We start from the raw sequence: 107,009 nt of genomic DNA, 5'->3' as shown, positions 1-107,009 counted from the left end.
TCGCCGATCGAGTCGGAGTCCGGTTCGGTGAACCAGACATGCCCCGGTGCGATGGCGCGCAGCCGCTCCTGTTCGGTGACGTCGAGCGGCAACGCGACATAGAGGACGGCGTCCGGTGGCAGAGCAGCCCGGTCAGAGGCCTGCGGAGCGTTTGGTGCACGGACCATTCCTGATACCCCCGTGGAAACGAAAGTGCTGGTGAACGCACGTTCACCGAATTTAGGGCTTTTGCTCCACGGAGGTCAACAGCAGCCCTTATGGGGTCAGGCCCCCGTCGTGGAGCCGGGCCTGATGATCATGAGGACGGTGACGGCGGCCCAGAGCAAGTTGAACACGCCGGTGTACATGGCGAGTTGGACACTGGCACGCCCGTCCAGGACCACCGTGCCCGCCCCGTCGGCCAGTTGGCCGCCCGCGCCGTCGCCACCTTCCCCGGTCACCGCGGCGAGCGCCGCCTCCTGACGCGGCAGTACGAGGATGATGAGCACCACGGCCGCGGCCATCGTGAGGATGATCGAGGCGATCAGCCAGGCGCTGGTGAGTACGTTCAGGCTGCTGGCGGTCGCGAACCCGGTGACGGGGACGGCGACGCCGACGAACGCGTACACCGAGCAGATCCGCTGCAGCAGACGCAGCGAGGCGACGGCCGCCGGGTCCTGCGGGTCGGCCTGCGCCTTGCGCAGGGTCGCGGGGAACATGCTGGAGGCCACGGTGACCGGGCCGATGGCGATGATGGCGGCCAGCACATGGAGCGTCAGGAAGAACTTGGTCACGGCAGAAGCCCTCGGGATTCCGGAGAACGGGAAGAAGGAGAGAACGAGAGAAGGGGAGAACGGGAGAACGGGGAGATCTGGCGGCTCCCGATCGGGACCCGAGGGCCGAGATTAGCCAGCGCCCACATCCGCCGACAGTGGCATTAGTGACAGGCTTCGCACAGATAACGCCATCGGCTTTCCGTCCAGGTGATGAGATACGAGCAAGTCACACCCGCAGGTCATACGCTTGGCGGGACCGCGACTCTGCCGTACGTTGCCGCCATGCATACCGTGGCCGTCCTGGCCCTTGACGCCGTCATCCCGTTCGACCTGTCCACCCCCATCGAGGTCTTCAGCCGCACCCGGCTGCCCGACGGGCGGGCCGGTTACCGCGTGCGGGTCTGCGCCGCCGCGCCGCAGATCGACGCCGGTCTGTTCACGCTCCGGGCGCCGTGGGGTCTTGAGGGGCTCGCGGACGCGGACACGATCATCGTGCCCGGCGTCTCCGACGTCTCCCGGCCTGTTCCCGACGCGGTGCTCGACGCACTGCGGGACGCGGCGGCCGACGGCACGCGGATCGCCTCCATCTGCGTGGGCACGTTCACGCTCGCCGCGGCCGGCCTCCTGTCCGGGCTCCGCGCCACCACGCACTGGCTGGCGGCCGGCAAGCTCGCCGGGTGCTACCCCGACATCGACGTCGACCCGGATGTCCTCTACGTCGACAACGGGCAGATCCTGACGTCCGCCGGTGCCGCCGCGGGCCTCGATCTGTGTCTGCACCTGATCCGCCGGGACTACGGCTCCGCCGTCGCCGCCGACGCGGCCCGCCTCTCGGTGATGCCTCTGGAACGCGAGGGCGGCCAGGCCCAGTTCATCGTCTCCGAGATGCCGCCCACACCGCAGGGATCTGAACTCGAGCCGCTCCTGCGCTGGCTGGAGGAGAACGCCGAGCGCGAGCTCACCCTGGAGGACATCGCGGGCCGGGCGGGCATGAGCACCCGTACTCTGTTGCGCCGCTTCCGTGAGCAGACGGGCAGTACGCCGCTGCAGTGGCTGCACCGCACGCGGATCCGGCAGGCCCAGCACCTGCTCGAAACGACGGGGCACTCCGTCGAGCGCATCGCCGTGCAGGTCGGCTTCGGCTCGCCCACCGCGTTCCGTGACCGCTTCAAGCGTGTCGCGGGGGTCAGCCCGCAGGCCTATCGAAGAGCGTTCCAGTGACGCTCAGGTCTTCCGCGCCTCGACGAGGCACCAGTTGGGGCTGCCGTCGGCGCGGCGTCCGAACTCGTCCAGCGCGTGCAGCCGCGCGGTGAATCCGGCCCGGCGCAGATCCTCAAGGACGCCTCCCAGCGGGAAGGTCCGGTAGTACATGACGAACGGCGGACGCCACAGCAGATTCCGCGCCCGCATCACCCCGTCGAAGCCGAGCAGCGCCCAGTACAAGGGCGATGTCATGGGCTGCGGCGCCCCGATCGGGAAGGCGAAGACCCCTCCGGGCCGCAGCACCCCGTGGACCTCCGCGAACAGCCGTGGCCGCTCGGCGGGCAGGAAGTGTCCGAACGCCCCGAAGCTCACCGCCAGGTCGAAGGCCTCGGCGAAGGGCAGGGCACGGGCGTCGGCCCGCACCCACTCCACCGCGGGCCCACCGTCCCGATGCCCCACGGCGGTCTGCGCGCGGGCCAGCATCCCCGCACTGAAGTCGACGCCGGTGACCCGCTCCCGGCACAGCGGGAGCAGCGTCTCCACGCCCGCGCCGGTGCCGCAGCAGACATCAAGACCGGCGTCGAAAGGACCGAGGCCACGCAGTGTCTCCGCGACCTCGTGCAGCATGCGGGCGGGCGTGCGGAACGGAGTGTGGTCGAACTTCGGGGCCAGCAGGTCGTAGCCGTCCTCGATGGAGGAGAGCGCCTGCACGGCCAGTTCGCGCAGTGTGGGTCCCTGAGAGGTGAACACCGTCCCCACCCTAGTCAGCGGCGGGGCGTGGCCGAAGCACGCCCGCGCCGCCATCTGTTGCGGAACCGGCTGAGGAACCAGCTGAGGAACCAGCTGAGGAACCAGCGGAGGAACTAGCTGGTGAAGAACTCGCTGACCTGCTCCGCGAACTGCTGCGGGCTCCCCTCGTGCACGGAGTGCCCGACCGGGATCGTGATCATCCGGGAGTCGGGGATCGCCGCGGCCATGTCGGGGATGCGCTCCTGCGGCATGCTGCTGTCCGGGCCGCCCGACACGATCAGGGTCGGTGCGACGATCTCGCCGAGCCGCTCGGCCCACTCCGGGTCCGGGTCGAAGATCTGGGCGCGGACCGCGGGGGACACGGGCCAGTCGAAGTCGATGGCCTCGTCGGGGCGCGGGGTCTCGACCAGGTCGCGCGGGTAGGGCGGCGGCGTCTCCTCAAGGACGAGGCGCTCGACGCGGTCCGGGTGATCCTCGGCGAGCAGGTAGGCCACGACCCCGCCCATGGAGTGGCCGACGACGCCGACGCGGTCGAGGCCGAGCTCGTCCAGGAAGCCGAGCACGTCGTCCCGCATCAGCTCGACCGAGTACTCGTCCGGCCAGTCGCTCTCCCCGTGCCCGCGCAGATCGATCGCGTACACCCGCCACTCCTGGCCGAGCACCTGCCCGACCTGCTCCCAGCTCGCCGAGGAGCCGCCGAGCCCGTGCAGCAGCACGACGGGCGCTCCGTACGAGTCGCCCCAGGTCCGATAGGCCAGGCGTACGTCGCCCACATCCACCACTGCGTGATCGTTCATGGCCCTGACGCTACAGCGCATGGCCCGACCCATTGAGCAGTGGCCTAGACCCATGCTAGAAAGCGCTTGCTCTTTTCGCTTCCCGCGGATCTCATGCGCCCCATCCGCCCGCCCTGCCTCTCCCCCTCCCCCACCTCCACCATCGGAGACCCAATGTCCTCTCCCTGGTCCCGCCGTGCGTTCCTGCTCACCACCGGTGGCTCCGCTCTCGCCCTGACCGCCTCGGGGCTGCTGCCCTCCGACGAGGCGGGAGCGGCGGTGGCTGCCGACTCCGCCGACTCTGCCGACGAGTACGCGGCGCTGCGCGCCAAGTGGCGCACCTTGATACTCGGCGAGGGCTTCTCGCCCACGGCCGAGCCCTTCAAGAGCCGCCTCACCGCACTCGGCACCACCGCGAGAGAGCTGCGCGCCACCATGGCTCCCGCCACGGGCTCCCTGTGGCCGGACGCCTCGTACGCCGACCCGGATCCGGACACCGACCAGGAGTCGTACGGCTACTCGGCGAACATGGTGACCGGCTACAGCAGGCTCAGCACCATGGCCCAGGCCTATCGGCAGGAGGGCACGGGCCTGACCGGCGACGCGGACCTGAAGGCCGACATCCTCACCGGCCTCGACCACCTCTACACACAGGTCTACAACGAGAGCCAGCCGCGGTTCGGCAACTGGTACAGCTGGCAGATAGGCGCCCCGCAGAGCCTCCTCGACGTCTGCGTGCTGATGTACGACCAGCTGTCGGCGGCCCAAGTGGCCAACTACTGCAGGGCCGTGGACCACTTCGTGCCCGACTCGGCGGTGGGCAGCTACACCGGGACGAGCACGGGCGCGAACCGTGTCGACCTGTGCCGGGTGCTCGCACTGCGCGGGGTCGTCGGCGCCGAGTCCGCGAAGATCGCGCTGGCCAGGGACGCCCTCTCCCCCGTCTTCCCCTACGTGACCACCGGCGACGGCCTCTACACCGACGGCTCGTTCATCCAGCACACCACCGTGCCCTACACGGGGTCGTACGGATCGGTGATGCTCGGCGGGCTCGGCATGCTCTTCTCCCTGCTGCGCGGCTCCAGTTGGGAGGTCACGGACACCAAGAAGCAGATCATCTTCGATGCCGTGGAGAAGGCGTGGGCCCCGTTCATCTACAACGGGCTCGTCATGGACGGCGTCGCGGGCCGGGCCATCAGCCGCGGCCTCTCCACCTCCGATGCCACCAAGACCCAGGCCGACGACCATCGGCGCGGCCACCCCATCATGTCCGCCGTGGTGCTGCTCGGCCAGGGCGCGAGCGCGGCGGAGAACGCGCGCTGGCGCGGCCTGGTCAAGGGCTGGATGCGGCGCGACTACTACAGCCCGCCGCTGAGCGACTCCTCGCTCGGCCTGACAGGTCTGGCCCGGCTCCAGGGGGTCGAGGACGACGCTGCAGTGACGGCGATCGCCGAACCCACCGGCCACCGCATCTTCCCCAACATGGCCCGCGCCACGCACCGGCGCCCCGGCTGGGCGGCTTCGATCAGCATGGCCGATCCCCGCATCACGTACTACGAGACGGGCAACGGCGAGAATCTGCGCGGCTGGCACACCGGCTCCGGCATGCTCTATTGGTGGGGCGACACCTACGCCAACGGGCAGTACAGCGACGCCTTCTGGCCCACCGTCGACCCGTACCGGCTGCCCGGCACCACGGCGTCGCGCAAGGCGCTCGCGGACGCGGCGGGCGGCGACTGGGGCGCGTCACTGCCGGACGTGAAGTGGGTGGGCGGCGCGAGCGACGGTCAACGCGCCTCCGTCGGACAGTACTTGAAGGGCCTGCAGAGCACCCTGCGGGCGAAGAAGTCCTGGTTCTGCGTGGACGACGCGATCGTCTGCCTGGGCGCGGGCATCGTCTGTACGGACGGCACCGCGGTCGAGACGACCGTCGAGAACCGCAACCTCGGCCCGACGGGCACCGCCCCCTTCCAGGTGGACGGCGTGACCAAGCCGACCACCGCCCCCTGGTCTGCGAGCCTCACCGGCGCCAAGTGGGCGCACATCGGGGGTCACGGCGGCTATGTCTTCCCGGGCGGCGCGACGGTGAAGGCGCTGCGCGAGGAGCGCACCGGCAAGTGGAGCGACATCAACAAGGGCGGCGCCACGACCGCGATCGCCCGCAAGTACCTCACGATGTACGTCGACCACGGCACCGCCCCCACGAACGGGACGTACGCCTACGTCCTGATGCCCGGCGCGAGCGCGGCGCAGACGGCGGCCCGGTCGGCGGACACCGGATGGCTCCAGGTGCTGGCCAACTCCGACAGTCAACAAGGGGTTTCCGTGCCCTCGCTCGGCTTCACCGGGGTCAACTTCTGGCTCGGCGGCACCGCGGGCAAGCTCACCGCGAGCGCGCCCTGCTCGGTGCAGATCAGCGAGAAGAGCGATGGCACGGCGGTCGTCTGCGTCAGCGATCCGATGCGCGCGCAGACCTCTCTGACGCTCACCTGGAACCGCCCCGTGTCCGCGGTGACGGCCAAGCCCGCCACGGTCACGTCGGCGGTCACGGGCGCCTCCCTGAAGCTGACCTTCGGGGATCTCAGCGGCACGAAGGGGGTCGGTCAGCGGATCAGCGTCAAGCTGGGCAGCAGCTCCTAGCACCGATGCTTTCCGGTCGACCCTGGATTCCGGTAGAAAATCGAAGCAACTGTCCTTGCAGGTCAGACGGTTGCTCTTACTTGCACCATTCCCTCCGGTCCGCATGTTGGACACCTTTCACCCACCTCCCCCGCGCCTCCCCCGTCAGCCCTGAGCTGCCCGAACGGTCATTCGGTGACCGCTGAGCGGACACAGGCATCCGGAAATCGACCACACAGTTGGCGATCACTCTCCGCACCGGCAAAACTCCCGTCTGCAAGCAGAAAGTCAGGAAAACCCCCACAACAAAGGAGAGTTGACGTGCGTTTCTTCCTCAAGACGGTGGGCGCCACCGCTGTCGTGGCCGCCTGTGTGATGTCCGGAACCTCTGGCACGGCGCTGGCCCAGTCCAAAGCCGCCCCCGCCGGCCACACCGGCCTCTACGCGCCCTCGTCGCTGGTTCTCGCCGTAGGCCAGGGCGAAGAAGCTGACACCGCGACCATCCAACGCGCCGTGACCCTGACCTGTACGCCCAAGGCCTCGGGGAGCCACCCCTCGGCGTCCGCCGCCTGCGCGGAACTGTTCGCCGCCAACGGCGAGTTCGCCCTGCTGGTCGGCAAGCCGTCCGGCATGTCCTGCACGAAGGAGTGGAAGCCCGTCGTGGTCACCGTCGACGGTGTGTGGCAGGGCAGACGAGTCGCGTGGTCCACGACCTTCGGCAACAGCTGCGAGATGCGGGCGAGTGTCGCGGAGGGTGCGGCCCTCGCGTTCTGAGCCCGTTCGCCCCGCGACCGGAGATAAATGGGTGGACACGGCCTCGGCCCTCACGGTGGGATGAGGCCTCGACATCCACGACAGCGCCTTGGACGACGCCCCGAGCGACGTCCAAGGCGCTGTTCATGACCGGGGGTTGTACCTATGCCATCAGGCGGACCCGACGACGTGGACCTGGTACGCCGGTTGCTCGCGGCGCAGTTCCCCCAGTGGGCGGACCTGCCGCTCGCGCCGGTCCCGCTGTCCGGCATGGACAACGCGACGTACCGGCTCGGCGACGACATGTCCGTACGGCTGCCGCGCTACCGCCGCTGGGTGGGGCAGGTGGAGGCGGAGCAGCGGTGGCTTCCGTGGCTCGCCCCGCAGTTGCCGCTCACCGTCCCCGAGCCGCTGGGCAAGGGCGTGCCCGGCGAGGGCTACCCCTTCCCCTGGTCCGTCTACCGGTGGCTGGAGGGCGAGACCGCGACCACCGGCTCCCTCGCCGATCCGCTCGGGGCGGCGGCCGACCTCGCCGGATTCGTGACCTCGCTGCGGCGGATCGACCCCGCTGGCGGTCCGGGCCCAAGGCTCAGCAACGCCTTCCGCGGGGAACGCGTGGGCACCGAGTGCGACTCCTTGTTCGCCGACTCCCTCGTACGATCCAAGATCGCGAAGCTGAAGGTGGCGGGGATCGTCGACAGTGACGCGGTGACCGCCGTGTGGGAGGCGGCTCTCGCGGCGCCCGCGTGGGGCGGTCCGCCGGTGTGGGTGCACGGTGACCTCGCGACCGGCAATCTCCTGGCGGTCGACGGCCGCCTGAGTGCCGTCATCGACTTCGGGACGCTGGCCGTGGGCGACCCCGCGGTGGACCTGTTGCCCGCGTGGCTGTTTCTCCCGGACGAGGCCCGGGGCGCCTTCCGCGCGGCGGTCGACGTCGACGACGCGACGTGGGCGCGGGGCCGCGGGCTCGCCCTCGCGGGGTCGCTGCCCGTCCCTGACGACCCGTTCTTCGACGATCCGGCGAGGGTGACGGCGGCGCTGCGGCATCTCGACGCGATCATCTCCGACCGCTAGCCGGAATCACCCGGCGGAAATACTCGGCGGATCTTTCGCGTCCTATGTCGATCCGTACGGTCGCCGTTCGTATAGACAGTGAGGGGTCGGCACCCGGCCGACACGCGGGGTGATCCGTCAAAGAGAGGCAGCCATGAACCAGTACCTGCTCAGCATCTATCAGCCCGACGGCGACGTACCGCCGCCGGAGGTCCTCGAACCGATCGTGCGCGACCTCGAGGCCGTGAAGAGCGAGATCCGGGAGGCGGGCGCCTGGGTCTTCGGCGGGGGCCTCTTCCCGCCGAGCACGGCGACCGTGCTGCGGCTCAAGGACAGCGAGGTGCTCACGACCGACGGCCCGTACGTCGAGGGCAAGGAGCATCTCGGCGGGTTCACCGTCATCCAGGCGGCCGACCTGGACGAGGCGCTCGCCTGGGGGCGCAAGGTGGCCCGTGCCATCACCCTGCCCATCGAGGTCAGGCCGCTGCAAGAGGGATCCCGCTAGTGACGTCGGATGCCCCGCGGGTCACGTCGGAGGTGACCGAGCGGATCTTCCGCGCGGAGTACGGGCGCGCGGTGGCCGTCCTGGTCCGCGTCTTCGGCGACATCGACATCGCCGAGGAGGCGGTCCAGGAAGCGTTCACCACTGCGGTGCAGCGGTGGCCGTCCACCGGTCTGCCGCCGAGCCCGCCGGGCTGGATCATCACCACCGCCCGCAACCGGGCGATCGACCGCCTCCGCAGGGAGTCTTCCCGCGAGGACCGGCACGCGCAGGCCGCGCTGCTGCACGCCCAGGAGACACCGGCCGGGGAGGGCCCCGTGCGTGACGACCGACTGCGTCTGATCTTCACCTGCTGCCATCCGGCGCTCGCCCCCGCGGCGCGGGTCGCCCTCACGCTGCGGCTACTCGGCGGCCTGACCACCACGGAGATCGCGCGTGCCTTCCTGGTGCCTGAGCCGACCATGGCCCAGCGGATCGTGCGGGCCAAGGGAAAGATCCGCGACGCGCACATCCCGTACCGGATCCCCCACGAAGCCGATCTGCCGGACCGGCTGCGCGCGGTGCTCGCCGTCATCTATCTCGTCTTCAACGAGGGGTACACGGCCAGTGCGGGGGACGCGCTCGTCCGCGAGGACCTCTGTGCCGAAGCGATCCGCCTGGGACGGCTCCTGACCGAGCTGATGCCCGACGAGCCGGAGGCCCTGGGTCTGCTCGCGCTGATGCTGCTCTCCGAGTCGCGGCGGGCGGCCAGGACCACCGCGGACGACGAGCTCGTCCTCCTCGCCGACCAGGACCGAGGCCTGTGGGACCAGACCTTGATCACCGAGGGCCAGACACTCGTCCGCCGCTGCCTGCGCCGCGACCGGCCCGGGCCGTACCAGATCCAGGCCGCGATCAACGCCGTGCACAGCGACGCGCCGACCGCGGCGGACACGGACTGGGGCCAGATCCTCCAGCTGTACGACCAGCTCCTCGCCGTGGCCCCGAGCCCGGTCGCGGCCCTCAACCGCGCCGTCGCGGTGGCCGAAGTCAAGGGCCCCGCCCAGGCGTTGCCCCTGGTAGACGACCTCGCTCTCGACAGCTACCACCTCTTCCACGCCATCCGCGCCGACCTGCTCCGCCGCCTGGGCCGCACCGAAGAAGCGATCCAGGCTTACGACGCCGCACTGGCCCGCACCGAGAACGCCACCGAGCAGGCTTTCCTGCTCGGCCGCCGTTCCCGTCTCACCATGGACCGCCCAGCTTCTCCAGGACCCGGCCGCGCAGCAGCTCGTACTCCTCGCGGAGGCGGTTGATCTGCGCGGGGCGTGGGATGACGATTCCTCCGCTGACGATCTCCTCCGGGCGGAACTGTTCGCGGGTGAGGTCGACTTCCAGGCCCATGCCGAGGCGGTTCCACCAGTGATGGTCGGTCCACTCGTCTGCGACGCGCACCTCGCCCCGTATCAACTCGCCGCCCAGCAGGTCCTGGAGGAGCAGCGCGGTGACGCCGCACTGGCCGCGGGCCGGGTTGTCGGGGGGCCAGGGACGGGAGGAGTCCGACGGGTAGGTGTCAGGGCCCCAGCTGCCGCGCACGGCTTCTTCGAGGTCGGTGAGGCGGAATGGGTTCATGGCCCGGATACTCGCAGCCACCACTGACAATCCGCCCCGCCCAAGGAGTCATCGTGCCCACGGTCCTCGCCCAGGAGATCGGCACCGCTCGCCTCGTCCTCGTACCTCTTGAGGTCGAGCACGCCGATGAGATGGCCGTCGTGCTCGCCGACCCGGGGCTGCATGACTTCATCGGAGGCGCTCCCGACGATCCGCAGGCCCTGCGTGCCCGCTACAGGCGGATGACCGCGGGGGCACCGGACCCGGCGGTCTCCTGGTGCAACTGGGTGCTGCGGCTGCGCGACGAGGGCTGTCTGGCGGGGACCGTGCAGGCGACGGTCGGACCCGCCGATGACGGCAGCGGCGGCCTTGTCGCCGAGATCGCCTGGGTCGTGGGGACTCCCTGGCAGGGGCGGGGCATCGCGGTGGAGGCGGCCCGCGGCCTCGTCGGCTGGCTGGCGGGGCTGCCGGACGTGCGCGGCGTCATCGCGCACGTCCACCCCGACCACCGGGCATCGGCCGCCGTCGCCACCGCCGCGGGGCTCTCCCCCACGGACGAGTGGCAGGACGGCGAGGTCAAGTGGCAGCGGGTGCTTGAGCGTTGAGCGAGGGGGGTTGTCAGCGGCTCAGCGTCGGCCTCGGAACGTGCGGCGCACGTCGTCCACCCAGCCGTCGGGGATCTCCCACGGGATGAAGTGGCCGCCGCTCTCGTGCGCGGTGAGGTTGACGTGGTGGTACCACTCGGCACGGTCGCCGGCGAGCCAGTTCCGGACGCGCTGCTCGGTGGTGGTGACGCCGGGCGGGTTCTCGTGGCCGACGAAGGTGATGCCGGTCGGCGCCTCGATGACCGGCCGGCGGTCGTGCGAGGGCGTCCAGGGGTAGCGGTTGTTGTTGGCGTAGTAGCGGATCGACGTGCCGATGGCGTTGTTCACCCAGAAGATCATGGCGTGGGTGAGGAGGTCGTCCTTGGAGAAGACGCTCTCCACGTCACCGCGGTTGTCGCTCCACTTGTCCCAGCGCTCGAGGATCCAGGCGAGCAGACCGACCGGCGAGTCGCTGAGCCCGTAGGAGAGGGTGCTCGGTCCGAGCACGTGCACCGCCAGGTGGGCGGCGAACCGCCTTTCCAGGGAGAGGAATTGGCTGTGCCCGGACTCGGAAAGCCCCTCGGGGATCGGCTGTCCGCCGCTGAGGTCCCAGCCCCGGTCGCCGTTGAAGAGGGTGAGCTTCAGGCCGGAGCCGATGTGGATGCCGTGCAGTTCGTCGGCGTACTTGTGGCCGAGCTGACCGGTGACGAGAGCGCCGACGTCACATCCCGCGGCGGCGTACTTCTCGTGGCCGAGCGTGTCGGTCATCAAGGTGTGCCAGAGGTCGGCGACCTTCCAGAAGTTCATGTCGGGGTGGTCCGGCAGCGGCGTGGAGAAGCCGAAGCCCGGCAGGGAAGGGACGATGACGTCGAAAGCGTCGGCCGGGTCACCGCCGAACGCGGCGGGGTCGGCGAGCCGGTCGACGACCTTGGACCAGTGCCAGAAGGTCCAGGGCCAGCCGTGCGTGAGGATGAGCGGGGTCGGGGCGGGGCCGACGCCGGGCCTGCGCATGAAGTGCACCGGCACGCCGTCGACCGTGACCCGGTAGTGCTCGTAGGAGTTGATCGCCGCTTCGGCCTTGCGCCAGTCGTAGTGGTGCAGCCAGTGGTCGGCCAGCTCCTGGAGGTAGCCGCGGCGGACGCCGTAGTACCCGTCCTCGTTACCGACGTCGTCGGGCCACCTCGTCAGCCGCAGCCGCTCCCTGAGGTCGTCGAGCACCGCGTCGGGGACGTGGATCGGCTCGGGAGTCAACGGGAAGCGCGTTGCGGCTGACATCGGGTTCCTCCGCGGAAAGGGTCAGTACGGACGGTCTCCCGCGATCGCGACGCGCTCGGCCACGCGACGGTGCGGGGCGTAGTCGTCGACCGCGTAGTGCTGGGTGGAGCGGTTGTCCCAGAAGGCGACGTCACCGGCCTGCCAGTGGAACCGCACCTGGTACTCCGGGACCTGCGCCTGACGGACCAGGTAGCTCAGGAGGCGGTCGCTCTCCGCCCGCTCCATGCCCACGATGTGCGTGGTGAAGGAGGTGTTCACGAAGAGCATCTTCCGCCCGGTCTCCGGGTGCCTGCGCACCACGGGGTGCGTGACCGGCGGGAACTGCTCCTGGAGCGGGATCAGCTTCTCGGGGCCGTAGAAGCGGATGAAGCCGGGGATAAAGTCGTGCACCGCCTGGGCCCCGTCGATGCGGGCCTTCACCTCGTCGGGGAGGTTGTCGTACGCGGCCGCCATGTCCGCCCACATCGTGTCGCCGCCGACCGGCGGCACCTCGCGCAGCTGCAGGACGGCGCCGAGCGCGGGGTTCTCACGGAAGGTGACGTCGGCGTGCCAGACGTTCTCGTACGTGGGGATGCCGCTGCCGCCCTTGTCGAACCGGACGACGTCGTCGGCCGAGCCGCGCGCGAGCAGCGGATTGGTCTCCAGGTCGCCCCAGTTGAGGGCGAAGGCGCGCTGCTGCTCGGAGGTGATGTCGGCACCCCGGAAGAAGAGCACCTTCCACTCCAGGAGTGCGCGGTTCAGTTCCTCGCGCAGCGCGGGCGTCAGCGGCTCCGCGAGGTCGACGCCGCGGATCTCGGCGCCGATGAGACGCCCCTGGGGGACGACGTCGATCAGCTCGTAAGGACGCTCTTCCCAGTCTTCGGGGACGCGGCGCAGAGTGCGGCGGCCTTCGTACATGCCGTCGGCGGGGACGCGGGCGTCGCGGAGAGTGGGAGCGACGGCGGGGGAAGCCGCGGTCGCGGGAGAAACCACAGTCATGGTGATCCTTCAGTGGTGAGTGAACGGGCGGCGTCACGGAGAGGGAACTCCGGACGGTCGGGAACGGATTCCCGGACAGCTCGGGAACGGATTCCCGGGCAGCTAGCGACCCGATCGCTCGCACCCACGACGCCATGGGACCCCGAAGGTCCTCACGGCGGCGGTCAGGTGCTGGATCATGCACACCATTGTGTATGGCTATGCCTTGCGGAGCAAACCCCCGTACTCGTAGATCCCCTTGCTCTGCTCGGTGGCTCCCAGGTAGGGGGCCAGGTCCTCGTGGACCGGGGCGAGCGGCGGCTGGTCGGCGTCGGGGCGCCAGTCGACCAGGTTCACCAGGCCCGGCTCGACCGGCTCAAGACCGTTCAGGAGGGTGTCGAGTTCGGCCGGGGTGCGGGTCTGCCAGGGGACTCCGCCGCCGGAGATGTGCGCGCTCATCGCGGCGCCGCGGACCGGGTCGTCGGCGACGACCTGTGAGAGGCCGAGGTAGCTGCCGGGGGCGGCGCGGTCGATGATCGTGCGCAGCACGCCGCAGGGGCCGTCGTCGTCGGTGAGGTGGTGCACCACCGACAGGAAGAGCACCGCGACCGGCTCGTCGAAGTTGATCAGGCGGGTCATGTCGGGGTGGCCGATGATCGCGTCCTGGTCGCGCATGTCACCGTGGATGACGGTGGTGGTGGAGTCGTCGGCAAGCAGCGCCCTGCCGTGCGCGAGGACGATCGGGTCGATGTCCACGTAGACGACACGGGTGTCCGGTGCGAAGCGCCTCGCGACCTGGTGGACGTTGTCGTCGGTCGGCAGACCGCAGCCCATGTCGATGAACTGGCGGATCCCCGCCTCGGTCAGATGGCGCACGACGCGGAACAGGAACGCGCGGTTCTGCCGGGCGATGTCGACGCATTCGGGGAAGTCGGGCAGCGTCCGCAACAGGAATTCGCGGTCGACCGCGTAGTTGTCCTTGCCGCCGAGCATCCAGCCGTAGGCGCGTGCCGACGTCGGCACGTCGAAGGGGATGGACGTATCCATCGACAGGTCGTCCGCGGCCACAGTGCGTTCTCCACCTCTCCCAGCGGGATATGGGTTGCTCAGAGGGACATGGGTTACTCAGAGGGATACGAGTTGCTGCTCCGTCACGGCGACACTATCCCGTGGCCCTCGGCCGGGTGAACCCGGCACCGATCACCAACTGGCTTGCCCACAGCGGTGGTTGAGGGCATGGACGGGAACGGGCGGCATGACATCGGACACCCGGCCGCCCGCGAGACGGCCGGATGGCGCATGATCGGACGTGCGCGCGTCACGTACCACCCGATTACGCACCACCAGACACCCGATACGCACCATCAGAGAGGACCTCCCCATGGAAGACCGCTTCGACGTCGTCGTGCTCGGAGCAGGACCCGGCGGCTATGTGGCCGCCATCCGCGCCGCCCAGTTGGGCAAGCGGGTAGCGGTCGTCGAGGAGAAGTACTGGGGAGGTGTCTGCCTCAACGTCGGCTGTATCCCGACCAAGGCGCTGCTGCGCAACGCCGAGCTGGCCCATCTGTTCACGCACGAGCAGAAGACGTACGGCATCAAGGTCGACGGGAACGTGTCCTTCGACTACGGCGAGGCGTTCAACCGCAGCCGCACGGTCGCGGACGGCCGCGTCAAGGGTGTCCACTTCCTGATGAAGAAGAACAAGATCACGGAGTTCGACGGCCGGGGCACCTTCCTCGACGCGAACACGCTCAAGGTGGCCAAGTCGGACGGCACCACGGACACGATCACGTTCGAGAACTGCATCATCGCCACGGGCGCCACGCCGAAGCTGCTGCCCGGCACGCGGCGCTCCGAGCGGGTCGTGACGTACGAGGAGCAGATCCTCGCCGACAGCGTGCCGCAGTCCATCGTGATCGCGGGCGCGGGCGCCATCGGCATCGAGTTCGCCTACGTCCTGCACAACTACGGCGTGAAGGTCACGATCGTCGAGTTCCTGGACCGCATCGCGCCCCTCGAGGACGCTGACGTCTCGACGGAGCTGGCCAAGCAGTACCGCAAGCTCGGCATCGACGTGAGGACCTCGACCCGCGTCGAGTCGATCGACGAGTCGGGACCGCAGGTCAAGGTCACCGTGACCGGCAAGGACGGCAAGCAGGAGGTCCTGGAGGCGGACAAGGTCCTCCAGGCGATCGGCTTCGCCCCGAACGTCACCGGCTTCGGCCTGGAGGCGACGGGTGTGGCGCTGACCGAGCGCGGCGCCATCGACATCGACGGCCGCGGGCGGACGAACGTGCCGCACATCTACGCCATCGGTGACGTCACGGCGAAGCTGATGCTCGCGCACACCGCCGAGTCCATGGGCATCGTGGCCGCCGAGACCCTCTCCGGCGCCGAGACGATGGAACTCGACTACCCGATGATCCCGCGCGCCACCTACTCCCAGCCGCAGATCGCCAGCTTCGGCTGGACGGAGGCGCAGGCGAAGGAGAAGGGCTTCGACGTCAAGGTCGCCAAGTTCCCGTTCATGGCGAACGGCAAGGCGCACGGCCTCGGCGACACCGTCGGCTTCGTCAAGATCATCAGTGACGCGCAGTACGGCGAGATCATCGGCGCCCACCTGATCGGCCCTGACGTCACCGAGCTCCTTCCCGAGCTGACCCTGGCCCAGCAGTGGGACCTGACCGTGCACGAGGTCGCGCGCAACGTCCACGCGCACCCGACGCTCGGCGAGGCGGTCAAGGAAGCGGTGCACGGCTTGGCCGGGCACATGATCAACTTCTGACGGTCCGCGGGCGCCCTCAAGCGTCCGCAGGCGCGCCCCGCCGCTGCACCGAACGGCTCAAGTGGCGGGGTCGCCCGGTCCGGAAGATCCTTGGTCGGAACGCATCTGTTACGCCTCGGGGGCGAGGGAGAGGCAGCAGCCGATGTTCTCTGGCCTGGGCCGTTTCGTGGTCCGTCGCCCGTGGTGGATCATTCTGGCGTGGGTGGTGGCGGCCGGTGCCGTGATCTCCCTGGCGCCGAAACTCACCTCCAGCAGCGACGAGGCGAGCTTCCTCCCTGATCATTACGAGTCCATCCGCGCGGCGGACGTTCAGGAAGCGGAGTTCCCCAAACAGCAGAACGTCGGCGCCATCATCGTCTTCCAGCGCTCCGACGGCGGGAAGCTGACGGCGGCCGACTCCGCGGACGTCACCCGGATCTCCAAGGATCTGCGGGCCAAGAAGATCCCCGAGGTGCAGGCGGTCGTGCCCGGCGCGGTCTCGCCCAACAAACTCGTGCAGACGTCGGTCGTCGCGATGCCGAAGCTCACCAACCCCGAGGACACCGCACAGCAGGACGCGGTCAAGGACCTGCGGTCCGCTCTCAAGCCCGAGCTGAAGGGCACGGACCTGTCCGCAGGGATCACCGGCTCCGCCGCGCAGGCGCTCGACGAGAGCGACGCGTCGGAACGGGCCGGACTGCTCGTCGGGGTCGGCACGATCGTGATCATCATCGTGCTGCTCCTGGTGATCTTCCGGAGCCCGATCATCGCGCTGCTCCCCGTGGTCCTGATCGGCCTCATCTCGCCGATGGCGACCGGTCTGATCGCCTCAGCGAACAAGGCCTTCGACATGAAGGCCGACTCCTCCATCCAGCAGTTGCTCACCGTCGTCCTGTTCGGCGTGGGCACGGACTACATCCTGTTCCTGCTCTTCCGCTACCGAGAGGCCCTGCGGGCGGGCGAGGATCCCAAGGGCGGCATGGTGCACGCCGTGGAGCGGGTCGGCGAGGCGATCACCTCGGCGGCGGGCGCCGTCATCGTCGCGTTCGCCGCACTCACGCTCTCCTCGCTCGGCATGCTGCGGTCGATGGGGCCCGCCCTGGCCATCGCGGTCTTCGTGACGCTGCTCGCCGGGCTCACGCTGGTCCCCGCCGTCGTCTCGCTGCTCGGCACGAAGGTGTTCTGGCCCTCGAAGTCGTGGCAGCGGGAGCCGCAGGGCACCGGGTTCGCGCGGCTGGGCGCCTCCATCGCGCGCAAGCCCGCCGTCTGGGCCCTGGTGTCGGCGGTGTTCATGGGCGCGCTCACCCTTGGCGCCCTCGGCTACCGGGCCAACTTCGACCTGGCGGGCTCCTCGCTGCCCAAGGACAAGGAGTCGATGGTCGCCCTGGAGAACCTCCAGAAGGGCTTCCCGGCAGGCTCCACCGACCCGACCTCCGTCTACCTCACCTCCACGGACGAAGGACCGCTCCCGAAGGCACGGACAGCCGCCTTCCGGGGACAGCTCGAGGACGTCCAGGGCGTGGGCCAGGTCTCCGCTCCCCGCATGAACAAGGACGGCACGACGGCGTCGTTCGACGTGATCCTCTCGGACCCGCCCGCCTCCGACAAGGCCCTGGCGACGGTCAAGGACGGGCTGCGCCCGATCGCCCACGAGGACGCACCGAGCGGCACCGAGGCACTCGTCGGCGGGACGACGGCGGTGTACGTCGACATCAACAAGGCCGTGGACCGCGACTACTCCGTTGTCTTCCCGGTAGCCGCGCTCGCCATCATGGTCATCCTCGGCCTGCTCCTGCGGAGCCTGGTGGCGCCCTGGTACCTGATGGTGTCCGTCGCCCTCGGCTTCGGCGCGACCCTGGGCGCGACCTCGCTGCTCTTCCAGCAGATCGGCAGCCAGCCCGGGTTGATGTTCATGCTGCCCGTGATCATGTATCTGTTCGTGGTCGCCCTCGGCACGGACTACAACATCCTGATGGTGTCGCGGCTGCGCGAGGAGGCCCGCGAGGGCCGCACCCCGCACGACGCGGCGGGCACGGCGGTGCGCCATTCGGGCCCGACGATCGGCTCGGCGGGCGTGATCCTCGCGGGTACGTTCGCGACGCTGATGCTCGCGGGCAACTCGACGCTCTCCCAGATGGGCTTCTCGCTCTCCTTCGGCATCCTCATCGCCGCCTTCGTCATGGCGATGATCTTCACACCCGCGCTGACGGCCCTGATCGGGCACGCGGCGTGGTGGCCGGGGCACGGGGACGAGAAAGGCGACGGGGACAAGAAGCCGGCGGCCTAGACCCCCTCGCCGAAGGCAGCGGAGAGCGCCTGGGCGTCCGCGTACGAAGGCAGGTCCTCCGGTACGGCGCCGCCCCGCGCGATCGAGTGTGCCGTCCCGACGGCGGCGTGCAGCGCGGCGCGGAAGAGCAGCGAGCCACTGCTCACCCGGCGCACGCCGAGTTCCGCGAGACGCCGGTAGGCCAGGGCGCCGGGCGCGTAGAGGATGTTGAGCGGGATGTCGATCGCCCCTGCGACTAGGCCCGCGATTGCTTCCTCGTCCTGGAGACCCGGGACGAACAGGCCGTCGGCGCCCGCCAGTCGGTAGGCCGATGCCCGGCGCTCGGTCTCCTCCGCGCCCCCGGCGCGCAGCCAGTACGTGTCCGTGCGCGCGTTGACGAACAGGTCGGGGACGCTCTCCTTGACGGCGCGGATCAGCTCGCACTGCTGTGCCGTGCCGGTCAGCGTCCCGTCCGGGCGCCCGTCCTCGATGTTGACGCCCACGACGCCCGACCGGGCCAGTTCCGCCGCGAGCGCCGCGACCTCATCGGGCCGCTCGCTGAAGCCGCCCTCGATGTCGACGGTGACCAGCGCGGGCAGCCGGGCCAGGCCGTGGGCCAACTGCACGGTCTCCTCCCGTGTGCCGCCCGTAGCATCCGCCTTGCCGGCGGCGGACGCCACACCGAGGCTGGTGGTGCCGATCGCGGGAAAGCCTCCGTGGGCGAGCGCGGCGGCGGAGGCGTGGTCCCACGCGTTGGGCAGCAGCAGGGGCTCACCGGCGCGGTGCAGGGCGCGGAACTGATCGGCTCGATGTGCGTAGGTCATGCCCGGACCGTAGCCGCGTGTCGATTCGGCGACCACCGAAACGTCCTGGTGGGTGAGGGGCCGGGGCGGCGGTCGGGCGCGTCCTTCCGGATTTCTTCAAAAACATTCCGCCGTGATGTCGAGAACGAGTGGTCCGCCCCGACGTCCCCTGTGAGAGTTGCCCGCAAGGGGTGACCACCGCACAGTCGAGGAGTGACGTCATGAAGTACCTGGTGATGGTGCAGGGCACGCAGGCGGACTACGAGGCGCAGAGCGGCAAGGCGAACGCGACGAGCCCGTCCTGGAGCGAGAAGGATCTGCAGGCGATGTTCGGCTTCATGGGCGCCCTCAACGACGACCTGGCCGAGTCCGGCGAGATCGTCGACGCGCAGGGTCTGGCCGAGCCCGCCCAGACCCGCCTGGTCGACGTGGACAAGGAGGGCCGCCCGGTCATCACGGACGGTCCCTACGGCGAGACGAAGGAAGTCCTCGCCGGGTACTGGGTCCTCGACTGCGCGAGCCTGGACCGCGTGACCGAGATCGCCAACCGCATCCAGCAGTGTCCGGTCCCCGAGGGCGCGCCCCTCTACCCCGTGGTGATCCGCCCCATCATGGGCGGCCCCGACGCCGCGTGCTGAACGGGGAACCCCTGGTCGAGGACCTGCTGCGCCTGCACGCGCCGCAGGTCCTCGGCGCGCTCCTGCGCCGGTACGGGCACTTCGGCGAGGCCGAGGACGCCGTGCAGGAGGCACTGCTGGCCGCGTCGCGGCAATGGCCCAAGGAGGGCGTCCCCGAGAACCCGCGCGGCTGGCTGATCAGGGTCGCGTCGCGGCGGCTCATGGATCAGCTGCGCAGCGACGAGGCGCGGCGCAGGCGCGAGGAAGAGGCGGCCCAGCTGTCGCCCCGGGACGCCTTCACGGCGCCTGCCCCTGGCGAGAGCCGCGCCCCGTCCGACGACGACACCCTGACCCTGCTCTTCCTGTGCTGCCATCCCGCGCTCGGCCCAACCGCGCAGGTCGCGCTGACGCTGCGTGCCGTCGGCGGTCTGACCACGGCCGAGATCGCCCGCGCCCATCTGGTGCCCGAGGCGACGATGGCGCAGCGGATCAGCAGGGCGAAGGCGAAGGTCAAGGGGGTGCCTTTTCGGCAGCCGTACCCGAAGGACCGTGATCAGCGGCTCGCGGTCGTCCTCCAGGTGCTCTACCTCATCTTCAACGAGGGCTACACGGCGACCTCCGGCAGTCACCTGCACCGCGCGGATCTGGCGCGCGAGGCGATCCGGCTCACCCGGTCCGTGCGCCCCTTGCTGCCCGACGAGGGCGCGGTGACCGGACTGCTCGCCCTGATGCTGCTCACCGAGGCCCGCAGCGCGGCCCGCACCGGCCCCCACGGGGAGCTCATCCCGCTCGACGAGCAGGACCGCTCGCGCTGGGACCGGCGCGCGATCGAGGAGGGCTCCGCGCTTGTCGAGAAGGCCCTGTCGCAAGGCCCCGCGGGCGCCTACCAGCTCCAGGCGGCGATCGCCGCGCTGCACGACGAGGCGGCGCGCGCCGACGACACGGACTGGCCGCAGATCCTCGCCCTCTACGACATTCTTGTACGCCGTACTCCCGAGCCCATGGCCGAACTGAGCAGGGCCGTCGCCGTCGCCATGGTGCACGGGCCGCGTGCCGGGCTCGCCGAAGTCGCCTCGCTGGAGGACCGGTTGGCGGGCCATCACCGGCTCGATGCCGTGCGCGCCCATCTCCTGGAGCGGGCGGGCGAGACCGAAGCGGCCCGGGAGGCGTACCAGTTGGCGGCCAAGCGTACGCTGAGCGTTCCCGAGACGCGCTACTTGCAGATGCGTGCGGCCCGTCTGCTGTCCACCTGAGTACGGAGCACGAGATGATCAGCGTCCCGGCGGGGCAGGTGACGCTGTCGGACCGGCGGACGCGGCGCAGCTGGACGGTCGAAGTCGCGGCCCACGAGCTCGCGGCGTTCCCCGTCACCCAGGAGCAGTACGCGCGAGTCACCGGCGAGCGGCCGAGCACCGCGAGCGGCGACGGGCTGCCCGTGGAGGGCGTCTCCTGGCTGGACGCGGTCCGGTTCTGCAACGCCCTGTCCCTGCGGGAGGGACTGACACCCGCCTATCGGCTCGGCACCGACGGAGAGGGTGCCGAAGGTGCCGAGTGGGACGCGTCCGCCGACGGTTACCGGCTGCCGACCGAGGCAGAGTGGGAGCACGCCTGCCGGGCCGGTACGACCGGTGCGCGCTACGGGCCGCTCGACGAGATCGCCTGGCACGGCGGCAACGGCTCCGGGCGGATCCACGAGGTGGGCGGCAAGCAGCCCAACGCGTGGGGGCTGCACGACATGCTGGGCAACGTCTGGGAGTGGTGCTGGGACCTCTACGACGCCGAGGTGTACGGCACCTATCGGGTGCTCCGCGGCGGTGGATGGTTCGACGAGCACTGGAGCTGCCGGGCCTCGGTGCGGCGCCGCAGCCATCCGACATTCCGGATCGACGACGTGGGCTTCCGCGTCGCGCGTTCTCCTGTGGCGTACGACCCGGGCTCGGAGTCGCCGTAAGTGCCCTTCCCGACACCGTCCGGGACGTAACGCAGCTCACAGCGACAGAGCTCCGACCTGGGAACACCGACCATTGGTTCACCGTTGAACAGTACGTAGGTCCCGATCGCGATTCCCCCGTCCGGTCGGGGCCTACCTCTCTTTGCGACCGTTCATGTCGATACCGTTCCGTTTCACGCCTTCGAGCGCGAATATGCCAACCGCACCGCGCGGCGGACGATCAGACGGCATCATGCGTTCATGGACGGTGCCAAGCCTGTGCAGGTCTTGTTCACGCCCGACGAGTACGAAGCGGTCCTGCGGAACGCGGACCAACTCGGACTCCCGGTCGATGAGTTCATACGCCGCCGGGCCGTGATCGTCGACGCCACGGAACACGCCGCGGAACACCCCTGCCCCACCGCCAGGGCCCCTCGCGGCTCCGGCGCCCCGGCAGCCGTGCCGCCAGTGCGCCGGAGCCTGGGCCCCGGTGGCGCACCCGCGCTCCAGCGCTTCCTCGACACCCTCGCGACCTCGGTGGAACCCGACCCCGAGGAGGAACGGGTTCCACCGCAGCCGACGATCCGCAGCTGCTCGGGGCAGTGACGCTCTCAGGTCAGGACGATCTCCGGCTTGTACAGATCGAACCAGAGCGCCAGGTCCAGCGTGCGTTCGAGCCCGCGCCGGGACGCCTGGGTGATCTGCGGTACGTCGCGTCCCGCCGCCCGCGTCACCCGGTCCCGGTCGACGATGTCGAAGACCGGGTGAGCGGGCCGGGCGAGGAGATCCCTGACGTGCTCCTGGAGGGCGATGGCGTACTTGGGGTCCTGCGTCGAGGGATAGGGGCTCTTCACCCGGTCGTAGACGGAACGCGGCAGGACGTCTGCCGTCGCCTCCCTCAGGAGGCTCTTCTCCCTGCCGTCGAAGGACTTCAGGGACCAGGGGGCGTTGTAGACGTACTCGACCAGGCGGTGGTCGCAGAACGGCACCCGCACCTCGAGCCCGACGGCCATGCTCGCGCGGTCCTTGCGGTCGAGCAGGACGCGCACGAACCGGGTCAGGTGCAGATGGCAGATCTTCCGCATCCGGAACTCGAAGTCGCTCTCGCCGTCGAGGCGTCGGATCCCGGCGACCGCCGTGTCGTAGCTGTTCTGGATGTACGAGGGCAGGTCGAGGGCGTCGGTCAGGTCCCGGCGCAGCACGTCCGCGTCGTCGCCGAAGTGCTCGGCGAACCGCACGAGCCAGGGGAAGGTGTCGGCGTTGCGGGCATCCTCGTCGAAGAACTGCAGGTAGCCGCCGAAGACTTCGTCCGCCGACTCCCCCGAGAGCGCGACCGTCGAGTGTTCGCGGATGGCCTGGAAGAGGAGGTAGAGGGAGGCGTCCATGTCGCCGAAGCCCATGGGCAGGTCGCGGGCGCGGATCATCTTGGCCCGTACCTCGGGGTCGGCGAGGGCGTGCGAGTCCAGGACGATGTCGCGGTGATCGGTGTCGGAGGCCTTGGCCACGTCGTGCACGTAGGGCGTGTCCGGGGTGGAGCGCAGCGCGTCGGCGACGAAGTTCTCGCTCTGGCCGACGAAGTCGACGGCGAAGCTGCGTACGTTCTCGCCCGCCTCGCCGAGCTGACGCGCGGCGATCGCCGTCATCGCGGAGGAGTCCAGGCCTCCGGAGAGGAGCGTGCAGCGCGGCACGTCCGAGACGAGCTGGCGGCGCACGATGTCGTCGAGGAGCTCGCGCACCCTGGCGATGGACTCCTCGCGGCCGTCGAGGTGCGGGCGGGTCTCCAGCTGCCAGTAGGTGTGACGGCGCAGACCGCTGCGGTCGACGGTCACGACCGTGCCGGGTTCGACCTCGTTCATGCCGTCCCACACGGCGTGGCCCGGCGTCTTGACGAAGGTGAAGAGCTCCCGCAGACCGTCGGTCGTCACCCGGGCACGAGCCAGCGGGTTGGCGAGGATCGCTTTGGGCTCGGAGCCGAACAGGACGCCGTCCGGGGTCTCGTAGTAGTAGAAGGGCTTGATGCCCATCCGGTCGCGGATCATGACGAGCTTGTCGTGCCGGCCGTCCCACACCGCGAACGCGTACATGCCGTTGAGCCGTTCGGCGACCGCCTCGCCCCACTCCAGATAGCCGCGCAGGACGACTTCGGTGTCGGATTCGGTGGTGAACCGGTGGCCGCGCCCGGTCAGTTCGCGGCGCAGTTCGGTGAAGTTGTACGTCTCCCCCGAGTAGACGAGGGCGACGGTGCCGCGCGGCGTCCGCGCGGTCATGGGCTGGCGCCCGCCGGGCAGGTCGATGATGGCGAGCCTGCGGTGCCCTAGTCCGGCGGGTCCCTCGATCCAGGTGCCGCGGTCGTCGGGGCCGCGGCAGGACATCGTCTCGGTCATCGCGTCCAAGGTGTCGGAGACGGACCGCAGATCACGGTCGAAGGAGACCCAGCCAGTGATGCCGCACATGCGCTACCTCCTGGTTCACGCTGCCTGCGAGCCGCACCCGACGAAACTAGGTGTAGCTAGCAGCTATTTCGCCAGAGTGCGCCTCGCGACTGCATACGGTCAATGACCCCGTAACACGGAACAGCGCGTTCCGGCCAACGGCAAAGACTTCCCCAAAGGGGCCCTCACCTGCGCTTCTCTTCAGCAGAGGCGGCGGCGCGCAGAGCGTCACGGAGCAGCGCCGCCGCTTCGTCACGAGCGTGATCGATCGCGTCCGGGAAGATGCGCAGACCGTGCGCGACCAGGGCACCCTCGTGCAACAGCATGAGTGTCCTGCCGAGCTTCGCCGCCCTGCGGGGCGCGATGTCGCGGACGAGGCCGGTGAACAGGGCGAGCATCCAGGCCTTCTGGCCGGTGATGACCTGATAGGCGGGGTGCGCGGGGTCGCTGATCTCGGCGTGTGCGTTGACCATGCTGCAGCCCTTGGTGCTGTTCGTGTCGGCCCAGTCGCGCGAGGCGTCGAAGACGGCCAGGATCCTGGCCCGCGGGGTGGTCGGGGTCTCCACGTACGGGGCGAGGAAGGCCTGCCAGCGCTCGTCTCGGGCCGCCAGGTACTCGACGACGATCTGCTCCTTGGAGCCGAACCGGTCGTACAGCGTCTTCTTGGTGACCCCGGCCTCGGCGGCGATGAGATCCACCCCGACGGCATGGATGCCGCGCTCGTAGAACAGCGCGCTCGCGGCATCCAGCGCGCGCTGCGCACCCGGCGTCATGACGATCCTCCGCGGCGCACTCCCGGAGCCCGTTGCGGCCTTCGCGATCTCACTCACCCTGTCGCTCATGACTCCATAGTAAACCGATCTGTATACTCGTCGGCGAGTAGACAGATCTGTTTACCGCGTCGCCCGCTCCTGACGGCCTTCTCCCCCGTCGGGACCGCAGCCACCGCCGCCACCGCCACCACCACCACATCGGAGGAACGCCCATGAACGTCCTGCTGTCGACCGCGTTCGTACTGACCTGGAGCTCGGGTTTCATCGGGGCCAAGATGGGCGCAGGGAGCGCGTCCGCGGTGACGGTCCTGATGTGGCGGTTCCTTCCGCTGGCCCTCGTTCTCGCGGTCGTCGCCCTCACCGTGGCGCGGGCGTCGTGGCGCGGTCTCACGGCGCGCGACGTCCTGCGGCAGACAGTGGTCGGGGCGCTTTCGCAGAGCGGCTATCTGCTCACCGTGTACTACGCGATCCAGCTCGGCGTCTCCAGCGGCACGACCGCCCTGATCGACGGCACCCAGCCGCTGGTAGCGGGCGCTCTGGCCGGACCGCTGCTCGGCCAGTACGTCTCGCGCACCCAGTGGGTGGGCCTCGGGCTCGGCGTGAGCGGGGTCGTCATCGTGACGGCGGCGGACGCCACGGGCGGCACCGACGCCCCCTGGTGGGCCTATCTGGTGCCGTTCCTCGGGATGTTCTCGCTGGTCGCGGCGACCTTCCTGGACCGCCGCTCCCCCGCTCCGGTCGCCCCGGCCGTCTCGATGACGGTCCACTGCGTGACCAGCGCCGTCATCTTCACGGCGCTCGCGGTGGGCGCGGGCGCGGCAGCGCCGCCGGCGGAGGCGTCGTTCTGGGTGGCGATCAGCTGGCTGGTGACGCTCTCCACCTTCGGCGGGTACGGGCTCTACTGGCTGATCCTGCGTCGTTCCGGAGTCACGCAGGTCAACACGCTCATGTTCCTGATGGCGCCGGTGACGGCCGTGTGGGGCGCCCTCATGTTCGGCGAACCCTTCGGCGTGCAGACGGCATTGGGGCTGGCGGTCGGGCTCGCGGCGGTCGCCGTCGTGCACCGGGGGAAGGACTCAGCGACCACGGTGGTGTGCTCGCCGCGGGACGCCTCGCCGTCCGAACCACCTCAGTCCGCAAGCCGGAAGTCCGCGTAGTCGAAGCCCGGTGCGACGACGCAGCTCACCAGGACCGGTTCGTCACCGGTCGGGCGTGCGGCCTGCCACACTCCGCCGGGCACCAGGATCTGCGGGCGCTCGCCGTGCTCGACGGTCGGGCCGAGCCGCATGGGCGCCGCCCCTTCCTCCGGGAGCTCGCCGTCACCTCCCAGACGCAGGTCCAAGGGGCCGCCACGGTGCCACAGCCAGATCTCGTCGGAACGCACCACGTGCCAGCGGGACTGCTCTCCCGGGCAGAGCAGGAAGTAGATGGCGGTGGCCGCCTTCCGCGCGCCGGGGTAGTCCGCGGGCGTGAAGGAGTGGCCCGAGGCCCAGGTCTCCACGAACCAGCCGCCTTCCGGATGCGGCTCCATGCCCAACTCACTCGCCAACGCGGGGCGCTGCCTCGCTTCACTCACGTGTGCTCTCCGTTCCAGAGACCGACGGGGCCCCTCACCGAGCTCACCGAACGCGGCCTCGCGGCGGACGGCACTCTCAGGGAGGCGTGAGGAATGCTTGCACAGCGGGCGCGTATCGCTCGGTGATCCCGGCGATCGGCGTGCCCCGCACATGCTGCCCCCGGGCTATCCCGTACATCACGCCAAGACCGAGCAGCGTGCTCACCGCCAGTTCGGCGCGCACGCCCGCATCCGGTCCCGCGAGGCGCCGGCTGAGGCGATCCACCACCTGAGCACGGAAGTTGGCGCGCAGGATGTCGCCCTGTTCGCGGTGGAGCGGGGCGAAGACGATCCGCAGGATGGGGTCGGCGCCGTGCTCGGCCTGGCCGGTGAGGAGGTGGTGGACCATGTGGTGGCCGAGTTCGGCGAGGGGCGCGTCGAGGAGGGCATCGGCGTCGGTCTCGAAGGACATGATGCGGGCGAAGAGCGCGTCCTTGTTGCCGAAGTACTTCAGGATCAACGGCGCGCTCACACCGGCCCGTTCGGCCACGGCTTTGAGCGTGATGTCGGCGTGCGCGTGCCGGGCGAGAAGGTAGCGGGCGGCGCGGATGATGACGGCCTTCGTCTCCTCGGCGTCGCGGCGTGCGGGTCCGGCGGCACACGCATCGGGCCGCGCTGCCGTACCGGAGGCCGGGCTTGTCGTGGCGTCACTTGTCGTGGCGTCAGAGGTGTCCAAGGTGTCAGCTTCTTCCTTCCAGGGCCGTCTCCTGCGTGGGTCCTGGCCGCCCGACGGTCCACTCCGGGCTGTCCGGCGACGGGTCCGAGGGTATGGCGACAGCTGCGGCACAGGCGACGAGCGCGACGCATCCGGCCATGGCGAAGGCCAGTTGGTAACCGGGCAGGGTCGGCACATGCACCCCGTCGAGCACGGAGGTGTGCCGGACGAGTACGGCGGCGACCGCCGCGCTGCACACGCTCTGCCCGATGGTGCGCATCAGGACGTTCACGCCGTTCGCGGACGCGGTCTGCGCGAGGGGCACCGCCCGCAGGATCAGGGTGGGCAGGGCCGAGTACGCGAATGTCGTTCCCGTCGAGACCACGGCCGCCCCCAGCAGGATCACCCACAGATCACGGCTGTCGACGATGCGCACGACATAGCCGAGCGCCATGGCCACAGCCCCGATCGCAAGCGTCACGCGGGCGCCGTACTTGGTGGAGACCCGGGCCGACACGGGCGAGAGCACCAGCATGATCAGGCCGTTGGGCAGCAGGCAGAGCCCGGTCGCCACGATCGACAGGCCGAGGCCGTAGCCGCTCGCGACGGGCGCCTGCACCAGTTGGGCGGTGACGAGCGAGTTGGCGTAGAAGGCGAACCCGGCCAGGAGCGCCGCCACGTGCGGCAGCGCCACGCGCCGTCCGGAGGCCAGGCGCAGATCCACCAGGGGATGCTTCGAGCGGAGTTGCTGCCTCCACCACACGCCAAGGACGACGAAGGCACCGGCGAACAACCCGAGCACGGGCGCGCTGCCCCACCCCCACTGCCCGCCCTGCGACACCGCGAGCAGGAGACACACCAGACCGACGGCAAGACCCAGCGCACCAGCTATGTCAAAGCGCCCCGGCGAACGGACCGGCGACTCCCGTACGGTCCACCAGGCGAGGGCGAGACCCAGGGCGCCAAGGGCGCTCGTCGCCCAGAACATGGCGTGCCAGTCCGCGTACTGCACGATGAGGGCGGCGAGCGGCAGGCCGAGCGCCGCCCCGATCCCGACCGTCGAGCTCATCAGCGCCACCGCCGAACCGGTGCGCTCCGGCGGCAGCTCGTCCCGCAGAATGCTGATCGACAGCGGTACGACGGCGGCCGCGGCACCCTGCAGCGCACGGGCCGCGATCAGCAGGCGGATGTCGGAGGTGAGCGCGCAGAGCGTCGAGCCCACGGTCATCAGGCCGAGCGCGGCGAGCAGCACCCGCCGCTTGCCGTACATGTCACCGGCCCGGCCGAGTACGGGCGTGAGGACCGCACCGGCCAGGAGAGTGGCGGTGACCAGCCAGGACACCGCACCCGGTGAACTGCCGGTCAGGCGGGGCAGATCGGGCAGCAGCGGCACGACCACCGTCTGCATGACCGCCATGAGAATGCCGCCGAAGGCCAGAACCGGAACCGTCAGGCGGGCGGCTATGCCTGTGCCGGCCGCAGAGGATATCGGGACGAGCTTCATGATCACTCCAGCGCGGGCACGCGGTGCAGAGAAGCGAATGGAGGCGAAACGAAGTGAATGAGAATTCACCATAGCGGGTGAATGGGCTTTCACCACCGGCGAGTTCGGAAACCGGATCCAGCCATCCCCGGCTTGAACATCACAGCGAAGAGCAGCCAACCGCCTTGTGAGAGCTGGGCACCGCCACCGCCGACAGTATGGAGTCAGCCATAATGCCGCCCATGAAGAAACTGCGAATCGGCCTTGTCGGCACGGGCCCCTGGGCCTCGTCCACGCACGCTCCCGCGCTCGCCGCGCACCCGGACGTGGAGTTCAGCGGCGTATGGGGACGGCGGTCCGACGCGGCGACCGCCCTTGCGTCGGGGCACGCGACCACGGCGTACGCGGACGTCGATGAACTCTTCGCCGCGAGCGACGCCGTGGCGTTCGCCGTGCCGCCGGACGTGCAGGCGCCGCTGGCCGCGCGGGCCGCCGCGGCCGGGTGTCATCTGCTCCTGGACAAGCCGGTGGCCACGACAGTGGCCGCGGCACGTGACCTCGCGGCGGCGGCCGAAGCCGCCCGGGTGGCGTCCGTCGTCTTCTTCACGCTGCGCTTCGCCGGGCCGACGTCGGCCTGGGTGACGGAACAGGCGGCGACGGAGGGCTGGTTCACGGGGCGCGCCGACTGGTACGGCTCGTTCTACTCGGCGGACGGAACCAGCCCGTTCCCGTCGCCGTGGCGGGCGCAGCGGGGCGGCCTGTGGGACGTCGGCCCGCACGCGCTGTCCGTCCTGGTGCCGGTGCTCGGCGATGTGACCGACGTGACGGCGGCGGCGGGTCCGGCGGACCTGGTCCATCTGATCCTGCGGCACAGCGGCGGGGCGTCGAGCACGGCGACGCTCAGCCTGAGCACGCCCGCGAAGGCGTCGGGGGTGACGGTGGAACTGCGCGGCGAGGCGGGAACTGCGCTGATGCCGTCCGGGGGCGGGGCACTCAGCGCGTTCCGCTCGGCGGTCGACGCGCTGGTCGAGTCGGCGCGATCCGGTCGGCCGCACTCCTGCGACGTGCGGTTCGGACTGCGCGTGACGGAGATCCTGGCCCTGGCCGAGAAGCAGCTTCCCGCCGAATGAGGCGACCGGCTCCTGGCCGGATGAACGCGGCTGCCGATCGTGTCGCTGAACCGCCCGGTACAACTGCGGGCGGCCGGTACCGTGGCCGCTACGTAATGGCGAGTGACGGCACCGGCCGCAGCCAGTGGACCCAAGAACCGATTCGGGAAGTCATGCGCCGTACGTCCCGAGTGTTCCGTTACCGACCACACACATCGGAATACGAACAAGCGATCCATACACTTCCCGCAGCGGCCCAATGGGCCTAGGGGGTACCCAACGCCGGGGAATTTCAGCCAATTTCAAGCTCCCCGGTCAAGATGCCCCACACTTGTGTCCGCGTGCCCGCCGACGATGAAGCTTGCAGGTCGGCGGTTCCGCTCCATCCATGATGCCGCATCGGCTGATCGTTTTTCTTCGGGCAATCTTTACTACCAAAGTTGGTGAGAATATTTAGACTGGTGGTGCTCAACTCGGCGTGTACAAGAGGGATTAGCCACCATGAACAAGACGGCGCTCCGCGCTCTGCTCCGCGAACGACGCGCCCTCATTGCCCCCGAATCACACGGCTTCAGCCGCCCCACGGGCCAGGGGCGACGGGCCCGCGGCCTCTCCCAGCATCAGGTCGACCAGCTGTTGCACCGGGCTATTGGGACGTATCACCGCCTGGAGTCGGGGAGTTATCCCAATCCGCCCACGTCGTTGCTGCGGGATGTAGCGAGGCTGTTCGGGCTCAATGAGCAGGAATGGGTGTCGCTGAACCGCTTCGCACTACGTCAGGACCCACCGGGTCCGCTGTACTCGTCATCCGGCAAAGAGATCGCCGGCGTATGGCGGGAGGCCGTAGACGGCATCAGGCACATGGCGTACGTCACCGACGCCTCTTGGGAGCTGCTCGCGTACAACGACGCCTTCGCCACCCTGTTCCTCCCGGGCAGCGTGCCGAGCAACACCATGCGGTGGATGCTGCTCGACCGAATCGGCCGGGAAACACTGACGGACTGGCGCAACTCGTGGGCGCCCATGGTTCTGCCACAGCTGCGCGCCGCCCTCACGGCCCGTCCGGACGACGAGATCCTCCGCCAGATCGAGAAGGAGGTCCTCACCAATCCCGAGATGGCCGCCCTTTACGAGACCGACGGCGCGCTGATCCACCCTGACGGACACGAGCGCCCCTTGAATCACGCCCGCCAAGGGCCGGGCTGGGTGTCGATCTGCGCGGCACAGCCTATGGCGGCGCCCGGTGCGCGGTTGTTCATCCTCATATTCAAGGCAGGCGCCCAGCGCAACCACACGCGTGAGCCGGTGCTTCGAGCCAGCTGACGGCACGTCTACCGCCGCGCACCTCTCGGAGGTTGAGGGGTGCGGATTCGGCCTCGTCAAGTACGTTTAACGGCACCCGCCCGCCCTAGCCCCGTGGGAGCAATCGTGCCTGCCTTCGTCTCAAGCCCCAGAACCGTGTTCGGCTCCCAGAAGATCACCACCGATGAGATCGCCGACGACATACGCTCCCACCATCACGATCACCCACGGCTCACCGCCATCCTGCGCGTCGTGGGCAACTGCGGTGTCCGCACCCGTCATTTCACCCGCCCCCTCGACTCCCCCACCGTCTCCGGCACGGCCGACGTCCATGAACGCACCCAGGCCGCGTTCGACGACGCCGTCACGATGTCCGAGCAGGCCGCCACGGCAGCCCTCGACGCGGCAGGACTGACGGCGGGAGACATCGACGCGATCGTCACCACACACTCCACCGGCTGGGCCGTCCCCAACCTCGACATCCACCTCATCGCCCGGCTGGGCCTGCACCCCACGGTGCGCCGCGTCGCTCTGACGACCGTCGCCTGCGCCGGAGGCGTCCAGAGCCTCGTCCGAGCGTCCGATCTCATCGCCGCCCGTCCGGACAGCAAGGTCCTGGTCGTGGCGGCGGAAGTCCTCTCCACCTCCTACAACCACTCCGCCACCACGATGGAATCGATGATCTACAAAGCGTTGTTCGCGGACGGCGCGGGTGCCGCGATCGTCTCCGGCACTCCGCTGACCTCGGGCCTGGCAATTGAGGACACCTTCGAGTACGTACTTCCCGAAAGCCTCGATCGATACAGAGGCCGACTCGACGCGAGCGGGATGCACTTCGACTCCACCAAGCAGGCCCCGTCCGCGGCTGCCGAAACGTTCCCGCCCTTCATGGACTGGCTCGGGCCGCGGAGCGTCGACTTCGCCGTGATCCACCCCGGCGGCCATCGCATCATCTCGGACGCCGCAGAGGCATTCGGTCTCGACGCCCACGACATTCGCCACTCCGTGGACACACTCACCGATGAGGGCAACATGGGCGCTGCCAGCGTCTTCCGAGTGCTTGAGCGCACGCATGAAGCCCCACCCGCCGATGGCGCGCACGGCGTCGCCGTAGCCTTCGGCCCGGGCTTCGCAACCGCCGGGCTGCGCTGTCGATGGCAAGCGTGACCCTGACTGCTCCCGAGGACGGAACCGAGCCCCACCGGCGGTAATCAATTCGGTTGCCGCGCCCCACCCCCGCTGCTGAAGTACCCGCATGGATCACGCAGAGGTACTGGCGACGTACGACCGGCAGATTCGGCGCGACGCGCGGACGGACAGCCCCGGCGCGCGCGTCGAGCGAGTCGGCGCCGTCGTGCGGCAGTTGGGCGCGGAGCACGACTGGAACGGCGTCCACTGGGCGGACGTCGACGCGGACACGGCGGATGCCGTCATCGCCGAGCAGGTGCGGTACTACACGTCTCTCGGGCGCGAGTTCGAGTGGAAGCTGTACTCCCACGACCGCCCCGCCGACCTCGCCGACCGGCTGCGGGCGGCCGGCTTCGTCCCCGAGCCGCCGGAGACCGTGATGGTGGCCGAGGTCGCCGACCTGTCCACGGAGCCCGAACTGCCCGAGGGGGTGCGCCTGCTCCCGGTGACGGACGCGGCCGGCGTGCAGCTGATGGCGGACGCCCACGAGGTGGCGTTCGGCGATGACGGCTCGGGACTCAGCGAGCGCCTCGCCAAGCGGGTCCTCACCCAGCTGACCGAGACCCCGGACGCCGTCGTCGCGGTGGTCGCGATGGCGGGTGACGTGCCGGTGAGCTCGGCGCGGATGGAGTTCTACCCCGGCACCGACTTCGCCGGCCTCTGGGGAGGCGGCACCGCACCTCAGTGGCGGGGCAAGGGCATCTACCGAGCCCTGATCGCCCACCGCACCCGCATCGCCGCCGACCGCGGCTACCGCTACCTCCAGGTGGACGCCACCGACGACAGCCGCCCGATCCTTCAGCGGCTCGGGTTCGTACCGCTGAGCGTGACGACGCCGTTCGTGTACGAGCCCCCGAAGCAGTAGTCAGGAGTAGCGAGTAGTAGCGGCGATCATCTTCCGAGGTCCGCGCACGCCCGGCGGCCGGTGACTTCACCCTCACGGCTGAGAGATAAGGTAAGCCTCACCTAATCTCTTCGAGGGGATCATTGTGCGTGCGTGGGACGTGAAGGCCGTCGTCGGCCTGTCCGTGATCGGGATGCTGCTGACCGGCTGCTCGTCGGGCGGCGGCAGCGGGGCGGAAGGCAAGGGCGCGGCCGAGGGGTCCCGCAACAAGGTGGCCGGAGCCGCCGAGGGGCCGACCGCGGCCCCCGACGAACTGACCGGCAAAATGGGGTCGAAAGCCACGGACGGGGACTTCCCGCGCACCGTCGGCCACTACGAGGGCAAGACCGAGATCTCCGGGCAGCCGAAGCGGATAGCCGCCCTCAGCACCGGCCAGCTCGACGACCTCCTCACTCTGGGCCTCGTCCCCACTGCCACCACGCGCGCCGACAACGCCGGGCTCGTGCCCGACTATCTGCGCGACGCCTTCCCGCGTGACAAGTCCAAGCTCGCGAAGATGACCGACGCGGGCACCCGCTCCGCACCCAACCTGGAGAGCCTGGAGGCGGCCGAGCCCGACCTGATCCTGGTCAACCAGTCGCTCGCGGACCTCTACCCCAAGCTGTCGAAGATCGCGCCGACGGTCGTCACCAAGGGACAGGGCATCAACTGGAAGCGCGATCTGCTCCTTGTCGGCGCGGCCGTCGGCAAGGGCGAGCAGGCCAAGAGCCTGCTCGACGACATCACCGACGAGGCGGCCACCGAGGGGAAGAAGACCGACGGCTCCGGCACCACCGTGTCCATGGTGCGCTTCACACCCGACAGGACCCGGATGTTCGGGGTCTCCTCCTTCACCGGCTCCATCGCCGTCGACATGGGCGTGGGGCGTCCCAAGTCCCAGACGTTCAGGGCGATTTCCGAGGACATCAGCACCGAGCGCATCGACCTCGCGGACGGCGACTGGATCTTCTACTCGGTCCAGGGCGACCCCAAGAAGACGGACGCCGGAAGCGTGCTCGCCGGGCCGCTGTGGAAGTCCCTGAAGGGGGTCGAGGCCGGACATGCCGTCAAGGTCGACGACGACCCGTGGTATCTCAACGCGGGCCCGACGGCGGCCCGGTTGGTGGTCAAGCAGCTCGCGGCGTCGCTCGGCGCATGAGCTCCCGTACAGCTGGGGCGAGTTGGCTGGCGGTCGCGCTGGGTCTCACCGTCGCTGCCGCCGCCCTCAGCCTCGCCGTCGGCACCCGGTCGGTGCCGCTGTCCACCGTTGTCGACGCGGTGCTGCACCACGCGGACTCACCGGACGCCATCGTGGTGCGGTCATTGCGGATGCCCCGCACCGCTGTGGGCCTCGCCGCGGGCGCCGCGCTCGGTCTTTCCGGGGCCGCGCTCCAGGCCGTCACCCGCAATCCGCTCGCCGACCCGGGCATCCTCGGGCTGAGCCAGGGAGCGGCGGCCGGGGTCGTCCTCGCCATCGCGACCGGCCTGGCGAGCGGGTTCTCCGGGTACGTCTGGTACGCCTTCGGGGGCGCGGTCGTCGCCGCCTGCGTCGTGTACGCCATCGCCGCACGCGGCCGGGGCGGGGCCTCACCGGTCAAGCTCGCGCTCGCCGGGACGGCGTTCTCCGCGATGGTGGCGGGCGCCACCACCGCTCTGCTGACGTCGAGTTCGGCCACCCTCGACCAGTTCCGGTTCTGGCAGGCGGGTTCGCTGGCCGGCCGCGATGCCGGGATCGTCACGCAGATGCTGCCGTTCATGGCCGCCGGGGCACTGCTCGTCCTGGGCTGCGCACGGGGCCTCGACGCGCTCGTCCTCGGTGACGACACCGCGCGGGCCCTCGGCCACAAGGTGCACACCGTACGGATCTGCGCGGCGCTCGGCGCCACCGTCCTGACCGCGGCGGCCGTCGCCGCATCGGGGCCCATCGCCTTCGTCGGCCTGGCCGTCCCGCACCTGGCCCGCCGCATGGTCCGCGGCGGCCACCGCACGGTACTGCCGCTCTCCGCCCTGCTCGGCGCCTGTCTGCTCCTCGCGGCCGACGTGGCGGGGCGGGTGGTGCGGGCGCCCGCGGAGGTACCGGCCGGGGTGATGACCGCGCTGGTCGGGGTGCCCGTACTGATCGTGCTCGTACGGAGAAAGGGAGCGGCTACGTGAAAGGCAACGGTGGCACGGTGACCGCCGCCCGCCCGCCCGCCGCCGGTCAGACGGTCCTGCGCCGCAAACGCGTGTCCCTCCTCCTGCACCGGCGCTCCGCAGCCACGGCCACCGTGCTCCTGGTCCTGCTCGCCGCGGCGATGGCCGTGTCGGCCTGCGCGGGCCAGAACTATGTCGCGCCCGGTGACGTGTGGGACGTCCTGCGCGGCAGGCCGAGCCCGTACACCCTGGTCGTCTCGGAGCTGCGCGTGCCGCGCATCGTGCTCGGGGCCCTGGTCGGCGCCGCGCTCGGGGTCTCCGGCGCGCTGGTGCAGACCGTCACCCGCAACCCGCTCGCCAGCCCCGACGTCCTGGGCGTCGGACACGGCGCCGCGGCGGCGACCGTGCTGCTGCTCGCCACCGGCACGGTGACCTCACCGGGCGCCCTGCCCGCCGTGTCGGTCGCGGGCGGTATGGGGGCGGCGGCGCTGGTGTACGCGGTGGCGTGGCAGCGGCACGGAATGCGGGCGAACCGCTTCGTCCTGACGGGAGTCGGGATCGGCGTCGCCCTGTCCGCGATCGTCCAGCTCTACCTCACGGACAGCGACCAGGCCGCCGCCGAGCAGGTCAAACTGTGGCTCGCGGGCAGCCTCAACGGACGCGGATGGGAACAGACGGGGCCGCTCACCTGGATCCTGGTGTTGTGCCTGCCCGCTCTGCCCTGGGCCGCGCGTGCGCAGCGCTACCTGAGCCTGGACGACGACACCGCGGCGGCCCTCGGAGTACGGGTCAGACCGACCCAGCTCGGCCTGACGGTGCTGGGCGTGATTCTCGCGGCGACCGCGACCGGGGCCGCGGGACCCATCGGTTTCGTCGCGCTCACCGCACCACAGCTGGCCCGCCGACTCACCCGGACCGCCCATCTCCCTCTTGTGTGCGCGGCGTTGACGGGTGCGATCACCGTGGTGGGTGCGGACCTCGCGGCCCGCACCCTGGTGCCGCCCCTCGAGATCCCGGTCGGCGCGCTCACGGCGCTGGTCGGCGGCCCGTACCTACTGTGGCTCCTCGGCAAGGGGGACGGCAACGGCGTGCGGTGAGCACGCCCGGACCGGCTAGAGCAGCTTCGCGATCGCCTCCGCCGTGTCCGTCTCGCCGAGCCTCGGGAAGATCTTCTCGACGCTGTTGCGGTGTGCGTCGGCGTCCATGTCGGTCACGGCGTCGACGGCGACCGTGACGTGGTAGCCGTGCTCGTGTGCCGCGCGGGCCGTCGACTCGACACCGATGCTGGTCGCGATGCCGGCGACCACGACCTGGGTGACGCCTCGGCGGCGCAGCTGGAGGTCGAGGTCGGTGCCGTAGAAGGCGCCCCACTGCTGCTTGGTGACGACGATGTCGCTGTCCTCGCGCCCGAGTTCGGGCACCAGGTCCGCCCAGTCGGCGGGCACATCGCCGCCGCGAGCGGGCCCTTCGGTGCGCCCGGGGGCGCCACCGGTGACGCGGACAAGGACGACGGGCAGGTCACGCTCACGGAAGGCGTCGGCGAGGCGGGCGGAGCGCTCGACGATCTCCGCGGCGGGGTGGGCCGTGGGCAGGGCGGTGATGCCCTTCTGGAGGTCGACGAGGACGAGCGCCGTGGTGGCGTCGAGGGTGGTGGCAGTCATGGCTCGGTTCTCTTTCTTGCGGGGGTCGTACGGGGGTCGTACGTGAGTCGTACGGGGATGGGGCCGGGGAGTTGGTCAGGTGCGGGCGCGCAGGGCCCGGTCGGTGAACGTCAGGGCGACCAGAGCGAGCGCGAGGACGGCGCCGACCGCGCCCATGAGGTGCAGTCCTGCGTCGTCGGCCCGCTGCCCGTAGGCGAGGCCGATCAGTCCTGACGCGGCGATGGCGCCGATGTACTGCGCCGTGCGCTGCAGCCCGGCGGCGGAGCCGATCTCGTCGGCCGGGGCGAAACTCTGCACGGCGGCTTGGTTGCTGGTGCCCATGAGGCCCTGCGGGATGCCGAAGCAGGCACCGGCCAGCAGGAGTACGGCGAGCGGCGTGCTGCCCGAGGTGAAGAAGAGCAGCGCGCTGCCCACGACGAGCAGCACGGAGGCGATGCCCAGCGGGGCGCGGATGCCCTTCGTACGGGCGCCGAGCAGTGAACAGGCAAGGGCGGCAAGGGACATGGGCAGCATGACGAGCCCGGTGTGCAGGGACGAGAGGCCACGGGCCTCTTCCAGCCACTGGGTGAAGCCGTACATCACGCAGTACACGACGAGGTAGCTCAGGCCGTGCCGCAGGTACGTGCGGGCAAGGGCGTGGTTGCGGCCCAGCATGCGCAGGTCGATGAAGGGGTGCGGGTGGCGCAGCTGCCACCAGGTCAGGACGGTGGAGAGCACCGCCACGGGGGCGAGCAGCCACCACAGGGGGTGCGCCAGGTCGAGCAGGAAGACGACGAGACAGGTCAGCGCGCCGGTGAAGAGCAGGGTGCCGAGCGGGTCGAGGCCGCCCGCCACGGTCTTGCCCGGCCGCTCCCCGCGCGGCGGGTCCTTGGGGATCCAGCGGAACGCCGCACCGTACGCGAGGAGCGCGACGGGGACGTTGACGGCGAAGATGCCGCGCCATCCGGCGGTCGCGACGAGGAGTCCGCCGAGCGTCGGTCCGATCGCCGCGCTGCCGAGCGCGGCGAAGGAGAGCCTGCCGAGGACGGTGCGCGGGGTCGTCCTGCCGAGCCTGCGTGACTCGTCGCGCAGGACGGCCATGGCGGCGGGGTAGGCCGCGGAGGTGCCTATGCCGAGGAGCAGCCGGGAGACGAGCAGCCAGCCGAAGCCCGGTGCGAGCGTGCCGACGAGTCCGGAGGCGACGACGACCACGAGTCCGCCGAGGAAGACCCGGCGCGGCCCGATGCTGTCGGCGAGTTTGCCGAGCACGGGCTGGGAGACGGCGCTCGCGAGGTAGAGGACGGACACGAGCCAGGCGGTGTCGGCGGCGCCGACACCGAAGTCGTGCCCGATCGCCACCAGGGCGGTGGAGATCATCGTGGTGTTGAGCGGGTTGAGCAGCGAGCCGAGGAGCAGGGGTGCGGTGAGCCGCGCCCCGAAGGCGGGACGCTCGACCGTCCCCGCCGCCGGGCGGGCCGGGGCGTCCGGCTTCGTCCTCACTTCTGCGCCAACCGCTCCAACAGCACGATGGCGTCGGCCAGTTGGCGGCGCTCGGCCGGGTCGAGTCCGTCGGCCAGGGCCGTCGAGAGCCAGTCGTGCTTGGCGGCCCGCATCTCGGTGAGGGTGCGATGCCCCTGATCGGTCACGGAGACGACGGACTGCCGCCCGTCGTCGGGATCGGGGGCGCGCTCGACGAAGCCCATCTCCTCGAGGGCGCCCACGGTCAGCCGCATGGACTGCGGCCGGACGAGCTCCTCGCGGGCCAGGACCGCGGTGGTGGCGGGGCCCCCGCGATCCAGGCGGGCGAGCACGGAACGCTGCGTGGGACTGAGTCCGGTCTCTGCTGTCACGCCGCGCAGGCGCCGTACGAGGCGCCGGACGACGTTCGACAGATCGGCGGCGATCTGCTCGGGAGCCGAGTCGTCGGATTCATCGGATTCGCCGGAGTGAGGTGCGCTCATGTGCGCCACCGTACGAGATAGGCAGGCAACCTTGCAAGGTTGCCTGCCTATCTCCTCTGTGTACGCACTACGGAGAGTGCATGCGCACTAGCGGATCGGCATCCCCGACAGCGTGCGCGCGATCACCAGACGCTGGATCTCGCTCGTACCCTCGAAGATCGTGTAGATCGCGGCGTCACGGTGCATGCGCTCCACCGGGTACTCACGCGTGAAGCCGTTGCCGCCGAGGATCTGCACCGCCTGCGCGGTGACCTTCTTGGCGACCTCACTCGCGTACAGCTTCGACATCGAGCCCTCGGCCGACTCGAACTTCTTGCCCGTGCTCGCCATCCACGAAGCGCGCCAGACGAGCAGACGGGCTGCGTCGATCTGTGTACGCATGTCGGCGAGCTGGAAGGCGATGCCCTGGTTGTCGATGATCGGGCGACCGAACTGCGTACGCGTCTTGGCGTATTCGAGGGCCTCTTCGTACGCGGCGCGGGCCGTGCCCACGGCCATGGCGCCGACGGCCGGGCGGGACGCCTCGAAGGTGGCCATCGCGGCGTTCTTCACGCGCTCGCCGCCGGTCTTGGCGCGCTCCCTGGCGCGGGCGAGGCGCTCGTCCAGCTTCTCCTTGCCGCCGAGCAGGCAGTGACCGGGTATGCGGACGTCCTCAAGGACGACCTCGGCGGTGTGCGAGGCGCGGATGCCGTGCTTCTTGAACTTCTGGCCCTGGGAGAGGCCGGGGGTGTTCGGCGGGACGATGAAGGAGGCGTGGCCCTTGGAGCCGAGGTCGGCGTCGACGACCGCGACGACGACGTGGACGTTGGCGATGCCGCCGTTGGTCGCCCAGGTCTTGGTGCCGTTCAGGACCCACTCGTCCTTGGCCTCGTCGTAGACGGCGCGGGTGCGCATCGCCGCCACGTCGGAGCCCGCGTCGGGCTCGGAGGAGCAGAAGGCGGCGAGCTTGACGTCGTTCACGTCGCCGTACATCTGCGGGATCCAGGTGCCGATCTGCTCCTCGGTGCCGTTGGCGAGGACGCCGACGGCGGCCAGGCCCGTGCCCATGATGGACAGGCCGATGCCCGCGTCACCCCAGAAGATCTCCTCGGTCGCCATCACGATGCCGAGGCCCGTGGGGTCGAAGAACTGCTGGGCGTAGAAGTCGAGGGAGTAGATTCCCAGCTTCGAGGCCTCCTGGATGATCGGCCAGGGGGTCTCCTCACGCTCGTCCCACTCGGCGGCCGCGGGGCGGATCACATCAGCGGCGAACCCGTGGAGCCAGTCCCTGACCTCCTTCTGTTCGTCGTTGAGCTCCATGGTGAACTCGGCCATGACCCCTCCAGGACCTGCGGTGAAGACATACGTTACTTGCGGTAACTGGAGTCTGTTACCGGCCGGTAGCCGATGTCAACTCCCGGCCGCCCGTTCGATGGGCGCCGAGCGCGGGGTGTTACGTTGCGCATGCGTAACGCAATCGCATGGGCGGGGAGAGAATCGCTATGGAGACCACCACAGAGCAGACCGATCAGCAACGGTCTGCGGAGCGCCGGCGGCGCGAGTTGCTGGAGGCCGCCGACCGGGTGGTGCTGCGTGACGGGCCCGGCGCCTCGATGAACGCCATCGCCGCCGAGGCCGGCATCACCAAGCCGATCCTGTACCGGCACTTCGGTGACAAGGGCGGCCTTTACGCCGCGCTCGCCAAACGGCACACCGACGCGCTCCTCGGCTCGCTGCGCGCCGCCCTCGACGCCCCGGCCGAGCGCAGGGAGCGGGTCGAGCAGACGCTCGACACCTACCTCGCGGCGATCGAGGCACGGCCGCAGGTCTACCGCTTCCTGATGCACCCCTCGGACGCCGCGAGCCCCGGCGAGCAGGGCTTCGACGTGGGCCTGCACTCCGCCCCCGTCCTTCGGCGCATGGGCGAGGAGCTCGCTCAGGTCATCGAGGAGCGGGTCGACCTCGGCCCCGGCAGCGCCCAGCTCGCACGCGTGTGGGGGCACGGCATCGTCGGCATGATGCACGCGGCCGGTGACTGGTGGCTCGGCGAACGGCCCTGCCCCCGCGCGGAGTTGGTGAGCAGCCTGGCCGACCTGCTGTGGGGACGGCTCGCCGCGGCGGGCAACCGCATCGGCGGCCCCGGGTTCTGAAGCGTCTCGATCAGCTGCTCCAGGGCGCCTTGGCGGCGGCCCGCAGAACCTTGCGCCGCCGCCAGCCCGTGACGTGATCGGTGTAGACGCCGCCCTCCAAGTGGTCGCACTCGTGCTGCAGGCAGCGCGCGAACCAGCCGGTCCCGTGTACCCGCACCGGCTCACCACGCAGGTCGACGCCCTCCACCACCGCGTGGTCGAAGCGCGGCGTACCCGCCTCGAGGCCCGGCAGCGAGAGGCACCCCTCGGGACCGCGCACGCTGATGCCGTCCGCCTCCACGAGGCGCGGGTTCACCACGTGCCCGAGATGACGCACCTCGTCGTCGTCCGGGCAGTCGTACACGAAGACCCGTTGATTCACGCCGATCTGATTGGCGGCGAGACCAACGCCCTGGGCGGCGTACATCGTGGCGTACATGTCCTCGATGAGCCGCGCCAGTTCGGGGCCGAAGTCGGTGACCTGCTCGCACTGCTTGTGCAGCACGGGGTCGCCGAGCAGAGTCAGGGGTCGTGCGCGCCCTGAGGCGCCCGGGATCGAGCCGTGTCGCATGGCCGCAAGGGTACGGTCCTTGGAAAGCCCCGGGGTCGGGGTGGTGCCGCGGTTCGGGCTTGTGAGTGGATCTCGATAGGCTGAGGTTCATCGCGTTGCCGGGGGCAGGCGCGGCGCCGTACGCAAGGAGGATCCAGAACTGATGGCAGGCAACACGGACCCGCTGTCGCCGCGGGCCAAGCTGGCCGTGACGGCGGGCAAGGCGGCCGCGGCGGTGTCGCGCGCGGCGGGCCGCGGCAGCGGATCGGTGATCGGCGGCCGCGTTTCACTCAAGCTCGACCCCGACCTGCTCGGGCGTCTCGCCACGCACCTCGATGTGGTGCTCGTCTCCGCCACGAACGGCAAGACGACCACGACCCGGCTGCTCGCGGAGGCGCTGCGCGCCAGCGGGCCCGTGGTGTCGAACGCCCTGGGCGCGAACATGCCGGCCGGGATCACCTCGGCCCTCGCGGGCGGCTCGGACGCCAGGTACGGCGTGATCGAGGTCGACGAGAAGTACCTCGCCGGTGTCGCCCGTGACGTGACGCCGAAGGCGATCGCGCTGCTCAACCTCTCGCGCGACCAGCTGGACCGCGCAGGCGAGACCCGCATGATGGCGGAGGCCTGGCGTGAGGGCCTGGCCGGCTCCAAGGCGGTCGTGATCGCGAACGCGGACGACCCGCTGGTCGTCTGGGCCGCGTCGTCGTCGCCGAACGTGGTGTGGGTGGCCGCGGGCCAGGAGTGGAAGGACGACGCCTGGTCGTGCCCCTCCTGCGGCGGTGTGATGCAGCGCCCCGGCGACGACTGGTTCTGCGGCGAGTGCGGCTTCCGCCGCCCCGCGCCCAGCTGGGTGCTCTCCGGCGACCACGTCCTTGACCCGCACGGCTCGGCCTGGCCGATCCATCTGCAGCTGCCGGGCCGGGCGAACAAGGCGAACGCGACCACGTCGGCCGCCGTCGCCGCCGTCTTCGGAGTGCCGCCGCAGGTCGCCCTGGAGCGGATGTACCAGGTGCAGGCGGTCGCAGGACGCTATGACGTCGTGCAGTTCCAGGGCCGTGATCTGCGTCTGCTGCTCGCGAAGAACCCGGCGGGCTGGCTCGAAACGTTTTCGCTGATCGACCCGCCGCCCACCCCGGTGGTGCTCTCCGTGAACGCCCGTGGCGCCGACGGCACCGACACCTCCTGGCTGTGGGACGTCGACTACACCCGCCTTGCCGGACACCCGATCTTCGTGCTCGGCGACCGCAAGCTGGACCTCGCCGTGCGTCTGGAGGTCGCGGGCCTGGACTTCCGTGTCTGCGAGTCCCTCGACGAGGCCGTGCAGCTCGCGCCGCCCGGACGGATCGAGACGATCGCGAACTACACCGCGTTCCAGGACCTGCGCCGCCGCGTCGGCAACTGACCCCACCGGACCCTCTAGACCCTCGTAGGGACGAATGAGCATGAGCGACAACAGCCTGCGGCTGGTGTGGGTCTACCCCGACCTGCTGAGCACGTACGGAGACCAGGGCAACGCCCTGGTCGTGGAGCGCCGCGCCCAGCAGCGCGGCCTCCAGGTCGAGCGCTACGACGTGCGCAGCGACCAGCCGGTGCCCACCTCCGGCGACATCTATCTGATCGGCGGCGGCGAGGACCGCCCGCAGCGGCTCGCGGCCGAGCGCCTGCGCCGCGACGGCGGACTGCAGCGGGCCGTGGGCAACGGCGCGATCGTCTTCTCGGTGTGCGCCGGTTACCAGATCCTGGGCAACGAGTTCATCAACGACCTCGGCCAGCGCGAGCCGGGCCTCGGCCTGCTCGACGTCATCTCCACCCGCGGCGAGGGCGACCGGTGCGTCGGCGACGTCCTGGGCGACATCGACCCGCAGCTGGGCCTGCCCCCGCTGACCGGCTTCGAGAACCACCAGGGCATCACGCACATCGGCCCGTCCGCGCGGCCGTTCGCCCGCGTCTCGCTCGGCCGGGGCAACGGCACGGGTGACGGCACCGAGGGCGCGTTCAACGGCACCGTCTTCGGCACGTACATGCACGGCCCCGTCCTCGCCCGCAACCCGCTCATCGCGGACCTGCTCCTGAAGCTGGCCCTCGACGTGAACGCGCTGCCGCCGACGGACGACCGTTGGTACGAGGCGCTGCGCGCCGAGCGCATGAACGCCGCACAGCAGCCCGCCTGATGCCCACGCCGCACAGGTGAGCGGCACAGTCCAGCAGTCGGACGCCCGGTGCTGCCCCGCCCCCTCCCGCCTATAGGGTGGCGGGGTTCCCGCCGGACGACGTGGTCCGGACTTCGGCCCACGTAGCAGAGGGCCCCTCTTTATGAAAGACGTTGGCGGGCTATGCGCATTGGTGTCCTCACCTCCGGCGGCGACTGCCCCGGTCTCAACGCTGTCATCCGTTCGGTCGTGCACCGCGCCGTCGTCGACCACGGCGACGAGGTCATCGGCTTCCACGACGGCTGGCGCGGCCTGCTCGAATGCGACTACCGCAAGCTCGACCTGGACGCGGTGGGCGGCATCCTGGCACGTGGCGGAACGATTCTGGGCTCATCCCGCGTACAGCCCGCACATCTGCGCGACGGCGTCGAGCGGGCCAAGGGCCACCTCGCCGACCTGGGCCTCGACGCGGTCATCCCGATCGGCGGCGAAGGCACGCTGAAGGCGGCCCGGCTCCTGTCGGACGCGGGTCTGCCGATCGTCGGGGTGCCCAAGACGATCGACAACGACATCGCGGTCACCGATGTGACGTTCGGCTTCGACACTGCGGTCGGCGTGGCGACCGAAGCCCTCGACCGCCTCAAGACGACCGCCGAGTCGCACCAGCGGGTCCTGATCGTCGAGGTCATGGGACGGCACACCGGCTGGATCGCGCTGCACTCGGGCATGGCCGCGGGCGCGCACGCGATCGTCGTGCCTGAGCGGCCCTTCGACATCGAGGAACTGGCGCGGAAGGTCGGCGAACGCTTCTCCGCGGGCAAGAAGTTCGCGATCGTCGTGGCCGCCGAAGGCGCCAAGCCCCGTGAGGGCTCCATGGCGTTCGACGAGGGCATCAAGGACATGTACGGCCACGAGCGGTTCGCCGGCATCGCCCGGCAGCTCTCCATCGAACTGGAGCAGCGCCTTGGCAAGGAGGCGCGTCCGGTGATCCTCGGGCACGTCCAGCGCGGCGGCACCCCCACCGCGTACGACCGCGTGCTCGCCACCCGCTTCGGCTGGCACGCCGTGGAGGCCGTGCACCGCGGCGAGTTCGGCAAGATGACGGCGCTGCGCGGCACGGACATCACGATGGTCCCGCTCGCCGAGGCCGTCGAGACGCTGAAGACGGTGCCGGACGAGCGCTACGCCGAGGCGGAGTGCGTCCTCTAGAGACAGGCTCTGTTTCAAGGCTCAAGGAACGGCCCCCGGACGCGTAGGCGTCCGGGGGCCGTTCTAGTCTGGTGCGGACACACAGCGCACAACCGCACGAATCAGGAGCCAGCGGATGGATCACAGCGGGCACGGCATGAACATGGATCTGCCGCCGTTCACGCTGGGGCGCGGGCTCGAACTCTCGGCCGACCCCTTCTTCCTCATCAGCTGCCTGGTGGCTCTGGCCCTCTACGCCTGGGGCGTGGTGCGGCTCGTGCGACGCGGTGACAAGTGGCCGGTCGGCCGCGTCATCTCCTTCGTGGTGGGCGTGCTGACCATCCTGCTCGTGATGTGCACCAAGCTGAACGACTACGGCATGGTCATGTTCAGCGTGCACATGGTGCAGCACATGATCATCAGCATGCTCTCGCCGATCCTGCTCCTGATGGGCGCCCCGATCACCCTCGCCCTGCGCGCGCTGCCGGTCGCGGCCCGCCGTGGCCACAAGGGCCCGCGCGAGTGGCTGCTGTGGATCCTGCACAGCCGCTACATGAAGATCATCACGCACCCCGCGTTCACCATCCCGCTGTTCATCGCGAGCCTGTACGCGCTGTACTTCACCCCGATCTTCGACACCCTCATGGGGTCCAAGGTCGGCCACATCGGCATGATGGTGCACTTCCTCGCCGTCGGCCTTGTCTTCTTCTGGCCGATCATGGGCGTCGACCCGGGCCCGCACCGGCCCGGCTACATCATGCGGATGCTGGAGCTGTTCGCGGGCATGCCGTTCCACGCGTTCTTCGGCATCGCGCTGATGATGGCGTCCGAGCCGATGATCGGCACGTACAAGAACCCGCCCTCCTCGCTCGGCATCGACGCACTCGCCGATCAGACCGCCGCGGGCGGCATCGCGTGGGCGTTCAGCGAGGTGCCTTCGGTGCTCGTGCTTCTCGCGCTGCTCTTCCAGTGGTATCGCTCGGATCAGCGCCAGGCACGGCGTACGGACCGGGCCGCTGACCGTGACGGTGACAAGGAGCTCGAGGCGTACAACGCCTATCTCGCCTCACTGGCCGCGCGCGGGCGCTAGCGGCGAAGGGTATTCGCGGGTCAGGATGGCCTTAAGGCCGCGGTCTTGGCGTCAAGGCGTCGGGGCTGCCGGGAGGAGGCAGGGCGATGCCTGATTCTACGAAGACGATGGGTGTGTTCACCATCGGAGGCTTGGTGGCGGTGACCGCCTACACGGTCGCGCTCGGGAGCAACGGCTGGCTGTGGTTCGGCTGGGTCGTCATCGGGATGCTCACGCTGGCGATGGTGCTCTCGCGCAGCACCCCCTGAGGGGCGCCGCGCGGCAGCGAGGAGAGGTGCGGGGCGCGGCGACGCCCGCCCGGAAACGGTCAGAAACGGAAGACGGCGCCTGTCGAGAACCCCATCTCGCAGGCGTTGCCGTACGTCTTCTGCCAGCTGACCGGCTTGCCGCGGTGGGTCCCCGTCGCGCTCACGGTGACCGGGGCGTACTGCTTCGTACAGATCCCCTTCTTCGCCGGCAGCGCGTCGAAGTCGCCGCCCGCCGCGTCGATCGCCGCGCAGGCCTCGGCCATGTGCGGATGATGTGCGGGCTTCTGCGTCACGCAGTCGAGCAGCACTCCGCGGACCCAGGCGTTGTCGTCCCCGGTGACGGTGAGGAAGACGCCGCTCGACCGGGCGGGGGCCGTCTCGTCGGCCGCGTGGGCGGGCGCGGCCGCGGCGAGGGAGATCAGCGCGGCGGCGGTGGCCAGGGCCGGGTTCAGGCGGGACGTGGGACGGGACCTCATGGGACCTCCTGGGACGGTGACGTGCTGCGTCGGAGAGAGGCCAGGCCACCCCCGCGGCCGCCGCTCACCGAGCCGACACGCCGTGCGCTCACCCGTACGGGTCCGGCGCGGGCTCCGGGTGGGCCTCCCATCGGCCGAAGGGTCCGGGCCACCGGCTCCGTCGCTCCCTTCTCCCGTCGGGATCGCGCACCTAAACTGACCGCTGCGCGAGGACCCGTGACCTGCGACGACGCAGCACCCAGGCCGGTCCACCTACGTCAAGGAGCAACGGGTGTTCTACTACCTGCTCAAGTACGTCGTCCTGGGGCCGCTGCTGCGGCTCATGTTCCGGCCGCGTATCGAGGGGCTCGAGCACATTCCGGACTCCGGCGCGGCGATCGTGGCGGGCAACCATCTCTCGTTCTCGGACCACTTCCTGATGCCCGCCATCATCAAGCGGCGGATCACCTTCCTCGCGAAGGCCGAGTACTTCACGGGGCCCGGCCTCAGGGGCCGTCTCACGGCCGCGTTCTTCCACAGCGCCGGGCAGATCCCGGTGGACCGTTCCGGCAAGGATGCGGGCCAGGCCGCGATCCGCGAGGGGCTCGGCGTGCTGCGCAAGGGGGAGCTGCTCGGCATCTATCCGGAGGGCACACGCTCGCACGACGGGCGCCTCTACAAGGGGAAGGTCGGCGTCGCCGCGATGGCGCTCAAGGCGCAGGTCCCGGTGATCCCGTGCGCGATGATCGGCACGTTCGAGGCGCAGCCGCCTGGTCAGAAGGTGCCGAACTTCCAGAAGGTCTCCATCCGCTTCGGCGCCCCACTGGACTTCTCGCGCTATGCGGGCATGGAGAACGAGAAGGCGGTACTGCGGGCGGTCACCGACGAGATCATGTACGCCATTCTCGGGCTCTCCGGACAGGAGTACGTCGACAAGTACGCGGCGGTCGTCAAGGCGGAGGAGGCCGAGCGGGACGCCGCGGCGAGCAGGCGGAAATTCCCCCGGATGCCGCTGAGTTGACGCATTGACGCACGGTCTCGCGCAGGAGGCGGCAGAGCGAAGGGGCGACCGGGTGGACCCGGTCGCCCCTTGCTGAGATGCCTAGCGGCGGTCTGTCACGGCTTGGGCGTGGCGTGCGGGGTGCACGTCACGTCCTTGCTGTCCAGCTTGCCGGTGAGCAGATAGGCCTCGACACGGTCGTTGAGGCACGGGTTGACCAGGTTCGTGATGCCGTGCGAACCGGCGTCCTTCTCCGTGATCAGACGCGAGCCCTTGAACCGCTTGTGCAGCTCGACAGCGCCCTCGTAAGGCGTGGCGGCGTCACGGGTCGACTGCGCGATGAGGACGGGCGGCAGGCCCTTGCCGGTCTTGACCTCGACCGGCTCGTGCTGCTTGCTCTTCCAGGTCGCGCAGGGCAGGTTCATCCACGCGTTGGCCCAGGTCATGAACGGGTTGTCGCGGTGGATGCGGGTGTTGTCGCGGTCCCACGTCTTCCAGCTGGTAGGCCACTTGGCGTCCGCGCACTCGACGGCCGTGTAGACGGCGTTGCCGTTCTCCGAGGCGATGTTGCCCGCGGTGTCCGACAGGTCGGGGCTGGCTGCCTCGATCAGCGGCTTGGCGTCACCGGCGACGTACTTGCTGAAGTTCGTCGCGATCCCCACCCAGGCGGAGTCGTAGTACGGAGCGCTCTGGAAGTAGGAGATGAGCTCGGCGGGGCCGACCACTCCGCCGAGCGGCGCCTTCTTCGCGGCGGCGCGCAGCTTGTCCCAGTTCTTGCTGACCTTCGCGGCGGTGTCGCCCAGGTGGAAGGTCGCGTCGTACTTGGCGACCCACGTCATCCAGTCCTTGAGACGGATCTCGAAGGCGACGTCCTGGTCGAGGTTGGCCTCGTACCAGATCTTCTTCTTCGACGGGTTGACCACCGAGTCGACGACCATGCGACGCACGTGCGACGGGAAGAGCGTCCCGTAGACGGCGCCGAGGTAGGTGCCGTAGGAGACGCCGAGGAAGTTCAGCTTCTTCTCGCCGAGCGCGGCCCGGATGACGTCCAGGTCACGTGCGGTGTTCGGCGTCGTCATGTGCGGCAGCATCTCGCCGCTGCGCTCGGCACAGCCGTCCGCGTACTCGGCGGCCAGCTTGCGCTGGGCGCGCTTGTCCGCCGCGGAGTCCGGCACCGGGTCCTGCTTGGGAGCCTTGACGAACTCCTGCGGGTCCACGCAGGAGATGGGCGCCGAGTGACCGACACCGCGCGGCTCGAAGCCCACGAAGTCGTACGCCTTCGCCGTCTTCTCCCAGAGCTTGGCCTTGGTGACCACGCGGGCGGGGAAGCGGAGGCCGGAGGCGCCGGGGCCGCCCGGGTTGTAGAGAAGAGCGCCCTGGCGCTCCTTCTTCGTCCCGGTGTTGCCGATGCGGTCGACGGCAAGCTTGATCTTCTTGCCGTTGGGCTTGGCGTAGTCGAGCGGGACGGTGACCCAGCCGCACTTGATCGCCTTGTCCAGACCCCAGTCGTCGGGGCACGCCTGCCAGTCGATACCGGCCTTGGCGGCACGCTGCGCGGCGAGCGCGACACCGCGCGCCTCCGAGCTGGTGCGCTGGCGGGCGTCAGCGTTTCCGCTGCTCCGGCGGGCGTCGGCATTGGCGACGGGCGCCAAGATGGCGCCCGCTATGAGCGAGCCCGTGATCAGCGTGCCGGCTGCGCCGAATGCTGTGGTGCGTCTCAACTGGTTCCTCCCCCTGTCGATTTACCTGTCGATTTTCGAACAGTAGGAGGATCCTGTCGTTGAAGGGGTTCAGTGCGACAGACGGAGCGGGTATTTCTTTACCAATCCGATAGACGGTGCACGGAACCCCGCTGAGCGGTTATGCCCCTGTTCAGGTGAGTGTGCGCAGCGCCTGGTCGAGCGTGCGCCGTACGCGCAGCGCGTCGGGCGCGACCGCGGTGACGAGCACGGCGGGTCCGGCGAGCGGGGTGAGCGTGGCCGCTTCGCCGAGCAGCGCGGGCCCGGGACGGTTCTGCTCGAACTCAGGGCGTACGACGACGAGCTGCCCGATGGCGCGATTCCCCGCGAGGACAGCGGGGCCGTCCCATCCGCCGGGTGCGCCGGGCCCGCAGGAGAGCTCCTGATCCAGGAGCAGCCGACCGGCACGGCGCACGGTGAGGCGGCTGGTGAGACGTCCCGCGTCTTCACCGGTCCGCCCGAGCACCTGCTCCTCCCGAAGGACGAGGCTCGCGCTCCCCGCGAGTTCGGCCCGCGTGGTGACCCGCAGATCGCTCTCGCGTACGGAGATCAACTGCTCCGGCAGCCAGACCAGTTCGGAGTCGTCACCGACCGTGAGCCGCACGTCGTACCGCGCCTGCTCCTTCGACTGCCCGGGCAGGGCGAGCGTGGCGGCGGCCGAGCCGATGCGCAGCCTGGCTCCTTCGTGGGCGGCGGCCTCGACGGTGAGGTGATCACCCCCGAGGGGGCCGCTCATCGCTCCGACGAGGGTGACGTGGGCGCCCGTTCCGGCCGCCCGGGTGCGGCGCGGGACGATCGGCCCGTGCCCGTCGAGCACGGGCAGTGCGGTGCCGCCACGCCCGTCACCTCGCGCGGTGATGCGGGCGGTGCCGCGCACCCCGGATGTCGCGACGGCGTGCACGGTCATGCGGACGCGGTCCAGGCGGCGTACTGGGCACGCACCCAGGCGGCGACGGGGGCGATGCCCTCGTCGGACCTCAGCGACTGGAAGATCACGGGCAGTTCGGCACGCTGGGCCTTGGCGTCCGCGGCCATACCGGCGAGGTCGGAGCCGACGTACGGGGCGAGGTCGGTCTTGTTGACGACGAGCAGATCGGCGGTGGTGACGCCGGGGCCGCCCTTGCGCGGGATGTCGTCGCCGCCCGCGACGTCGATCACGAAGATCTGCGCGTCGACGAGCCCCTTGGAGAAGGTGGCGGTGAGGTTGTCGCCGCCGGACTCGACGAGGATCAGGTCCAGCGGCCCGACCTCGTCCTCGAGGTCCTCCACGGCCTCCAGGTTGGCGGAGATGTCGTCACGGATCGCGGTGTGCGGGCAGGCGCCGGTCTCCACGGCGGTGATGCGCTCGGGCGGGAGCACGGCCTCGCGCAGCAGGAACTCGGCGTCCTCACGGGTGTAGATGTCGTTCGTGACGACGGCGAGGGCGCGCTCGTCCCGCAGCTCCTTGCAGAGCGCGGCGACGGTGGCGGTCTTGCCGGACCCGACGGGCCCGCCGAGCCCGATCCGCAGGGCACGGCGGCGTCCGTCGGGGCGGTGGGCGTCGGCGCTCACGGCGGCGGATTCGTCGTGGGAGTGGTTGAGGTGCATGGTGCGACTCCTATGGTTCAGCAGTTCGTTTCGCCCTGTACGACAGCCTGTGAGGCAGACAGGGCTTTGGGGCGGGTGCCGCGCGAGGGAAGCCGGAGCTTGCCTACGACGCGAACAGCCGCGCGGGCCAGGCCGCGTGCGCTTCCGCGCCGACCTCGAGCAGCGGCGCGGAGGCCGCGGGCAGCGCGTCGATCCCGTCGACCAGCGCTTCCCGCGCCGCGTCCGCCGCCGCCCGGGCCACGAGGTCGAGCTCGGGCGCGAGGCGGGCTAGCACGCCCGTCGCGTCGAACGGGTCGAGGCTCAGCAACCGCACGGTCGCCGTCGCGGGCCCGCTGACGCACTCGTACACCGAGCAGTACGCGGCGTCCTGCGCCTCGAGACCCGCCGCTCGGGCGGCGAGCCCGAGAACGACGGGCTGGTGTGCTCCCTTGGGCCTGGCGGCGGCCAGCTGGTCCAGCGAGGGGTCGGGCCACGCGGCTCGCGCGGCCCGCATCATCTGCCGCCCGAGCCGCCGCCCGGCGACCCGCAGCGCGGCCGAGGGTGTCCGCGCGTCGGCGGCCTCGTCGAGCTCCAGCGGGTCGAACCCGAGCGCGGCCGCCGCCGCCAGTGAGGCCGACACGAGCCCCGTCGTGTGCAGCCGGCCCCGGCAGAACTCCTCCAGGTCGGCTGCGCCGGTGATGCGCCTTGCCTTGACGGCTTCCTCGGCCCCGCCGGAGTGCGCGTGCCCTCCGGCGGGAAACCGGCCGTCGGCCAGAACGAGTAGTGCGGCTCTGGACATAACGGCGCCCGTCAGAACAGGAAGTACCGCTGTGCGAGCGGCAGTTCGGCGGCGGGCGACGGCTCGACGAGCTCACCGTCGATGGTGACGGCGAAGCTGTCGGGAGCGACCTCGACCCTCGGCAGAGCGTCGTTCTCGCGCATGTCCGCCTTCGTGCGTCCGCGCGTCGAGCGGATCGCGGTGAACTCCCTGGCCAGACCGAGCCGTTCCGGCAGGCCGTCGTCGAGCGCCGACTGCGTCACGAAGTTGAACGAGTTGAGTCCGGGCGCCTTCCCGTGCGCGCCGAACATGGGCCGCGGAAGCACCGGCTGCGGCGTGGGGATCGAGGCATTGGCATCGCCCATCTGCGCATAGGCGATCTGCCCGCCCTTGATGACCAGCTGCGGCTTGACGCCGAAGAACACCGGGTCCCACAGCACCAGGTCGGCGAGCTTGCCGCTCTCCACCGAGCCGATCACGTGGTCGACGCCCTGCGCGACGGCCGCGTTGATCGTGTACTTGGCGACATAGCGACGCGCACGCCGGTTGTCCGCACGCGAGTCCCCCGGCAGGAAGCCACGCCGTCGCTTCATCACGTGCGCGGTCTGCCACGTCCGCATGACGACCTCGCCGATGCGGCCCATGGCCTGCGAGTCCGACGACATGATCGAGATGGCACCGAGGTCGTGCAGGATGTCCTCGGCCCCGATGGTGGTGGGCCGGATCCGCGACTCGGCGAAGGCGAGGTCCTCGGGGACCGCCGCGTTGAGGTGATGGCAGACCATCAGCATGTCGAGGTGTTCCTCGATGGTGTTGACGGTGTGCGGCCGGGTCGGGTTGGTGGAGCTCGGCAGCATGTTCGGCAGGGACACCGCCGTGATCATGTCCGGGGCGTGCCCGCCGCCCGCGCCCTCGACGTGGAAGGCGTGCAGCGTGCGTCCCGCGACGGCGTCGAACGTGTCGCCGACGAAGCCCGCCTCGTTGAGGGTGTCGGTGTGGACGGCGAGCTGGGCCCCCGTGTCCTCGCAGACGTTCAGGCACGCGTCGATGGTGGCGGGCGTCGCGCCCCAGTCCTCGTGGATCTTGAAGCTGACGGCTCCGGCGCGCAGTTGGGCGTGCATGGACTCGCTGGAGACCGTGTTGCCCTTGCCGAGGAAGCCGATGTTGACCGGACTCGACTCCATCGCCGCGAACATCCGGGCAAGGTGCCACGCGCCGGGGGTGATGGTGGTGGCCTTGCTGCCCTCGGCCGGTCCGGTGCCGCCGCCGATGAGGGTGGTGACCCCGGAGGCGAGCGCCTCGTCGACGATGGTCGGCGAGATGAAGTGGATGTGGGTGTCGATGGCGCCCGCGGTGAGGATCTTGCCGTTGCCCGCGATCACTTCGGTCTCGGGGCCGATGACGAGATCGGGGTGTACGCCGTCCATCGTGTCCGGGTTGCCGGACTTGCCGATGCCCGTGATCCGGCCGTCGCGTATGCCGATGTCGGCCTTGACGATGCCCCAGTGATCGATGATCACGGCGCCGGTGATGACGGTGTCGGGGGCTCCTTCGGCGCGCGTCGTGCGCGACTGCCCCATCGACTCGCGGATGACCTTGCCGCCGCCGAACACCGACTCGTCGCCCGAGAGTCCGGGGCCGCCGGAGCGGTCCTCCTCGATCTCGACGAGGAGGTCGGTGTCGGCGAGCCGGATCCGGTCGCCCGTGGTGGGGCCGAACAGGTCCGCGTAAGCGGCGCGGGACAGCTCAGGCATCGAGGGCACCTCCGGTCTCGCCGCGCAGGCCCGGCACGATCCGCAGACCGGCCAGGGGGACGAGTTCGACGTCGACGGGGATTCCGGGCTCGAAGCGCACGGCGGTGCCGGCGGCGATGTTGAGCCGCTTGCCGTGCGCGGCGGCACGGTCGAAGTCGAGACCGGGGTTGGCCTCGGCGAAGTGGTAGTGGGAGCCGACCTGGACGGGGCGGTCGGCGGCGTTCAGGACGGTGAGGGGGGTGACCTCGCGGCCTTCGTTGAAGGCGACGGGCTCGTCGGCGAAGAGGATCTCACCGGGAACGACGGGTTGCGCGGAACTCATGTCTCGGCCCCCGTCAGACGATCGGATCGTGGACGGTGACGAGCTTGGTGCCGTCCGGGAACGTGGCCTCGACCTGGACGTCGTGAATCATCTCGGGGATGCCGCTCATGACGTCGTCGCGGGTGAGCACCTTGCGCCCCGATGACATGAGTTCGGCGACGGTGCGGCCGTCGCGGGCGCCTTCAAGAATGTGGGACGTGATGAGAGCGATCGCCTCGGGGTGGTTGAGCTGCAGCCCCCGCGCCCTTCGCTTCTCGGCCACGTCCGCAGCCACATGGATGAGCAGTCTCTCCTGCTCGTGCGGGGTCAGTTGCACGCGTCCCACCTCACAGTCCTCGCTCCGGACCGTGCGGGGTCCGGCTGCCGCGGCCACCGCGACGGGTATAGATGTAACACACAGGCAGTACGCTTGATCTTGCGCACCCCGGTTACCAAAACCCCTGGTGGCGTGGCCTTGCAGGCTAGTTGGGAGGAGTTTCAACGAGGTTAACCAGCGCTTGACCGCTTCATGACCATCAGCTGGGCTCCGCCATACCCAGCAGCACTTGTCAGCCGGGCCGACCCATACTCATCAGGCCGCGCAGGCCATCCTGCAGCGCCTCCAGCGGAACCTCGTCGAACAGCGCGAGCTGCGCGAGGAACCCCTGGGCCGCGGCGACCATCACCCGCGCGACGTGGTCGGCCGGGACGTCGTCACGCATCATGCCCGCCGCCTGATATCCCTCGACGATCTTCACCCAGGCCACGCGCACCTTGGCGTACCCCTGCTTCATCACGGTGGCGAGCTCTTCGTTGCGCAGGGTCTCCGCCCACACCTGGACGATCAGGCGCGGGAAGTACGAGGACTCCCCCTCCCCGCCTCCCGGCCTCCGGCCGAGCACCTGGGTCAGGGCGCGGCCGACAAGGACGTCCGGCGGGGGCGGCGGGGTCTCCTCGGCGGCGGCCTCGAAGGTCGCCTGGATCCACTCCAGAACCTCGCCGACGATCGCCCCGATGAGCTCCTCCTTGCCCCGGAAGTAGCGGTAGACCGCTCCGGCCGAGAGACCGACCTCCCCCAGCACGTCCTGCATCGAGGTGGCGTGGAAGCCATTGCGGGCGAAGCAGAGGGCGGCGCCGTCGAGGATCTGGCGGCGGCGTGCGTCGAGGTGCTCCTGGGATACGCGGGCCATGCCTCCAAAAATAAAACGAACATTCCTTCTTGACAAGCGCCACACCTGGAAGGACAGTCGGAACATCTCGCAAAACGAACGATCCTTCTCTTTAAATCACCGAAGGTCGTAGGCACGCACATCCCAGAAGGAGCTCAGCCCATGTCCACGTCGGTCGCCACCCCGCCTCCGCAGGGCCGCCGCATGGTGGCGGTGGCCATCCTGGTCTCCGCGCTCGTGGCCCTCGCCCTGTGGGCCTTCGCCTGGCCCGCCACCAGGACCGCCCCTCGCGACCTGCCGCTCGGCGTCGCGGGGCCCGCCGCGGCGACGGCTCCCCTCCAGTCCCGACTGGCGGAGCACAAGGGCGCGTTCGAGATCCATCGGTACGCCGATGAGGCCGCGGCCCGCGACGCCATCGAGGACCGGACCGTGTACGGGGCGGTCGTCGTCACGCCGCAAGGAATGAAACTCCTCACCGCGACGGCGGCGAGCCCGGTGGTCGCCCAGCTCCTGGAGCAGGCGGTGACCGGTCAGGCTCCGGAGGGGGCGAAGGTGACGACCACCGATGTGGTGGCCGCGCCCGCCGCCGACCCGCGGGGCGCGGCCCTCGGCGCGAGCGTCCTGCCGCTGGCGATCGCGGGTGTCGCGGCCGGCACGATCGTGACGATGCTCGGACTTCGCGGCGTCCGCGCGGCGTCCTCCCTCGTCCTTGCCGCCGCCCTTGTCGGCGTGGTCGCCGCCGCTCTGACGCACAGCTGGCTCGGCGTACTCACGGGCAACTGGTGGGCGGAAGCCGGGGTGTTGGCGCTCTCGACCCTCGCGGTGGGCGCAACCGTCGCCGGGTGCGCCGCACTCCTCGGTCCCGCGGGCATCGGGGTCGGCGCGATGGCGATGGTGCTGCTCGGCAACCCCTTCTCCGGGGTGACGTCCGCGCCGCAGCTGCTGCCCGAACCGGTGGGTCTCATCGGCCAGTTGCTGCCGCCGGGCGCCGGGGGCACCCTGCTGCGCTCGGTCTCCTTCTTCGACGGCGCGCGCGTCACGGGCCCCGTCTTCACCCTCGCGGTCTGGGTCCTGCTCGGCCTGACGGCCGTGCTGCTCGGCGCACGTCGCCGCCGCCCCGCCGCTGCGGCGCCCGAGGAGACACCGGCGCGGGGGGACGCGGTGCCGGTCGCCTGATCCGGAACCGCATAGAGACGGCCGTACGCCTCCGCTGTAGCGGACGGAGGCGTACGGCTGACAGAGGCGTACGGCTGGCGGAGGCGTACGGCTGCTCCTGCGCTCACTTCCTCCAGAACAGGTGGTGCGTCACGCCGCTCGGGCTGGGCACGACCTCCAGGTGGAACCGGTCGAGCAGCTCATCGGGGGAATCCCAAAGACGTAGCCCGGACCCGAGCTTCACCGGCGAGACCGCCACATGCAGGGTGTCGACGAGATCGGCGTCGAGGAACTGCCGAACGGTGGTGACCCCGCCGCCGAGTCGTACGTCCCTGCCCTGTGCCGCTGCCCGCGCCCGTTCGAGGACCGTGGCCGGATCGCCGTCGACGAAGTGGAACGTGGTGTCGGAGAGCGTGAACGACGGACGCTCGTGGTGGGTCATGACGAACACGGGCGTGTGGAACGGGGGCTCATCGCCCCACCAGCCCTGCCACTCGTGGTCCTGCCAGGGCCCGCGCTGGGGTCCGAACTTGTTGCGGCCCATGATCTCGGCGCCGATGTTGCGTGCGAAGTCTCGCGTGAAGTAGTCGTCGAGGCCCCGGCTTCCTCCGGGATCGGTGCGCCCGGGCCAGCTCGCTGTGGCTCCGGCCCACGCGAACAGCTTCTCGGGATGGTCGTAGCCGAACGGCCGGTCGAGACTCTGTTCCTCTCCAGCAGCGATTCCGTCATCCGAGACGATGAAGTTCATGACTCTCAGCAGTTGATTCATGTGTTCCCTCGTCAGGTCCTGTCGCGTCATCGTGCGGCGGGGCGCCACACACCATGACGTCGAACGAGACGTGGCCGGATCGACAACGGCCCACAACTATTTTCTGTTCAGGGCATGAGGGGGAGCTTGCCGACGATCTTGTCGACCGGGTTGCGGGGGCCGACGATGCTGACCGCGCAGTAGTCCATGTCCTCGGTCCGGGTCTCGCCCACGGCCGTCATGAAGTCGCTGTAGACGCGGGTGCTCTGGGCGGCGGCGGGCACGTCGGCCATGAAGGTGTCGGTGCGGGATGCCGCCTTGGCGCGGATGGTGCGCAGCGTGGCGGAGTCGGCGACGAGCACTGAGCAGCCCGCCCAGGGCAGGCCCGGGTGAATGGCGCCCTCCTCGTCGGTGGCGTCGGTGCCGAGCAGGCCGGGGACAGCGGTCACCGTGGGGGCGGCGGCGCAGATGGCGGCGTTGGCGGCCCGGCCGGGAGGCAGTTCGGCGTTGACGACCACGACCCACTTCAGCCGGGCCTTGCGGGTGGACAGACTGAAGTCCACCTCTTCCGGCGCGAAGCCCACCGTTACCGCGCTCGGTGCGTTCATCACAGACATGGCAATCCTCTTTATTCATGCGGACAGACCCGGGAATGCTAGGCAGACGTGCTGGACTCGCGCGCCGTATCCGCATTTCGTTCGACCTGGGAGGCGCTTGCGGGGGCTCCGGCGAACGTGATGCGGCGATCCGGCGGAAACTCCGTCGCTCGTGTGGCGGAGCGGCCACGCGTCATCGTGGGCAGGCAGGTGGTGATCATTCCGGCGAGGATCAGTGCGCAACCGGCCCACGCCGAGGGCGGCAGGTGCTCGTGGAGAAGCAGCACGCCGATCAGGGCCGCGGCCAGCGGCTCCGCGAGACTGAGCGTCCCGGCCACGGTCGCCCGCACCCTGACGAGACCCGCGGTGAACAGCCAGTACGCGGCAGCGGTGGTGGCCACGCCGAGCCAGCCGATCAGGGCGAGGGTGGAGCCGTCGCGCAGCGGGGTGGTGTCGGTGATCATCCAGGGCAGCAAGGGGAGCGAGCCGAGGAGCAGGGAGAGCGCTGAGAGCGTGGGCAGGTCGGCGGCGCGGCTGGCGGCGGCCATCTGCTTGGCGAAGACGGTGTACAGGCCGTAACAGGCACCCGCGGCCACCGCCAGGAGCAGGCCGAGCAGATCCACGCGGCCTCCGCCGCCCGGTGCAAGGAGCAGGGCGCAGCCGCCGACGGCCGCGACGGTGCCTGCCGTCCAGCCGGCGCCCATCCGCTCACCGACGACCAGCCGGGCACACACGCCGGTCACCGCGGGCGCGGTGCCCAGGGCGATCACCGTGGCCAGAGCTGCCCCGGTCCGCGACACCGAGGAGAGGAAGGCCGCCTGGTAGACGCCGGTCGAGACCGCGCAGACGAGCAGCGGGCGCAGGACCCTGCCCTCGGCGAGAACCCGGAGCTTGTTCGGACGGCACGCGGTGAGCGCTCCGAGGATCAGCCCGCCCACGACCAGCCGCCAGCCGCCGAGCGCCGCCGGCTCCATGGGGTCATCAGCCAGGACCTGAGCAGGGCCGACGGTGCCCCACAGCACCGCCGCCGCAAGCACGAGGCCCGCGCCGAAGGCCGGGCCGTTCTTCCGTGTATCCATGGCGGCGAGACTAGGCAGGAATCCGGCAAGCGCCTCCGCTTGCCGAACTTCGTCTGGCATACGGTGGATCTCATGGAACTTGATGCGCTGGACAGGGCCCTGCTGCGGGAACTGCAGAACGATGCACGGCAGACCAACCGCGAGCTTGCGGCCAGGACTGGGGTCTCCCCCTCGACCTCACTGGAACGCGTCAGGCTGCTCCGCGAGCGCGGCGTCATCACCGGCTACCACGCGGCCCTGGATCTCGACGCCGCCGGCCGACCCGTCCAAGCGCTCATCTCGGTGCGCATCCGGCCGCCCGCCCGACCGGTCATCGAGGGGTTCCGCGAGTGGGCCGCCCGACTGCCCGAGGTGATCGGCCTGTTCGTCACCTCGGGCGCTCACGACTTCCTCATCCACATCGCTGTCCCTGACGTCGACAGCGTGTACGCCTTCGTCATCGACCGTCTCACCGAACGCCGCGAAGTCGCCGACGTACAGACCACGATGATCTACGAGCACGTCCAGTCCCGCTGCATCGAGCCGACGAGCCCCGATCGACCCCGCTCCGCGCACAGAACCCGCTGACGTTCTCAATATCCTTACGGCTACGTCGCGTTGGGGCCCCGATGTTCGGCGGCGATACCGAAGCGCTGCCGTTCACCCGCGCCGGACGGCGGGGCGGCGGTCGAGCGCAGCGACGAGACGGAGCTGACCACCTGCTCCTCGTCGGCCTTGGGCAACTGCTCGAGTCGCTCCAGGTCGGCGGCGGACACAAGGGCCACAAGTGGCTTGCCATGCCGGGTGACAACCACCCGCTCATCGCCGTAGACGACGCGGTTGATCAGGTCGGCGAGCTCTGCTCGGGCTTGCGTCACCGGAATCTCGTAGGCCATGTTCCCCAGCTTAACCGGCACCCGGCACGGCCATCAGGCCCGCGCGGAACGGATTCGCCGCAGGTCAGAGGGGGCGCCGTCCGCATCGGCGGGGTGCTACCGCCTTGGACCGTCGCCGTTGTCGGCGTCGTGCTGGGCAAGGAGCGTGAGGAGTTCCGCGACGGCGAGACCTGATTCGGCGGGGTGACGCAGGATGGTCCCCGCTTCAATGCGATACGTATTGGAACGGCCCTGCCGCGTGTGGGAGAGATAGCCACCCCCCTCCAGATCGGCGACGATCTTCTGCACGGCCCGCTCGGTGAGCCGACAGCGGGCGGCGATGTCCCGGATGCGGGTGGCAGGGTCGTCGGCGATCGCGGCGAGGACACGGGCGTGGTTGGTGAGGAACGTCCAACCGCTGTGTGGTTCAGGTACTTCACCCATCGCTCCAAGATAGGGCGTTTGATTCACGCATTCAAAAGGACGAACTACATTTCCGGTATCTCTTGACGGGTGAACCTCGGCGGGCCGACTCTGGGTGAGGTGACGACGCACGGACGCCTACGGAGCTGCCGCCATGACAGAACGTGCACTTCCCGCGCAGCTCGCGCAGGACAGCGAGGCCGCTCCGGACGGCGAACCCGCTCCGGACGGCGCAGTCGAGCAGGACCCGGGCGTCCGAGCGGGGCAGGACCCCGGCGCCGAACTCTGTCAGCTGCGGCGGGCCATGCAGACGCGGCCCGTCATCGACATGGCGCGCGGAGTCCTGATGGCCTCCTTCGGTCTGAGCGCCGAGGACGCATGGGATGTCCTGGTCTCCGTCTCCCAGAACACGAACACCAAGCTGCATCTCGTGGCCGATGAGCTGGTCAGCGCCGCCGCGGGTGGGGAGATCCCGAAGCCGTACCGGCGGCAACTGGCCGCGACCGTCGCCCGGCTCCACGGGCCTCCGACGGCACCTGGCACCGACGAGGGATGAGAGAGGTGGGATGGGCCCGGCACAACACCGAACCCTTCCTTCTCCCGGCGCTCTTCGGTTTCCGTCCGCGTGGCGGGGGCACCCGTGTCAACTCCACCCCGAAGGGAGGCGTTGATGGAGTGGGTACACCGCGCGCTCTGCGCGCGCGAGGACCCCGAGTTGTTCTTTCCCGTCAGCGCGGCGGGACCCGCGCTGAGCGAGGAGCTGGCCGCCAAACGGATCTGCCTGCGCTGCCCGGTGCTCCGGCCCTGCCTCACCTGGGCTCTCGACAGCGGTCAGGCGTTCGGAGTCTGGGGCGGAGCCAACGCGGAGGAGCGTGCGGTGCTGCGCCGAAAGGCCGACAGCCCCGCACGCGCACACCTCAGTTCCGCGGAGCCGCGGTAGCCCCGCGGGGTCACGGTGGTGCCGCGGGGCCGCGCATCTGCTCCGCAGGGTCGGTCGCGAGGGTTCCGTGGGACCGCGCCTGTGTTACGCAGGGCAGCGAGAGCCCCGTGGAGCCGCACCTCTTTCGCAGGGTGGCGACAATTCCGTGGAGCCGCGCCCCCGTTCCGCAGGGTGGCGACAATTCCGTAGAGCCGCGCCCCTGTTCCGCAGGGTGGCGACAATTCCGTAGAGCCGCGGCTCAGCTCTGCAGAGCCGCGATCCGTAGCGCCACCGGTCGCGCGACCGGTGGCGCCATCTCCTCCCGCGCGCTCGCCTCCGCCCACCACGCCCCGCCGTCCTCCATGTGCCGCAGCAGGACGCCCTCACGGATGGCCCAGGGGCAGATGGTGACCGCCTTGACGCCCGTCAGCTTCATCGCCGTGTGCCCCACGATCGCCCCGGCCAGGCTCTGCACGGCCCGTGGCGCCGAGACCCCCGGCAGCCCGGCCCGTTCGGCCGCCGGTAGTTTGGCGAGCCGGTCGCGGCACTCCCGCAGGTCCGCACGGGTCAACTGACGTGCCATGAAGGGCCCGTGACGACCGGGCGCCGCACCTCCGAGTCGCGCCAGCTGCTGGAACGTCCGTGATGTCGCCACCGCGGTGCGCGGACCCTCCCAGCGGATCCGTGCGGCGACGTCCCGCAGCTGGTGGCGCACCTTGCGCCGCAGCTCCTTCACGCTCTGCTCGCTCGGCGGGTCCTCGCCCTCGAAGAACTCCCGGCTCAACCGGCGCGCGCCGAGGGGCAGCGAGGCCACGTAGTCCGGCAGCCGCCCGCGCCCGAAGGCCACCTCGAGCGAACCGCCGCCGATGTCGAAGAGCGCGAGCGGTCCGGCCCGCCAGCCCATCCACCGGCGGGCGCCGAGGAAGGTGAGCTCGGCCTCCACCTCTCCGGGCAGCGTGCACAGCCGTACGCCGGTCTCCTCGCCCACGGTCCGCAGGACCTCAAGACGGTTGGGCGCGCTGCGTACGACCGTCGTGGCGAAGGCCAGTGGCTCAGCCGATCCCCACCGCCGGGCGGTCTTGGCGGCGTCCGTGACCGCCGTGACGAGCCGTCCCACGGATTCCTCGGGGATCACCCCGCTCGGCCCGACCTCCTCGGAGAGTCTCACCTTCCACTTGGCGGTGTGGACCGGCAAGGGCACACCGCCCTCGGCGTCCACGACGACCAGCCGGACGGCGTTGGCGCCCACATCCATCACACTCATTCGCATGTGACTCTGAGTACCCATTTGGCCACAGGTCAGTCACCGAGCCACTCACCACAGCCCCCCCCTGGAAGGCGGTGACCGACGCGGGCGGCGAGCCCGTCCTCGTGGCTCGTCCTGCTACTCCCTCGGAAGCAGCGGTCCCAACGGCCCGAGGTCCAGGTTCAGGTCCTCGGGCCGCAGGCCGTAGCGCTCGCGCAGTTCGGCCATACGGTCGTCGAGGAGCATCAGCGTGAGCCCGATGCGCTCCTCCTGGTCCTCGTCGAGTTCCCCGGTGTCGAAGCGGCGCACGGCCTGCCGCTCCATGAGCTGACGCAGCAGCTCCACGACGGTCAGGACGAGTTTGATCAGGTCGCGTTCCACCGTGTCCGGTTCGAGTTCGAGACGGTTCTTCCCCGCCGCCCGCTCGCTCACAGCAACTCCTCGAAGGGGGAGGGGACTTGCTCGTTCACCGAGCTGATGAGTGCGTTCAGGTCGATACGGACCAGATCGACGTCCGCGATGCGCAAGGTGAGGTCCCCGGTGATGACGACCCCGCCCGCGAGCAACCGGTCGAGCAGGTCGACCAGGGCGACCTCCCGGCGTTCGACGACGGTCACAGTCCCGCCTCCCCCGTCGCGCCGTCCGCCCTGCCGTCCGTCGCGCCGTCCTCGTCGGCCTCCAGACCCGCGAAGGAGTACCCGGCCCACGGCCCGGTGAGTTCCACGCGCAGGCCCGGCTCCTGGCCCTTCGCACCTTGTACCAGTTCCACGAAGGCCTCCGAGTCCGAACGCGACACCAGATAAGCCGCGTTGAGTACGTTGCGGCCCGATTCCCGCGAGAGAGCGGAGTTCTGAGGCGCGTGCAGTCGCGCGTCCTCCGCGCGCCCGCAGAGCATGTCGTGCAACTCGCGCGCGAACTTCTCGGCGCTCTCCCACATCTCTTCATGAGCCCTGTTGTGCTGTCGGCGCTGGCGCAGGTAATCCCGCCCCGTAGCGGCCTTCGCCGGCTCCTCGGCCGGGCGGGCCGCCTCGGCGTCGGAATGGATCTTGACGCCCCACTCCACACGGCCGTCGAGCCGGTCGAGCGTCCGGTGGAACGCGTCCTCCCGCTCCTCCATCATCGCGCGCACACCAGCGTCGTCACGGAACACGGTGGCGAGTCGCAGCGGCAGCGGAGTGGTGACCACGGTGAGTGCGTCGATCACGGCCTGGTGGGCGCGCGCGGTCGCGCTCAGCCAGTCCAGGTCCTCCAGATGGCGCCGGAGCGGCTCTTCCGCGAAGTCCCGCTCCGGCACGGTACCGACCACGGCGATCAGGCCGTGGTGCGCCAGCCGACCGGGGGGCGCGCCGTCCACCCCGGTCACCTGGGTCTGGAGCGCCGCGTCGAAGGAGCGGCAGATGGCGTAGACGTACCGCAGTCCGCTCATGCGCTTCCTTCCGTCTTGCCTTGCTCCGTCTTGCCTTGCTCCACCTTGCGTCGCGCCGGCTTCCGTCGCTCAGACCTGCCTTGCTCCAGCTGCTCGAGCTCGGCGACATGGGCACGCAACTCTGCGTTCTCACGCGTGAGTTCCTTGCTGTGCGCGCGGGAGGACAGCTCGGGGTCGTCCTCCCACCAGTCGATCCCCATCTCCTTCGCCTTGTCGACGGAGCAGACGATGAGCCGCAGCTTGATGGTGAGCAGTTCGATGTCGAGCAGGTTGATCCTGATGTCACCCGCGATCACGATGCCCTTGTCGAGCACTCTCTCCAGGATGTCGGCGAGATTCGCGCCGCCGCCCTGCCCGTACGGCTCGGGCATCCGGCTGGGCATCGTCATCGGCGACGCCCACTCACCGCGGGCTCTTCGTCGTACGTCGCCTCGTCCTCTTCAGCCTCGTCTTCCTCGTACCTCGGCTCGTCCTCGCCCTCCTCGTCCTCCTCCTCGTCCTCGTAGGACTCCTCAGGCTCCTCGGACTCCTCGGACTCCTCGGGCTGTTCCTCGTCGTCGCTCTCGTACTCGTCCTCGGCGACCTCCTCCGATTCGCCCGCCTCGCTCTCCTCGCCCTGCTCCTCTTCGAGCGCGTCCTCATGGCTCTGGACGACCTCGCCGTCGCGGATCTCGCCGCGCCAGCCGTCCTCCGCCTCACCCTTGATGGTGATGAACCGTGCGAAGTTCTTCAGGTCGAGCCGTGCCCGGCGGCCCTGCGCGCGCCAGATGTTGCCGGTCTTCTCGAAGAGCCCCTTCGGGTAGTACTCCAGGACCAGCAGGACGCGCGTGAGGTTCTCGGCAAGCGAGTGGAAGGAGACGACGCCCTTCGTCGTGCCCTTCGCGCCCTCCGAGGTCCAGGCGATCCGGTCGTCCGCCACCTGTTCGGTGGTGTGGGCCTTCCAACTCCGGTTGGACCAGAAGACCTTGGCCTGCCAGTCGGAGGTGGTGTCGTCGGCGCGGTTCGCGCTCTTGACGCCCTTGGCGAAGGTGCTGAACTCCTGATACTGGGTCCACTGGTCGTACGCCGTGCGCAGCGGCACGCCGACGTCCACGAACTCCATGATGACCGTCGGCTTCTTGCCGGCTCCGCCCTTGCGGCGGCCCTTGCCTCCGGTCATGTTCTTGAAGGCGCCGATCACACTGTCCTTGGCCCTGCCTGCGCCGACCTCCAGAGCGGAACGCAGCGGGCCCTTGCCCTCGGCCATTTTGCGTCCGCCGTCGAGGGCGAGCTTGGCGAAGCCCGGGCTGTTGCCCTCGGCTATGTCGTTGAGCTTGCCCGTCGTCTCGCCGAGCTTGTGGCCCACGCCGACCAGCAGACGCTGGGCCTGGGCCCCGAGATACTCCTGGACCTCCGACTTGAGCCGGTCGGCGGCTTCGCTCTGCGCGATGCCGGCGAGCGGATTCTCCTTCGCCCCGTTCTTCGCGGACTTCAGGGTGTCACTCATCACGACCGCCCTCCTTCGGCACCCGGGCTCCGGTGGCGCGGCGCGCGGATGTCTTCGCCGCGGGCCTTGCCGGAGCCTTCTTCGCCGTCTTCCTGGCCGGGCTCTTCTGGGCCGCTGCCGTACGGGCGGGACTCTTCTTGGCCGGCGCCTTCTTGGGGGCGGCCCTCTGCTCGGGCGCCTTCTTCCTCGGCCGGGGCTTCTCCTCGCGCTCCTCGCGCTCCTCAGGTTCCGCGGACTCCTCGGGCTCCTCGGACTCCGAGGACTCCTCGTAGGCGTCGTCCGGCTCGTCGGCCTCGTCCTTGCCGCCTCGCCCCGGTATGTCCGGTGTCACGCCCGCTAGTTGGTCCCGCACATCCGCCGTACGTCCGTGCAGTCGGTCGGCGAGACCCGAGATCTGCCGCTCGACCAGCGCTCCGGACGCGGCCTTGCCGACCCCGCGCAGATCCCCGCGCAGCTGGTCGCCGATCTCCTTGAACTGCGGGTTGTTCTGCAGCTGTTGGGACAGCAGGTCCCCAAGGGCACGGGGGCTGAGGTTCATCCGCTTACCGGCCACCATGGTGCCGACAGCGAACGCCAGCTTCATTTTCTTCGTACGTCCGAGGACGTAACCGGCCCCTATGGCGAGGCCCAATCCAACTCGATTCATCATGTGGTCCCGTGGTCAGTACCCGCGCCGCTGCGCAGGCCAATTTCCAGGCGGTCGAGCAACTCGTCCTCCTGGCGGTCGAATTCCTCCTCACCGATCTCCCCCGACTCGAGCCGCTGCTCGAGAAGGGCGAGTTCGGAGCGGACGGTGGCCGGGTCGTAGTAGAGGCGCTCGGCCTCGGCGAGTACCTGGTTCACCGCCCAGAGGCCGCCGCGCACAGGTGCGAACGGCAGCATCAGCACTTCGCCGATCAGTCCCATGCGCTTACTCCCGGCCGCTCTGCGAGCCCATGGCCTCCGGGGTGGCCCCCGCGGGTTCGGAGGGCCCTGGCTCCACGAAGCTGTAGGGCGGCAGCGGGCCGTTGACGCGCAGTTCGACGTGCGGGTGGCTCTTGCGGGCTTCCTCGACGGCGTCGAGGAACGCCCCGGCCGCATCGCGCTCGACCAGGAGCGAGAGGTTGGCCAGCCATCCCGTGGACTCGGGGCCCACACTGACGGCGTATGCCGTCGGCTCCAGGATCCGGTGCAGCTCCAACGCGTCCTCGGCCTCCCGGCTCTGGAGCGCGGCCACCACCATCTCGCCGAGTTGCAGCTTCTGCTCGTAACTGCCGCCGCCCGCCTGCCGATTGACCTCGGCAAGCGCCTGCACCTCGGGGTTGTCGGCCATCACGCGGTGCAGGGCCGCCTGCTCGTCGTGGCTGGCCTTGACGTTGTACTCGACCTTGCCCGCCAGTGTCGTGAGCCGCTCGCGGTAGTGCTCGGCGCGTTCCGCGAGCACGCTCGCGACAGCCGTGTCGTCCGGGGCGACGTTGCCGAACCGCATGGGAAGGACCGGACCTGCCGCGCCCGTCTCGTTCAGCACGTTCTGGTGGGCCAGCAGGTCGTTGCGCTTGGCGCGCAGCCCCTCGGGCGCATCGCTGACGATGGCCGCGAGGTCACCTTCCTGGATGATGCGCACGGGGCGCGCCGGCTTTCCCACGCCGCCCATGCCCTCGGGGAGCGAAGGATGCGTGCTGGCGGCGATGCCGTAGACGTACGTACTCATTCCTGCTCCTCCTTCCGGCGCGCGGACGTGCTCTTGCGTGCGCGCGGGCGGGGCTCCGACTGACCCTCTTCACGGGACTGCTTGAACGCGTCGGAGATGGTCTCGGCGGCACCGGACAGGGCGCCCTTGGACTTGCCGCGCGCACCGGATTCGGTCATCTCGCCCACGAGGTCGGGGAGTCCGGGGCTCTTGTGCGGACCCGCCTCCAGGTCGAGGCGGTTGCACGCCTCGGCGAAGCGCAGATAGGTGTCGACGCTGGCGACCACCACACGCACATCGATCTTCAGGATCTCGATGCCGACGATCGAGACACGCACGAAGGCATCGATGACCAGCCCGCGGTCGAGGACGAGTTCCAGGACGTCGTAGAGGCCACTGGTGCCTCCCGATCCGCCTCCTTGCTGTGCAGGGACAACGGTCATGCCGACCGACCCTCCTTGTCTGGGAAGTCTGGGAAGTCTGGCGAGAGAGCTGCTCCTCGAAGGGAGCTGCCCTGTGGGGAGAACTGCGGAATTCCGCGCGGCCCGGGCCCTAACGGCCGCCGGGCTTGGGGGAGTCGGCGCGCCCGCGTTCGTAGCGGCGCACGCGCCGGTAGCCCAGGAGCTCGCCCTGTGGGTCGCACTCCACCTGATAGCTCGCGAGGAGACTCATCGTGTCCGGCACCCGGGTGAGTTCCAGGACCTCGATCTCCAACGTCCAGCCGTCATCGGTCTGTTCGAAGGACGACACGGACTCGGCGGCCATCCCGGTGAGCTCGGCGAGCTGGGTGCGCGCCGTGCGCAGCACCTCCATGGGGCCCGGCCGACGGTTCGTCCTGCCGCTCTCCGCGCGCTCGGTCCTGCCGCTTTCCGCACGTTCGGTCGAGTTCGCCGAGTTGTGTGAACTCGGCTTCTGTGAGGTCGATTTCCTCTTTGCTGGGTCTGGCGATGTGTTCAAAATGGCCACCTCTTCTTCACGAGTGGCCCGTAACCCGTTGGCCAAACATCCACAGCGGGTCGCCGCCGCTCACTGGCCCCAACGGTGTGGCACCTCGGGATCCACGGACGGGTCCGTCGCGTCCACGGTCGGCCCGGCAGCGGACGAGGCGTCCGTGGAGGGGCCGTCCGTGGAGAGGCCGGACGTGGAAGGGCGGGTCGTGGAAGGGCGGGCCGCGCCGCGCAGCAGCCAGGCCACGACACCGAGCACCACCGCGGTGATCAGCGCGGCTGCCCAGCCGGGCAGGCCGAGCGCGAGCACGAGGCCGAAGGCGAGCGCCAGCGCGGCACCCGCGTAGAAGCCGACGGCGCCGGCCCCCGCGTACAGCGCGGCTGTTCTGCGCTGTTTGCGTGTCTGCTCTCTCAGTTCATCGCGCACTGCCTCGCGGGCGGCACGCGTCAGTTCATCGACGAGGCCCTTGTCCAGACGGTCCGTTTGGTCCAGGTGCTCCAAGCGATTCATTGCGCCCGAGTACCCGACCGTCCGGACGCGTAACGCCGCGCACCGGCCTGCGCTCGCCGTACCGGGTGGCCCGCTCAAAGGCGTGACCGATCTGCAGGACCCGTAGATCGGCACGGTGCGGCCCGACGATCTGCAGTCCGACCGGCAGTCCACCCGGAGTGAATCCGGCGGGTACCGAAAGCGCCGGGCTGCCGGTCGCCGACACCAGGTACGCCGAGCGCATCCATTCCAGGTAGTCGGACATCGCCACCCCGTCGATCTCGTCCGGGTACTCCAACTCGACGCGAAATGGCAGTACTTGACTGGTCGGCAGAATCAGGGCGTCGTACCGCTCGAAGAACTCCCGGACTCGATGGAACAGTTCGCCGTGCAGCACGGTGGCCCGCTCCAAGTCGCTGCCGGTGAGCGTTCGCCCCTGGAGTACGTTCCGCACCAGGCTTGGCTTCATCCGGTCGGACGCGGTCTCCACGAGCTCGCCGAGCGCCAGGTGGAACTGCCAGGCGCGGAAGGTCCGGAACACCTCGTCGGCGCCGGAGAGATCAGGGCAGGCCTCCTCGACCGAGCACCCGAGGTCGGCGAAGACCGTGACGGCGGGCGCGAACACATCGGTGACCGCGCGGTCGACCGGCACCGCTCCTCCCAGGTCCGGCGACCAGGCGATCCGCAGCCCCGTCAGATCCCGTTCCAACGATCCGCCGAACGCGCTTCCCGGTGTCTCCAGGGCGATCGGCGAGCGCGGGTCGGGACCTGCGACGACGGAGAGCAGCAGGGCCGCGTCCGCCACCGTGCGCGCCATCGGCCCCTGCACGGCCATCGTCGACCACGGGGTGGTGTCCGGCCAGCTCGGCACCCGGCCCGGCGAAGGGCGCAGGCCCACCACGTTGCAGAACGACGCGGGGTTGCGCAGGGAGCCGCCCATGTCGCTGCCGTCGGCCAGAGGGTGCATGCCGCACGCGAGCGCCGCCGCCGCTCCCCCGCTGCTGCCGCCCGCCGACCGCCGGAGGTCGTACGGATTGCGGGTGGCACCGAAGACCGGGTTGAAGGTGTGCGAACCGGCCGCGAACTCGGGCACGTTGGTCTTGCCGACGGTGATCGCCCCGGCGGCGCGGATGCGCTCGACGATCAGCTCGTCGCGGTCCGGGACGTTGTCGGCGAGGAGCGGGGTCCCGTAGGTGGTCCGGATGCCACGGGTGTCGTGCGTGTCCTTGTGCGCGACAGGGAGCCCGTGCAGCGGGCCGAGCGGTTCACCGCGCGCCGTCTGCTCGTCGGCGGCGTACGCCTCGTCGAGCGCGCGCTCCGCCGTGAGGGTCACTACGGCGTTCACGGCGCCGTTGACCTGCTCGATCCGGTCCAGGTGCGCCTGGACGACCTCGCGCGCGGAGAGTTCGCGGTCGCGGATCCGGGCGGCGAGTTCGCGGGCGGTGAGGTGGACGAGCTCAGCGGCATCGGGGGCTCGGTGGGCTTCAGGGCTCATACGACGCTTTCGGTCCGGGGCGGATTTCGGAGTGGTTTTCGGAGCGGTCTTCGGGGCGGTTGGCGGCCGACGTTCGTGGCCGCGTTCTCGGCATGCGCTTTCAGCGAGCGGCTGAAACACGGCGCATCGGTTGACTCCGGCGGATCACACGAACATGCTCCCCACTACGACGTTACGTACGTCCTGTACATTTTTCACAGAAGCCTTGGGGCATAGCCGCCCCCGGCAGAGGAGAGACGTGCCATGAACCGACCGTTCGCCCGCTATGTCCTGCCCGAGTTCACCGAGCGCACCACCACGGGGCAGCGGACCCTCGATCCGTACTCGAAACTGCTCGAGGAACGCATCGTCTTCCTCGGGACGCCCGTCGACGACACCTCCGCCAACGATGTGATGGCGCAGTTCATGCACCTCGAATACCTGGCGCCCGACCGCGACATCTCGCTTTACATCAACTCCCCCGGCGGCTCGTTCAGCGCCATGACGGCGATCTACGACACGATCCAGTTCGTCACCTGCGACGTGGAGACCACCTGCCTGGGCCAGGCCGCATCGGCCGCCGCCGTCCTGCTGGCCGCGGGCACCCCCGGCAAGCGATGCGCGCTGCCGGGCGCCCGGGTCCTCATCCATCAGCCCTCGCTCGCCGAGCCGATCCACGGCCAGGCCACCGACTTGGCGATCCAGGCCGACGAACTCCTGCGCACCCGGGCGCAACTGGAGAGGCTGCTCGTCCAACACACCGGCCGGAGCCCGGAGCTCGTCGCGGCCGACATCGAGCGCGACAAGATCCTGAGCGCCTCCGAGGCGGTCGAGTACGGCCTGGTGGACCGGATCGTCGCGAGCCGCAAGTCATCCCCGCGCACCCCGGACGCGAGGTGAACCACCGGTGTTGCCGCCCGAGCTCCCTCCCCTGCCCGCACTCACCCGAGCCGAGGGCGAGTTGATCGACCGATACCTCGAAGTGGTCGACCTGGTCGGCAGGATCAACCCCGCCCGCGCCTCGGACACCTACGGCGGCCTGCGCGCCGCACAGGCCCTGGTGGGCAGCGCGACCGCCCTGCGGGACGCCCTGACCCTCATGCACCAGCGGGGCGAGAGCGCCGTGCACGCGCCGACGCTGGCCCGAGCGCTCCGTGTGCTGGACGGGGAGCGGCGAGCCGGACGGGTCACCGTGCCGCCCCCGTCGGCATCCTGAGTCCCCGTCACCCCGGCCCTGGCGTCCGAACCGTCCGGGGCAGGACTCAAACGAACCAAACGGGCTACCTCGTTCGGCGTAGACATTCGTAGTCATTCGGGCCGTCCGCGGTTGCGTCAGATGTGTACGCGATGGCCGGAATTACTCGTTCCGGTGCTGGTCGAACGATCGTCGAGTGCCTCGCTCCGCTCCCGAATCAGACCTTGTCCACCTGAATGGTTCAGCCGTGAGGAGCCTCACAAAACGCCGTTTCGGCTCGGAATTCGCACCCTTGTCGGGTCAAGATCCCTTCCGACGACAAGCCCCCGCCACAGCGGCGGGGCGGTCCGGGCGGACGCCGAGTCCTGCCGCCACCCGGATGACCGGTCGACATCGGTGCATCGGCAGGAGTGGAGGACCCAGGCATGACGGGTCGGTCCGGAAGGTCCGGACGCCGACCCTTGGGGTGAAGCCGCACATCGCGGCCGGGCAACTTCGCCAGCCCGAATCCGACAGGTCATCCTTCACAGGCGGCTGACGAAGGGTTGCGCATGACCGCGCTGAAGCATGTTCCGTCGCTGCTCACCAGGGCCGGCTCCGTATCGGTCCTCACGCTCGCCGTCGTAGGCGGCACCCTCGTGGCCCCAGGGCTCACGACGGAAGCAGAGGCAGCGACTCACGGGACCAAAGCGCTCAAGATCGCTGCCTCCAAGAAAGGCTCGCCGTACCGCTGGGGAGCGACGGGGCCGCACAGGTTCGACTGCTCGGGCCTGACGCTCTACTCGTTCAAGCGCGCGGGCAAGAAGCTGCCTCGCACCGCCGCACAGCAGTACAACAAGACCCGCCACGTCTCGGCGTCGAAACGCTCCCGCGGCGACCTGGTCTTCTTCCACTCCGGCCGGAACGTCTACCACGTCGGCATCTACGCCGGGAAGGGCCGGATCTGGCACGCCCCGAAGTCGAACACCGTGGTGCGCCTCGAGAAGATCTGGACGAAGAGCGTCTGGTACGGCAGGGTGCGCTGATCACCCGTCACTGAACGCCGGCTGCCGAGCGGCGGCGGGAGCCTCACGGCTGCCGCCGCCGCTCGGCGGCCCCCGGCCGAGTCTCCGCCCGGCCCCCCGCCCGGCCCTCTGATCGGCGCGTCCACCGGGCGTGGACGGCGTCCACGCGGATACTCGTGCGCCATGGCCGAAAACAACAGTGCTCCCACCGCGGGGGACCCGCCGCCGCGCCACGAGACGAGCTTCGAGCGCGCCGACCGCAACTTCTCCGAGATCCTCCAGGAGCTGCGCGTCACGCAGGCCGGAGTGCAGATCCTCTTCGCGTTCCTGTTGACGCTCGCCTTCACCGAACGCTTCACCTCGCTCGACACGGTGCAGCGCGCCACGTACGTCACCACGCTGCTGCTCGCCGTCCTGTCCGCCGCGCTTTTCACCGCGCCTGCCGCCTTGCACAGGTGGCTGTTCGGGCAGCACTCCAAGCCGCGGATCGTGCGGGTGTCGTCACGCCTCGCCGGTATCGGCATGGTGGTCCTGGTGTTCGCGCTCGCCGGTTCCGTGCTCCTGGTCGTGGACGTGGCGGTGGGCCGCACCGGCGGGATCGTCGCGAGCGCGGGCACCCTTGTGGTGTGCGCGGGCCTCTGGGGCCTGCTTCCCGTCCTGGTGCGGCGCGGCGCGGGCAAGGGCGAGTATGACGACGACTCCGGCGGGTCGGACCGCGTCACGCCATCAGGACGGCCTCGGTGAGGAGCACCAGGCCGAGGACGCTGAGCGCGACACCTGTGCCGCCCTCGATCGCACGGGCCGTACGCGGCCTCCGCAGCCGGCGGCCGAGCCGGTCCACCAGGAGCGCGACGACCGGGAACCATACGAGGGCCAGGGCCACGATGATGGACGCCAGCAGCAGCGTCCTGGGCATCGCGGGGCTGCCCGCGGGCACGAACTGGGGCAGCACGCTGAGGAAGGTGATGGGCGCCTTGGGGTTGAGGGCGTTGGTGAGGAAGCCCTGTCGCAGACTGCCCCCGGCCGCCGCCTCTGCCTCGCCGTCCGGTGTGCCGAAGCTCTCCGGCGGACGCGCCGCCGACCGCAGGGCGCGGTAGCCGAGGTACAGCACGTAGGCCCCGCCCATGACCTGCAGCGCCCGGAAGAGCGTGGGAACCGCCGCCAGGACGGCCGCGACCCCGGCCACCGCGAGCACCGTGTGCACCACGAGCCCGCCCGCGACACCGATCGCGCAGGCGACTCCGGCGCGGCGGGAGGTGAGGGCGTTGCGTACCACCACGGCGAAGTCGGCACCCGGCATGGCGACCATGCCCGCGGCGACTCCGGTGAAGGCGACCAGTTGTGCGTCCATGACCTCAAGGCTGCCGTTCTTCTGCCTTCAGCAGGTATGTGGAATATCCTGGGTCTGCCTTAAGCAGGCGTTTATCCCCCGCGCCGACGGACAGCACCACACGGCCTCACGGCCCGTCGGCTCCTGCACCGGGAGACCTCCATGTACGACCCGACGCGGCTCGCCGCACTGGTGGCGGTCTCCGAGGCCGGGTCGATCACCCGCGCCGCCGAACGACTCGGCTACACCGTGCCCGCCCTCTCCCAGCAGCTGGCCAAGCTCGAGCGGGAGGCGGGCACCTCACTCCTGGTCCGGCATCACCGCGGGGCACGCCTCACCGGCGCGGGCGAACTCCTTCTCGCGCGGGCGCGCCGGGTCCTCGACGAGATGGAGCAGGCCCGGCACGAACTCGCCCGGCTCGCGGGCCTGTCCGGCGGCAGACTGCGCGTGGGGACCTTCACCACCGCCGGGATCCATCTGATGCCGCCCGCGCTCACCGCGTTCCGCCGCGCTCATCCGGACATCGAGCTGATGGTGCGGGACTACGAACCGCCGCTCGGCGTCGCGGCCGTGGCCTCGGGCGAGGTCGACCTGGCCCTCACGCACACCTACGAGCCCGCGGACGCGCTGCCGCTGCCCGCGTCCGTGTCCGTGGAGCCGGTCCTGGTCGAGGAGTTGGTCCTGGTGACCTCGCCGGGCCACGTGCTCGCGAGCGCCTCGTCGCGGCTGCCCCTGAGTGAGCTGGCCGGTCAGCCGCTGATCAGCATGGCGCCGACGCATCCACCCCGGCAGGGCGTGGAGTCCGCGCTCGTCCGGGCCGGGGCGACGCCCTCGGTCCTGGTCGAGACTCCGGGTTACGCGCTGGTGTGCGCGCTGGTGAGCGCCGGGCTCGGGGTCGCCGTCGTACCGGAGATGGTGGCGCGGACGGCGGTCACCCCGGTGGGGGTCAGGCCGCTCGAGCCGGGGAATCTTCGCCGTACGATCTCGGTCGTCCACCGCTCCGACGGGTCGCATCCCGCGGCGGACACCTTCCGGGCGCTGCTCCGGGGAGCCTTCGGACGCACAGCGGGGTGAGGGCGAGAAGCTCAGCGAGGTGAGGGCGAGGGCGAAGCCGAGGGCGCCGCTGTCGTGTCACCGCGGACCGTCGCGGTCCACGGCAGCTCGATCCAGACCGTCTTGCCGCCCTCGGCGGTGGGCGTGACCGACAGTCTGCCGCCGCACTCCATGGTCAGCCAGCGGATGATCACCAGGCCTCGGCCGTTGTCCTGCTGGACGGCGGCGGGCAGCCGCTTGGGGTAGCGGGGGTGGCTGTCCGTGACGCCGATGCGCAGCTGCTCCTCCCGGTCGAGCTCCATCTCCACCGTGAAGGTGGGCGACTGGCCCCGGGTGTGCTGGACGGCGTTCGTGGCGAGTTCGGAGACGATGAGCCGGACCGTGTCGGCCGCTTCCGTGCCGTCCGGGAGGCCCCACTCGGTGAGGACGGTCAACACGTGCTTCCGGGCCGCGGAGACCGAGGCAGGATCGCTCGGCAGGGTGACGGATGCTTCCTGAAGGTCTGCCATGGCGACGCTGTCCCTTTCCCACCGGGGCTCGGCTCCGACTGGTAGCGGAGAACACGAGGACGGTCCCGGAATGGTGCTTTGCGCCAGCCTGCCACTCCTGAGGCACTCACAGGTGGCCATCCACCAAGATGTGCATATATCTGTCGCTCGAAGCGGTGAACTCTGCTACGGAAGACCGTATTTGGGCGCGCCGCCGATGCTTCCTCTACTGTCGCCGGTGAAAAGCCTGGGGAGTCCGGAACAGAGGCTCCGTCGGGCTCCGTCGGGAAGGAGAGACGGACATGCGCTACGGTCCCGCGGTGCGCCGCCGGAAACTCGGTTCCGAGCTCCGTGCGCTGCGCACGCACGCCGGACTCACCAGCGGCCAGGCGGCGGACCGGGTCGGCTGGCATCAGTCGAAGGTCAGCCGGATCGAGACGGGGCGTAGCGGCGCCAAGGCGACCGACGTACACCTGCTGCTCGAGGCGTACGAGGTGAAGGACCCGGGCCTGCGCCAGTTGCTGGTCGCGCTTGCGGGCTCGGAGGACGACGGCGGGCGCCGCCACTGGTGGCACGCCTACCGCGAGCTGCTGCCGCCCGCCTACCGCGACTTCATCAGCCTGGAGTCGCAGGCCTGCCGGGTCCGCACTCTGGAGACCACGGTCGTGCCGGGCCTGCTGCAGACTCCTGACTACGCGCGTGCGGTGACCCGGGCAGCGCTCGACGGAAGGCCGGACGAGCAGGTGGACGCGCTGGTCGAGGTGCGTCTGGCCCGTCAGGACGTGCTGCGCGCGGCTCCTCCGCTGCACCTGAGCGTGATCCTGGACGAGGCGGTGCTGCACAGGCCGGTGGGCGGCAGCCAGGTGCTCGACGGCCAGTTGAAACGGTTACTGGAGGCCTCGCAACTGCCCCACGTGCGGATTCAGGTGTTGCCGTTCGCCGCCGGGGAGCACGTCGGCCTCATTGGCTCTTTCGTTATTTTCTCATTTCCGAACATTTCTGATCTGGATGTGGTGGTTCTCGACCACTTGACGAGTAGCCTCTACCTCGAACGGAGAGAAGACCTCCAGGCGTACACGGATGCCTTCAACTCCCTTCGACGAAAGGCACTTTCACCCGAGGAATCAACGGATCACATCGCCGGGATACGTGACGGCGCGTAAGGGGGCACCATGACTGCACTGCCTCGGCACGTACCTTCCAGCACGTCTCTGCACGACGCACGGTGGCACCGCAGCAGCCGTAGCAACGGCATGAACAACTGCGTGGAGACAGCTCCGCTCGCTTCAGGGCCGAAGCAGGGGCTGCTCGCCGTGCGCGATTCGAAGAACACGGCAGGGCCCGCCCTGCTCTTCTCGCTCGCCACCTGGGAGGCCTTCGTCCACGGCCTCAGGTGACTACCGAGGTCACGGCTTTCAGGTGACTACCGAGGCGCGGTGCGGCTGATCACCCGTACGGCATCGGCGATCTGTGCGCCGGTGAGATCCGCTCGGGCGGTCAGCCGCAGCCGCGAGATGCCGTCGGGCACCGACGGCGGACGGAAACAGCCGACGGCGAGGCCCGCGTCCCGGCAGTCGGCGGCCCATCGCACGGCCGTCTCCGGTGACGGCGCGCGCACGGAGACGACGGCGGCGTCGGGTCGTACCGCCGAGAGACCTTCCGCCGTGAGGCGTTCATGCAGTTCACTCGCGACCGCGCGGGCCCGTGCGGCGCGCTCGGGCTCCCCGCGCAGCAGGCGCAGCGCCGCGAGTGCCGCTCCCGCGGCGGCCGGGGCGAGCCCCGTGTCGAAGATGAAGGTGCGGGCCGCGTTGATCAGGTGGTCGATGACCTTGGCGGGGCCGAGGACCGCGCCGCCCTGGCTGCCGAAGGACTTCGACAGGGTGACCGTGGCCACCGTGTGGGCGGTGCCCGCGAGCCCGGCCGCCTGCGGGGCGCCCCGTCCGCCGTCGCCGAGCACCCCGAGCCCGTGGGCGTCGTCGACGATGAGACCGGCACCGAACTCCGAACAAACGGAAGAAAGTTCGGTCAGTGAAGCAGCGTCGCCGTCGACCGAGAAGACCGTGTCCGACACGACGACCGCGGGACCCGCGTGCCCGTCAAGCGTCTTGCGCACCGCATCAGGGTCGGCGTGCGGCACCACCTGCGTCGTACCGCGCGCGAGGCGGCAGCCGTCGATCAGCGAGGCGTGGTTGCCCGCGTCCGAGACGATCAGCGAGCCGTGCGAAGCGAGGGCGGTGACGGCGGCGAGGTTCGCGGCGTATCCGGAGGAGAGGACGAGGGCTGCCTCGAAGCCGCAGAATTCGGCCAGTTCACGCTCGAGTTCCGTGTGCAGCTCGGTGGTGCCCGTCACCAGGCGGGAGCCGGTCGCTCCGCCGCCCCAGCGCCTGGCCGCGGCCGCCGCGCCCTCCGTGATCTCGGGGTGCCTGGCGAGGCCCAGATAGTCGTTGCTCGCCAGGTCGAGGAGGCCGCCGGCGTCGGCGGGGCGGGGGCGCAGGGTGCGGACGAGTCCGGCCCGGGCGCGCAGGCTCGCCTGCTCGTCGATCCAGTCGAACGGCGAGCTCGCCATGGGAGATCCTCCGGGTCGTCGACACTGGCCGGTTTGTAGACAGTGCACAGACCCTAGCCGTCCGGCCACCGGGCCAGGATGTGGCAATACCCACACCTCTCAGCGTTTCTGTTGTGCGAAGTCTCCTTGGAAAGGGAGGCTCTCGTACGTAAGGATCAGCGCCATGGATCTGCTGAACACGCTGGTGGACAAGGGGCTTCGGCGCGAGCTGCCGACCCGCGAAGAGGCGCTGGCCGTGCTGGCCACCTCCGACGACGAGCTTCTCGACGTGGTGGCCGCCGCCGGGAAGGTGCGGCGGCAGTGGTTCGGGCGGCGGGTGAAGCTCAACTATCTGGTCAATCTCAAGTCGGGCCTCTGCCCCGAGGACTGCTCGTACTGTTCGCAGCGCCTCGGCTCGACGGCGGGCATCCTCAAATACACCTGGCTGAAGCCCGACGAGGCCTCGCAGTCCGCGGCGGCCGGGGTGGCGGGCGGCGCGAAGCGGGTCTGCCTGGTCGCGAGCGGCCGCGGTCCGACCGACCGTGACGTCGACCGGGTCTCGCAGACCATCGAGGCGATCAAGGAGCAGAACGAGGGCGTCGAGGTGTGCGCGTGCCTCGGGCTGCTCTCCGCGGGCCAGGCGGACAAACTGCGCACGGCGGGCGCGGACGCGTACAACCACAACCTCAATACGTCCGAGGGGACGTACGGGCAGATCACCACGACCCACACCTACGCCGACCGCGTGGACACCGTGCAGCAGGCGCAGGCCGCGGGCCTCTCCGCCTGTTCGGGTCTGATCGCGGGCATGGGCGAGACGGATGAGGACCTGGTGGACGTGGTCTACGCACTGCGTGACCTCGACCCCGACTCGGTGCCGGTCAACTTCCTGATCCCCTTCGAGGGCACCCCGCTGGCCAAGGAGTGGAACCTCACCCCGCAGCGCTGCCTGCGCATCCTGGCGATGGTCCGCTTCGTCTGCCCCGACGTGGAGGTGCGCATCGCGGGTGGCCGCGAGGTGCATCTGCGCACGATGCAGCCCCTGGCGCTTCACCTCGCCAACTCGATCTTCCTCGGCGACTATCTGACCAGTGAGGGCCAGGCCGGCAAGACCGACCTGGAGATGATCGCGGACGCCGGTTTCGAGGTCGAGGGCGCGGGCACGGTGACGCTGCCGGAGCACCGCGCGGACGCGATCGCGGCGGCGGGATGCGGGTCGCACGGTGGCGGGGGCGGGGGCGGATGCGGGTCGCACGCGGACGGCGGGGGCGGCTGCGGGCCGTGCGGCTCCTCGTCCGAAGCGGCGCCGGCCGAGGCCGCAGGGACCGAAGCGTCCGAGGCACGCACGGATCTGGTGGCGGTACGCCGACGGGGCGCGGGAACGGATCTGGCGCCCAATGCCTGACCCTTCCAACCTCTCCAACCTCTCAGGCCTCTCCAGTCTCTCCGTGCCCGAACTGCTCGACCTGGACCGTCGCCACGTGTGGCATCCGTACGGCCCGATGCCCGGCCGCCAGGAACCCCTGGTCGTCGAGTCGGCGAGCGGCGTACGGCTGCGGCTCGCGGACGGCGGGGGTGAGTTGGTCGACGGCATGTCGTCCTGGTGGTCGGCGATCCACGGCTACAACCACCCCGTGCTCAACGACGCCGTGCGCGGTCAGCTGGACCGGATGAGCCATGTGATGTTCGGCGGGCTCACCCATGAGCCCGCCGTGCGCCTCGCGAAGCACCTTGTCGACATGTCTCCGGACGGCCTCGAGCATGTCTTCCTCGCGGACTCCGGTTCGGTGTCGGTCGAGGTCGCGATCAAGATGTGCCTGCAGCACTGGCGTTCTCTCGGCCGCCCGGCCAAGCGGCGGATGCTGACCTGGCGCGGCGGCTACCACGGGGACACCTGGCAACCCATGTCTGTGTGCGACCCCGAGGGCGGTATGCACGAGCTGTGGCAGGGGGCGCTGCCCCAGCAGGTGTTCGCGGACATGCCGCCCGCGGGGTACGAGGCGTACGACGACGCGTACGCCGACCATCTGCGCGAGGTGATCGGGCGCCACGCCGACGAGCTCGCCGCTGTGATCGTGGAGCCCGTGGTGCAGGGCGCGGGCGGTATGCGGTTCCACTCCCCCGCTTATCTGCGGGTGTTGCGGGAGGCCTGCGACGAGCACGACGTGCTGCTCGTGTTCGACGAGATCGCCACGGGGTTCGGCCGCACGGGCGCGCTGTTCGCCGCGGACCACGCGGGGGTCACACCCGATGTGATGTGCCTGGGCAAGGCGCTGACCGGCGGCTACATGACGCTGGCGGCCACGCTGTGCACGCCGCGGGTCGCGGACGGCATCTCTCGGGGCGAGGTGCCCGTCCTGGCCCACGGCCCGACGTTCATGGGCAATCCGCTCGCCGCCGCGGTGGCCTGCGCCTCGATCGAGCTGCTGCTCGGGCAGGACTGGCGGACCGAGGTCAAGCGCATCGAGGCCGGCCTGCGCGGCTCGCTGGCCGAAGCTGCCGGACTGCCGGGTGTACGGGACGTACGCGTGCTCGGCGCGATCGGCGTCGTGCAGCTGGACCACGACGTCGACATGGCGGCGGCCACGCGCGCCGCGACGCGCGAGGGAGTGTGGGTGCGGCCGTTCCGCGACCTCATCTACACGATGCCGCCGTTCGTCACGAGCGACGACGACGTGGCACGGATCGGGCGCGCGGTGTGCGCGGCGGCGAAGGAGGGCTGAGCTGACATGACAGTCATCGTGGTGTCCGGGACCGGCACCGAGATCGGCAAGACGGTCACGACGGCCGCCGTCGCCGCCCTCGCGCTCGCCGCGGGGCGCAGTGTCGCGGTGCTCAAGCCCGCGCAGACGGGCGTTGCACCCGGCGAACCGGGCGACGCGGAAGAGGTGACGCGTCTCGCGGGGAACGGGATCACCACCCTCGAACTCGCCCGCTTTCCCGAGCCACTTGCCCCGAACACCGCCGCGCGGCGGGCAGCCATGACGCCGGTCCGGCCGTACGAAGTGGCCGAGGCGGCACAGAAGTTGGCGGCCGGGCACGACCTGGTCCTGGTCGAGGGCGCGGGCGGACTGCTCGTGCGCTACGACGACGAGGGCGCCACCCTCGCCGACGCCGCACGCCTCCTCACGGCCCCGGTCCTGGTGGTCACGCCGGCGGGCCTCGGCACCCTGAACACGACGGCGCTCACCGCGGAGGCGCTGCGGGCCCGCGGCCTGGAGCCGCTGGGGGTGACGATCGGCAGCTGGCCCAGCACACCGGACCTGGCCGCACGCTGCAACCTCGCGGACCTGCCCCAGGCGGCGGACGCACCACTTCTCGGTGCGGTGCCGCAGGGCGCGGGTTCACTCGCGCCGGGCGACTTCCGCACCCGAGCCGGGGACTGGCTTGGGCCGGAGCTGGGGGGCGTCTGGGACAGCGCGGCTTTCACGGCACGGGAGACGGCGGGGCTCTGAGGACACCGGGGCGCTGACGACAGCGAACCTCAGCGCTCAGCTGTCGCACCACCGCCCGACACGTCGCACACCGGCACCTCCAGCACGCCCGGGAGTGCCGGGAGCCGTGCACTCACGGGTGTCCTCGTGGGGGAAAACGGCGCTGCCTGGGCACCATTGCGGTATCCGCTCGCCCCGTCGAGGAGGGCCCATGTCACCTCGTTCCGCCAAAGCCGCGTCCCGGGACGCCGTGCACCACCCCGTCTTCGCCCGTTTCTATGCCCGCCAGAGCGTGGCCGCCGAGCGGGTGATCGCCGCGTACCGCAAGGAGCTTCTCTCCGGTCTCTCCGGCCGTGTGATCGAGGTAGGTGCGGGGAACGGTCTGAACTTCGCGCACTATCCGTCGGCGGTGTCCGAGGTCGTGGCCATCGAACCCGAGCGCACCCTGCGGCAGCTGGCCGCGTCCACGGCCGTACGGGTCGACGTACCGGTCGACGTCGTGCCCGGCGTCGCCGAGGCGCTGCCCGTCAAGAGCGAGGCCTTCGACGGCGCCGTGACCTCACTGGTGCTGTGCAGCGTGCGCGACGTGCCCCGCGCTCTCGGAGAGCTGCGGCGCGTCCTGCGCCCCGGCGGCGAACTGCGGTTCTTCGAGCACGGCGTGGCTCCGGGCACGGCGATGGCGACCGCGCAGCGCGCCCTGGACCGCACGGTCTGGCCGCTGCTCTTCGGCGGCTGTCACGTCGCCCGCGACACGGTGGGCGCCCTGCGCGCCGCGGGATTCGAGATCGGCCCGTACCGAAGTCTTCTGGTGCCCCCGAAAGGCCCGCGGCTGCCTTCTTCGTACTGCGTGCTCGGCACGGCCCGGCGGCCCGGGAACGACTGACTCCCCCGTCCCTTCAAGCGGGCGCCGGACGTCAGATCGCCTGCGTGAGGTTGACCGCGTTGCCGTCCGGATCCTTGATGTGCGCGACACGCTGCCCCCACGGCATGTCGTTGGCAGGCCCGAGCGCCTCGCCGCCGAGGGCGTCCACCCGCTTGAGGAGGTCGTCCACCGCCTCCACCGCCACGCTCAGCAGAATGCGCTGCGGCGTGCCCAGCGGCACGCTCGCGTCCGAGACGACGCCGAGCTCCGAGTCGCCGATGCGCAGGTCCACGAAGAACGCGGGCCCCTCCTCCGGACTCCTCGACACCTCCTGCGCCCCGAACAGCTCCTGATAGAAACGCAGCAGGCGGTCGAGTTCCGGGGTGATGATCATCGGCTGGATGGCGGCAGGCATGGACGTCCTCCTGGGGTGCGGCTCTCTCGCACCGAACCTATCCCCGCCACATGATCAGTCGCGTACGAACTGGCCTCAGGGGACGCGCAGTTCACTCAACCGGTTACAGACTCCACCTCCGCAGCTCCTCCGCGATGGTGTGCACGCTCGCCCCGTCCTCCTTCACGAGCCGGGCCAGTTCCCGCACCTGCTCGGGCGAGGTGACGACCTTCATGCCGCTTGCGACCAGATAGGCGTAGGCGACGGACGAGGCGAAGAGGGCGTTGGAGCGTTCCAGGGCGGGGATGTGCAGGAGTACCTGGAGCAGGGCTGCGGCGCGGTCGTGGGGACTTTCGTAGACGGGCACGCCGAAAATCTCCGCCTCGTGCCGACTGACGGCGGCCACCAGGGCACCCCAGTCGGTGACCTGCGGATCCCCGGGCGTCTTGTGTTCGGCGATCATCAACAGCCAGGCAAGATCGATTCTGAGGTTCAAAGGCTCAACGACGACCCTCGCGCTCGGGACCGAACTCTTCGGCGAAGACGGATTCGTACTGCTTCATAAAGTCGGCGGCGGCCTCGACGAAGGTGTGCCCGATTTCGCCGGCGTCCTGTTTGACCAGTTCCTCGATGTAGCGGTTCACGCTCATCCCGCGGGCGAGCGCGCGCTCGCGAGCGGCCCGGGCGGTGTCTTCGTCCACCCGCACGTTCAGCTGAGTCTTCGCCATGCTGTCAAGCTAGCGCCGCAGCGCTAGCACCGACAAGAGGGCGCGGGAGGGCGCGGGAAGGCGCAGAGGCGCACAAGAGAGCCGGCTGAGCACCGGGCCAGTGTCCCTTACATACGTATCCGGTCCACGACCTCGGAGGGATACCGGCGCCCGCCCCGGCCCTCTACTCTCGGCAGGATTAAGGGAGTTGGGATTACGGGAGTTGAACGGCCACGACCCAGGAGGCGGCCTTGCCCACACCTGCTTCGGCACCGGCCACAGGCCTTGCGGAGCCCGCCGAGGTCGCCGCACGCGCACGCGCCCTGACCAAGGCGTACGGATCCGGCGAGACCGCCGTGCTCGCCCTCGACTCGGTCGACGTGGACATCGCACGCGGCCGTTTCACGGCGGTCATGGGCCCGTCCGGTTCGGGCAAGTCGACGCTCATGCACCTGCTCGCCGGGCTCGACAATGTCTCCGCAGGTCAGGTGTGGCTCGGTGACACCGAGATCACGGGGCTCAAGGAGCGGGAGCTGACCCAGCTGCGGCGGGACCGCGTCGGGTTCATGTTCCAGTCCTTCAACCTCATCCCCACTCTGAACGCCGTCGAGAACATCACGCTGCCGATGGACATCGCGGGCCGGAGCCCCGACCGCGAGTGGCTCGCGTACGTCATCGACACGCTCGGCCTGCGCGACCGCCTCAAGCACCGGCCCGCCCAGCTGTCCGGCGGCCAGCAGCAGCGCGTCGCCTGCGCGCGGGCGCTCGCGGCGCGCCCCGAGCTGATCTTCGCGGACGAGCCGACCGGCAACCTCGACTCCCGCGCGGGCCTCGAAGTGCTCGGATTCCTGCGCGAGGCCGTCGACAAGCTGGAGCAGACCGTCGTCATGGTCACCCACGACCCGGGCGCGGCCGCCCACGCCGACCTGGTGCTCTTCCTCGCGGACGGCAGGATCGTCGACCAGATGCCGCGCCCGACGGCGGATGCGGTCCTCGAACGCCTCAAGCGGTTCGACGCGGCTCACGCGCTGCTGCCGGAGAGCCGTGCCGAGTCCGACGGCGGTCCGGACCTCGGCAGCAAGACCGACAGCGAGGTCGACGGCAAGCCGGACCGGGACTGAGGCGGCCGGCGGCCATGCTGAAGGCGACGCTCAGGAGCTTCCTCGCGCACAAGGGCAGGCTGCTGCTCTCCGCCCTCGCCGTGATCCTCTCGGTGGCGTTCGTCGCGGGAAGCCTCATCTTCTCGGACACGGTGGCCCGCACCTTCGACCGGCTCTTCGCCTCGACGTCCGCCGATGTGACCGTCGAGCCGAAGGAGAACCTCGACGAGGCGGTGCCGTCGGGGCAGACGCCGACGATCCCCGCGAAGCTCGCGGGCCGTGTGGCCGAGGTCGACGGGGTGGCCCGTACCCGTGTCGACGCGGCCGTCGAGAACATCACCATCGTCGACAGCAAGAACGACTCGGTGGGCCCCACCACCGGCGCCCCCACCATCGCCACCAACTGGCAGGTCACCGACCGCAGCCCCGTCGACCTGACCTCGGGGCACGCCCCTCGCGGCAAGCACCAGGCGCTGCTCGACGCGGACACGGCCGACAAGAAGGACGTGAAGATCGGCGACACCCTCACGGTGCTCGCCGCGCCCGGCTCGTTCAAGGTCAAGGTCGTCGGCATCGTCACCTTCACCACCACCAACCCCGGCGCGGCCCTGGTCTTCCTGGACACTCCGGCCGCCCAGCGTGAGCTCCTGGGCAACAAGGACGCGGCGACGGGCATCTCGGTCGACGCCGCCCCCGGTGTGAGCGACATCGAGCTGAAGCGACGTATCGCCGCCGAACTGGGTTCGGGCTACGACCTGAAGACCGCCGACGAGCAGGCCACATCGGCCGCGTCCGACCTCGGCGGATTCCTGGACGTCATCAAGTACGTGATGCTCGGCTTCGCGGGCATCGCCGTCCTGGTCGGCATCTTCCTGATCGTCAACACCTTCTCGATGCTGATCGCGCAGCGCACCCGCGAACTGGGCCTGTTGCGCGCGCTCGGCGCCGACCGCAGGCAGGTCCGCCGCTCCGTCCTCACCGAGGCGGTCCTGCTCGGCGTGGTCGGTTCGACGGTCGGCCTCGCGGCGGGGATCGGGCTCGCGGCCGGGCTCATCGAGCTGATGGGCCTGTTCGGGATGAACCTGAAGTCGACCGAGATGGTCATCGGGTGGGGAACTCCCGTCGCCTCGTACGTCGTCGGGGTCGGCGTCACCTTCGTCGCGGCGTACCTCCCGGCCAGGCGCGCGGCCCAGGTCTCGCCGATGGCGGCGCTCGCCGACGCGGAGATCGCGGGCGTGGGCAGGCCGTTGAGGATCCGCGCGACCGTCGGCGTGGCCGTCGGTGCGGCGGGCGCCGCCGCACTCGTGGGCTGCGCGACCTCGGAGAAGACGTCCACGGCTGCGTCCCTGCTCGGCCTCGGCATCGTCCTCACCCTGATCGCCACCGTGATCGCGGGTCCGCTCCTCGTCCGCCCGGTGATCCGGGTGCTCGGCGGCGCGTTCCCCGCCCTGTTCGGCTCGGTCGGCCGGATGAGCCAGCGCAACGCGCTGCGCAACCCGCGCCGCACGGGCGCGACGGCCGCCGCCCTCATGGTGGGCCTCGCACTGGTGAGCGGCATGTCCGTGGCGAGCGCGTCGATGACCAAGTCCTTCGACGAGCAGATCGACAAGACACTGGGCGCCGACTTCGTCGTACAGAACAGCAACTTCGTGCCGTTCTCGCGGGAGATCACCGAGAAGGTGCGGGGCACCGAGGGCGTCGGGCTCGTCGTGCGTCAGCGGTTCGCGCCGGTGAAGGTGTCCATGCCGGACGGCAAGAGCGTGGAGACGACCGCGGCGGGCTACGATCCGCGCCTCGACGACGTCGCCCACGTCACGTACGTCTCGGGCGACACGTCCACGGCGCTCGCGCCCGGAAACATCGCCATGCAGCGGGACTTCGCGCGGGACCACAAGATCCGGACGGGTGCGAAGCTGCCCGTGGAGTTCCCCGGCGGGCGCAGGACGCAACTGACGGTGGGCGCGCTCACCGATCAGCCGGGAGCCGAGGGGTTCGGCGTCGAGGGCGGGCTCTTCTTCGGCATGGAGACCGTCGAGGAGTTCGTGCCGGGCGGTCAGGACTCCGCGCTGTACGTGAACGCTGCCTCCGGCACGGGGTCCGACACGTTGCGCGACCGTCTTGAGAAGACCCTCGATCCGTTTCCGCAGGTGCAGGTCCGCGACCAGGCCGACTACAAGGATCTGATCCGCGAGCAGATCGCCGTGATGCTCTACCTCGTCTACGCGCTGCTCGGCCTTGCGATCATCATCGCGGTCCTCGGCGTGGTCAACACCCTGGCCCTCTCGGTCGTCGAGCGCACCCGGGAGATCGGCCTGCTGCGCGCCATCGGGCTCGCCCGGCGGCAACTGCGCCGAATGATCCGCCTGGAGTCGGTGGTGATCGCGGTGTTCGGCGCGCTGCTCGGGCTCGCACTCGGCCTGGTGTGGGGTGTCGCGGCACAGCAGGTGCTCGCGCTGCAGGGCATGACGGCGCTCGCGATCCCCTGGACGACGGTGATCGCGGTCCTTGTCGGATCGGTGGTCGTCGGCCTCGCCGCGGCGCTGCTGCCCGCGCTGCGCGCATCGCGCATGAATGTGCTGGCGGCCATCGCGCACGAGTGATGGACTGGGGCCTCTGCGCCCAACTGTCCATACTCATGAGGAGAGTTCATGGCCCGCCCGTTCCGCTTCGGGGTCAACATGGTCACCGCTTCCACCGGCGACGAGTGGCGCAAGAAGTGCCGCAAGGCAGAGGCGCTCGGCTACGACGTCATCCTGGTCGCCGACCATCTCGGCATGCCCGCCCCGTTCCCCTCGGTCGTCGCCGCCGCCGAGGCCACCGAGCGGCCCCGAGTCGGCACGTTCGTCCTGAACACCGGATTCTGGAACCCCACGCTGCTCGCCCGCGAGGTGGCGACGGCGGACGCGCTCACGGACGGGCGCCTCGAGCTGGGTCTGGGCACGGGTTACGTCAAGCCGGAGCACGACGTCGCCGGTCTGCCCTGGGGCACGCCCGGTGAGCGCGTGGCCCATCTCCGGCGCACCATCGAGGAGTTGGACAGACTCCTCGGCTCCGACGAGCACCAGCCGGGGACGCTGCAGAAACCCCGGCCGCCGCTCCTTGTCGGCGGCAACGGCGACCGCATGCTGAAGCTGACCGCCGAGCACGCCGACATCGCGGCCTTCACCGGCGCCAAGGTGGCCCCGGGTGACAGCAGCGGGAAGATGAGCCACCTCACGCCCGAGGAGCTGGACGAGCGGATCGCCGTCTACCGGCGCTTCGCCGCGGGCCGCTCCGAACCGGCGGAGCTGAATCTGCTGATCCAGCTGGTCGAGGTGACCGGCGACCGCCGGGGAGCGATCCAGCCGGTACTCGAGTACATCCCGCACCTCACCGAGGACGGGGCCCTCGACCTGCCGATCCTCCTCATCGGCACGGTCGAACAAATGGCCGAGCAGCTGCGCGCCCAGCGGGAGCGGTACGGCTTCTCGTACCTCACCGTCCTCGAGCCCGCCATGGACGCGTTCGGACCGGTCATCGAGCAGTTGCGCGGCGAGTGAGGGGACGTACTCAGGACGGTGCACGGCCGCCCGAGCCCGCGGAAACCACTCGCCAGACCGCCGGACGCACTGCTTACATCTCCCCCATGAGTGATCTCCACATCCGCAGCGCGACCCCTTCGGACATCGACACCGTGCTGCGGTTCTGGCGTGAAGCCGCGGAGGGCACGAGCATCAGCGACGACCACGACGGCGTCGCCCGCCTCGTCGCACGGGACCCCGAGGCCCTGCTGATCGCGGAGCGCGACGGCCTCATCTCCGGAACCGTGATTGCCGGCTTCGACGGCTGGCGCTGCCACGTGTACCGCCTCGCCGTGCACCCCGACCACCGCCGCCAGGGCATCGGCTCGGCGCTGCTCGCCGCGGCCGAGGAGCGTTTCCTGGGCCTCGGCGGGCGCCGCGGCGACGCCATGGTCCTGAACCGCAACGAGCAGGCCCATCACACGTGGCATGCCGCGGGCTACGCGCCCGAGCCGCAGTGGAGCCGCTGGGTGAAGCACCTCGCCGACTGAGCGGCCGAGCCATGGGTACCCGCAGACAGCCCGGCAGGCCCGGGCAGCCCGCAGGAGTGGCCATTGCTGATCCTTTAAAATGGACGGACCACTCGAACGTCAACGAAAGGTGTGAGCGTCCGCCCATGGGCGAGCCTCCCAGTACCCGACATCGCGCATTCCCCCGGTCCCTGCCCGATCATGGGACGGAGGTGACCCGATGACCGAAGTGCTCCTGCTCCTCGTGGCGGTGCTGCTCTCGCTGGCCTGCGGCGTCTTCGTCGCGGCCGAGTTCTCCCTCACGACGGTCGAACGCAGCGAACTGGAGCGAGCCTCCGAACGCGGCGAGCGCGGCGCTGCGGGCGCCCTCAAGGCCGTCAAGAACCTCACTTTCCAGCTCTCCGGGGCCCAGCTGGGCATCACCGTCACCAACCTGGTCGTCGGCATGCTCTCCGAGTCCTCCATCGCCAAGCTGATCGCGGGCCCGCTGCGCTCGATGGGCATCCCCTCTTCGGCGGCCTCATCGGTGGCCCTGGTCATCGGTACGGCCCTTTCGACGGTCTTCCTGATGGTCGTCGGCGAGCTGGTCCCCAAGAACTGGGCGATCTCGTCGCCGCTGGCCGTCGCCAAACGGGTGGCGACGGCGCAGCGCCTGTTCAGCTCCCTGTTCCGCCCCTTCATCGCGCATCTGAACAACACCGCGAACCGCTCCGTACGCCGCTTCGGCATCCAGCCCACCGAGGAGCTGGCCTCCGCGCGCAGCCCCAAGGAGCTGGTGGCGCTCGCCAGGCACTCCGCCAAGGAGGGCTCCCTGGAGGCGGACACCGCCGAGCTGTTCGTCCGCACCCTGAACCTCGCCGACCTCACCGCGGAGAACGTGATGACGCCGCGCGTCCAGGTCATGGCTCTGGACGTGATGGCCACCTGCGAGGACGTCGCGAACGCCACCCGCGCGACGGGCCTGTCCCGCTTCCCCGTCTACCGCGGCAACCTCGACTCGGTCGTCGGCGTCGCGCACATCAAGGACGTCCTCGCGGTACCGGCCGAGCGCAGGGCCCGCTACCCCGTCGCGGAGCTGATGCGCCAGCCCCTCCTCGTACCGGAGACGCTGACCGTCGACCGTCTGCTCGACCGGCTCTCCGGCAAGCGCACGATGGCCGTGGTCATCGACGAGTACGGCGGCACGGCCGGTGTCGCGACCCTGGAGGACATCGTCGAGGAGGTCGTCGGCGAGGTGCGGGACGAGCACGACCCGCACGAGACGTCCGACATCGCCGCCGCGGGCACGGACGACGACGGCCGGACGCAGTACTCCGCCGACGGCTCGGCCCGCACCGACCAGCTCGCCCGCGTCGGCCTGCGCGCCCCTGACGGGCCCTACGAGACCCTTGCCGGGCTCGTCGCGACCGAGCTCGGCCGTATCCCGGCCGAGGGCGACAGCCTCGACGTGGGCGGCTGGCGGCTCGACGTGGTGGACGCCCGTGGCCGCCGCGCGGCCCGCGTCCTGCTGCACGCGCCCCTGCACGACGACCACCAGGAGGAGGAGCGATGATCGCCGTCCAGTTGTTGATCGGCCTGGCGACCCTCGTGGTCAACGGCTTCTTCGTGGGCGCCGAGTTCGCCCTCATCTCCGTACGGAGGAGTCAGATCGAGCCGCACGCCGAGGACGGCGACCGGCGCGCCAAGAGCGTGCTGTGGGGTCTTCAGCACGTATCCGCGCTGCTCGCCGCCGCGCAGCTCGGCATCACGCTGTGCACGCTGGTGCTCGGCATCGTCGCCGAGCCCGCGATCGCGCACCTCCTGGAGCCGCTGTTCGACGGGATCGGGGTGCCGCACGGCATGGTCCACCCGATCTCGTTCATCATCGCCCTGACGGTGGCGACGTATCTGCACATGCTGCTCGGCGAGATGATCCCCAAGAACATCTCGCTGGCCGAGCCGGTGCGCACGGCGCTGCTGCTCGGCCCGCCGCTCGTCGCGATCGCGCGGGGGCTGCGTCCGGTCATCTTCGCGATCAACGCGTTCGCCAACGGCCTCCTGAAGCTGCTCAGGGTCGAGGCGAAGGACGAGGTCAGCGCGTCCTTCTCGGACGACGAGCTCGCCCGCATGGTCAAGGACTCCAGCGAGGCGGGTCTGATCGACGACCGCGCCCAGGAGCGGCTGCACGACGCCCTCGAGCTGGGCCGCCGTCCCGTCAGGGATGTGGTGCTCCCGCTGGAGAGCGTGGTCCACGCCCGGGTGGGCGTGACGCCGGAGGAGCTCGAGCGGCTCTCGGCTGAGTCCGGCTTCTCGCGCTTCCCCGTCGTGGACGACGGCCTTCGTATCGTCGGCTATCTGCACGTCAAGGACGCGCTCGACCGGATGCCGCGCGATCTGCAGTTCCGGGTGCCGGACATGCGGAAGATCGCCCAGGTCCGTGAGACCACACCGCTTGACGACGTGCTGACCGCGATGCGCCGCAGCCGCACGCATGTGGCGGCGGTGCTCGGCTCGGACGGCAAGCTGGCCGGCATGGTCACGATGGAGGACGTACTGCGGGAGCTGTTCGGTCAGCCCGTGTGAAGCTGAAGCTCTGAAGCGAGGGGGATGCGCACCGTGAGTCAACTCGTCCTGCGCGACGTGTCGTACGGATATCCGGAGCGGCCTGTGCTCGAACAGGTCTCCCTGTCGGTACGGCCCGGCGAGAAGGCCTGTGTCATCGGTGAGAACGGCTCGGGGAAGTCGACGCTCCTGCGCCTGATGGCGGGCGAGTTCGTGCCCGCCGACGGCGAGGTGGCCGTCGTGTCGGACGGCGGCACCGGCTATCTCGCGCAGACCCTGCGCCTTCCGCCGCACGCCACCGTGCGGGACGCGGTGGACGACGCGCTCGCCGAACTGCGGGACCTGGAGCGGCGGATCCGGCGGGCCGAGGAGTCGCTCGGCTCGGCGGGAGAGGCCGAACTCGCGGCGTACGGAGACCTCATCGCCGCGTTCGAGGCGCGTGACGGCTACCGCGCCGACGCGCGCCTCGACGCGGCCCTTCACGGACTCGGCGTACCGCACCTGGAGCGTTCCCGGACCCTGGGATCGCTGTCCGGCGGCGAGGCCGCGCGCCTCGCGCTCGCCTGCGTCCTGGCCCCGCAGCCCGAACTGCTCCTCCTGGACGAGCCGACGAACCACCTGGACGACCAGGCGCTCGGCTGGCTGGAGGAGCGGCTGCGCGCCCACCGGGGCACGGTCGTCGCCGTCACCCACGACCGGGTCTTCCTCGACAGGGTCGCCGAGGCGATCGTCGAGGTCGACGGCGACCGCCGGAGCGTGGCCCGCTTCGGCGGCGGCTGGCACGGCTATCTGGAGCAGCGCGCCACGGCCCGGCGGCGCTGGGAGGAGCGTTACCGCGAGTGGAACGACGAGGTGACGCGCCAGGAGCGGCTCGCGGAGGCTGGTTCCGACCGGCTCTCCGTGGGCTGGCGGATGAGCGAAAGCCCCCGTTTCGCGGGCCATCAGCGGTCCGTGGAGGGCCAGATCTCCGGTGCCGTGCGCAACGCGCGCGAGCGGCTGCGCAGGCTGCGTGCGGAGCCGGTGCCACGCCCGCCCGACCCGCTGCACTTCACGCCCGGTGAGGGCATCGAGGGCGGCGACCACCCCTTCGTACGCCCGGCGGTCCTGACGGACGTCGCGGTGGGCGAGCGTCTCGCCGTCGAGGACCTGCTCCTCGAACCGGGTTCGCGCACGCTGGTGACCGGGGTGAACGGCGCGGGCAAGTCGACGCTGCTCGGCGTCCTGGCCGGGGCGCTCACCCCGGATCGCGGGGAGGTGCGACTCCCTTCCCGCGTCGGCTATTTGCCGCAGGAGATCGAGTACATCAGCGGGTCCTACGAGGACACGGCGAGGCCGCTCCTCGACGCCTTCGCGGCGGGTCTCGCGGGGCTGCCCGATGACCACGCGGAGGCGCTCCTCTCCCTCGGTCTCTTCCGCGAGGAGGACCTGGTCGTGCCGGTGAAGGGGCTCTCCGTGGGACAGCGCCGCCGCTTGGCCCTTGCCCGCCTGGTGACGCGTCCTGCCGACCTCCTCCTGCTCGACGAGCCGACGAACCACCTCTCCCCAGCCCTGGTCGAGGAGCTCGACCAGGCGCTCGCGGAGTACCGGGGCACGCTGGTCGTGGTGTCGCACGACCGGCGGCTTCGGGAGCGGTTCCGGGGCGATCGGATCTCGGTGGAGGCCGGCCGGGTGGTCAGGGCCTGACTCCTTTCAGGGCGCGGTGTGCTCCTTGCGGGGCGTGGGCGTCTTGCGGGGCGTAGGCGTCTCCGTGATGCCGGGCCCGTGCGCCCCGACGTTCGCGGCGCCGACCGCCGTGAGGACGGCGAGCAGCGTCGCCATCCCCGCGGTGGCGAGCGCCGCTTTCCAGTCGACGTCCAGGAGGGTCGTCGCCCCGGCGATCAGGACAGCGGCGAGCGACTGCGCGAAGGTACGGATCGCGCGCTCCGCGGTGGCCTCCCAGAATCCAGCGGTCCACATCATGTCTGACCCACTCTTTCGACTCATGTCTGGCCCACCCTTTCGACGTTGACGGGTCATCACATGGCATACCGCTGTCAGGTACCGGTGCCCAGGGGGTCACCGGGGTCTCTCTCAGAGTTCGAGGCTGTGACCCGTCGTCGCGTCGACGTGGTCCGGGATCTCCCCGTGGCGGTCGCCGACCGTCGGGGTGCCCGTGGGCTCGAAGAGGAGGATCTTCGCGCCGGACGGGGCCGACGGCTTGTGTTCCGTGCCGCGCGGGACCGTGAAGACGGCGTCCTTGGGGAGGGTGACCGTACGTTCGCCGGACGGCTCGCGCAGGGAGATGCGCAGTTCGCCCTCAAGGACCAGGAAGAACTCGTCGGTGTCGTCATGGACGTGCCACAAATGCTCGCCCTCCACCTTCGCCACACGTACGTCGTAGTCGTTGACACGGGTGACGATCCGGGGGCTCCACAGGGCGTCGAAGGAGGCAAGGGCTTCGCCCAGGGCGATGGGTTCGTTGCTCATGTGACCAGCCTCAGGCGTTCGCCATCACCTCCGTGAGTGGTAGAAATGGCATATGCCACAAGGATCCTCTCAGGCTGCCCGAGCAGGGGCTCCGCACCGCGTCGTCGTCATCGTCGATGCGAACTCCAACCCCTTCGAGCTCGGCTGCGCCACCGAGGTGTTCGGCCTCCGCAGGCCCGAACTCGGTCGCGACCTCTACGAGTTCAGCCTCTGTTCGCCCGAGCCGCGCACCCTGATGCGGGACGGCTTCTTCACGCTGACGGGCGTCGCCGGCCTTGACGCGGCCGACTCGGCGGACACCCTGATCGTGCCCAACCGTCCCGACACCGAGGTCCCTCGTCGCCCGGCCGTGCTGGATGCCATTCGCCGGGCTCACTCCCGGGGAGCCCGGCTCGTCGGCTTCTGCAGCGGTGCCTTCACGCTCGCGGAGGCCGGAGTGCTCGACGGGCGGCGCGCCACCGCGCACTGGCAGTGGGCGGACGACTTCCGGGTCCGCTTCCCCGGCGTACAGCTCGAACCTGACGTGCTCTTCGTCGACGACGGCGACATCCTCACCGCCGCGGGCAGCGCCGCCGCACTCGATCTCGGACTCCACCTGGTCCGCCGCGATCACGGCGCCGAGGTCGCCAACGCGGTCAGCCGCCGCCTCGTCTTCGCCGCCCACCGGGACGGCGGACAGCGGCAGTTCGTGGAGCGCCCCGTGCCCGAAGTACCGGACGAGTCCCTGGCCCCCGTGCTCGCCTGGGCCCAGGAAAGGCTCGACTCGGCCCTGTCGGTGCCGGGTCTCGCGGCGCGCGCCGCACTCAGCACCGCGACCCTGCACCGCCGCTTCCAGGCCCAGCTCGGCACCACGCCCCTGGCCTGGCTCACCGGCGAACGCCTCACGCTGGCCTGCCGGTTGATCGAGCGGGGTGTGGCCCCCTTCGAGACGGTCGCGCGGCGCAGCGGCCTTGGCACCACCGCCAATCTGCGCGCCCTGATGCGTCGCGAGACGGGCCTCACTCCTTCGGCGTACCGACGCCGATTCGGGCCCGCGTCCAACTGACGCGGGCCGACAACACTCTGACCTGGGGGAATCATGACGGCTGCGGATGCACCGCCCATCATCTTCGTGCACGGGACGCGGTTCAGCGCGGGCCAGTGGAGCCCACAGCTCGCCGCACTCCAGACGGAGTTCCGGGTGGCCGCCGTCGACCTGCCGGGCCACGGCGCCCGCTCCGCTGAACCGTGGAGTCTGAAGGCGGCGACGGAGATCATCGCCTCCGCGGTGGACTCGCTCGACCACGGCCCGGCGCTTGTCGTCGGCCACTCGCTCGGCGGGTACGCCTCGCTGGAGTTCGCGCGGCGTCACCCGGAGCGGCTGCGGGGGCTGGTCCTCGCGGGGGCCAGCGCCTCGACTCGTGGTCCGTGGGCGACGCCGTACCGGTGGGCCGCCGGGCTCGTCCCCCGTATACCGGCGGACCGGTTGACTCGCCTGAATGACAGGCTGCTGCGTCGGCTCTATCCTCCCGAGGTGGTGGACGCCACCATCCGCTCCGGCTACGCCTTCCACACGCTGCCGACCGCCTGGGGCGAGGTACTCGGCCGCTTCGACGCGGATGCGATGCGTCATGTGGCGGCTCCCGTGCTCATCCTGAACGGCGAGAAGGACAGCGTCTTCCGGTCCGGCGAGAGGGACTTCGCCCGCGCGCATCCGCAGGCCCGTGTCGAACTGATCCCGCGGGCGAGACACCTCGCGAACTTCGACGACCCGACTGCCTTCACCGACGCCGTCCGCCGCTTCGCCCTGCAACTACCCGCGCGCGGCTGAGCGCGGGTAGTTGCAGGGCTCGGTTTCCGCTCCTCAGCTCCTGCGCGTGCCCCGCCCGCGGGCAAGTGCCTTCGCGTCCTTCTTGAACGCCCACTCCATGTCGGGTTCCATCGCGAACCGGAAGAGACGCTGCACCGGTGGTGTGCACAGCACGGTGATGACGCTCGCCGCGGCGAGCGTGACCGTGATCTCGCCGAGCGGCGTGTGCAGCCAGTCGAGCTCGTACCAGTCCCAGAAGCGGGAGCCCTTGGCGAGGAAGCCGTGCAGCAGATAGCCGTAGAGCGTGCCCGCGCCGAGGGCGGTGAACCAGAGCTTGCGCCCGGGGACCCAGGCGAAGAAGCACGCGACGAGGATGACCGAACAGCCGAACATCGCGAGCGTCATCACAGCCCCGGTCCAGCCGGGTGCGGCCAGTTCCTGTGCGCTGTCCCTGCGGTAGAACCAGGCGGCGTTCATGCGCGGCGCCGCCCAGTACGCGAACAGCATGACCATCGCGAAGACGGGCAGCGCGATCAGCCGGGCTTCGCGGCGGCGCACCATCTGGAAGTGCTCGGGCTTCAGACACAGGCCCAGGACGAAGAACGGCAGGAACTGCAGCACCCGTTGGAGGTCCAGGTCGTCGCCGATGTCCGGCGAGACCGAGGCGAGCACGGCGATGGCGAGCGAGAGCGGCAGGGGCCAGCGCACCACCTTCCACAGCGGGGTGGTGAGCCGCCAGATGAAGAGCGCGATCAGGAACCAGGTGAGGTACCAGGGGTCCAGGAGGCTGATCGGGTACGTGGGGTCGTCGTCCGCGTAGCGCTTGAAGAAGGTGTACGCGACTTCGAAGATGACGTACGGCACGGCGATGCCGGTCACCAGGCGCTTGAGACGGCCGGGGCTCGCGTCGAAGCTCCGCGAGAAGTAGCCGGAGATGACGATGAACGCCGGCATGTGGAACGAATAGACGGTGATGTAGAGCGCGGCCGCCGCACGGCTGTCGCCGCGCAGCGGCTCCCACGCGTGGCCCATCGCGACCAGCACGATCGCCAGGTACTTCGCGTTGTCGAAGAACGCGTCACGCTGCTTGACCGGCGGTTTCGGCGCCACGGTGGGGGCTTGTGGCGCCGCCGGAGGGGCACTGCGTGCGGCGGGCAACGGCGTTCGCAGCGCCCCGGCTTGGTCCATCGACCGGACAGGCTCACTCACGGGACCTCCCGGGGGAACCCGGGCCCGCGGTCTCGCGTCTTACATGGAATGCGGGTGCTACACCTGTGTAGAACATCACCGGCACCCTAGCCACCGAAGCCCCCGCACGTACAGCCACGCCACCTGTGAATCAGCCGAACGCCGCCGGAGAGGGACCGACCAGCTCCGTCAGGACGTCCTCCATGGTGACGAACCCGAGCACCGTGCCGCTCTCGCCGGTGACCGCGGCCAGGTGGCTGCCCGCGGCCCGCAGCGCGGTGAGGGTGTCGTCGAGCGGGGTGTCGATGTGCACCCGCGTGACCGCGTGCAGGACGCCGCGCGGGAAGGGCCGGTCCCGCTCGGCGATGCCCAGGGTGTCCTTGATGTGGAGGTAGCCGAGCAGGGTGCCCTCCGGTCCCGTCACCGGGAAGCGGGAGAAGCCCGCGTCCGCGGCCATCCGCTCCAGGCGCGCCGGGGTGACGGTGTGCTCGACGGTGCGCATCCTGGCCACCGGTACGAGGATCTCGCCGACCGGCCGGGTGCCGAGCTCCAGGGCGTCGCGCAGCCGCTCGCCGTCGGCCGCCGAGAGGAGCCCGGCCGCGCTGGAGTCGATGACCATGCGGGCGAGCTGGTCGTCCGTGTAGACGGACTCGACCTCGTCCTTCGGTTCGACCCGGAGCAGCCTCAGCAGGGTGTTGGCAAAGGCGTTGATGCCGAAGATGACCGGCCTGAGGGCGCGGGTGAGGGCCACCAGCGGCGGGCCGAGGAGCAGCGCGGTCCTGGCGGGCGCGGCGAGCGCGATGTTCTTGGGGATCATCTCGCCGATCAGCATGTGCAGATACGTCGCCACGGTCAGGGCGATGACGAAGGCGATCGGGTGCACGAGCGCGTGCGGGATCTGCACCGCTTCGAAAACGGGCTCGAGGAGGTGTGCGATGGCGGGTTCCGCGACCGCGCCGAGCACCAGCGAGGAGACGGTGATGCCGAGTTGGGCGGTGGCCATCATCGCGGAAATGTGCTGAAGACCCCACAGGGTGATGCGGGCGCGCTTGTCGCCTTCCTGGGCGCGGGGTTCGATCTGGCTGCGGCGTACGGAGATCAGGGCGAACTCGGCGCCGACGAAGAACGCGTTGGTGAGCAGCGTCAGGGCGCCGATGGTGAGCTGGATGGTGGTCATCGCGCCTCCTCCACGGCCTGGCGGGGCACCTGGAGTGCCGGTTCGGTGATGCTGATCCGGTCGGCGCGGTGGTGCTCGACCGTCAGGACGGCCAGTTGCCAGCCGTCGAGGTCGAGGGCGTCGCCCTTGGCCGGAATGCGGGACAGGCGGGTGGCGATAAGCCCTGCCACGGTCTCGTACGGTCCTTCGGGCGCGGTGAGTCCTATCGCGGCGAGCTGGTCGATGCGGACGCCTCCGTCGGCCTCCCACACCGTGCGGCCGTCGGGGGCCGTCTGCGCGGGAAGCAGGTCGGGTACCTCGACGGGGTCGTGCTCGTCGCGCACCTCGCCGACGACCTCCTCGACGATGTCCTCGACCGTCGCCACACCTGCCGTGCCGCCGTACTCGTCGATCACGACGGCCATCGTGCGGGTCTCCCGCAGCCGCTCAAGAAGCCGGTCCGCGGGCAGGCTGTCGGGCACGAGGAGGGGCTCGGTGGCCAGCTCGGTGACCGAGGTGAGCCGCCGCTTCTCGGGGGCCAGGGCGAGCACGTCACGGATGTGCACGGTGCCGATGACCTCGTCCAGGCTGTCGCGGAAGACGGGGAAGCGGGACAGGCCCGTGGCGTGCGTCAGGTTCGCGGCGTCGGCGGCCGTGGCGTGCGCCTCCAGAGCGCGTACGTCCACGCGCGGGGTCATCACGTTCTCCGCGGTCAGCTCGCTCAAGTGCAGCGTGCGGACGAACAGTTCCGCGGAGTCCGCCTCGAGGGCGCCCTCGGCGGCCGAACGCCTGGCCAGGGCGACCAGTTCCTCGGGGGTGCGCGCGGAGGCCAGCTCCTCGGCGGGCTCGAGGCCGAAGCGGCGTACGACGTGGTTCGCGGTGTTGTTCAGGTGCCGGATGAAAGGGCCGAAGGCGGCGGTGAAGCCGCGCTGCGGTGCCGCCACCACCTTGGCGACGGCAAGTGGCCGGGAGATCGCCCAGTTCTTGGGCACAAGCTCGCCGACGACCATCAGGACCACGGTGGAGGCGATCACGCCGAGGACGCTCGCCACCGGGGACGCGGCCCCGTCGAGCCCGGCCGCTTCGAGCGGCCCGCGCAGCAGGGCCGCGAGCGAGGGCTCGGCGAGCATGCCGATCACCAGGGACGTGACGGTGATGCCCAGCTGTGCGCCGGACAGCTGGAGGGTAAGGCGCCGGACGGCCTTCAAGGCCCCCTCTGCACCCCGCTCGCCCGCCTCGGCGGCGCGCTCCAGGTCACTGCGCTCGACGGTGGTCAGGGAGAACTCGGCCGCGACGAAGACCGCGCAGGCGAGCGTGAGGAGCAGGGCGAGCAGCAGAAGCAGGATCTCGGTCACCGTGCCACCCCCGTTCCCTCGCACTCGGACTGCGGGCGGGAAATGGCACGGTTCGTACTGGGAGGCTCACCCATTGCGGGTCCGTGGCTCCTTCTCGTACTCGTACGTGGTGTCGTACGAGGGCGGTGGCGTGGAAGCGGTAGTGCTTCTACAGCCACTGTAAAGGAACGGCAAACTGATCCGGCAGGCCTGTCGTCCTGGATCGGGGTGGCCGCGTGATCTAGAGCGGGGTCGCCGCGTGCAGGATGAGGACCATCGTGACGGCGGAGTTCGCCGACGACATGGCGGAAGCCGCAGCGCCCGCGGCCGCCGCCCAGGCCGCGAGCCCCACCGAGGTGAACAGGGACGGCCAGGAGCGCGCCGCGGGCGCCGGACCGAGGAGGGCCGCGACCCGGCGCGGCACGGGTCCCGGCGCTGCGAGTCCGGCGAGGGTCGGGGCCGGGGCGCCCCGGGAGTGCAGGGCCGCCTTGCCGATCGCGCGGGCGACGGTCTTGCGGTCGCCGACGACATGGGCGGCGTCCTCGTCCGCCCAGCGCTCGGTCGTGTAGGAGACGGCCGTGCGCAGCGGGCGCAGGAACGGATTGGCGCGCGCGGCCAGCTGCACGGCAAGGAGATAGCGGTGGTGCCGGGTCGCGAGGTGGGCGCGCTCATGGGCGAACAGGGCGCGGCGCTCAGCGGGGGCGAGGCAGTCGAGGAGGGCGGTGGTGACCACGACCCGGTCACGGGCGCCGCCGGGCAGCGCGTACGCGTAGGGCTCGTCGTCGGGCAGGACCGCGACGGCGGTGCCGGGGAGCCCGGCCAGCGCCTGGTAGGCACGGCGGCGTACCTGACGGTGGCGCCACAGTGTTCTGCCGCACGCGACGGCCACGGCGAGCAGCCCGGGAATGGCCAGGCGTCCGGCGACCTCGTCGTACGGGACGGCCGCGCGCACCTCGGGGTCGGCCCAGCCGTCCGGCAGCGGGTTACCGGGCAGCTGCGCCGTGCCGACGACCATCAGCAGGCCCAGGCACAGGGTGCTGGCGAGCGCCATGACCGCGGCGACCGTCGTGAGCAGCCGGGTGGCGGTCCGCGGATGCAGACGCTGCTCGGCGAGCCGGGCGACCGGCCAGGCCGTCAGCGGCAGCACCAGGGGCAGAAGGACGAACATCCCCATGACGGTTCAGACGTCCTTCTCCGCTTCGGCCTGCCGCAGGAACTCCCGCAGCAGCTGCTCGTCGCCGGGCGGCAGCGCGGTGAGGAAGCTGGCCAGGACCGCTTCCCGGTCGCGCTCGCCGTCGAGCACCTTGCGCATCTTGCGTGCCGCGAGACCCGCCTCGTCGGACGACGGTGTCCACGCGAAGGAGCGGCCCGCGCGCTCACGGGTCACCGCACCCTTGTCCAGGAGGCGGGTGAGGATCGTCACGACCGTCGTGTACGCCAGGTCGCTGCCGAGCCGCTCCTGCACCCAGCCCGCGGTCGCGGGGCCTTCCGCCTCGCGCAGGGCCGAGAGGACCTGCGCCTCCAGCTCACCCTGCCCCCGCCGCCGGGAACGCCGCTCCTGCTCCGCCACGCCCGTCTCCCTTCCGCCGCCTCGTCGTCAAAGGACGAGGTTATCGTCCGGCCCAGGGGCAAGCCGCCGCCCCTTGACCCCACCATGGCAGCGGGCCCGATAAAAACTCATTGCTCCGCCTCGTAGGGCGCATTAAGGTCACTCGGGTGACTGCCGGGTCGGCCATGGGCCACGTACGAGTAAGGCATCCGGCCTCGGCGTGAGCGCGAGGCGGGCCAGAGCCCCGCCGTCCCCTCTTCCGTCTTAACTCCCCGCGCCCCATGCGGCGCGCCTTCAGTGGAATCCAGGACCCGGAAGAGGCATCACCCATGACGTCACCCATGCCGCACGAACAGCACCCGTACGACCCCAATTCACCTGTCACGACAGTCCAGTTGAACCACACCGCCGTCTTCGCCAAGGACCGGCAGCTGTCGGCCGAGTTCATCGCCGTGATCCTCGGCCTGAAGGTCGGCGCCCCGTTCGGGCCGTTCCTGCCCGTCGATCTCGGCAACGGCGTGACGCTCGACTATTACGCGCCGAGCGACGAGCACATCCAGTCGCAGCACTACGCGTTCCTCGTGCCCGACGAGCAGTTCGACGCCATGATCGCCCGCCTTGAGGCGCTCGGGGTCACCTACTACGCCGACCCCAACCACACCGAACCCGGCCGGATCAACCGGCTGTTCGGCGGTCGCGGGGCGTATTTCGCCGACCCGGACGGCCACAACATGGAGATCATGACCCGGCCCTACGCCCGCCCGTAGCTCCCCATAGCTCCCCATGGCTCCATGGAGACGTGAATGAGGCATCGTGGCCCGCCCGCTCCCGCAGCGGGCGGGGCACGGGTGTCCGGCCGGGACCGCTGAGGCCCGGCCCGGCCCGCTCGCCGTGAGGCGGCGGGGCAAACCGACGCACTGAGCGTCGTACGGGCCCCGGGGGCCGCCCTGTTGACACACACAGCACCCGCACGGAAGCCATGCGCACCCGCTGCGGGTCGGCGTAAAAGGCTCATTGCCGCGCTTGTCCGGCGGCAGTAAGAAGGGGAATCGACGCTAAAACGTTGCGGCCGCAGCGTCCTGAAAGGCATCACATCGCAGCTCCAAGAGAAGCCGGGTGATCCAGAATGGCGCAAGATCCACACACCGCAGTGACGAACGAGCCGCACGACGGAGCCCAGTCTCTGGCCGCAGAGCAGGAAGCGGTCCTGCAGCCGCCCTCCGAGGGGACAGAGGGCCAGGCCCAGCACTCGTTGGGGGAGGGCCTGGAGAACGTCGAGGGCTACCGGCGCCCCGACCACTTCTCGCCGGAGGCCTGGACGGCCCCGACCGCCACGCTCCCCGACATCGGAGAGGCCTCGTACGGCCCGCCGCCGCTGGCTCCGGAGACCGTGCACGGCCCCGACGACCGCGTAAAGATCAACGACACCAGCGTGTATCCATGGCGGGTGCACTGCTATCTGCTGATCACCGCCCGCGACAACGCCCTCTACCAGGGCACCGGCTGGCTCCTGGGCCCGCACACCCTCGCCACGGCAGGGCATGTCGTCTACATCAAGGGCAGCGGTGTGGCGGGCCGCGACGGCTGGGTGAAGAGCATCCAGGTCATGCCGGGCCGCAACGGTGCCTCACTGCCCTACGGCAGCATCACCTGCACCAGCTTCCGTTCCGTGACCGGCTGGACGGACAACGGCGACGAGAACTTCGACTACGGCGCCATCATCACGCCCTCCAACATCGGCTCCACCACCGGCTGGTTCGGCTTCGGCGTCTGGTCCGACTCGGACCTGCTCAAGACCACCGGTAACATCTCCGGCTACCCGGGCGACAAGCCGTCAGGGACGCAGTGGTACGCGGCGCGCGGCATCGACTCCGTCGCCCCGCGCAAGGTGTACTACGACATCGACACCGCCGGCGGGCAGAGCGGCAGCTCCGTCTACCGCATCGACAGCACCGGCCGCTACGGCTTCGCCATCCACGCCTACGGCGGATCGCGGGTGAACTCGGGAACCCGGTTCACCACCCCGGTCTTCAACAACTACGTGGCGTGGAAGGCGTGAGCTGATCCCGATGAACGGCAGCAGGTCCGCAGTGGAGATCACCGGCGTCGTCCGCGACGCGTCGGGCACCCCGGTGACGGGCGCCCACGTCCTGTTCACCGACGGGCCCCAGCCCCTGCCGGACATCGCTGCCCTGACGGACGCCGAGGGGCGGTTCTCCCTCAGCGCCCCCACAACGGGCGTGTACACGCTCGCCTGCCGGGCGGACCCTCTCTCGGGCCCGCCCGGCACGGCCGAGGCCACCGTCCGCGTCGAGCCGTCGGCACAGGGCGCCGGCCAGGGGCCGCTGCGGGTCGAGCTGACCCTCGGATGAGGGGCGTGTGCGGCGTGTGCGGTACCGGTCGGCAGCGGTGGACATGCGTGGTGCGCCACTCCTGTCTAGCGTCGCGAGCATGAACACTGTCCCGGAGCGTTTCGAGATCCTGCTGGTGCCCGAGTTCTCGGGGAACGGCGAGAGTACGACCGATGCCCGGGGCGCCCTGCGCTCGGCCGTCGTGGTGGCCACGGGCGAGACCGGAGCCTCCGGGTTCCCCCGGTACACGGGCGACGGGATGGAGGCGGACATCGACCCCGGGACCCGCACCGTCGAGGCGCTCCTCGTCGACGGCTCCGAGCTGGACTACGGGCTCTCGGCGCGGGTCGCGGATCTGTAGCGGGGCCGCCCGGCCCGGCTCGGCCGGAGCACCGGTCCTGTCACGGCGGCGGGGCCGCCTCGGCGGCGAGCCGTGTCAGCGTGTGCACCAGGCCCTGCGGTGAGTCGCCCTGCCCGGGGCCGACCGCTCCGGTGGGCGAAACGGTCCCCACCACCGCGTCGCCCGCGTGGACCAGGATGTGGCTGGGCGGCTCCAGTCGGCGGGCCTGGTCGATGACCGTGGCGGCGTCGCCCGCGAAGCGGGCGCTGAGGTCGATGACCAGGACGTCGGGCAGCAGGGCGCGGGCCCGTGCGAGCGCGAGGAAACTGTCGTCCGAATGGGAGATGACGTACACGCCCGGAACGGTCTCGATCTGCGGGATCAGGTCACCGGCGCGGTGTTCGGCGGCAAGGACAAGCACGGTCAGCACGTCGTTCTTGTCCTTCGCGTGGTTCCTTCGCGTGGCCCGGGTTCCAGCGGCACTCGCCGTACTGCGATCAAGACTTCGCCAGTCGTTTCAGCATGTCATCCGACGCGGCGGATCCGGCGGCATCCCGGGCAGCGCGGGCGTGTCCGGGGAGTGGCCGGCGTGTCCGGGAGTGGCTGGAGGGCCGCAGCTCGCCCCGGCTCCCCGCCACGCCCGCAGGCGAACCGCTCCTCAGTCGACTGATTGCCGAACTTGGGGGTACTCGGCCGCCATGCGAACCCAGAACCAGCCGTTCGACCGCTGATCACAGACGCCCCGATCGGTACCCACGTCGCGTGGGCACCCATCGGCCGGCCTCGGCGCCGAACGGACCACGAGACAAAGGGAGGCAGCCATGATCACCGCCGTCATCATCGCCGTGGTCGTCATAGCGGCAGCCGCCGTCCTCATCGTCGGACTGCGGCGAGCCCGGGGCGGCGGACGCGGCCTGAAGAACCGCTTCGGGCCCGAGTACGACCACACCGTCACCCGCCACGACGGCGACGTACGGGCAGCAGAGCAGGAACTCCGTGACCGTGTACGACTGCACGGCTCCTTCAAGGCCGAGCCCCTGCCGCCCGGCGCGCGCGAGCGCTACGTGGCTCAATGGGCCGGTGTCCAGGAGCAGTTCGTCGAATCACCGCAGCAGGCGGTCGCCGAGGCGGACGCGCTTCTTGCCCGACTGGCCAGAGACCGGGGCTACCCCGACGGCGAGCGCTTCGACGAGCAGGTGGCCGCGCTCTCCGTGCACCACGCCCACTCCGTCCACGGCTACCGCAGCGTGCACACGGCGGCGTACAAAAAGGGCGGCACCGAGGAGTTGCGCGAGGCCATGGTCGAGGCCCGACGACTCTTCGAGGCCCTGACCTCCGAGCACGCGGTCGACTCGAACCGGAACAGCTCACCCCGCAACGGCCGGCAGTCCCCCGCCGACCGTGGCCACGCGCCGTGGGCACTGCCCCGACGTCACGCGAAGGGAAGTGGCACGTCATGACGGACGCCAAGCGCCTCACACCGCACGAGACATCACACGAGCCGGTCATCGGCGGCGGCTTTCCTGCCGCAGCCGCGCCCGCCCCCGTCGCTCCCGTCACCCCCATCCCCCCGGTCACCGAGTCCGCCCCCGACTCCGAACTGCTCCCGCAGGACGAACGGGACAAGCTCGGCCTGCGACTCCAACAGGCCCTCAGCGCCTTCGTCGACAACCCCCGCCAGGCGGTGAAGGAGGCCGACAGCCTCTTCGACGACGCCATAAGGCATCTGACCGAAACCCTCGCGGACCGACGGCGCGCCCTGCGCACGAGCTGGCAGGGCCAGGACAGCGAGGCGCAGACGGAAGAACTGCGCCTCGCTCTACGGCAGTACCGCGAATCCGTGGAACAACTGCTGCGCGTCTAGGGGCCCTCGGGTCAGCCGTTGGGGAGAATGACCGCCCGACCGCTGATCCGGCCCTCGTGCAGGTTCTCGTACGCCTTGGGAGCGTCGTCCAGGGCGTACGTTTCCACGTGGACGTCGATCGCGCCTGAGCGTGCCAGGTCGAGGACCTCGATCAGCTCGGACCTGCTGCCCCAGTAGGGAGCGCGGACCGCCGCGTCGTAGGGAGTCGTGCCGAAGCCGACGGACGCGGCCCCGCCGCCGATGCCGACGATGGTGATGTCCGCCTCCACCGCGGCGCAGGCGGTAGCCGTGGCGATGGTGGGCGGTGCGCCGACGAAGTCGAACACGGCGTGGGCGCCGAGGCCGCCGGTCAACTCGCGGACCTTCGCCGCAGCGTGCTCGTCCGACAGGACGGTCTCGTGGGCGCCGACCTTGTGGGCGAGACGCAGCTTCTCGTCGGTGACGTCCAGGGCGATCACCCGTGCCGGGGTCAGCGCGCGCAGCAGCTGGATGGCGACGTGCCCGAGGCCCCCCGTGCCGATGACCACGGCGGTGCTGCCGGGGGTCAGCTTGGGCAGGGAGGTCTTGATGGCGTGGTACGGGGTCAGGCCCGCGTCCGTGAGCGGCACAGCGGTCACCGGGTCGAGGTCGCCGAGCGGGACCAGATGGCGCGCGTCGTCCACGATCATGTACTCGGCGATGGCGCCGGGCGCCCCGAGCCCCGGCGGGCGGATGCCGAGCTCGTCGGCGCGCGTGCAGTAGTTCTCCTTGCCCTGCGCGCACATCAGGCAGGCACCGCAGCCCCAGGGGCCGTAGACGGCCACGGAGTCGCCGACCTCGAAACCGGTGACGCCCTCGCCCAGCTCGGCGACCGTCCCCGCGCCCTCATGGCCGAGGGTGAGCGGCAGCGGGAAGGTCAGCGCCTCGGCGGGCCAGCTCATCACCGCGATGTCGGAGTGGCAGACACCCGCGGCGGTGACCTTCAGGAGCACCTGGCCGGGACCCGGCTCCGGGCGCGGGACGGTGACCACCTCGGGGGCGGCGCCGACGCTGCGGTACTGGACGGCCTTCATCTCGGCCGGCATGGCGGGGCGTTCTTGCGCTGACATCTGGGATGACATCTGGGATGCCTCTTCTCGTTTTTCGTTCTGTGCGCTTGGTTCCCCCCGGCGCTCACGCATCCGACTGTACTCCTCACCATGTCCCAGTGAGACATATGACCCACTGAGACATCGCCGCCATTCGAGGACAGCAGGCAAGGACGGCACACGAGGACGGCACAGGAGCCTCTCGGAGCACACGACAACGGGCCCCGGCGGATCAGATCCGCCGGGGCCCGTTGCCCTGGTGCGTACGTACGACCGGTGCGCGGTGTCAGTCCGTGCCGGACTCCATAGCGGCACGGTCCAGCATCGACTCTTCGTCCGTGACCTCGCCGCGCGAGGCGATCGCCTCGGCGCCGCCGCCGTCCATGGCGCCGATCAGACCGGTCGACGCGGCCTGCGCGGCGCCGATCGGCGTCGGGTGCCCTGAGCCGACCAGGCCGAGGCCCGCGTACTGCTCGAGCCGCGCACGGGAGTCGGCGATGTCCAGGTTGCGCATGGTGAGCTGGCCGATCCGGTCCACCGGGCCGAACGCCGAGTCCTCGGTCCGCTCCATGGAGAGCTTGTCCGGGTGGTAGCTGAACGCAGGGCCCTGGGTGTCGATGATCGAGTAGTCCTCGCCGCGCCGCAGCCGCACGGTCACCTCGCCGGTGACGGCCGCGCCGACCCAGCGCTGCAGCGACTCGCGGATCATCAGCGCCTGCGGGTCCAGCCAGCGGCCCTCATACATCAGCCGCCCGAGGCGCCGGCCCTCGTTGTGGTACGCGGCCAGGGTGTCCTCGTTATGGATCGCGTTGACCAGGCGCTCGTAGGCGATGTGCAGGAGGGCCATGCCGGGCGCCTCGTAGATGCCGCGGCTCTTGGCCTCGATGATCCGGTTCTCGATCTGGTCGGACATGCCAAGGCCGTGCCGCCCGCCGACCGCGTTGGCCTCCATGACGAGGTCGACCGGCGACGCGAACTCCTTGCCGTTGATCGTGACCGGACGGCCCTGGTCGAAGCCGATCGTCACGTCCTCCGTGTCGATCTCCACCGACGGGTCCCAGAACCGCACGCCCATGATCGGGTCGACCGTCTCGAGCCCGGTGTCGAGGTGCTCCAGGGTCTTGGCCTCGTGCGTGGCACCCCAGATGTTGGCGTCCGTGGAGTACGCCTTCTCCGTCGAGTCGCGGTAGGGCAGCTCGTGCGCGACGAGCCACTCCGACATCTCCTTGCGGCCGCCGAGCTCCGTGACGAAGTCCGCGTCCAGCCAGGGCTTGTAGATCCGCAGGTACGGGTTGGCGAGCAGCCCGTACCGGTAGAACCGCTCGATGTCGTTGCCCTTGAAGGTGGAGCCGTCGCCCCAGATCTGCACCCCGTCCTCGAGCATCGCCCGCACCAGGAGCGTGCCGGTCACGGCACGGCCGAGCGGCGTGGTGTTGAAGTAGGGGCGACCGCCGGACCTGATGTGGAACGCGCCGCAGGCGAGCGCCGCAAGGCCTTCCTCGACCAGCGCGTCCCGGCAGTCGACGAGGCGGGTGATCTCGGCGCCGTACGCCGAGGCACGGCCGGGCACGGAGGCGATGTCGGGCTCGTCGTACTGGCCGATGTCGGCGGTGTACGTGCACGGGACGGCGCCCTTGTCACGCATCCAGGCGACGGCGACGGAGGTGTCGAGACCGCCGGAGAAAGCAATGCCGACGCGCTCGCCGGTGGGCAGGGAGGTGAGGACCTTGGACATAGGAAGAGTATGCATGACTTCGCATGACCATGCAACGTTGGTCGCCCTCGGCGACGGAATACATGGGCGCGCGGCCTAATGCTTAGGATGTGCAAGTGCACGATTACCGCATCAGGACGGCCACCGCCGACGACCTCGACGCCGCACGAGCCGTCATGCTCGACACCGTTTACCACGACTTCGGCACGGGGTACGTGCCGCGCTGGCACGGCGACATCATCGACCTCGACGGTGCGTACCTGAGCCCGGCCCGCCACACGCTGCTCGTCGCGGTGGACCAGCAGGACGGGTCGGTCGCCGCCACGGCCGCGCTCGACTCCCGCGGCCCCGCGCATCCGCCGAACCCGGGCTGGATCGCCGAACGGTTCCCCTCGGGCGAGACGGCGCAACTGCGGCGCGTCTACGTACGCGCCGAGCACCGGCGGCGCGGCCTCGCCCGGCGACTGGTCGGCGAGCTCCTCGACTTCGTCGCGGCGGACGGCGGATACCGGTCCGTGTATCTGCACAC

Annotated in this window: 121 protein-coding genes and 1 riboswitch (2 of these 122 running past the window's edge); of the genes, 59 read left to right on the top strand and 62 right to left on the bottom strand. The window is 70.3% G+C overall.

Features of this window, described 5'->3' with window-relative positions:
* Positions 1-167: the 5' end (the start) of a D-2-hydroxyacid dehydrogenase gene (locus ACWFRJ_RS23265; protein ID WP_453534001.1), read on the bottom strand. 832 nt of this gene lie to the left of the window's left edge; only the first 167 of its 999 coding nucleotides appear in the window; its start codon is at positions 165-167; the stop codon falls past the left edge of the window.
* 96 nt (positions 168-263) lie between these two features.
* Positions 264-773 (bottom strand): hypothetical protein, encoded by a 510-nt coding sequence (locus tag ACWFRJ_RS23260; RefSeq protein ID WP_453533998.1) that lies wholly within the window; start codon positions 771-773, stop codon positions 264-266.
* Between the two features lie 264 nt (positions 774-1,037).
* On the opposite strand from ACWFRJ_RS23260, the gene ACWFRJ_RS23255 reads away from it, so the two are divergent.
* On the top strand, positions 1,038-1,976 hold the full coding sequence (locus ACWFRJ_RS23255) for a GlxA family transcriptional regulator (protein WP_453533995.1): 939 nt from the start codon (positions 1,038-1,040) through the stop codon (positions 1,974-1,976).
* 3 nt (positions 1,977-1,979) lie between these two features.
* Here the strand turns inward: ACWFRJ_RS23255 and ACWFRJ_RS23250 are convergent, their stop codons facing one another.
* Positions 1,980-2,708: a class I SAM-dependent methyltransferase gene (locus ACWFRJ_RS23250; RefSeq protein ID WP_453533992.1), complete on the bottom strand. Its 729-nt coding sequence runs from the start codon at positions 2,706-2,708 to the stop codon at positions 1,980-1,982.
* A gap of 113 nt (positions 2,709-2,821) precedes the next feature.
* Positions 2,822-3,505: an alpha/beta fold hydrolase gene (locus ACWFRJ_RS23245; RefSeq protein WP_453533989.1), complete on the bottom strand. Its 684-nt coding sequence runs from the start codon at positions 3,503-3,505 to the stop codon at positions 2,822-2,824.
* A gap of 153 nt (positions 3,506-3,658) precedes the next feature.
* On the opposite strand from ACWFRJ_RS23245, the gene ACWFRJ_RS23240 reads away from it, so the two are divergent.
* The 5 genes from ACWFRJ_RS23240 to ACWFRJ_RS23220 all read left to right on the top strand — a co-directional run bounded on the left by ACWFRJ_RS23240 (position 3,659) and on the right by ACWFRJ_RS23220 (position 9,706).
* Positions 3,659-6,124, top strand: coding sequence for a polysaccharide lyase 8 family protein (locus ACWFRJ_RS23240; protein ID WP_453533986.1), 2,466 nt, complete (start codon positions 3,659-3,661; stop codon positions 6,122-6,124).
* 354 nt (positions 6,125-6,478) lie between these two features.
* Positions 6,479-6,877: a subtilase-type protease inhibitor gene (locus ACWFRJ_RS23235; protein ID WP_453534617.1), complete on the top strand. Its 399-nt coding sequence runs from the start codon at positions 6,479-6,481 to the stop codon at positions 6,875-6,877.
* A 144-nt stretch (positions 6,878-7,021) separates the two neighbouring features.
* Positions 7,022-7,930, top strand: a complete 909-nt coding sequence (locus ACWFRJ_RS23230) for an aminoglycoside phosphotransferase family protein (protein WP_453533983.1) — start codon at positions 7,022-7,024, stop codon at positions 7,928-7,930.
* Positions 7,931-8,063: 133 nt separating this feature from the next.
* The gene (locus tag ACWFRJ_RS23225) at positions 8,064-8,414 is read left to right on the top strand and encodes a YciI family protein (RefSeq protein ID WP_453533980.1); all 351 of its coding nucleotides are present in this window, start codon (positions 8,064-8,066) and stop codon (positions 8,412-8,414) included.
* Positions 8,414-9,706, top strand: a complete 1,293-nt coding sequence (locus ACWFRJ_RS23220; protein ID WP_453533977.1) for an RNA polymerase sigma factor — start codon at positions 8,414-8,416, stop codon at positions 9,704-9,706. Before ACWFRJ_RS23225 ends, ACWFRJ_RS23220 begins: the two co-directional genes overlap by 1 nt.
* Here the strand turns inward: ACWFRJ_RS23220 and ACWFRJ_RS23215 are convergent.
* The gene (locus tag ACWFRJ_RS23215) at positions 9,636-10,022 is read right to left on the bottom strand and encodes a YunG family protein (protein WP_453533974.1); all 387 of its coding nucleotides are present in this window, start codon (positions 10,020-10,022) and stop codon (positions 9,636-9,638) included. The two genes, ACWFRJ_RS23220 and ACWFRJ_RS23215, sit on opposite strands and share 71 nt — an antisense overlap.
* A 53-nt stretch (positions 10,023-10,075) precedes the next feature.
* Here ACWFRJ_RS23215 and ACWFRJ_RS23210 point away from each other — a divergent pair, with 53 nt between their 5' ends.
* Complete coding sequence (locus tag ACWFRJ_RS23210; RefSeq protein ID WP_453533971.1) at positions 10,076-10,606, top strand: GNAT family N-acetyltransferase; 531 nt, start codon at positions 10,076-10,078, stop codon at positions 10,604-10,606.
* 21 nt (positions 10,607-10,627) lie between these two features.
* On the opposite strand, the gene ACWFRJ_RS23205 is transcribed toward ACWFRJ_RS23210, so the two are convergent.
* The 3 genes from ACWFRJ_RS23205 to ACWFRJ_RS23195 form a co-directional block, all read right to left on the bottom strand.
* Positions 10,628-11,860, bottom strand: coding sequence for an epoxide hydrolase family protein (locus ACWFRJ_RS23205; RefSeq protein ID WP_453533968.1), 1,233 nt, complete (start codon positions 11,858-11,860; stop codon positions 10,628-10,630).
* A gap of 21 nt (positions 11,861-11,881) precedes the next feature.
* Entirely contained in the window at positions 11,882-12,757 is an 876-nt protein-coding gene (locus ACWFRJ_RS23200; protein WP_453534614.1) for a TauD/TfdA dioxygenase family protein, read from the bottom strand.
* Positions 12,758-13,036: 279 nt separating this feature from the next.
* Positions 13,037-13,885: an SAM-dependent methyltransferase gene (locus ACWFRJ_RS23195; protein WP_453533965.1), complete on the bottom strand. Its 849-nt coding sequence runs from the start codon at positions 13,883-13,885 to the stop codon at positions 13,037-13,039.
* A 313-nt stretch (positions 13,886-14,198) separates the two neighbouring features.
* Between ACWFRJ_RS23195 and lpdA the strand changes: the two genes are divergently transcribed.
* Together lpdA and ACWFRJ_RS23185 are read left to right on the top strand one after the other, a co-directional pair.
* Entirely contained in the window at positions 14,199-15,602 is a 1,404-nt protein-coding gene (lpdA, locus tag ACWFRJ_RS23190) for a dihydrolipoyl dehydrogenase (protein ID WP_453533962.1), read from the top strand.
* 142 nt (positions 15,603-15,744) lie between these two features.
* On the top strand, positions 15,745-17,868 hold the full coding sequence (locus ACWFRJ_RS23185) for an MMPL family transporter (RefSeq protein ID WP_453533959.1): 2,124 nt from the start codon (positions 15,745-15,747) through the stop codon (positions 17,866-17,868).
* On the opposite strand, the gene ACWFRJ_RS23180 is transcribed toward ACWFRJ_RS23185, so the two are convergent.
* The gene (locus ACWFRJ_RS23180) at positions 17,865-18,671 is read right to left on the bottom strand and encodes an isocitrate lyase/PEP mutase family protein (RefSeq protein WP_453533956.1); all 807 of its coding nucleotides are present in this window, start codon (positions 18,669-18,671) and stop codon (positions 17,865-17,867) included. The genes ACWFRJ_RS23185 and ACWFRJ_RS23180 overlap by 4 nt on opposite strands.
* Before the next feature lie 200 nt (positions 18,672-18,871).
* On the opposite strand from ACWFRJ_RS23180, the gene ACWFRJ_RS23175 reads away from it, so the two are divergent.
* The 4 genes from ACWFRJ_RS23175 to ACWFRJ_RS23160 all read left to right on the top strand — a co-directional run bounded on the left by ACWFRJ_RS23175 (position 18,872) and on the right by ACWFRJ_RS23160 (position 21,803).
* Complete coding sequence (locus ACWFRJ_RS23175) at positions 18,872-19,288, top strand: YciI family protein (protein ID WP_453533953.1); 417 nt, start codon at positions 18,872-18,874, stop codon at positions 19,286-19,288.
* Positions 19,282-20,520 (top strand): RNA polymerase sigma factor, encoded by a 1,239-nt coding sequence (locus ACWFRJ_RS23170; protein ID WP_453533950.1) that lies wholly within the window; start codon positions 19,282-19,284, stop codon positions 20,518-20,520. The genes ACWFRJ_RS23175 and ACWFRJ_RS23170 overlap by 7 nt, the downstream gene beginning before the upstream one ends.
* 14 nt (positions 20,521-20,534) lie before the next feature.
* Positions 20,535-21,218, top strand: coding sequence for a formylglycine-generating enzyme family protein (locus ACWFRJ_RS23165; RefSeq protein ID WP_453533947.1), 684 nt, complete (start codon positions 20,535-20,537; stop codon positions 21,216-21,218).
* A 240-nt stretch (positions 21,219-21,458) separates the two neighbouring features.
* Complete coding sequence (locus tag ACWFRJ_RS23160) at positions 21,459-21,803, top strand: plasmid mobilization protein (protein ID WP_453533944.1); 345 nt, start codon at positions 21,459-21,461, stop codon at positions 21,801-21,803.
* Positions 21,804-21,808: 5 nt separating this feature from the next.
* Here ACWFRJ_RS23160 and asnB read toward each other — a convergent pair whose 3' ends face one another.
* A complete protein-coding gene (gene asnB, locus ACWFRJ_RS23155) occupies positions 21,809-23,650 on the bottom strand; it encodes an asparagine synthase (glutamine-hydrolyzing) (RefSeq protein ID WP_453533941.1) in 1,842 nt (613 codons plus the stop codon).
* Positions 23,651-23,814: 164 nt separating this feature from the next.
* A complete protein-coding gene (locus ACWFRJ_RS23150) occupies positions 23,815-24,402 on the bottom strand; it encodes a TetR/AcrR family transcriptional regulator (protein ID WP_453534611.1) in 588 nt (195 codons plus the stop codon).
* A 212-nt stretch (positions 24,403-24,614) separates the two neighbouring features.
* Between ACWFRJ_RS23150 and ACWFRJ_RS23145 the strand changes: the two genes are divergently transcribed.
* Entirely contained in the window at positions 24,615-25,559 is a 945-nt protein-coding gene (locus ACWFRJ_RS23145) for a DMT family transporter (RefSeq protein ID WP_453533938.1), read from the top strand.
* Here the strand turns inward: ACWFRJ_RS23145 and ACWFRJ_RS23140 are convergent.
* From ACWFRJ_RS23140 to ACWFRJ_RS23130, 3 genes are all read right to left on the bottom strand, one after another.
* Positions 25,532-25,978, bottom strand: coding sequence for a cupin domain-containing protein (locus tag ACWFRJ_RS23140; protein ID WP_453533935.1), 447 nt, complete (start codon positions 25,976-25,978; stop codon positions 25,532-25,534). The two genes, ACWFRJ_RS23145 and ACWFRJ_RS23140, sit on opposite strands and share 28 nt — an antisense overlap.
* A 76-nt stretch (positions 25,979-26,054) precedes the next feature.
* Positions 26,055-26,693 (bottom strand): TetR/AcrR family transcriptional regulator, encoded by a 639-nt coding sequence (locus ACWFRJ_RS23135; protein WP_453533932.1) that lies wholly within the window; start codon positions 26,691-26,693, stop codon positions 26,055-26,057.
* A 4-nt stretch (positions 26,694-26,697) separates the two neighbouring features.
* Positions 26,698-28,176 (bottom strand): MFS transporter, encoded by a 1,479-nt coding sequence (locus tag ACWFRJ_RS23130; RefSeq protein WP_453533929.1) that lies wholly within the window; start codon positions 28,174-28,176, stop codon positions 26,698-26,700.
* Positions 28,177-28,397: 221 nt separating this feature from the next.
* Here ACWFRJ_RS23130 and ACWFRJ_RS23125 point away from each other — a divergent pair, with 221 nt between their 5' ends.
* From ACWFRJ_RS23125 to ACWFRJ_RS23095, 7 genes are all read left to right on the top strand, one after another.
* Positions 28,398-29,285: a Gfo/Idh/MocA family protein gene (locus ACWFRJ_RS23125; protein ID WP_453533926.1), complete on the top strand. Its 888-nt coding sequence runs from the start codon at positions 28,398-28,400 to the stop codon at positions 29,283-29,285.
* Between the two features lie 480 nt (positions 29,286-29,765).
* Entirely contained in the window at positions 29,766-30,587 is an 822-nt protein-coding gene (locus ACWFRJ_RS23120) for an MmyB family transcriptional regulator (protein WP_453533923.1), read from the top strand.
* 105 nt (positions 30,588-30,692) lie between these two features.
* The gene (locus ACWFRJ_RS23115; protein ID WP_453533920.1) at positions 30,693-31,733 is read left to right on the top strand and encodes a 3-oxoacyl-[acyl-carrier-protein] synthase III C-terminal domain-containing protein; all 1,041 of its coding nucleotides are present in this window, start codon (positions 30,693-30,695) and stop codon (positions 31,731-31,733) included.
* An 88-nt stretch (positions 31,734-31,821) separates the two neighbouring features.
* The gene (locus tag ACWFRJ_RS23110; RefSeq protein ID WP_453533917.1) at positions 31,822-32,619 is read left to right on the top strand and encodes a GNAT family N-acetyltransferase; all 798 of its coding nucleotides are present in this window, start codon (positions 31,822-31,824) and stop codon (positions 32,617-32,619) included.
* A 124-nt stretch (positions 32,620-32,743) separates the two neighbouring features.
* Positions 32,744-33,796, top strand: a complete 1,053-nt coding sequence (locus ACWFRJ_RS23105; protein WP_453533914.1) for an ABC transporter substrate-binding protein — start codon at positions 32,744-32,746, stop codon at positions 33,794-33,796.
* Positions 33,793-34,791, top strand: a complete 999-nt coding sequence (locus tag ACWFRJ_RS23100) for a FecCD family ABC transporter permease (protein WP_453533911.1) — start codon at positions 33,793-33,795, stop codon at positions 34,789-34,791. Before ACWFRJ_RS23105 ends, ACWFRJ_RS23100 begins: the two co-directional genes overlap by 4 nt.
* Positions 34,788-35,867 (top strand): FecCD family ABC transporter permease, encoded by a 1,080-nt coding sequence (locus tag ACWFRJ_RS23095; protein ID WP_453533908.1) that lies wholly within the window; start codon positions 34,788-34,790, stop codon positions 35,865-35,867. The genes ACWFRJ_RS23100 and ACWFRJ_RS23095 overlap by 4 nt, the downstream gene beginning before the upstream one ends.
* 15 nt (positions 35,868-35,882) lie before the next feature.
* On the opposite strand, the gene ACWFRJ_RS23090 is transcribed toward ACWFRJ_RS23095, so the two are convergent.
* The 4 genes from ACWFRJ_RS23090 to ACWFRJ_RS23075 all read right to left on the bottom strand — a co-directional run bounded on the left by ACWFRJ_RS23090 (position 35,883) and on the right by ACWFRJ_RS23075 (position 39,685).
* Complete coding sequence (locus ACWFRJ_RS23090; protein ID WP_453533905.1) at positions 35,883-36,431, bottom strand: isochorismatase family protein; 549 nt, start codon at positions 36,429-36,431, stop codon at positions 35,883-35,885.
* A gap of 75 nt (positions 36,432-36,506) precedes the next feature.
* Complete coding sequence (locus tag ACWFRJ_RS23085; protein WP_453533903.1) at positions 36,507-37,910, bottom strand: MFS transporter; 1,404 nt, start codon at positions 37,908-37,910, stop codon at positions 36,507-36,509.
* On the bottom strand, positions 37,907-38,371 hold the full coding sequence (locus ACWFRJ_RS23080) for a MarR family winged helix-turn-helix transcriptional regulator (protein WP_453533900.1): 465 nt from the start codon (positions 38,369-38,371) through the stop codon (positions 37,907-37,909). The genes ACWFRJ_RS23085 and ACWFRJ_RS23080 overlap by 4 nt, the downstream gene beginning before the upstream one ends.
* Positions 38,372-38,458: 87 nt before the next feature.
* On the bottom strand, positions 38,459-39,685 hold the full coding sequence (locus ACWFRJ_RS23075) for an acyl-CoA dehydrogenase family protein (protein ID WP_453533897.1): 1,227 nt from the start codon (positions 39,683-39,685) through the stop codon (positions 38,459-38,461).
* 167 nt (positions 39,686-39,852) lie between these two features.
* Here ACWFRJ_RS23075 and ACWFRJ_RS23070 point away from each other — a divergent pair, with 167 nt between their 5' ends.
* Complete coding sequence (locus ACWFRJ_RS23070; RefSeq protein ID WP_453533894.1) at positions 39,853-40,500, top strand: TetR family transcriptional regulator; 648 nt, start codon at positions 39,853-39,855, stop codon at positions 40,498-40,500.
* A gap of 10 nt (positions 40,501-40,510) precedes the next feature.
* Here the strand turns inward: ACWFRJ_RS23070 and def are convergent, their stop codons facing one another.
* Positions 40,511-41,050, bottom strand: a complete 540-nt coding sequence (def, locus tag ACWFRJ_RS23065) for a peptide deformylase (protein ID WP_453533891.1) — start codon at positions 41,048-41,050, stop codon at positions 40,511-40,513.
* Between the two features lie 142 nt (positions 41,051-41,192).
* On the opposite strand from def, the gene ACWFRJ_RS23060 reads away from it, so the two are divergent.
* The 5 genes from ACWFRJ_RS23060 to ACWFRJ_RS23040 all read left to right on the top strand — a co-directional run bounded on the left by ACWFRJ_RS23060 (position 41,193) and on the right by ACWFRJ_RS23040 (position 45,705).
* Positions 41,193-42,431, top strand: a complete 1,239-nt coding sequence (locus ACWFRJ_RS23060; RefSeq protein WP_453533888.1) for a MurT ligase domain-containing protein — start codon at positions 41,193-41,195, stop codon at positions 42,429-42,431.
* 40 nt (positions 42,432-42,471) lie between these two features.
* Positions 42,472-43,200 (top strand): type 1 glutamine amidotransferase, encoded by a 729-nt coding sequence (locus tag ACWFRJ_RS23055; RefSeq protein WP_389906588.1) that lies wholly within the window; start codon positions 42,472-42,474, stop codon positions 43,198-43,200.
* 162 nt (positions 43,201-43,362) lie between these two features.
* Positions 43,363-44,388, top strand: coding sequence for a 6-phosphofructokinase (locus ACWFRJ_RS23050; protein ID WP_453533885.1), 1,026 nt, complete (start codon positions 43,363-43,365; stop codon positions 44,386-44,388).
* Positions 44,389-44,503: 115 nt separating this feature from the next.
* Complete coding sequence (locus ACWFRJ_RS23045) at positions 44,504-45,457, top strand: cytochrome c oxidase assembly protein (protein WP_453533882.1); 954 nt, start codon at positions 44,504-44,506, stop codon at positions 45,455-45,457.
* Positions 45,458-45,543: 86 nt separating this feature from the next.
* The gene (locus ACWFRJ_RS23040; RefSeq protein ID WP_190078913.1) at positions 45,544-45,705 is read left to right on the top strand and encodes a hypothetical protein; all 162 of its coding nucleotides are present in this window, start codon (positions 45,544-45,546) and stop codon (positions 45,703-45,705) included.
* A 59-nt stretch (positions 45,706-45,764) separates the two neighbouring features.
* Here ACWFRJ_RS23040 and ACWFRJ_RS23035 read toward each other — a convergent pair whose 3' ends face one another.
* Positions 45,765-46,181 (bottom strand): SSI family serine proteinase inhibitor, encoded by a 417-nt coding sequence (locus ACWFRJ_RS23035; RefSeq protein ID WP_453533879.1) that lies wholly within the window; start codon positions 46,179-46,181, stop codon positions 45,765-45,767.
* 271 nt (positions 46,182-46,452) lie between these two features.
* Between ACWFRJ_RS23035 and ACWFRJ_RS23030 the strand changes: the two genes are divergently transcribed.
* Positions 46,453-47,181: a lysophospholipid acyltransferase family protein gene (locus ACWFRJ_RS23030; protein WP_453533876.1), complete on the top strand. Its 729-nt coding sequence runs from the start codon at positions 46,453-46,455 to the stop codon at positions 47,179-47,181.
* Between the two features lie 95 nt (positions 47,182-47,276).
* Here the strand turns inward: ACWFRJ_RS23030 and ACWFRJ_RS23025 are convergent, their stop codons facing one another.
* The 8 genes from ACWFRJ_RS23025 to ACWFRJ_RS22990 form a co-directional block, all read right to left on the bottom strand.
* Positions 47,277-48,881: an alpha/beta hydrolase gene (locus ACWFRJ_RS23025; RefSeq protein ID WP_453533872.1), complete on the bottom strand. Its 1,605-nt coding sequence runs from the start codon at positions 48,879-48,881 to the stop codon at positions 47,277-47,279.
* 151 nt (positions 48,882-49,032) lie between these two features.
* Positions 49,033-49,806 (bottom strand): urease accessory protein UreD, encoded by a 774-nt coding sequence (locus ACWFRJ_RS23020; protein ID WP_453533869.1) that lies wholly within the window; start codon positions 49,804-49,806, stop codon positions 49,033-49,035.
* Entirely contained in the window at positions 49,803-50,486 is a 684-nt protein-coding gene (ureG, locus tag ACWFRJ_RS23015) for an urease accessory protein UreG (protein ID WP_389906582.1), read from the bottom strand. Before ureG ends, ACWFRJ_RS23020 begins: the two co-directional genes overlap by 4 nt.
* 103 nt (positions 50,487-50,589) lie before the next feature.
* Positions 50,590-51,264, bottom strand: coding sequence for an urease accessory protein UreF (locus ACWFRJ_RS23010; protein WP_453533866.1), 675 nt, complete (start codon positions 51,262-51,264; stop codon positions 50,590-50,592).
* An 11-nt stretch (positions 51,265-51,275) separates the two neighbouring features.
* Complete coding sequence (locus tag ACWFRJ_RS23005) at positions 51,276-52,997, bottom strand: urease subunit alpha (RefSeq protein WP_453533863.1); 1,722 nt, start codon at positions 52,995-52,997, stop codon at positions 51,276-51,278.
* Entirely contained in the window at positions 52,990-53,319 is a 330-nt protein-coding gene (locus tag ACWFRJ_RS23000) for an urease subunit beta (protein ID WP_453533860.1), read from the bottom strand. Before ACWFRJ_RS23000 ends, ACWFRJ_RS23005 begins: the two co-directional genes overlap by 8 nt.
* 13 nt (positions 53,320-53,332) lie before the next feature.
* Positions 53,333-53,635: an urease subunit gamma gene (locus ACWFRJ_RS22995; RefSeq protein ID WP_361184827.1), complete on the bottom strand. Its 303-nt coding sequence runs from the start codon at positions 53,633-53,635 to the stop codon at positions 53,333-53,335.
* Positions 53,636-53,867: 232 nt separating this feature from the next.
* The gene (locus tag ACWFRJ_RS22990) at positions 53,868-54,488 is read right to left on the bottom strand and encodes a TetR/AcrR family transcriptional regulator (RefSeq protein ID WP_453533856.1); all 621 of its coding nucleotides are present in this window, start codon (positions 54,486-54,488) and stop codon (positions 53,868-53,870) included.
* A gap of 141 nt (positions 54,489-54,629) precedes the next feature.
* Between ACWFRJ_RS22990 and ACWFRJ_RS22985 the strand changes: the two genes are divergently transcribed.
* Entirely contained in the window at positions 54,630-55,643 is a 1,014-nt protein-coding gene (locus tag ACWFRJ_RS22985; protein WP_453533853.1) for an ABC transporter permease, read from the top strand.
* A gap of 103 nt (positions 55,644-55,746) precedes the next feature.
* Here the strand turns inward: ACWFRJ_RS22985 and ACWFRJ_RS22980 are convergent, their stop codons facing one another.
* The 3 genes from ACWFRJ_RS22980 to ACWFRJ_RS22970 all read right to left on the bottom strand — a co-directional run bounded on the left by ACWFRJ_RS22980 (position 55,747) and on the right by ACWFRJ_RS22970 (position 58,045).
* Positions 55,747-56,391 (bottom strand): dihydrofolate reductase family protein, encoded by a 645-nt coding sequence (locus tag ACWFRJ_RS22980; RefSeq protein WP_453533851.1) that lies wholly within the window; start codon positions 56,389-56,391, stop codon positions 55,747-55,749.
* Positions 56,392-56,498: 107 nt separating this feature from the next.
* Positions 56,499-56,987: a DUF2000 domain-containing protein gene (locus ACWFRJ_RS22975; RefSeq protein ID WP_453533848.1), complete on the bottom strand. Its 489-nt coding sequence runs from the start codon at positions 56,985-56,987 to the stop codon at positions 56,499-56,501.
* Positions 56,988-57,025: 38 nt separating this feature from the next.
* Positions 57,026-58,045, bottom strand: coding sequence for a DMT family transporter (locus ACWFRJ_RS22970; protein ID WP_453533845.1), 1,020 nt, complete (start codon positions 58,043-58,045; stop codon positions 57,026-57,028).
* 72 nt (positions 58,046-58,117) lie between these two features.
* On the opposite strand from ACWFRJ_RS22970, the gene ACWFRJ_RS22965 reads away from it, so the two are divergent.
* Positions 58,118-58,612, top strand: coding sequence for an Lrp/AsnC family transcriptional regulator (locus tag ACWFRJ_RS22965; RefSeq protein WP_453533842.1), 495 nt, complete (start codon positions 58,118-58,120; stop codon positions 58,610-58,612).
* Positions 58,613-58,632: 20 nt separating this feature from the next.
* Here ACWFRJ_RS22965 and ACWFRJ_RS22960 read toward each other — a convergent pair whose 3' ends face one another.
* Together ACWFRJ_RS22960 and ACWFRJ_RS22955 are read right to left on the bottom strand one after the other, a co-directional pair.
* Positions 58,633-58,920: a type II toxin-antitoxin system Phd/YefM family antitoxin gene (locus tag ACWFRJ_RS22960; RefSeq protein ID WP_453533839.1), complete on the bottom strand. Its 288-nt coding sequence runs from the start codon at positions 58,918-58,920 to the stop codon at positions 58,633-58,635.
* Between the two features lie 96 nt (positions 58,921-59,016).
* Entirely contained in the window at positions 59,017-59,343 is a 327-nt protein-coding gene (locus ACWFRJ_RS22955; RefSeq protein ID WP_453533836.1) for a MarR family transcriptional regulator, read from the bottom strand.
* A 133-nt stretch (positions 59,344-59,476) separates the two neighbouring features.
* On the opposite strand from ACWFRJ_RS22955, the gene ACWFRJ_RS22950 reads away from it, so the two are divergent.
* Positions 59,477-59,878, top strand: a complete 402-nt coding sequence (locus tag ACWFRJ_RS22950; RefSeq protein WP_453533833.1) for an ANTAR domain-containing protein — start codon at positions 59,477-59,479, stop codon at positions 59,876-59,878.
* A 114-nt stretch (positions 59,879-59,992) separates the two neighbouring features.
* The gene (locus tag ACWFRJ_RS22945; protein WP_453533830.1) at positions 59,993-60,262 is read left to right on the top strand and encodes a WhiB family transcriptional regulator; all 270 of its coding nucleotides are present in this window, start codon (positions 59,993-59,995) and stop codon (positions 60,260-60,262) included.
* Positions 60,263-60,500: 238 nt separating this feature from the next.
* On the opposite strand, the gene ACWFRJ_RS22940 is transcribed toward ACWFRJ_RS22945, so the two are convergent.
* The 13 genes from ACWFRJ_RS22940 to ACWFRJ_RS22880 form a co-directional block, all read right to left on the bottom strand.
* On the bottom strand, positions 60,501-61,511 hold the full coding sequence (locus ACWFRJ_RS22940; RefSeq protein WP_453533827.1) for a Ppx/GppA phosphatase family protein: 1,011 nt from the start codon (positions 61,509-61,511) through the stop codon (positions 60,501-60,503).
* Positions 61,512-61,625: 114 nt separating this feature from the next.
* Entirely contained in the window at positions 61,626-61,919 is a 294-nt protein-coding gene (locus ACWFRJ_RS22935) for a gas vesicle protein K (RefSeq protein WP_453533824.1), read from the bottom strand.
* Positions 61,916-62,104, bottom strand: a complete 189-nt coding sequence (locus tag ACWFRJ_RS22930; protein ID WP_160509195.1) for a gas vesicle protein — start codon at positions 62,102-62,104, stop codon at positions 61,916-61,918. Before ACWFRJ_RS22930 ends, ACWFRJ_RS22935 begins: the two co-directional genes overlap by 4 nt.
* Positions 62,101-62,913: a GvpL/GvpF family gas vesicle protein gene (locus tag ACWFRJ_RS22925; protein WP_453533820.1), complete on the bottom strand. Its 813-nt coding sequence runs from the start codon at positions 62,911-62,913 to the stop codon at positions 62,101-62,103. The genes ACWFRJ_RS22930 and ACWFRJ_RS22925 overlap by 4 nt, the downstream gene beginning before the upstream one ends.
* Positions 62,910-63,302 carry a gas vesicle protein gene (locus tag ACWFRJ_RS22920; RefSeq protein ID WP_453533817.1) on the bottom strand — a complete coding sequence of 131 codons (393 nt, stop codon included), beginning with the start codon at positions 63,300-63,302 and terminating at the stop codon, positions 62,910-62,912. The genes ACWFRJ_RS22925 and ACWFRJ_RS22920 overlap by 4 nt, the downstream gene beginning before the upstream one ends.
* On the bottom strand, positions 63,299-64,399 hold the full coding sequence (locus ACWFRJ_RS22915) for an SRPBCC family protein (protein ID WP_453533814.1): 1,101 nt from the start codon (positions 64,397-64,399) through the stop codon (positions 63,299-63,301). Before ACWFRJ_RS22915 ends, ACWFRJ_RS22920 begins: the two co-directional genes overlap by 4 nt.
* Entirely contained in the window at positions 64,392-65,045 is a 654-nt protein-coding gene (locus tag ACWFRJ_RS22910; protein ID WP_453533812.1) for a DNA primase, read from the bottom strand. The genes ACWFRJ_RS22915 and ACWFRJ_RS22910 overlap by 8 nt, the downstream gene beginning before the upstream one ends.
* Entirely contained in the window at positions 65,045-65,305 is a 261-nt protein-coding gene (locus tag ACWFRJ_RS22905; RefSeq protein WP_453533809.1) for a gas vesicle protein GvpG, read from the bottom strand. Before ACWFRJ_RS22905 ends, ACWFRJ_RS22910 begins: the two co-directional genes overlap by 1 nt.
* Before the next feature lie 4 nt (positions 65,306-65,309).
* The gene (locus ACWFRJ_RS22900; protein WP_453533806.1) at positions 65,310-66,089 is read right to left on the bottom strand and encodes a GvpL/GvpF family gas vesicle protein; all 780 of its coding nucleotides are present in this window, start codon (positions 66,087-66,089) and stop codon (positions 65,310-65,312) included.
* On the bottom strand, positions 66,086-66,511 hold the full coding sequence (locus ACWFRJ_RS22895; RefSeq protein WP_383272216.1) for a gas vesicle structural protein GvpA: 426 nt from the start codon (positions 66,509-66,511) through the stop codon (positions 66,086-66,088). The genes ACWFRJ_RS22900 and ACWFRJ_RS22895 overlap by 4 nt, the downstream gene beginning before the upstream one ends.
* A 109-nt stretch (positions 66,512-66,620) precedes the next feature.
* Positions 66,621-67,025, bottom strand: a complete 405-nt coding sequence (locus ACWFRJ_RS22890) for a gas vesicle protein GvpO (protein ID WP_453533802.1) — start codon at positions 67,023-67,025, stop codon at positions 66,621-66,623.
* A gap of 69 nt (positions 67,026-67,094) precedes the next feature.
* Entirely contained in the window at positions 67,095-67,526 is a 432-nt protein-coding gene (locus ACWFRJ_RS22885; RefSeq protein WP_453533799.1) for a phage holin family protein, read from the bottom strand.
* Positions 67,468-69,000 carry an amidase gene (locus ACWFRJ_RS22880; RefSeq protein WP_453533796.1) on the bottom strand — a complete coding sequence of 511 codons (1,533 nt, stop codon included), beginning with the start codon at positions 68,998-69,000 and terminating at the stop codon, positions 67,468-67,470. Before ACWFRJ_RS22880 ends, ACWFRJ_RS22885 begins: the two co-directional genes overlap by 59 nt.
* 243 nt (positions 69,001-69,243) lie before the next feature.
* On the opposite strand from ACWFRJ_RS22880, the gene ACWFRJ_RS22875 reads away from it, so the two are divergent.
* From ACWFRJ_RS22875 to ACWFRJ_RS22860, 4 genes are all read left to right on the top strand, one after another.
* The gene (locus ACWFRJ_RS22875; RefSeq protein ID WP_453533793.1) at positions 69,244-69,879 is read left to right on the top strand and encodes an ATP-dependent Clp protease proteolytic subunit; all 636 of its coding nucleotides are present in this window, start codon (positions 69,244-69,246) and stop codon (positions 69,877-69,879) included.
* 7 nt (positions 69,880-69,886) lie between these two features.
* Positions 69,887-70,195, top strand: coding sequence for a hypothetical protein (locus ACWFRJ_RS22870; protein WP_383272226.1), 309 nt, complete (start codon positions 69,887-69,889; stop codon positions 70,193-70,195).
* Positions 70,196-70,558: 363 nt separating this feature from the next.
* Positions 70,559-70,722: riboswitch (cyclic di-AMP (ydaO/yuaA leader) on the top strand.
* Between the two features lie 3 nt (positions 70,723-70,725).
* Positions 70,726-71,199 (top strand): C40 family peptidase, encoded by a 474-nt coding sequence (locus ACWFRJ_RS22865; protein WP_453533789.1) that lies wholly within the window; start codon positions 70,726-70,728, stop codon positions 71,197-71,199.
* A 162-nt stretch (positions 71,200-71,361) separates the two neighbouring features.
* Positions 71,362-71,922 carry a DUF6328 family protein gene (locus ACWFRJ_RS22860; protein WP_453533786.1) on the top strand — a complete coding sequence of 187 codons (561 nt, stop codon included), beginning with the start codon at positions 71,362-71,364 and terminating at the stop codon, positions 71,920-71,922.
* On the opposite strand, the gene ACWFRJ_RS22855 is transcribed toward ACWFRJ_RS22860, so the two are convergent.
* Entirely contained in the window at positions 71,897-72,529 is a 633-nt protein-coding gene (locus tag ACWFRJ_RS22855; protein WP_453533783.1) for a LysE family translocator, read from the bottom strand. The two genes, ACWFRJ_RS22860 and ACWFRJ_RS22855, sit on opposite strands and share 26 nt — an antisense overlap.
* A 141-nt stretch (positions 72,530-72,670) precedes the next feature.
* Here ACWFRJ_RS22855 and ACWFRJ_RS22850 point away from each other — a divergent pair, with 141 nt between their 5' ends.
* A complete protein-coding gene (locus tag ACWFRJ_RS22850) occupies positions 72,671-73,582 on the top strand; it encodes a LysR family transcriptional regulator (protein WP_453533780.1) in 912 nt (303 codons plus the stop codon).
* 11 nt (positions 73,583-73,593) lie between these two features.
* On the opposite strand, the gene ACWFRJ_RS22845 is transcribed toward ACWFRJ_RS22850, so the two are convergent.
* Positions 73,594-74,070 carry an ATP-binding protein gene (locus ACWFRJ_RS22845; protein ID WP_453533778.1) on the bottom strand — a complete coding sequence of 159 codons (477 nt, stop codon included), beginning with the start codon at positions 74,068-74,070 and terminating at the stop codon, positions 73,594-73,596.
* A 281-nt stretch (positions 74,071-74,351) separates the two neighbouring features.
* On the opposite strand from ACWFRJ_RS22845, the gene ACWFRJ_RS22840 reads away from it, so the two are divergent.
* Together ACWFRJ_RS22840 and ACWFRJ_RS22835 are read left to right on the top strand one after the other, a co-directional pair.
* Positions 74,352-75,212, top strand: a complete 861-nt coding sequence (locus ACWFRJ_RS22840) for a helix-turn-helix domain-containing protein (RefSeq protein ID WP_453533775.1) — start codon at positions 74,352-74,354, stop codon at positions 75,210-75,212.
* 9 nt (positions 75,213-75,221) lie between these two features.
* Positions 75,222-75,446 carry a DUF397 domain-containing protein gene (locus ACWFRJ_RS22835; RefSeq protein ID WP_453533772.1) on the top strand — a complete coding sequence of 75 codons (225 nt, stop codon included), beginning with the start codon at positions 75,222-75,224 and terminating at the stop codon, positions 75,444-75,446.
* A 26-nt stretch (positions 75,447-75,472) separates the two neighbouring features.
* On the opposite strand, the gene ACWFRJ_RS22830 is transcribed toward ACWFRJ_RS22835, so the two are convergent.
* A complete protein-coding gene (locus tag ACWFRJ_RS22830) occupies positions 75,473-76,615 on the bottom strand; it encodes an 8-amino-7-oxononanoate synthase (RefSeq protein ID WP_453533769.1) in 1,143 nt (380 codons plus the stop codon).
* Between the two features lie 163 nt (positions 76,616-76,778).
* Here ACWFRJ_RS22830 and bioB point away from each other — a divergent pair, with 163 nt between their 5' ends.
* The 4 genes from bioB to ACWFRJ_RS22810 all read left to right on the top strand — a co-directional run bounded on the left by bioB (position 76,779) and on the right by ACWFRJ_RS22810 (position 80,911).
* On the top strand, positions 76,779-77,999 hold the full coding sequence (gene bioB, locus ACWFRJ_RS22825; RefSeq protein ID WP_453533766.1) for a biotin synthase BioB: 1,221 nt from the start codon (positions 76,779-76,781) through the stop codon (positions 77,997-77,999).
* The gene (locus ACWFRJ_RS22820; RefSeq protein WP_453533763.1) at positions 77,992-79,317 is read left to right on the top strand and encodes an adenosylmethionine--8-amino-7-oxononanoate transaminase; all 1,326 of its coding nucleotides are present in this window, start codon (positions 77,992-77,994) and stop codon (positions 79,315-79,317) included. Before bioB ends, ACWFRJ_RS22820 begins: the two co-directional genes overlap by 8 nt.
* Before the next feature lie 6 nt (positions 79,318-79,323).
* Positions 79,324-80,049, top strand: a complete 726-nt coding sequence (gene bioD / locus ACWFRJ_RS22815; protein ID WP_453533760.1) for a dethiobiotin synthase — start codon at positions 79,324-79,326, stop codon at positions 80,047-80,049.
* Positions 80,050-80,239: 190 nt separating this feature from the next.
* Entirely contained in the window at positions 80,240-80,911 is a 672-nt protein-coding gene (locus ACWFRJ_RS22810; RefSeq protein ID WP_453533757.1) for a class I SAM-dependent methyltransferase, read from the top strand.
* Positions 80,912-80,942: 31 nt separating this feature from the next.
* Here ACWFRJ_RS22810 and ACWFRJ_RS22805 read toward each other — a convergent pair whose 3' ends face one another.
* The 3 genes from ACWFRJ_RS22805 to ACWFRJ_RS22795 all read right to left on the bottom strand — a co-directional run bounded on the left by ACWFRJ_RS22805 (position 80,943) and on the right by ACWFRJ_RS22795 (position 82,012).
* Positions 80,943-81,305 (bottom strand): VOC family protein, encoded by a 363-nt coding sequence (locus ACWFRJ_RS22805; protein WP_453533755.1) that lies wholly within the window; start codon positions 81,303-81,305, stop codon positions 80,943-80,945.
* 103 nt (positions 81,306-81,408) lie between these two features.
* Complete coding sequence (locus ACWFRJ_RS22800; RefSeq protein WP_389906541.1) at positions 81,409-81,780, bottom strand: fic family toxin-antitoxin system, toxin component; 372 nt, start codon at positions 81,778-81,780, stop codon at positions 81,409-81,411.
* A gap of 4 nt (positions 81,781-81,784) precedes the next feature.
* A complete protein-coding gene (locus ACWFRJ_RS22795) occupies positions 81,785-82,012 on the bottom strand; it encodes an antitoxin (protein ID WP_453533751.1) in 228 nt (75 codons plus the stop codon).
* 230 nt (positions 82,013-82,242) lie between these two features.
* Between ACWFRJ_RS22795 and ACWFRJ_RS22790 the strand changes: the two genes are divergently transcribed.
* The 7 genes from ACWFRJ_RS22790 (at position 82,243) to abc-f (ending at position 91,345) form a co-directional block, all read left to right on the top strand.
* Entirely contained in the window at positions 82,243-83,112 is an 870-nt protein-coding gene (locus ACWFRJ_RS22790) for an ABC transporter ATP-binding protein (protein WP_453533748.1), read from the top strand.
* Positions 83,113-83,126: 14 nt separating this feature from the next.
* Positions 83,127-85,691 (top strand): ABC transporter permease, encoded by a 2,565-nt coding sequence (locus ACWFRJ_RS22785; RefSeq protein ID WP_453533745.1) that lies wholly within the window; start codon positions 83,127-83,129, stop codon positions 85,689-85,691.
* Positions 85,692-85,739: 48 nt separating this feature from the next.
* A complete protein-coding gene (locus ACWFRJ_RS22780; RefSeq protein WP_453533742.1) occupies positions 85,740-86,630 on the top strand; it encodes an LLM class F420-dependent oxidoreductase in 891 nt (296 codons plus the stop codon).
* An 86-nt stretch (positions 86,631-86,716) separates the two neighbouring features.
* Positions 86,717-87,142 carry a GNAT family N-acetyltransferase gene (locus ACWFRJ_RS22775; protein ID WP_453533739.1) on the top strand — a complete coding sequence of 142 codons (426 nt, stop codon included), beginning with the start codon at positions 86,717-86,719 and terminating at the stop codon, positions 87,140-87,142.
* A 199-nt stretch (positions 87,143-87,341) separates the two neighbouring features.
* Complete coding sequence (locus ACWFRJ_RS22770; RefSeq protein ID WP_453533736.1) at positions 87,342-88,673, top strand: hemolysin family protein; 1,332 nt, start codon at positions 87,342-87,344, stop codon at positions 88,671-88,673.
* Complete coding sequence (locus ACWFRJ_RS22765; protein WP_453533733.1) at positions 88,670-89,683, top strand: hemolysin family protein; 1,014 nt, start codon at positions 88,670-88,672, stop codon at positions 89,681-89,683. Before ACWFRJ_RS22770 ends, ACWFRJ_RS22765 begins: the two co-directional genes overlap by 4 nt.
* A gap of 24 nt (positions 89,684-89,707) precedes the next feature.
* A complete protein-coding gene (abc-f, locus tag ACWFRJ_RS22760; RefSeq protein ID WP_453533730.1) occupies positions 89,708-91,345 on the top strand; it encodes a ribosomal protection-like ABC-F family protein in 1,638 nt (545 codons plus the stop codon).
* A gap of 6 nt (positions 91,346-91,351) precedes the next feature.
* Here abc-f and ACWFRJ_RS22755 read toward each other — a convergent pair whose 3' ends face one another.
* Positions 91,352-91,621, bottom strand: coding sequence for a holin (locus tag ACWFRJ_RS22755; protein ID WP_453533727.1), 270 nt, complete (start codon positions 91,619-91,621; stop codon positions 91,352-91,354).
* 111 nt (positions 91,622-91,732) lie between these two features.
* Positions 91,733-92,128, bottom strand: coding sequence for a cupin domain-containing protein (locus ACWFRJ_RS22750; RefSeq protein ID WP_453533724.1), 396 nt, complete (start codon positions 92,126-92,128; stop codon positions 91,733-91,735).
* 52 nt (positions 92,129-92,180) lie between these two features.
* On the opposite strand from ACWFRJ_RS22750, the gene ACWFRJ_RS22745 reads away from it, so the two are divergent.
* Together ACWFRJ_RS22745 and ACWFRJ_RS22740 are read left to right on the top strand one after the other, a co-directional pair.
* Complete coding sequence (locus tag ACWFRJ_RS22745; protein WP_453533721.1) at positions 92,181-93,173, top strand: GlxA family transcriptional regulator; 993 nt, start codon at positions 92,181-92,183, stop codon at positions 93,171-93,173.
* Positions 93,174-93,206: 33 nt separating this feature from the next.
* On the top strand, positions 93,207-93,938 hold the full coding sequence (locus ACWFRJ_RS22740) for an alpha/beta fold hydrolase (RefSeq protein WP_453533718.1): 732 nt from the start codon (positions 93,207-93,209) through the stop codon (positions 93,936-93,938).
* A 33-nt stretch (positions 93,939-93,971) separates the two neighbouring features.
* On the opposite strand, the gene ACWFRJ_RS22735 is transcribed toward ACWFRJ_RS22740, so the two are convergent.
* The 5 genes from ACWFRJ_RS22735 to ACWFRJ_RS22715 form a co-directional block, all read right to left on the bottom strand.
* The gene (locus ACWFRJ_RS22735; RefSeq protein WP_453534608.1) at positions 93,972-95,105 is read right to left on the bottom strand and encodes an acyltransferase family protein; all 1,134 of its coding nucleotides are present in this window, start codon (positions 95,103-95,105) and stop codon (positions 93,972-93,974) included.
* Between the two features lie 151 nt (positions 95,106-95,256).
* Positions 95,257-96,282, bottom strand: coding sequence for a hemolysin family protein (locus ACWFRJ_RS22730; RefSeq protein WP_453533715.1), 1,026 nt, complete (start codon positions 96,280-96,282; stop codon positions 95,257-95,259).
* Entirely contained in the window at positions 96,279-97,616 is a 1,338-nt protein-coding gene (locus tag ACWFRJ_RS22725) for a hemolysin family protein (RefSeq protein WP_453533713.1), read from the bottom strand. The genes ACWFRJ_RS22730 and ACWFRJ_RS22725 overlap by 4 nt, the downstream gene beginning before the upstream one ends.
* A gap of 220 nt (positions 97,617-97,836) precedes the next feature.
* Positions 97,837-98,769 (bottom strand): M56 family metallopeptidase, encoded by a 933-nt coding sequence (locus ACWFRJ_RS22720; protein WP_453533710.1) that lies wholly within the window; start codon positions 98,767-98,769, stop codon positions 97,837-97,839.
* Between the two features lie 6 nt (positions 98,770-98,775).
* Positions 98,776-99,165, bottom strand: a complete 390-nt coding sequence (locus ACWFRJ_RS22715; RefSeq protein WP_453533707.1) for a BlaI/MecI/CopY family transcriptional regulator — start codon at positions 99,163-99,165, stop codon at positions 98,776-98,778.
* A 320-nt stretch (positions 99,166-99,485) separates the two neighbouring features.
* Here ACWFRJ_RS22715 and ACWFRJ_RS22710 point away from each other — a divergent pair, with 320 nt between their 5' ends.
* The 4 genes from ACWFRJ_RS22710 to ACWFRJ_RS22695 all read left to right on the top strand — a co-directional run bounded on the left by ACWFRJ_RS22710 (position 99,486) and on the right by ACWFRJ_RS22695 (position 101,856).
* Positions 99,486-99,911, top strand: a complete 426-nt coding sequence (locus ACWFRJ_RS22710; protein ID WP_453534605.1) for a VOC family protein — start codon at positions 99,486-99,488, stop codon at positions 99,909-99,911.
* Between the two features lie 359 nt (positions 99,912-100,270).
* Positions 100,271-101,203 carry a trypsin-like serine peptidase gene (locus ACWFRJ_RS22705; protein WP_453533704.1) on the top strand — a complete coding sequence of 311 codons (933 nt, stop codon included), beginning with the start codon at positions 100,271-100,273 and terminating at the stop codon, positions 101,201-101,203.
* A 10-nt stretch (positions 101,204-101,213) separates the two neighbouring features.
* Entirely contained in the window at positions 101,214-101,516 is a 303-nt protein-coding gene (locus ACWFRJ_RS22700) for a carboxypeptidase-like regulatory domain-containing protein (RefSeq protein ID WP_453533701.1), read from the top strand.
* Between the two features lie 79 nt (positions 101,517-101,595).
* Positions 101,596-101,856: a hypothetical protein gene (locus tag ACWFRJ_RS22695; RefSeq protein WP_453533698.1), complete on the top strand. Its 261-nt coding sequence runs from the start codon at positions 101,596-101,598 to the stop codon at positions 101,854-101,856.
* A 40-nt stretch (positions 101,857-101,896) separates the two neighbouring features.
* Here ACWFRJ_RS22695 and ACWFRJ_RS22690 read toward each other — a convergent pair whose 3' ends face one another.
* A complete protein-coding gene (locus ACWFRJ_RS22690; RefSeq protein ID WP_453533695.1) occupies positions 101,897-102,265 on the bottom strand; it encodes a hypothetical protein in 369 nt (122 codons plus the stop codon).
* Positions 102,266-102,656: 391 nt separating this feature from the next.
* Here ACWFRJ_RS22690 and ACWFRJ_RS22685 point away from each other — a divergent pair, with 391 nt between their 5' ends.
* Both ACWFRJ_RS22685 and ACWFRJ_RS22680 read left to right on the top strand, forming a co-directional pair.
* On the top strand, positions 102,657-103,295 hold the full coding sequence (locus ACWFRJ_RS22685; protein WP_453533692.1) for a hypothetical protein: 639 nt from the start codon (positions 102,657-102,659) through the stop codon (positions 103,293-103,295).
* Positions 103,292-103,699 (top strand): hypothetical protein, encoded by a 408-nt coding sequence (locus tag ACWFRJ_RS22680; protein ID WP_453533689.1) that lies wholly within the window; start codon positions 103,292-103,294, stop codon positions 103,697-103,699. Before ACWFRJ_RS22685 ends, ACWFRJ_RS22680 begins: the two co-directional genes overlap by 4 nt.
* A gap of 11 nt (positions 103,700-103,710) precedes the next feature.
* On the opposite strand, the gene ACWFRJ_RS22675 is transcribed toward ACWFRJ_RS22680, so the two are convergent.
* Together ACWFRJ_RS22675 and argG are read right to left on the bottom strand one after the other, a co-directional pair.
* Entirely contained in the window at positions 103,711-104,751 is a 1,041-nt protein-coding gene (locus tag ACWFRJ_RS22675; RefSeq protein ID WP_453534602.1) for an NAD(P)-dependent alcohol dehydrogenase, read from the bottom strand.
* 301 nt (positions 104,752-105,052) lie between these two features.
* Positions 105,053-106,501: an argininosuccinate synthase gene (argG, locus tag ACWFRJ_RS22670; RefSeq protein ID WP_453533685.1), complete on the bottom strand. Its 1,449-nt coding sequence runs from the start codon at positions 106,499-106,501 to the stop codon at positions 105,053-105,055.
* A 95-nt stretch (positions 106,502-106,596) separates the two neighbouring features.
* On the opposite strand from argG, the gene ACWFRJ_RS22665 reads away from it, so the two are divergent.
* On the top strand, positions 106,597-107,009 hold the 5' portion of the coding sequence (locus tag ACWFRJ_RS22665; RefSeq protein ID WP_453533682.1) for a GNAT family N-acetyltransferase. It continues 121 nt past the right edge of the window; only the first 413 of its 534 coding nucleotides appear in the window; the start codon lies at positions 106,597-106,599; its stop codon lies off the right edge, out of view.

The organism is Streptomyces sp. NPDC055239 (genome assembly GCF_053606205.1).
The sequence above is the reverse complement of the archived record's forward strand: the minus strand, read 5'-3'. Positions and strand labels throughout refer to the sequence as shown.

Excerpts from the sequence above, each read along its gene's own strand:
- ACWFRJ_RS22990 (WP_453533856.1), bottom strand. The coding sequence starts at position 54,488 with ATGGCCCGCGTATCCCAGGAGCACCTCGACGCACGCCGCCGCCAGATC.
- asnB (WP_453533941.1), bottom strand. The coding sequence starts at position 23,650 with ATGTGCGGCATCACTGGCTGGGTCTCCTTCGACCGTGATCTGCGGTCC.
- ACWFRJ_RS22740 (WP_453533718.1), top strand. The coding sequence starts at position 93,207 with ATGACGGCTGCGGATGCACCGCCCATCATCTTCGTGCACGGGACGCGG.
- ACWFRJ_RS23225 (WP_453533980.1), top strand. The coding sequence starts at position 8,064 with ATGAACCAGTACCTGCTCAGCATCTATCAGCCCGACGGCGACGTACCG.
- ACWFRJ_RS22765 (WP_453533733.1), top strand. The coding sequence starts at position 88,670 with ATGATCGCCGTCCAGTTGTTGATCGGCCTGGCGACCCTCGTGGTCAAC.
- ACWFRJ_RS22975 (WP_453533848.1), bottom strand. The coding sequence starts at position 56,987 with ATGTCTGTGATGAACGCACCGAGCGCGGTAACGGTGGGCTTCGCGCCG.
- ACWFRJ_RS22680 (WP_453533689.1), top strand. The coding sequence starts at position 103,292 with ATGACGGACGCCAAGCGCCTCACACCGCACGAGACATCACACGAGCCG.
- ACWFRJ_RS22775 (WP_453533739.1), top strand. The coding sequence starts at position 86,717 with ATGAGTGATCTCCACATCCGCAGCGCGACCCCTTCGGACATCGACACC.
- ACWFRJ_RS22755 (WP_453533727.1), bottom strand. The coding sequence starts at position 91,621 with ATGATGTGGACCGCTGGATTCTGGGAGGCCACCGCGGAGCGCGCGATC.
- ACWFRJ_RS22840 (WP_453533775.1), top strand. The coding sequence starts at position 74,352 with ATGCGCTACGGTCCCGCGGTGCGCCGCCGGAAACTCGGTTCCGAGCTC.
- lpdA (WP_453533962.1), top strand. The coding sequence starts at position 14,199 with ATGGAAGACCGCTTCGACGTCGTCGTGCTCGGAGCAGGACCCGGCGGC.
- ACWFRJ_RS22745 (WP_453533721.1), top strand. The coding sequence starts at position 92,181 with ATGCCACAAGGATCCTCTCAGGCTGCCCGAGCAGGGGCTCCGCACCGC.
- argG (WP_453533685.1), bottom strand. The coding sequence starts at position 106,501 with ATGTCCAAGGTCCTCACCTCCCTGCCCACCGGCGAGCGCGTCGGCATT.
- ACWFRJ_RS22900 (WP_453533806.1), bottom strand. The coding sequence starts at position 66,089 with ATGAGTACGTACGTCTACGGCATCGCCGCCAGCACGCATCCTTCGCTC.
- ACWFRJ_RS23150 (WP_453534611.1), bottom strand. The coding sequence starts at position 24,402 with ATGACGCCGGGTGCGCAGCGCGCGCTGGATGCCGCGAGCGCGCTGTTC.
- ACWFRJ_RS23130 (WP_453533929.1), bottom strand. The coding sequence starts at position 28,176 with ATGAAGCTCGTCCCGATATCCTCTGCGGCCGGCACAGGCATAGCCGCC.
- ACWFRJ_RS23120 (WP_453533923.1), top strand. The coding sequence starts at position 29,766 with ATGAACAAGACGGCGCTCCGCGCTCTGCTCCGCGAACGACGCGCCCTC.
- ACWFRJ_RS22880 (WP_453533796.1), bottom strand. The coding sequence starts at position 69,000 with ATGAGCCCTGAAGCCCACCGAGCCCCCGATGCCGCTGAGCTCGTCCAC.
- ACWFRJ_RS23180 (WP_453533956.1), bottom strand. The coding sequence starts at position 18,671 with ATGACCTACGCACATCGAGCCGATCAGTTCCGCGCCCTGCACCGCGCC.
- def (WP_453533891.1), bottom strand. The coding sequence starts at position 41,050 with ATGCGACACGGCTCGATCCCGGGCGCCTCAGGGCGCGCACGACCCCTG.
- ACWFRJ_RS23205 (WP_453533968.1), bottom strand. The coding sequence starts at position 11,860 with ATGTCAGCCGCAACGCGCTTCCCGTTGACTCCCGAGCCGATCCACGTC.
- ACWFRJ_RS22855 (WP_453533783.1), bottom strand. The coding sequence starts at position 72,529 with ATGGACGCACAACTGGTCGCCTTCACCGGAGTCGCCGCGGGCATGGTC.
- ACWFRJ_RS22685 (WP_453533692.1), top strand. The coding sequence starts at position 102,657 with ATGATCACCGCCGTCATCATCGCCGTGGTCGTCATAGCGGCAGCCGCC.
- ACWFRJ_RS23040 (WP_190078913.1), top strand. The coding sequence starts at position 45,544 with ATGCCTGATTCTACGAAGACGATGGGTGTGTTCACCATCGGAGGCTTG.
- ACWFRJ_RS23005 (WP_453533863.1), bottom strand. The coding sequence starts at position 52,997 with ATGCCTGAGCTGTCCCGCGCCGCTTACGCGGACCTGTTCGGCCCCACC.
- ACWFRJ_RS22865 (WP_453533789.1), top strand. The coding sequence starts at position 70,726 with ATGACCGCGCTGAAGCATGTTCCGTCGCTGCTCACCAGGGCCGGCTCC.
- ACWFRJ_RS22965 (WP_453533842.1), top strand. The coding sequence starts at position 58,118 with ATGGAACTTGATGCGCTGGACAGGGCCCTGCTGCGGGAACTGCAGAAC.
- ACWFRJ_RS22910 (WP_453533812.1), bottom strand. The coding sequence starts at position 65,045 with ATGAATCGAGTTGGATTGGGCCTCGCCATAGGGGCCGGTTACGTCCTC.
- ACWFRJ_RS22810 (WP_453533757.1), top strand. The coding sequence starts at position 80,240 with ATGTCACCTCGTTCCGCCAAAGCCGCGTCCCGGGACGCCGTGCACCAC.
- ACWFRJ_RS22770 (WP_453533736.1), top strand. The coding sequence starts at position 87,342 with ATGACCGAAGTGCTCCTGCTCCTCGTGGCGGTGCTGCTCTCGCTGGCC.
- ACWFRJ_RS22780 (WP_453533742.1), top strand. The coding sequence starts at position 85,740 with ATGGCCCGCCCGTTCCGCTTCGGGGTCAACATGGTCACCGCTTCCACC.
- ACWFRJ_RS22940 (WP_453533827.1), bottom strand. The coding sequence starts at position 61,511 with ATGCGAATGAGTGTGATGGATGTGGGCGCCAACGCCGTCCGGCTGGTC.
- ACWFRJ_RS22735 (WP_453534608.1), bottom strand. The coding sequence starts at position 95,105 with ATGGACCAAGCCGGGGCGCTGCGAACGCCGTTGCCCGCCGCACGCAGT.
- ACWFRJ_RS22950 (WP_453533833.1), top strand. The coding sequence starts at position 59,477 with ATGACAGAACGTGCACTTCCCGCGCAGCTCGCGCAGGACAGCGAGGCC.
- ACWFRJ_RS22845 (WP_453533778.1), bottom strand. The coding sequence starts at position 74,070 with ATGGCAGACCTTCAGGAAGCATCCGTCACCCTGCCGAGCGATCCTGCC.
- ACWFRJ_RS23000 (WP_453533860.1), bottom strand. The coding sequence starts at position 53,319 with ATGAGTTCCGCGCAACCCGTCGTTCCCGGTGAGATCCTCTTCGCCGAC.
- ACWFRJ_RS22830 (WP_453533769.1), bottom strand. The coding sequence starts at position 76,615 with ATGGCGAGCTCGCCGTTCGACTGGATCGACGAGCAGGCGAGCCTGCGC.
- ACWFRJ_RS22875 (WP_453533793.1), top strand. The coding sequence starts at position 69,244 with ATGAACCGACCGTTCGCCCGCTATGTCCTGCCCGAGTTCACCGAGCGC.
- ACWFRJ_RS22835 (WP_453533772.1), top strand. The coding sequence starts at position 75,222 with ATGACTGCACTGCCTCGGCACGTACCTTCCAGCACGTCTCTGCACGAC.
- ACWFRJ_RS22695 (WP_453533698.1), top strand. The coding sequence starts at position 101,596 with ATGAACACTGTCCCGGAGCGTTTCGAGATCCTGCTGGTGCCCGAGTTC.
- ACWFRJ_RS22955 (WP_453533836.1), bottom strand. The coding sequence starts at position 59,343 with ATGGGTGAAGTACCTGAACCACACAGCGGTTGGACGTTCCTCACCAAC.
- ureG (WP_389906582.1), bottom strand. The coding sequence starts at position 50,486 with ATGCACCTCAACCACTCCCACGACGAATCCGCCGCCGTGAGCGCCGAC.
- ACWFRJ_RS23240 (WP_453533986.1), top strand. The coding sequence starts at position 3,659 with ATGTCCTCTCCCTGGTCCCGCCGTGCGTTCCTGCTCACCACCGGTGGC.
- ACWFRJ_RS22850 (WP_453533780.1), top strand. The coding sequence starts at position 72,671 with ATGTACGACCCGACGCGGCTCGCCGCACTGGTGGCGGTCTCCGAGGCC.
- ACWFRJ_RS23245 (WP_453533989.1), bottom strand. The coding sequence starts at position 3,505 with ATGAACGATCACGCAGTGGTGGATGTGGGCGACGTACGCCTGGCCTAT.
- ACWFRJ_RS23215 (WP_453533974.1), bottom strand. The coding sequence starts at position 10,022 with ATGAACCCATTCCGCCTCACCGACCTCGAAGAAGCCGTGCGCGGCAGC.
- ACWFRJ_RS23165 (WP_453533947.1), top strand. The coding sequence starts at position 20,535 with ATGATCAGCGTCCCGGCGGGGCAGGTGACGCTGTCGGACCGGCGGACG.
- ACWFRJ_RS23050 (WP_453533885.1), top strand. The coding sequence starts at position 43,363 with ATGCGCATTGGTGTCCTCACCTCCGGCGGCGACTGCCCCGGTCTCAAC.
- ACWFRJ_RS23090 (WP_453533905.1), bottom strand. The coding sequence starts at position 36,431 with ATGACTGCCACCACCCTCGACGCCACCACGGCGCTCGTCCTCGTCGAC.
- ACWFRJ_RS23160 (WP_453533944.1), top strand. The coding sequence starts at position 21,459 with ATGGACGGTGCCAAGCCTGTGCAGGTCTTGTTCACGCCCGACGAGTAC.
- ACWFRJ_RS23075 (WP_453533897.1), bottom strand. The coding sequence starts at position 39,685 with ATGGCCGAGTTCACCATGGAGCTCAACGACGAACAGAAGGAGGTCAGG.
- ACWFRJ_RS22675 (WP_453534602.1), bottom strand. The coding sequence starts at position 104,751 with ATGAAGGCCGTCCAGTACCGCAGCGTCGGCGCCGCCCCCGAGGTGGTC.
- ACWFRJ_RS22820 (WP_453533763.1), top strand. The coding sequence starts at position 77,992 with ATGCCTGACCCTTCCAACCTCTCCAACCTCTCAGGCCTCTCCAGTCTC.
- bioD (WP_453533760.1), top strand. The coding sequence starts at position 79,324 with ATGACAGTCATCGTGGTGTCCGGGACCGGCACCGAGATCGGCAAGACG.
- ACWFRJ_RS22970 (WP_453533845.1), bottom strand. The coding sequence starts at position 58,045 with ATGGATACACGGAAGAACGGCCCGGCCTTCGGCGCGGGCCTCGTGCTT.
- ACWFRJ_RS23230 (WP_453533983.1), top strand. The coding sequence starts at position 7,022 with ATGCCATCAGGCGGACCCGACGACGTGGACCTGGTACGCCGGTTGCTC.
- ACWFRJ_RS22795 (WP_453533751.1), bottom strand. The coding sequence starts at position 82,012 with ATGGCGAAGACTCAGCTGAACGTGCGGGTGGACGAAGACACCGCCCGG.
- ACWFRJ_RS22905 (WP_453533809.1), bottom strand. The coding sequence starts at position 65,305 with ATGGGACTGATCGGCGAAGTGCTGATGCTGCCGTTCGCACCTGTGCGC.
- ACWFRJ_RS22885 (WP_453533799.1), bottom strand. The coding sequence starts at position 67,526 with ATGAATCGCTTGGAGCACCTGGACCAAACGGACCGTCTGGACAAGGGC.
- ACWFRJ_RS23145 (WP_453533938.1), top strand. The coding sequence starts at position 24,615 with ATGAACGTCCTGCTGTCGACCGCGTTCGTACTGACCTGGAGCTCGGGT.
- ACWFRJ_RS22700 (WP_453533701.1), top strand. The coding sequence starts at position 101,214 with ATGAACGGCAGCAGGTCCGCAGTGGAGATCACCGGCGTCGTCCGCGAC.
- ACWFRJ_RS22720 (WP_453533710.1), bottom strand. The coding sequence starts at position 98,769 with ATGGGGATGTTCGTCCTTCTGCCCCTGGTGCTGCCGCTGACGGCCTGG.
- ACWFRJ_RS23045 (WP_453533882.1), top strand. The coding sequence starts at position 44,504 with ATGGATCACAGCGGGCACGGCATGAACATGGATCTGCCGCCGTTCACG.
- ACWFRJ_RS22980 (WP_453533851.1), bottom strand. The coding sequence starts at position 56,391 with ATGAATCAACTGCTGAGAGTCATGAACTTCATCGTCTCGGATGACGGA.
- ACWFRJ_RS22730 (WP_453533715.1), bottom strand. The coding sequence starts at position 96,282 with ATGACCACCATCCAGCTCACCATCGGCGCCCTGACGCTGCTCACCAAC.
- ACWFRJ_RS23055 (WP_389906588.1), top strand. The coding sequence starts at position 42,472 with ATGAGCGACAACAGCCTGCGGCTGGTGTGGGTCTACCCCGACCTGCTG.
- ACWFRJ_RS23125 (WP_453533926.1), top strand. The coding sequence starts at position 28,398 with ATGAAGAAACTGCGAATCGGCCTTGTCGGCACGGGCCCCTGGGCCTCG.
- ACWFRJ_RS23200 (WP_453534614.1), bottom strand. The coding sequence starts at position 12,757 with ATGTACGAAGGCCGCCGCACTCTGCGCCGCGTCCCCGAAGACTGGGAA.
- ACWFRJ_RS23070 (WP_453533894.1), top strand. The coding sequence starts at position 39,853 with ATGGAGACCACCACAGAGCAGACCGATCAGCAACGGTCTGCGGAGCGC.
- ACWFRJ_RS22710 (WP_453534605.1), top strand. The coding sequence starts at position 99,486 with ATGCCGCACGAACAGCACCCGTACGACCCCAATTCACCTGTCACGACA.
- ACWFRJ_RS23185 (WP_453533959.1), top strand. The coding sequence starts at position 15,745 with ATGTTCTCTGGCCTGGGCCGTTTCGTGGTCCGTCGCCCGTGGTGGATC.
- ACWFRJ_RS22895 (WP_383272216.1), bottom strand. The coding sequence starts at position 66,511 with ATGACCGTTGTCCCTGCACAGCAAGGAGGCGGATCGGGAGGCACCAGT.
- ACWFRJ_RS22805 (WP_453533755.1), bottom strand. The coding sequence starts at position 81,305 with ATGCCTGCCGCCATCCAGCCGATGATCATCACCCCGGAACTCGACCGC.
- ACWFRJ_RS22750 (WP_453533724.1), bottom strand. The coding sequence starts at position 92,128 with ATGAGCAACGAACCCATCGCCCTGGGCGAAGCCCTTGCCTCCTTCGAC.
- ACWFRJ_RS22960 (WP_453533839.1), bottom strand. The coding sequence starts at position 58,920 with ATGGCCTACGAGATTCCGGTGACGCAAGCCCGAGCAGAGCTCGCCGAC.
- bioB (WP_453533766.1), top strand. The coding sequence starts at position 76,779 with ATGGATCTGCTGAACACGCTGGTGGACAAGGGGCTTCGGCGCGAGCTG.
- ACWFRJ_RS23255 (WP_453533995.1), top strand. The coding sequence starts at position 1,038 with ATGCATACCGTGGCCGTCCTGGCCCTTGACGCCGTCATCCCGTTCGAC.
- ACWFRJ_RS23035 (WP_453533879.1), bottom strand. The coding sequence starts at position 46,181 with ATGAGGTCCCGTCCCACGTCCCGCCTGAACCCGGCCCTGGCCACCGCC.
- ACWFRJ_RS22945 (WP_453533830.1), top strand. The coding sequence starts at position 59,993 with ATGGAGTGGGTACACCGCGCGCTCTGCGCGCGCGAGGACCCCGAGTTG.
- ACWFRJ_RS23100 (WP_453533911.1), top strand. The coding sequence starts at position 33,793 with ATGAGCTCCCGTACAGCTGGGGCGAGTTGGCTGGCGGTCGCGCTGGGT.
- ACWFRJ_RS23110 (WP_453533917.1), top strand. The coding sequence starts at position 31,822 with ATGGATCACGCAGAGGTACTGGCGACGTACGACCGGCAGATTCGGCGC.
- ACWFRJ_RS23080 (WP_453533900.1), bottom strand. The coding sequence starts at position 38,371 with ATGAGCGCACCTCACTCCGGCGAATCCGATGAATCCGACGACTCGGCT.
- ACWFRJ_RS22785 (WP_453533745.1), top strand. The coding sequence starts at position 83,127 with ATGCTGAAGGCGACGCTCAGGAGCTTCCTCGCGCACAAGGGCAGGCTG.
- abc-f (WP_453533730.1), top strand. The coding sequence starts at position 89,708 with ATGCGCACCGTGAGTCAACTCGTCCTGCGCGACGTGTCGTACGGATAT.
- ACWFRJ_RS22985 (WP_453533853.1), top strand. The coding sequence starts at position 54,630 with ATGTCCACGTCGGTCGCCACCCCGCCTCCGCAGGGCCGCCGCATGGTG.
- ACWFRJ_RS22705 (WP_453533704.1), top strand. The coding sequence starts at position 100,271 with ATGGCGCAAGATCCACACACCGCAGTGACGAACGAGCCGCACGACGGA.
- ACWFRJ_RS23175 (WP_453533953.1), top strand. The coding sequence starts at position 18,872 with ATGAAGTACCTGGTGATGGTGCAGGGCACGCAGGCGGACTACGAGGCG.
- ACWFRJ_RS23060 (WP_453533888.1), top strand. The coding sequence starts at position 41,193 with ATGGCAGGCAACACGGACCCGCTGTCGCCGCGGGCCAAGCTGGCCGTG.
- ACWFRJ_RS23235 (WP_453534617.1), top strand. The coding sequence starts at position 6,479 with ATGTCCGGAACCTCTGGCACGGCGCTGGCCCAGTCCAAAGCCGCCCCC.
- ACWFRJ_RS22860 (WP_453533786.1), top strand. The coding sequence starts at position 71,362 with ATGGCCGAAAACAACAGTGCTCCCACCGCGGGGGACCCGCCGCCGCGC.
- ACWFRJ_RS22920 (WP_453533817.1), bottom strand. The coding sequence starts at position 63,302 with ATGACGATGCCCAGCCGGATGCCCGAGCCGTACGGGCAGGGCGGCGGC.
- ACWFRJ_RS23020 (WP_453533869.1), bottom strand. The coding sequence starts at position 49,806 with ATGACCGTGCACGCCGTCGCGACATCCGGGGTGCGCGGCACCGCCCGC.
- ACWFRJ_RS23010 (WP_453533866.1), bottom strand. The coding sequence starts at position 51,264 with ATGTCCAGAGCCGCACTACTCGTTCTGGCCGACGGCCGGTTTCCCGCC.
- ACWFRJ_RS22915 (WP_453533814.1), bottom strand. The coding sequence starts at position 64,399 with ATGAGTGACACCCTGAAGTCCGCGAAGAACGGGGCGAAGGAGAATCCG.
- ACWFRJ_RS22925 (WP_453533820.1), bottom strand. The coding sequence starts at position 62,913 with ATGAGCGGACTGCGGTACGTCTACGCCATCTGCCGCTCCTTCGACGCG.